Annotated in this window: 102 protein-coding genes, 3 tRNA genes and 2 pseudogenes (1 of these 107 only partly in view); 56 read left to right on the plus strand and 51 right to left on the minus strand. The window is 57.0% G+C overall.

From position 1 onward, the window contains the following. Window positions 1–413, plus strand: the 3' end of a protein-coding gene (locus K3169_RS10835) for an NADP-dependent oxidoreductase (RefSeq protein ID WP_263271403.1). Its footprint begins 622 nt before the window's first position; 413 of the gene's 1,035 nt are visible here — the last part of the coding sequence; the start codon falls outside the window, past its left edge; its stop codon occupies window positions 411–413. A 74-nt stretch (window positions 414–487) separates the two neighbouring features. Then, complete coding sequence (gene recR, locus K3169_RS10840) at window positions 488–1,090, plus strand: recombination mediator RecR (RefSeq protein WP_027900956.1); 603 nt, start codon at window positions 488–490, stop codon at window positions 1,088–1,090. 285 nt (window positions 1,091–1,375) lie between these two features. On the opposite strand, the gene K3169_RS10845 is transcribed toward recR, so the two are convergent. Both K3169_RS10845 and fnr read right to left on the minus strand, forming a co-directional pair. Beyond that, the gene (locus K3169_RS10845; protein ID WP_027900957.1) at window positions 1,376–1,921 is read right to left on the minus strand and encodes an adenine phosphoribosyltransferase; all 546 of its coding nucleotides are present in this window, start codon (window positions 1,919–1,921) and stop codon (window positions 1,376–1,378) included. Window positions 1,922–1,990: 69 nt separating this feature from the next. After that, complete coding sequence (gene fnr / locus K3169_RS10850) at window positions 1,991–2,725, minus strand: fumarate/nitrate reduction transcriptional regulator Fnr (RefSeq protein WP_027900958.1); 735 nt, start codon at window positions 2,723–2,725, stop codon at window positions 1,991–1,993. Between the two features lie 152 nt (window positions 2,726–2,877). Between fnr and K3169_RS10855 the strand changes: the two genes are divergently transcribed. Next, window positions 2,878–3,354: a hypothetical protein gene (locus tag K3169_RS10855; RefSeq protein WP_049827012.1), complete on the plus strand. Its 477-nt coding sequence runs from the start codon at window positions 2,878–2,880 to the stop codon at window positions 3,352–3,354. A gap of 100 nt (window positions 3,355–3,454) precedes the next feature. Here K3169_RS10855 and hemN read toward each other — a convergent pair whose 3' ends face one another. The 14 genes from hemN to ccoN (K3169_RS10925) all read right to left on the minus strand — a co-directional run bounded on the left by hemN (window position 3,455) and on the right by ccoN (K3169_RS10925) (window position 18,241). Continuing rightward, entirely contained in the window at window positions 3,455–4,837 is a 1,383-nt protein-coding gene (gene hemN, locus K3169_RS10860) for an oxygen-independent coproporphyrinogen III oxidase (protein ID WP_263271405.1), read from the minus strand. 72 nt (window positions 4,838–4,909) lie between these two features. Then, window positions 4,910–5,593: a sulfite exporter TauE/SafE family protein gene (locus tag K3169_RS10865; RefSeq protein WP_263271407.1), complete on the minus strand. Its 684-nt coding sequence runs from the start codon at window positions 5,591–5,593 to the stop codon at window positions 4,910–4,912. Between the two features lie 341 nt (window positions 5,594–5,934). Further along, on the minus strand, window positions 5,935–6,138 hold the full coding sequence (gene ccoS, locus K3169_RS10870) for a cbb3-type cytochrome oxidase assembly protein CcoS (protein WP_027902726.1): 204 nt from the start codon (window positions 6,136–6,138) through the stop codon (window positions 5,935–5,937). Beyond that, on the minus strand, window positions 6,117–8,579 hold the full coding sequence (locus K3169_RS10875; protein ID WP_263271408.1) for a heavy metal translocating P-type ATPase: 2,463 nt from the start codon (window positions 8,577–8,579) through the stop codon (window positions 6,117–6,119). Before K3169_RS10875 ends, ccoS begins: the two co-directional genes overlap by 22 nt. 286 nt (window positions 8,580–8,865) lie before the next feature. Next, window positions 8,866–9,405, minus strand: coding sequence for a FixH family protein (locus K3169_RS10880; protein ID WP_231677500.1), 540 nt, complete (start codon window positions 9,403–9,405; stop codon window positions 8,866–8,868). 12 nt (window positions 9,406–9,417) lie between these two features. Then, window positions 9,418–10,830 (minus strand): cytochrome c oxidase accessory protein CcoG, encoded by a 1,413-nt coding sequence (ccoG, locus tag K3169_RS10885; protein ID WP_231677499.1) that lies wholly within the window; start codon window positions 10,828–10,830, stop codon window positions 9,418–9,420. A gap of 297 nt (window positions 10,831–11,127) precedes the next feature. Next, window positions 11,128–12,102 (minus strand): cytochrome-c oxidase, cbb3-type subunit III, encoded by a 975-nt coding sequence (gene ccoP, locus K3169_RS10890; RefSeq protein WP_263271411.1) that lies wholly within the window; start codon window positions 12,100–12,102, stop codon window positions 11,128–11,130. Further along, window positions 12,099–12,287 (minus strand): cbb3-type cytochrome oxidase subunit 3, encoded by a 189-nt coding sequence (locus K3169_RS10895; RefSeq protein ID WP_099269804.1) that lies wholly within the window; start codon window positions 12,285–12,287, stop codon window positions 12,099–12,101. The genes ccoP (K3169_RS10890) and K3169_RS10895 overlap by 4 nt, the downstream gene beginning before the upstream one ends. Window positions 12,288–12,292: 5 nt before the next feature. Further along, the gene (ccoO, locus tag K3169_RS10900) at window positions 12,293–12,901 is read right to left on the minus strand and encodes a cytochrome-c oxidase, cbb3-type subunit II (protein WP_231677497.1); all 609 of its coding nucleotides are present in this window, start codon (window positions 12,899–12,901) and stop codon (window positions 12,293–12,295) included. Next, on the minus strand, window positions 12,898–14,343 hold the full coding sequence (gene ccoN / locus K3169_RS10905; protein WP_263271412.1) for a cytochrome-c oxidase, cbb3-type subunit I: 1,446 nt from the start codon (window positions 14,341–14,343) through the stop codon (window positions 12,898–12,900). Before ccoN (K3169_RS10905) ends, ccoO (K3169_RS10900) begins: the two co-directional genes overlap by 4 nt. Before the next feature lie 700 nt (window positions 14,344–15,043). Further along, window positions 15,044–15,994 (minus strand): cytochrome-c oxidase, cbb3-type subunit III, encoded by a 951-nt coding sequence (gene ccoP / locus K3169_RS10910; protein WP_263271414.1) that lies wholly within the window; start codon window positions 15,992–15,994, stop codon window positions 15,044–15,046. Further along, window positions 15,991–16,194 carry a cbb3-type cytochrome oxidase subunit 3 gene (locus K3169_RS10915; protein ID WP_122397983.1) on the minus strand — a complete coding sequence of 68 codons (204 nt, stop codon included), beginning with the start codon at window positions 16,192–16,194 and terminating at the stop codon, window positions 15,991–15,993. Before K3169_RS10915 ends, ccoP (K3169_RS10910) begins: the two co-directional genes overlap by 4 nt. A gap of 3 nt (window positions 16,195–16,197) precedes the next feature. Beyond that, on the minus strand, window positions 16,198–16,806 hold the full coding sequence (gene ccoO / locus K3169_RS10920; protein WP_263271416.1) for a cytochrome-c oxidase, cbb3-type subunit II: 609 nt from the start codon (window positions 16,804–16,806) through the stop codon (window positions 16,198–16,200). 10 nt (window positions 16,807–16,816) lie between these two features. After that, complete coding sequence (ccoN, locus tag K3169_RS10925) at window positions 16,817–18,241, minus strand: cytochrome-c oxidase, cbb3-type subunit I (protein WP_263271417.1); 1,425 nt, start codon at window positions 18,239–18,241, stop codon at window positions 16,817–16,819. Between the two features lie 91 nt (window positions 18,242–18,332). Between ccoN (K3169_RS10925) and K3169_RS10930 the strand changes: the two genes are divergently transcribed. Next, window positions 18,333–19,022 (plus strand): alpha/beta family hydrolase, encoded by a 690-nt coding sequence (locus K3169_RS10930; RefSeq protein ID WP_231677492.1) that lies wholly within the window; start codon window positions 18,333–18,335, stop codon window positions 19,020–19,022. Here K3169_RS10930 and K3169_RS10935 read toward each other — a convergent pair. From K3169_RS10935 to K3169_RS10945, 3 genes are all read right to left on the minus strand, one after another. Next, window positions 19,019–19,483, minus strand: coding sequence for a hypothetical protein (locus tag K3169_RS10935; RefSeq protein ID WP_027902122.1), 465 nt, complete (start codon window positions 19,481–19,483; stop codon window positions 19,019–19,021). The two genes, K3169_RS10930 and K3169_RS10935, sit on opposite strands and share 4 nt — an antisense overlap. A gap of 118 nt (window positions 19,484–19,601) precedes the next feature. Then, window positions 19,602–21,503, minus strand: a complete 1,902-nt coding sequence (locus K3169_RS10940; RefSeq protein ID WP_263271418.1) for a hypothetical protein — start codon at window positions 21,501–21,503, stop codon at window positions 19,602–19,604. Window positions 21,504–21,562: 59 nt separating this feature from the next. Then, window positions 21,563–23,434: a hypothetical protein gene (locus K3169_RS10945; protein WP_231677490.1), complete on the minus strand. Its 1,872-nt coding sequence runs from the start codon at window positions 23,432–23,434 to the stop codon at window positions 21,563–21,565. 354 nt (window positions 23,435–23,788) lie between these two features. On the opposite strand from K3169_RS10945, the gene K3169_RS10950 reads away from it, so the two are divergent. Beyond that, window positions 23,789–26,056, plus strand: coding sequence for an autotransporter outer membrane beta-barrel domain-containing protein (locus tag K3169_RS10950; RefSeq protein WP_263272259.1), 2,268 nt, complete (start codon window positions 23,789–23,791; stop codon window positions 26,054–26,056). A 104-nt stretch (window positions 26,057–26,160) separates the two neighbouring features. Here K3169_RS10950 and K3169_RS10955 read toward each other — a convergent pair whose 3' ends face one another. The 5 genes from K3169_RS10955 to K3169_RS10975 all read right to left on the minus strand — a co-directional run bounded on the left by K3169_RS10955 (window position 26,161) and on the right by K3169_RS10975 (window position 32,012). Then, complete coding sequence (locus tag K3169_RS10955) at window positions 26,161–26,736, minus strand: hypothetical protein (protein ID WP_231677489.1); 576 nt, start codon at window positions 26,734–26,736, stop codon at window positions 26,161–26,163. Window positions 26,737–27,013: 277 nt separating this feature from the next. Next, entirely contained in the window at window positions 27,014–27,679 is a 666-nt protein-coding gene (locus K3169_RS10960; RefSeq protein WP_263271419.1) for a hypothetical protein, read from the minus strand. A 327-nt stretch (window positions 27,680–28,006) separates the two neighbouring features. Continuing rightward, window positions 28,007–29,572 carry a methyl-accepting chemotaxis protein gene (locus K3169_RS10965; RefSeq protein ID WP_099269880.1) on the minus strand — a complete coding sequence of 522 codons (1,566 nt, stop codon included), beginning with the start codon at window positions 29,570–29,572 and terminating at the stop codon, window positions 28,007–28,009. A 104-nt stretch (window positions 29,573–29,676) separates the two neighbouring features. Continuing rightward, window positions 29,677–30,468, minus strand: a complete 792-nt coding sequence (locus K3169_RS10970) for a CPBP family intramembrane glutamic endopeptidase (RefSeq protein ID WP_263271420.1) — start codon at window positions 30,466–30,468, stop codon at window positions 29,677–29,679. 206 nt (window positions 30,469–30,674) lie between these two features. Next, window positions 30,675–32,012 carry an MFS transporter gene (locus K3169_RS10975; RefSeq protein ID WP_099269815.1) on the minus strand — a complete coding sequence of 446 codons (1,338 nt, stop codon included), beginning with the start codon at window positions 32,010–32,012 and terminating at the stop codon, window positions 30,675–30,677. Window positions 32,013–32,605: 593 nt separating this feature from the next. Between K3169_RS10975 and quiC the strand changes: the two genes are divergently transcribed. After that, window positions 32,606–34,513, plus strand: a complete 1,908-nt coding sequence (gene quiC / locus K3169_RS10980) for a 3-dehydroshikimate dehydratase QuiC (RefSeq protein WP_027902112.1) — start codon at window positions 32,606–32,608, stop codon at window positions 34,511–34,513. A 93-nt stretch (window positions 34,514–34,606) separates the two neighbouring features. Next, window positions 34,607–35,278 (plus strand): TetR/AcrR family transcriptional regulator, encoded by a 672-nt coding sequence (locus K3169_RS10985; protein ID WP_263271421.1) that lies wholly within the window; start codon window positions 34,607–34,609, stop codon window positions 35,276–35,278. A 137-nt stretch (window positions 35,279–35,415) separates the two neighbouring features. On the opposite strand, the gene K3169_RS10990 is transcribed toward K3169_RS10985, so the two are convergent. Beyond that, window positions 35,416–36,276 (minus strand): shikimate dehydrogenase, encoded by an 861-nt coding sequence (locus K3169_RS10990; RefSeq protein ID WP_411567032.1) that lies wholly within the window; start codon window positions 36,274–36,276, stop codon window positions 35,416–35,418. Window positions 36,277–36,578: 302 nt separating this feature from the next. Continuing rightward, a complete protein-coding gene (gene acnA / locus K3169_RS10995; RefSeq protein ID WP_231677485.1) occupies window positions 36,579–39,323 on the minus strand; it encodes an aconitate hydratase AcnA in 2,745 nt (914 codons plus the stop codon). Window positions 39,324–39,532: 209 nt separating this feature from the next. On the opposite strand from acnA, the gene rlmM reads away from it, so the two are divergent. The 6 genes from rlmM to K3169_RS11025 all read left to right on the plus strand — a co-directional run bounded on the left by rlmM (window position 39,533) and on the right by K3169_RS11025 (window position 46,553). Further along, entirely contained in the window at window positions 39,533–40,600 is a 1,068-nt protein-coding gene (gene rlmM, locus K3169_RS11000; protein ID WP_231677484.1) for a 23S rRNA (cytidine(2498)-2'-O)-methyltransferase RlmM, read from the plus strand. Between the two features lie 296 nt (window positions 40,601–40,896). Beyond that, window positions 40,897–41,508 (plus strand): tRNA-(ms[2]io[6]A)-hydroxylase, encoded by a 612-nt coding sequence (locus tag K3169_RS11005; RefSeq protein ID WP_027902107.1) that lies wholly within the window; start codon window positions 40,897–40,899, stop codon window positions 41,506–41,508. 260 nt (window positions 41,509–41,768) lie between these two features. Beyond that, window positions 41,769–42,257: a MarR family winged helix-turn-helix transcriptional regulator gene (locus K3169_RS11010; RefSeq protein ID WP_027902106.1), complete on the plus strand. Its 489-nt coding sequence runs from the start codon at window positions 41,769–41,771 to the stop codon at window positions 42,255–42,257. Then, window positions 42,254–43,729: an efflux transporter outer membrane subunit gene (locus K3169_RS11015; RefSeq protein WP_263271422.1), complete on the plus strand. Its 1,476-nt coding sequence runs from the start codon at window positions 42,254–42,256 to the stop codon at window positions 43,727–43,729. The genes K3169_RS11010 and K3169_RS11015 overlap by 4 nt, the downstream gene beginning before the upstream one ends. A gap of 5 nt (window positions 43,730–43,734) precedes the next feature. Beyond that, entirely contained in the window at window positions 43,735–44,949 is a 1,215-nt protein-coding gene (locus K3169_RS11020; RefSeq protein ID WP_122397505.1) for an HlyD family efflux transporter periplasmic adaptor subunit, read from the plus strand. A gap of 65 nt (window positions 44,950–45,014) precedes the next feature. Next, window positions 45,015–46,553, plus strand: coding sequence for a DHA2 family efflux MFS transporter permease subunit (locus tag K3169_RS11025; RefSeq protein ID WP_099269822.1), 1,539 nt, complete (start codon window positions 45,015–45,017; stop codon window positions 46,551–46,553). A 148-nt stretch (window positions 46,554–46,701) separates the two neighbouring features. Here K3169_RS11025 and lpxH read toward each other — a convergent pair whose 3' ends face one another. Both lpxH and K3169_RS11035 read right to left on the minus strand, forming a co-directional pair. After that, the gene (gene lpxH, locus K3169_RS11030; protein WP_231673863.1) at window positions 46,702–47,463 is read right to left on the minus strand and encodes a UDP-2,3-diacylglucosamine diphosphatase; all 762 of its coding nucleotides are present in this window, start codon (window positions 47,461–47,463) and stop codon (window positions 46,702–46,704) included. Beyond that, entirely contained in the window at window positions 47,460–47,963 is a 504-nt protein-coding gene (locus K3169_RS11035) for a peptidylprolyl isomerase (protein WP_027902101.1), read from the minus strand. Before K3169_RS11035 ends, lpxH begins: the two co-directional genes overlap by 4 nt. 207 nt (window positions 47,964–48,170) lie before the next feature. Here K3169_RS11035 and K3169_RS11040 point away from each other — a divergent pair, with 207 nt between their 5' ends. After that, window positions 48,171–49,865, plus strand: coding sequence for a glutamine--tRNA ligase/YqeY domain fusion protein (locus K3169_RS11040; RefSeq protein WP_027902100.1), 1,695 nt, complete (start codon window positions 48,171–48,173; stop codon window positions 49,863–49,865). Between the two features lie 9 nt (window positions 49,866–49,874). After that, entirely contained in the window at window positions 49,875–51,257 is a 1,383-nt protein-coding gene (gene cysS, locus K3169_RS11045) for a cysteine--tRNA ligase (protein ID WP_263271427.1), read from the plus strand. A 350-nt stretch (window positions 51,258–51,607) separates the two neighbouring features. On the opposite strand, the pseudogene K3169_RS29740 reads toward cysS, so the two are convergent. Continuing rightward, window positions 51,608–52,516: pseudogene (locus K3169_RS29740) on the minus strand (sigma-54-dependent Fis family transcriptional regulator); the annotation flags it as partial. Window positions 52,517–53,745: 1,229 nt separating this feature from the next. Between K3169_RS29740 and K3169_RS11055 the strand changes: the two are divergent. From K3169_RS11055 to K3169_RS11080, 6 genes are all read left to right on the plus strand, one after another. Next, window positions 53,746–54,840, plus strand: a complete 1,095-nt coding sequence (locus K3169_RS11055) for an ABC transporter ATP-binding protein (RefSeq protein WP_027898459.1) — start codon at window positions 53,746–53,748, stop codon at window positions 54,838–54,840. Next, the gene (locus tag K3169_RS11060; protein ID WP_263271428.1) at window positions 54,840–55,940 is read left to right on the plus strand and encodes an ABC transporter ATP-binding protein; all 1,101 of its coding nucleotides are present in this window, start codon (window positions 54,840–54,842) and stop codon (window positions 55,938–55,940) included. The genes K3169_RS11055 and K3169_RS11060 overlap by 1 nt, the downstream gene beginning before the upstream one ends. Further along, the gene (locus K3169_RS11065; RefSeq protein ID WP_027898461.1) at window positions 55,933–56,802 is read left to right on the plus strand and encodes a carbohydrate ABC transporter permease; all 870 of its coding nucleotides are present in this window, start codon (window positions 55,933–55,935) and stop codon (window positions 56,800–56,802) included. Before K3169_RS11060 ends, K3169_RS11065 begins: the two co-directional genes overlap by 8 nt. Before the next feature lie 10 nt (window positions 56,803–56,812). Continuing rightward, window positions 56,813–57,613, plus strand: coding sequence for a carbohydrate ABC transporter permease (locus K3169_RS11070; protein ID WP_027898462.1), 801 nt, complete (start codon window positions 56,813–56,815; stop codon window positions 57,611–57,613). A 12-nt stretch (window positions 57,614–57,625) separates the two neighbouring features. Continuing rightward, window positions 57,626–57,898 (plus strand): DUF2160 domain-containing protein, encoded by a 273-nt coding sequence (locus K3169_RS11075; protein WP_027898463.1) that lies wholly within the window; start codon window positions 57,626–57,628, stop codon window positions 57,896–57,898. Between the two features lie 84 nt (window positions 57,899–57,982). After that, complete coding sequence (locus tag K3169_RS11080; protein ID WP_027898464.1) at window positions 57,983–59,755, plus strand: ABC transporter substrate-binding protein; 1,773 nt, start codon at window positions 57,983–57,985, stop codon at window positions 59,753–59,755. A gap of 62 nt (window positions 59,756–59,817) precedes the next feature. Here K3169_RS11080 and folD read toward each other — a convergent pair whose 3' ends face one another. Beyond that, window positions 59,818–60,672 carry a bifunctional methylenetetrahydrofolate dehydrogenase/methenyltetrahydrofolate cyclohydrolase FolD gene (folD, locus tag K3169_RS11085; protein WP_027898465.1) on the minus strand — a complete coding sequence of 285 codons (855 nt, stop codon included), beginning with the start codon at window positions 60,670–60,672 and terminating at the stop codon, window positions 59,818–59,820. Between the two features lie 326 nt (window positions 60,673–60,998). On the opposite strand from folD, the gene K3169_RS11090 reads away from it, so the two are divergent. The 4 genes from K3169_RS11090 to K3169_RS11105 all read left to right on the plus strand — a co-directional run bounded on the left by K3169_RS11090 (window position 60,999) and on the right by K3169_RS11105 (window position 62,804). Next, a tRNA-Arg gene (locus tag K3169_RS11090) sits at window positions 60,999–61,075 on the plus strand. Window positions 61,076–61,127: 52 nt separating this feature from the next. Beyond that, window positions 61,128–61,203: transfer RNA gene (locus K3169_RS11095), tRNA-His, on the plus strand. A 55-nt stretch (window positions 61,204–61,258) separates the two neighbouring features. Further along, window positions 61,259–61,343, plus strand: a tRNA-Leu gene (locus K3169_RS11100). Between the two features lie 165 nt (window positions 61,344–61,508). Continuing rightward, window positions 61,509–62,804: a tyrosine-type recombinase/integrase gene (locus K3169_RS11105; RefSeq protein WP_263271430.1), complete on the plus strand. Its 1,296-nt coding sequence runs from the start codon at window positions 61,509–61,511 to the stop codon at window positions 62,802–62,804. Here K3169_RS11105 and K3169_RS11110 read toward each other — a convergent pair. Continuing rightward, complete coding sequence (locus K3169_RS11110) at window positions 62,738–62,989, minus strand: helix-turn-helix transcriptional regulator (RefSeq protein WP_263271431.1); 252 nt, start codon at window positions 62,987–62,989, stop codon at window positions 62,738–62,740. The two genes, K3169_RS11105 and K3169_RS11110, sit on opposite strands and share 67 nt — an antisense overlap. Before the next feature lie 589 nt (window positions 62,990–63,578). Between K3169_RS11110 and K3169_RS11115 the strand changes: the two genes are divergently transcribed. The 3 genes from K3169_RS11115 (at window position 63,579) to K3169_RS11125 (ending at window position 65,718) form a co-directional block, all read left to right on the plus strand. Then, window positions 63,579–64,454, plus strand: coding sequence for a hypothetical protein (locus K3169_RS11115; protein WP_263271433.1), 876 nt, complete (start codon window positions 63,579–63,581; stop codon window positions 64,452–64,454). Between the two features lie 135 nt (window positions 64,455–64,589). Beyond that, a complete protein-coding gene (locus K3169_RS11120) occupies window positions 64,590–65,279 on the plus strand; it encodes a hypothetical protein (RefSeq protein ID WP_263271435.1) in 690 nt (229 codons plus the stop codon). A 130-nt stretch (window positions 65,280–65,409) separates the two neighbouring features. Further along, window positions 65,410–65,718, plus strand: coding sequence for a hypothetical protein (locus K3169_RS11125; protein WP_263271436.1), 309 nt, complete (start codon window positions 65,410–65,412; stop codon window positions 65,716–65,718). Here K3169_RS11125 and K3169_RS11130 read toward each other — a convergent pair. The 3 genes from K3169_RS11130 to K3169_RS11140 are packed head-to-tail and all read right to left on the minus strand — an operon-like array spanning window position 65,715 to window position 66,556. Then, on the minus strand, window positions 65,715–65,918 hold the full coding sequence (locus K3169_RS11130; RefSeq protein WP_263271438.1) for a hypothetical protein: 204 nt from the start codon (window positions 65,916–65,918) through the stop codon (window positions 65,715–65,717). The two genes, K3169_RS11125 and K3169_RS11130, sit on opposite strands and share 4 nt — an antisense overlap. Window positions 65,919–65,942: 24 nt before the next feature. Beyond that, window positions 65,943–66,269: an exonuclease domain-containing protein gene (locus tag K3169_RS11135; protein ID WP_263271439.1), complete on the minus strand. Its 327-nt coding sequence runs from the start codon at window positions 66,267–66,269 to the stop codon at window positions 65,943–65,945. Continuing rightward, window positions 66,266–66,556, minus strand: coding sequence for a hypothetical protein (locus tag K3169_RS11140; RefSeq protein ID WP_263271440.1), 291 nt, complete (start codon window positions 66,554–66,556; stop codon window positions 66,266–66,268). Before K3169_RS11140 ends, K3169_RS11135 begins: the two co-directional genes overlap by 4 nt. A 78-nt stretch (window positions 66,557–66,634) precedes the next feature. Here K3169_RS11140 and K3169_RS11145 point away from each other — a divergent pair, with 78 nt between their 5' ends. From K3169_RS11145 to K3169_RS11210, 14 genes and pseudogenes are all read left to right on the plus strand, one after another. Next, window positions 66,635–67,117: a hypothetical protein gene (locus tag K3169_RS11145; RefSeq protein ID WP_263271441.1), complete on the plus strand. Its 483-nt coding sequence runs from the start codon at window positions 66,635–66,637 to the stop codon at window positions 67,115–67,117. 108 nt (window positions 67,118–67,225) lie between these two features. After that, window positions 67,226–67,426 (plus strand): holin, encoded by a 201-nt coding sequence (locus K3169_RS11150; RefSeq protein ID WP_263271443.1) that lies wholly within the window; start codon window positions 67,226–67,228, stop codon window positions 67,424–67,426. A gap of 270 nt (window positions 67,427–67,696) precedes the next feature. Continuing rightward, complete coding sequence (locus K3169_RS11155; protein WP_263271444.1) at window positions 67,697–67,912, plus strand: hypothetical protein; 216 nt, start codon at window positions 67,697–67,699, stop codon at window positions 67,910–67,912. 8 nt (window positions 67,913–67,920) lie between these two features. Then, window positions 67,921–68,121, plus strand: coding sequence for a hypothetical protein (locus K3169_RS11160; protein ID WP_263271445.1), 201 nt, complete (start codon window positions 67,921–67,923; stop codon window positions 68,119–68,121). A gap of 1,109 nt (window positions 68,122–69,230) precedes the next feature. Continuing rightward, window positions 69,231–70,541, plus strand: a complete 1,311-nt coding sequence (gene tig, locus K3169_RS11165; RefSeq protein WP_263271447.1) for a trigger factor — start codon at window positions 69,231–69,233, stop codon at window positions 70,539–70,541. A gap of 91 nt (window positions 70,542–70,632) precedes the next feature. Beyond that, complete coding sequence (gene clpP, locus K3169_RS11170; RefSeq protein WP_027897813.1) at window positions 70,633–71,268, plus strand: ATP-dependent Clp endopeptidase proteolytic subunit ClpP; 636 nt, start codon at window positions 70,633–70,635, stop codon at window positions 71,266–71,268. Window positions 71,269–71,378: 110 nt separating this feature from the next. Next, window positions 71,379–72,662, plus strand: a complete 1,284-nt coding sequence (gene clpX, locus K3169_RS11175) for an ATP-dependent Clp protease ATP-binding subunit ClpX (protein WP_027897814.1) — start codon at window positions 71,379–71,381, stop codon at window positions 72,660–72,662. Window positions 72,663–72,824: 162 nt separating this feature from the next. Continuing rightward, window positions 72,825–75,221, plus strand: a complete 2,397-nt coding sequence (gene lon, locus K3169_RS11180; protein ID WP_027897815.1) for an endopeptidase La — start codon at window positions 72,825–72,827, stop codon at window positions 75,219–75,221. 142 nt (window positions 75,222–75,363) lie between these two features. Continuing rightward, window positions 75,364–75,636, plus strand: coding sequence for an HU family DNA-binding protein (locus K3169_RS11185; protein WP_002552737.1), 273 nt, complete (start codon window positions 75,364–75,366; stop codon window positions 75,634–75,636). Between the two features lie 222 nt (window positions 75,637–75,858). Then, complete coding sequence (locus K3169_RS11190) at window positions 75,859–77,730, plus strand: SurA N-terminal domain-containing protein (protein ID WP_099269831.1); 1,872 nt, start codon at window positions 75,859–75,861, stop codon at window positions 77,728–77,730. A gap of 351 nt (window positions 77,731–78,081) precedes the next feature. After that, window positions 78,082–79,101, plus strand: coding sequence for a Gfo/Idh/MocA family oxidoreductase (locus K3169_RS11195; RefSeq protein ID WP_263271515.1), 1,020 nt, complete (start codon window positions 78,082–78,084; stop codon window positions 79,099–79,101). Between the two features lie 389 nt (window positions 79,102–79,490). Further along, window positions 79,491–79,895, plus strand: a complete 405-nt coding sequence (locus tag K3169_RS11200) for a TraR/DksA family transcriptional regulator (RefSeq protein WP_027897818.1) — start codon at window positions 79,491–79,493, stop codon at window positions 79,893–79,895. Window positions 79,896–80,757: 862 nt separating this feature from the next. After that, window positions 80,758–81,777 (plus strand): annotated as a pseudogene (locus tag K3169_RS29745) (methyl-accepting chemotaxis protein); the annotation flags it as partial. Window positions 81,778–82,024: 247 nt separating this feature from the next. Then, complete coding sequence (locus tag K3169_RS11210) at window positions 82,025–83,497, plus strand: T6SS phospholipase effector Tle1-like catalytic domain-containing protein (protein ID WP_263271519.1); 1,473 nt, start codon at window positions 82,025–82,027, stop codon at window positions 83,495–83,497. Window positions 83,498–83,566: 69 nt separating this feature from the next. Here the strand turns inward: K3169_RS11210 and K3169_RS11215 are convergent, their stop codons facing one another. Then, window positions 83,567–83,806, minus strand: coding sequence for a DUF2789 family protein (locus K3169_RS11215; RefSeq protein ID WP_122397966.1), 240 nt, complete (start codon window positions 83,804–83,806; stop codon window positions 83,567–83,569). 102 nt (window positions 83,807–83,908) lie between these two features. Next, on the minus strand, window positions 83,909–84,139 hold the full coding sequence (locus K3169_RS11220) for a hypothetical protein (protein WP_027899362.1): 231 nt from the start codon (window positions 84,137–84,139) through the stop codon (window positions 83,909–83,911). A gap of 279 nt (window positions 84,140–84,418) precedes the next feature. Here K3169_RS11220 and K3169_RS11225 point away from each other — a divergent pair, with 279 nt between their 5' ends. Together K3169_RS11225 and K3169_RS11230 are read left to right on the plus strand one after the other, a co-directional pair. Further along, window positions 84,419–84,541 carry a hypothetical protein gene (locus K3169_RS11225; RefSeq protein ID WP_255879230.1) on the plus strand — a complete coding sequence of 41 codons (123 nt, stop codon included), beginning with the start codon at window positions 84,419–84,421 and terminating at the stop codon, window positions 84,539–84,541. An 84-nt stretch (window positions 84,542–84,625) separates the two neighbouring features. Beyond that, window positions 84,626–85,093, plus strand: a complete 468-nt coding sequence (locus tag K3169_RS11230) for a hypothetical protein (protein ID WP_027899363.1) — start codon at window positions 84,626–84,628, stop codon at window positions 85,091–85,093. Window positions 85,094–85,110: 17 nt separating this feature from the next. On the opposite strand, the gene K3169_RS11235 is transcribed toward K3169_RS11230, so the two are convergent. The 7 genes from K3169_RS11235 to K3169_RS11265 form a co-directional block, all read right to left on the minus strand. Then, window positions 85,111–85,488: a Na+/H+ antiporter subunit G gene (locus K3169_RS11235; RefSeq protein ID WP_027899364.1), complete on the minus strand. Its 378-nt coding sequence runs from the start codon at window positions 85,486–85,488 to the stop codon at window positions 85,111–85,113. Beyond that, complete coding sequence (locus K3169_RS11240) at window positions 85,485–85,763, minus strand: K+/H+ antiporter subunit F (RefSeq protein ID WP_027899365.1); 279 nt, start codon at window positions 85,761–85,763, stop codon at window positions 85,485–85,487. Before K3169_RS11240 ends, K3169_RS11235 begins: the two co-directional genes overlap by 4 nt. Continuing rightward, window positions 85,760–86,248 (minus strand): Na+/H+ antiporter subunit E, encoded by a 489-nt coding sequence (locus K3169_RS11245; protein WP_027899366.1) that lies wholly within the window; start codon window positions 86,246–86,248, stop codon window positions 85,760–85,762. The genes K3169_RS11240 and K3169_RS11245 overlap by 4 nt, the downstream gene beginning before the upstream one ends. Continuing rightward, the gene (locus K3169_RS11250; RefSeq protein WP_027899367.1) at window positions 86,245–87,930 is read right to left on the minus strand and encodes a monovalent cation/H+ antiporter subunit D; all 1,686 of its coding nucleotides are present in this window, start codon (window positions 87,928–87,930) and stop codon (window positions 86,245–86,247) included. The genes K3169_RS11245 and K3169_RS11250 overlap by 4 nt, the downstream gene beginning before the upstream one ends. After that, window positions 87,927–88,271, minus strand: coding sequence for a Na+/H+ antiporter subunit C (locus K3169_RS11255; protein ID WP_027899368.1), 345 nt, complete (start codon window positions 88,269–88,271; stop codon window positions 87,927–87,929). Before K3169_RS11255 ends, K3169_RS11250 begins: the two co-directional genes overlap by 4 nt. Continuing rightward, the gene (locus tag K3169_RS11260; RefSeq protein ID WP_027899369.1) at window positions 88,271–91,216 is read right to left on the minus strand and encodes a monovalent cation/H+ antiporter subunit A; all 2,946 of its coding nucleotides are present in this window, start codon (window positions 91,214–91,216) and stop codon (window positions 88,271–88,273) included. Before K3169_RS11260 ends, K3169_RS11255 begins: the two co-directional genes overlap by 1 nt. 139 nt (window positions 91,217–91,355) lie before the next feature. Then, window positions 91,356–92,291 (minus strand): DMT family transporter, encoded by a 936-nt coding sequence (locus K3169_RS11265; RefSeq protein ID WP_027899370.1) that lies wholly within the window; start codon window positions 92,289–92,291, stop codon window positions 91,356–91,358. Window positions 92,292–92,385: 94 nt separating this feature from the next. Here K3169_RS11265 and K3169_RS11270 point away from each other — a divergent pair, with 94 nt between their 5' ends. Together K3169_RS11270 and K3169_RS11275 are read left to right on the plus strand one after the other, a co-directional pair. Beyond that, a complete protein-coding gene (locus K3169_RS11270; protein ID WP_122397959.1) occupies window positions 92,386–92,949 on the plus strand; it encodes a helix-turn-helix domain-containing protein in 564 nt (187 codons plus the stop codon). 175 nt (window positions 92,950–93,124) lie between these two features. Beyond that, window positions 93,125–94,543: an FAD/NAD(P)-binding protein gene (locus tag K3169_RS11275; RefSeq protein WP_263271528.1), complete on the plus strand. Its 1,419-nt coding sequence runs from the start codon at window positions 93,125–93,127 to the stop codon at window positions 94,541–94,543. A gap of 109 nt (window positions 94,544–94,652) precedes the next feature. On the opposite strand, the gene soxR is transcribed toward K3169_RS11275, so the two are convergent. Further along, complete coding sequence (gene soxR, locus K3169_RS11280; protein ID WP_263271530.1) at window positions 94,653–95,117, minus strand: redox-sensitive transcriptional activator SoxR; 465 nt, start codon at window positions 95,115–95,117, stop codon at window positions 94,653–94,655. A 246-nt stretch (window positions 95,118–95,363) separates the two neighbouring features. Here soxR and K3169_RS11285 point away from each other — a divergent pair, with 246 nt between their 5' ends. Beyond that, window positions 95,364–95,699, plus strand: coding sequence for an antibiotic biosynthesis monooxygenase (locus K3169_RS11285; RefSeq protein ID WP_263271531.1), 336 nt, complete (start codon window positions 95,364–95,366; stop codon window positions 95,697–95,699). 15 nt (window positions 95,700–95,714) lie between these two features. Here the strand turns inward: K3169_RS11285 and K3169_RS11290 are convergent, their stop codons facing one another. Together K3169_RS11290 and ssuD are read right to left on the minus strand one after the other, a co-directional pair. Further along, window positions 95,715–96,815, minus strand: coding sequence for a sigma-54 interaction domain-containing protein (locus K3169_RS11290; RefSeq protein WP_263271533.1), 1,101 nt, complete (start codon window positions 96,813–96,815; stop codon window positions 95,715–95,717). A 167-nt stretch (window positions 96,816–96,982) separates the two neighbouring features. Beyond that, complete coding sequence (ssuD, locus tag K3169_RS11295) at window positions 96,983–98,119, minus strand: FMNH2-dependent alkanesulfonate monooxygenase (RefSeq protein WP_231667530.1); 1,137 nt, start codon at window positions 98,117–98,119, stop codon at window positions 96,983–96,985. A gap of 248 nt (window positions 98,120–98,367) precedes the next feature. On the opposite strand from ssuD, the gene K3169_RS11300 reads away from it, so the two are divergent. The 4 genes from K3169_RS11300 to ligD all read left to right on the plus strand — a co-directional run bounded on the left by K3169_RS11300 (window position 98,368) and on the right by ligD (window position 102,842). After that, on the plus strand, window positions 98,368–98,691 hold the full coding sequence (locus K3169_RS11300; protein WP_122705022.1) for a type II toxin-antitoxin system HigB family toxin: 324 nt from the start codon (window positions 98,368–98,370) through the stop codon (window positions 98,689–98,691). After that, complete coding sequence (locus tag K3169_RS11305; RefSeq protein WP_122705020.1) at window positions 98,688–99,170, plus strand: type II toxin-antitoxin system HigA family antitoxin; 483 nt, start codon at window positions 98,688–98,690, stop codon at window positions 99,168–99,170. Before K3169_RS11300 ends, K3169_RS11305 begins: the two co-directional genes overlap by 4 nt. Window positions 99,171–99,303: 133 nt before the next feature. After that, complete coding sequence (locus K3169_RS11310) at window positions 99,304–100,206, plus strand: Ku protein (protein WP_027899379.1); 903 nt, start codon at window positions 99,304–99,306, stop codon at window positions 100,204–100,206. A 32-nt stretch (window positions 100,207–100,238) separates the two neighbouring features. Further along, on the plus strand, window positions 100,239–102,842 hold the full coding sequence (ligD, locus tag K3169_RS11315) for a DNA ligase D (protein ID WP_263271551.1): 2,604 nt from the start codon (window positions 100,239–100,241) through the stop codon (window positions 102,840–102,842). Between the two features lie 172 nt (window positions 102,843–103,014). Here ligD and K3169_RS11320 read toward each other — a convergent pair whose 3' ends face one another. Next, the gene (locus K3169_RS11320; protein WP_263271552.1) at window positions 103,015–103,311 is read right to left on the minus strand and encodes a hypothetical protein; all 297 of its coding nucleotides are present in this window, start codon (window positions 103,309–103,311) and stop codon (window positions 103,015–103,017) included. A gap of 154 nt (window positions 103,312–103,465) precedes the next feature. Between K3169_RS11320 and K3169_RS11325 the strand changes: the two genes are divergently transcribed. After that, on the plus strand, window positions 103,466–104,458 hold the full coding sequence (locus K3169_RS11325) for an aldo/keto reductase (protein ID WP_263271554.1): 993 nt from the start codon (window positions 103,466–103,468) through the stop codon (window positions 104,456–104,458). A 127-nt stretch (window positions 104,459–104,585) separates the two neighbouring features. Here the strand turns inward: K3169_RS11325 and K3169_RS11330 are convergent, their stop codons facing one another. From K3169_RS11330 to K3169_RS11345, 4 genes are all read right to left on the minus strand, one after another. Continuing rightward, window positions 104,586–105,899: an MFS transporter gene (locus K3169_RS11330; protein WP_027900727.1), complete on the minus strand. Its 1,314-nt coding sequence runs from the start codon at window positions 105,897–105,899 to the stop codon at window positions 104,586–104,588. Between the two features lie 224 nt (window positions 105,900–106,123). Continuing rightward, the gene (locus K3169_RS11335; RefSeq protein WP_231677192.1) at window positions 106,124–106,783 is read right to left on the minus strand and encodes an N-carbamoylsarcosine amidohydrolase; all 660 of its coding nucleotides are present in this window, start codon (window positions 106,781–106,783) and stop codon (window positions 106,124–106,126) included. 40 nt (window positions 106,784–106,823) lie between these two features. Next, window positions 106,824–107,642, minus strand: coding sequence for an alpha/beta fold hydrolase (locus K3169_RS11340; protein ID WP_027900729.1), 819 nt, complete (start codon window positions 107,640–107,642; stop codon window positions 106,824–106,826). Then, window positions 107,639–108,787, minus strand: a complete 1,149-nt coding sequence (locus K3169_RS11345; protein ID WP_231667536.1) for an FAD-dependent monooxygenase — start codon at window positions 108,785–108,787, stop codon at window positions 107,639–107,641. Before K3169_RS11345 ends, K3169_RS11340 begins: the two co-directional genes overlap by 4 nt. A gap of 357 nt (window positions 108,788–109,144) precedes the next feature. Here K3169_RS11345 and K3169_RS11350 point away from each other — a divergent pair, with 357 nt between their 5' ends. The 4 genes from K3169_RS11350 (at window position 109,145) to K3169_RS11365 (ending at window position 115,222) form a co-directional block, all read left to right on the plus strand. Next, window positions 109,145–110,197 (plus strand): 2,5-dihydroxypyridine 5,6-dioxygenase, encoded by a 1,053-nt coding sequence (locus K3169_RS11350; RefSeq protein WP_122397946.1) that lies wholly within the window; start codon window positions 109,145–109,147, stop codon window positions 110,195–110,197. 191 nt (window positions 110,198–110,388) lie between these two features. Further along, window positions 110,389–110,844: a MarR family winged helix-turn-helix transcriptional regulator gene (locus K3169_RS11355; protein ID WP_263271558.1), complete on the plus strand. Its 456-nt coding sequence runs from the start codon at window positions 110,389–110,391 to the stop codon at window positions 110,842–110,844. 313 nt (window positions 110,845–111,157) lie between these two features. After that, on the plus strand, window positions 111,158–111,646 hold the full coding sequence (locus tag K3169_RS11360) for a (2Fe-2S)-binding protein (protein WP_122805567.1): 489 nt from the start codon (window positions 111,158–111,160) through the stop codon (window positions 111,644–111,646). Between the two features lie 12 nt (window positions 111,647–111,658). Then, window positions 111,659–115,222 carry a molybdopterin cofactor-binding domain-containing protein gene (locus K3169_RS11365; protein WP_263271559.1) on the plus strand — a complete coding sequence of 1,188 codons (3,564 nt, stop codon included), beginning with the start codon at window positions 111,659–111,661 and terminating at the stop codon, window positions 115,220–115,222. Window positions 115,223–115,343 lie beyond the last annotated feature (121 nt).

The raw sequence follows: 115,343 nt of genomic DNA on the forward strand, positions 1-115,343 counted from the left end.
CAGAAGAGTTGAAGCAGGCCTGCGGTAAAGGCATCGACATCTATTTCGAGCTGGTGGGCGGCAAGGTTTTCGATGCAGTCCTGCCGCTGCTCAACCCTCGCGCACGGATTCCCGTGTGTGGCGTGATCGCGCAGTACAACGCCCAGGGCGTACCTGAAGGCCCGAACGATCTGCCGCTGCTGTTGCGTACGATGCTGACCAAGCGTGCCCGCATGCAGGGGTTTATCGTGTTTGAAGAATACGGTGATCGCCACGAAGAGTTCTTCCGCGAAATGACGCCACTGGTCACACAGGGCAAGATCAAATTCCGTGAAGACATAGTGCAGGGCCTCGAGCAGGCGCCAGAAGCCTTTATTGGTCTGCTGGAAGGACGCAACTTCGGCAAGTTGGTGGTTCACGTCTCAGACGCATGACGTAACCCTTGATTGACGCTACAGGCAGGGCGCGGGTATAAACCGCGTCTTGTGTTTTTGTCGGACCTTTCTCCATGAGCTTCAGCCCACTGATTCGCCAACTGATCGATGCCCTGCGTACCCTGCCGGGTGTCGGTCAAAAAACTGCGCAACGCATGGCGCTGCAATTGCTTGAGCGTGATCGCAGTGGCGGTTCACGACTGGCGCTGGCGTTGAGCCAGGCGATGGAAGGGGTTGGGCACTGTCGGCAGTGCCGCACCCTGACTGAAGACGATCTGTGCCCGCAATGTTCGGACAACCGCCGCGACGACACACTGCTGTGCGTGGTGGAAGGGCCGATGGATGTTTACGCCGTGGAGCAGACCGGTTATCGCGGGCGCTACTTCGTGCTCAAAGGCCACTTGTCACCACTGGACGGGTTGGGCCCGGAAGCCATTGGTATTCCTCAACTGCTGGCACGCATCAACGAGCAGGGGACCTTCAGTGAAGTGATCCTGGCGACCAATCCTACGGTCGAGGGCGAAGCCACCGCACACTACATCGCGCAGTTGCTGACCAACAAAGGTCTGATCACCTCACGCATCGCTCATGGCGTGCCACTGGGTGGCGAGCTGGAACTGGTGGATGGCGGGACGCTGGCGCACTCGTTTGCAGGGCGTAAGCCGATTGCGTTGTAAGCACTGATACTTAATCAGGCCGCGCATTCATCTCTGGATTGAAATGCGATTTACTGTGGGAGCGAATTCATTCGCGAATGGGTCGTCCTCAATAATTTTTTGTGGATGACCCTCCGCCTTCGCGAATGAATTCGCTCCCACAGGCTTTAGTAAACCCGTAGGACCGGCTTTAGCCGGGAGGGCGTCGGGACATTCACTACATATTCCTCGTGAGAAATACCGCTCTCCCGGCTAAAGCCGGTCCTACGAGATTGCAGCCAACAGAATCCTCCGCAGATTCAAGTCTTACTCCGTCAACCCAAAGCTCGTCAGGCAGAACGTTGGAATCTGCAGGTCCTGAAGGCGCTTTGAACCGCCTAATTCCGGCAGATCGATGATCGCAGCAGCTTCGTGGATCTTCGCGCCCATGCGGCGGATCAGGTTGGCAGCGGCGATAAGCGTTCCGCCAGTGGCGATCAGGTCATCGAACATCACCACAGAGTCACCGTCGCACAGGCTGTCGGCGTGCACTTCGAGAAATGCCTCACCGTATTCAGTCTGATAACCCTCTGACAGGACGTCAGCAGGCAATTTGCCCTGCTTGCGAAACAGGATCAGCGGCTTGTTCAGCTCATAAGCCACAATCGAACCGATCAGAAAACCCCGTGCGTCCATCACGCCGATATGGCTGAAGTCAGCCTCTATGTAGCGCTGCACGAAGCTGTCCATCACAAGGCGCGTAGCCTTGGGAGACTGGAACAGCGGGGTGATATCGCGAAAGATGACGCCCGGCTTGGGAAAGTCCACTACCGGGCGAATCAGGGATTTGAAGCTGGCTTCGTCGAAAATCATCAAATGGGTCCAGGGCTGGAGGTTTGTATCGATGGCCTAGTCTAAAGGCGTCAGCCCTGAATCGCACCCTCAGCTTTCGATAGCCCCGCCTGCCAGTGCGCAGAGCTGGATCGGATCAAGGATTCTGATCTCTTTGCCCTCAGCTGCAATCAATTCGTTTTGCTGAAAACGGGTGAACACACGGGAAACGGTTTCCACCGCCAGCCCCAGATGATTACCGATTTCGTTGCGCGACATGCTCAGGCGGAACTGGTTGGCCGAGAAGCCCCGGGCACGGAAGCGTGCGGACAGGTTGACCAGAAATGTCGCGATGCGCTCGTCCGCGTTCTTTTTCGACAACAGCAACATCATTTGCTGATCGTCACGGATTTCCCGGCTCATGACCCGCATCAACTGACGACGCAGTTGTGGCAATTGCACGGACAATTCGTCCAGACGCTCGAAGGGAATTTCGCAGACCGAGGTGGTTTCAAGCGCCTGGGCCGAAACCGGATAGGCTTCGGCGTCCATACCCGACATGCCCACCAGTTCGCTGGGCAAATGGAAGCCGGTCAGTTGTTCTTCGCCACCGTCGCTGATGTTGAAGGTTTTCAGTGCGCCGGAGCGTACCGCGTAAACCGAACCGAACGTGTCACCCTGACGGAACAGGAACTCGCCTTTTTTCAGCGGTCGGCCGCGTTTGACGATCTGGTCCAGGGCATCCATGTCGTCGAGATTCAAGGAAAGTGGCAAGCACAGCGGAGCCAGACTGCAATCCTTGCAATGGGCCTGGGTATGAGCGCGTACTTTGACTGGCTCGGGCATCACTTTATTCCTTGTGGTTAATCACACATAAGTCATAAGGGTAACCCACCCAGGACTGTTCAGACCAGTGACGAGCCGCCGGATGGCTATCAAGCTTTGCGTGCATTGGTCGATAGTTCTGGTTAATCCGCATCTTGAACAGGTCGCCGCTCATGTGGTCATCCGCGCTTACCGCCATCAGTCGGGCTTTTCTGGCATCCAATGCCGCCGCGCAGAAAACCGCTGCCGAAAAGGCCGCTCCACAGAGCACGCCGACTGCGCCAGCCTCGCAGAGCGTAGAAGTCAATCTTTCGCCGGCCGGCCTGGCGCGTGCGGCGTTAACGGGTTCGGCCAATGCTGATATCAAGCAAAGTGGTTTGCCTGACCCGGTGCAGAAGGCCCTCATCTCGTTGCGTGATACCCAGAAAAGGCTGGCGCAATCGAATACCGAGTTGCAAAAGACCCTGAACGACAAGTCCTTAAGCCCCGATATGCGCCAGGCCAAAGCGGCTGCACTGCAAACCGTTTCGGCGGTTTATCAGCGTCAGATCAGTACCTCCGCTGGTGATCTGTCCAACGTCATGAACGCGTTGCAGTTGAAGTCGGACGATAAAGCCAAGGCCAGCATGCTGATGCTGGCCAAGATGTAAGCGAGCGGCCCGTCCTGTAGGAGCTGCCGAAGGCTGCGAAAGCGATCCTTCTGACACACCGACATCGCAGCCTTCGGCAGCTCCTACAGGTCAGCGCCGTTCATATCACCCGTGAAAAACGCTGGCGATTCTGCTGGGTCAGGTAGGCATCGAACACCATGCATACCGAGCGCACCAGCAATCGGCCCGCGGGCAGCACCTGAACGCCTGTGGATTCCAGGCTGATCAGCCCGTCGCTGGCCATGCTGCTGAGCTGCGGCCACAAATCGTTGAAACAAGCCCGAAAGTCGATATCGAACCGGGTTTCGATATCGGCGAAATCCAGACTGAAATGGCAGATCAATTGCTGAATCACCGCTCTGCGCAGGCGATCGTCCTGATTGCAGATCAGGCCACGCTTGGTTGCTAACTGGTCACTGGCCAACTGGCTTTGATAGTCAGCCAGGTCGTTGCTGTTCTGGCTGTAAAGATCACCAACCTGGCTGATCGCCGAGACCCCTAATCCAATCAGGTCGCAGTGGCCATGTGTGGTGTAGCCCTGGAAGTTGCGTTGCAGGGTCGATTCTTCCTGCGCAATGGCCAGTTCATCGTCGGGCAGGGCGAAGTGATCCATGCCGATGTAGCGGTATCCGGCTTTGGTCAATTGCTCGATGGTGTGTTCGAGCATCTGCAGCTTGGCTTCCGGCGGCGGCAGATCGTTGCTGTCGATGCGCCGTTGCGGCATGAAGCGCTCGGGCAGGTGCGCGTAATTGAACACTGACAACCGGTCGGGTTGCAGGGCAATGATTTCGTCCACTGTGCGGGCAAAGCCCTGCGGCGTCTGTTTAGGCAGGCCGTAGATCAGGTCGATGTTGACCGAGCGAAACTGTAAGGTCCGTGCGGCTTCGATAATTGCCCGGGTTTCTTCCAGACTCTGCAAGCGGTTCACCGCACGCTGAACCTGCGGATCCAGATCCTGCACCCCAAGGCTGACCCGGTTGAAACCCAGCTCCCTCAGCAGGCCCATGGTTGACCAGTCAGCTTCGCGCGGGTCGATTTCGATGCCGTAGTCGCCGGAGTCATCGTCCAGGAGGTTGAAGTGCTGGCGCAGATGGCTCATCAACTGACGCAGTTCGTCGTGGCTGAGAAAGGTCGGCGTGCCCCCGCCAAAGTGCAGTTGTTCGACGACCTGACCAGGATCAAGGTGGCTGGCGATCATCTGGATTTCATGCTCTAGCCTTTGCAGATAAACCTGGGCGCGACCACGATCCTTGGTGATGACTTTGTTGCATGCGCAGTAGTAGCAAATGTTGGCGCAGAACGGGATATGCACGTAGAGCGACAGGGGACGAATGGCCTTGCGGCTGTCGCGAAGCGCATGCAAGAAGTCGAAAGCGCCGACCTGAGTGTGAAATTGCACCGCTGTGGGGTAGGAGGTGTAACGCGGGCCCGCCAGATCGTAGCGGCGAATCAGATCAGAATCCCAACGGATGGCGTCGAGCATGTTGGCGTTCCCTGGGTAGGCTGGCAGTGTTGGTCAGTCTAGGGAAGTGCGCGCTCGATCCTTTGATATGGATCAATGGCCCATCAACCAGTGCTGATGCGGGCCGGGCAGTGTCCAGAGTCCGAAGGCAATCACCAGCAGGCCACCCGCCATGCGTACGCCACGCTGACGCAAAAACGCGGTCGTGCGCTCCGCCGCAAGGCCGGTGGCCAGCAGCACCGGGCAAGTGCCGACACCGAAAGCCAGCATCAGCAGGGCGCTGTCGATGGCGTCACCCTGACTCGCCGACCAGAGCAGCGTGCTGTAAACCAGACCACACGGCAGCCAGCCCCACAGTGCGCCGAGCAACAGCGCCCGAGGCAGGCTCGACACTGGCAGCAAGCGACTTGCCAGTGGCTGGATATAGCGCCACAGCCCGCGGCCCAGGCGTTCGATACGGGTCAGGCCGCTCCACCATCCGGCCAGATACAGGCCCATGGTGATCAACAGCAGTGCGGCGATGACTCGCAAGGTCGTTGCGCCAGGGCTGTTGGTCACGGCCCAGCCTGCCAGGCCGGTCAGCAGACCTGCGCAGGTGTAGCTCAAAATCCTTCCAAGGTTGTAGGCCAGCAGCAGTCGGAAACGTCGGCTGCGTTGCTCCTTCGGAATCGCGAGCGTCAGCGCACCCATCAACCCGCCGCACATGCCCAGGCAGTGACCGCCACCAAGCAGACCGAGGATCAGGGCTGAGATTAATAACGGTGCAAGGTCAGCCATGAGTGTTGGCCTGTCGCAAATCCCTGTGGGAGTCGCCCCGGTGTCCCTGACACCACGCTGTCGCGCAGCAAACACGGACCCTGTAGGAGCGCGCTTGCCCGCGATTCGGTCTGTCAGTCGATGAATATATTGCCTGTGCTGACGCGATCGCGGGCAAGCGCGCTCCTACAGATGAAAAAGTACTCCAAATCAAATAGTTGTAGTTTGTTTGATAGGAGCGAGGCTTGCCCGCGATGTAGACGCCTCGGATATCAGGTCTAACGCGTCCAGCCTTATTGCGGGCTAGTTGGAGCGCCACTCCGGTCGCTCCAACAGGATCCGGCGTTTGCTCGGGATTGGGCTCAAACATCAGATTCATCTTTTTTCCTTCCCGCAACCTCATCCACCGCCGCCTGATGCTTCGGGTCCTGCTCATCAAAAAGAATGCTGTGGGCGGGGCCTTCCATGTCGTCGTACTGGCCGCTGTCCACTGCCCAGAAAAAGATGTAAATCGCCACGCCGACCAGCAGCAAGGCCGCCGGGATCATGATGTAGAGCGCTGGCATAAAGCCTCCGGGGAACACTGCCGATTATCGTCTGTGACGGACGGCGCGCGAGTCAGGCGCAGGGCGTTGAGTACCACCGTCAACGAACTGATGGACATGCCTACCGCAGCCCATATCGGTGTAATCCAGCCCAGCGCCGCGAACGGCAGCATGAGGCCATTGTAAAGCCCGGCCCAGAGCAGGTTTTCGATGATTACCCGGCGAGTCCGGCGCGCCAGAGCAAAGGCCTGAACCAGCGCCTGCAAGCGATTGGATAGCAACACCGCATCGGCGCTGGTTTTCGCCAGGTCCGTGGCCGAGCCCATGGCGACACTGATATCGGCAGCCGCCAGTACCGGCACGTCATTCACGCCGTCGCCGAGCATCAAAACCTTGCGACCCTGACGATGCAACGCTTGCAGCACCGCCAGCTTGTCGTCAGGGCGCAGGCCGCCACGGGCCTCGTCGATGCCCAGTTCGGCGGCGACCTGGGCAACCATTGGCGAACTGTCACCGGACAGCAGCAGGGTTTTCCAGCCGCGCGCCTTGCAGGCTTGCAGCAGTTCGTGGGCGTCTTCACGCAGGCGATCATCAAGAATGAACCAGGCCAGCGGCCCATTGCGGTCGCCCAGTAACAGATGTTGCCCGGAGTGCGTCGGTGCGGGGGGAAGATCGCTGGCGCTCAAGGCGCAGACAAAAGCCGTTTGCCCGATCCGTAACGTCTGACCGTTGACGATGCCCTCAAGGCCCAGCCCGGTTCGGTTGAAGACTTCCCCGGCTGCAATGGGGGCGCGGCCGAACGCTTTTGCGATGGGATGCTCCGAACGGTTTTCCAGCGCGGCGGCGAGGCTCAGGCACGCGTCGGCGTCCAGCTCGCCCAGCGGCTGGATGCTGCGCAGCGCCAGTTTTCCTTCGGTCAGGGTGCCGGTCTTGTCGAAAATCACCGTGTCTATCTGGTTGAGTCCCTCAAGGACATGGCCGCGGGTCAGCAACAGACCGAATTTGTGCAGCGTGCCGGTGGCGGCGGTGAGCGCTGTCGGGGTCGCGAGAGATAGGGCGCACGGGCAGGTGGCGACCAGCATAGCGAGGACGATCCAGAATGCTCGCGACGAATCGATCTGCCACCAGATGACGCCTATAACCGCTGCTGCAACCAGTGAAAGCAACAGGAACCACTGCGCCGCCCGATCAGCGATTTCCGCCAGTCGGGGTTTTTCTGTCTGTGCCCGGTCGAGCAGGCGAACAATGGCTGACAAGCGCGTCTCGTGGCCCAGCGCCAGGACTTCCACTGTGAGCACGCTTTCAACGTTCAAGGTGCCCGCCGTGACTGCATCGCCGGAACTTCGCGGCTGGGGCAGGTATTCGCCTGTCAGCAGCGATTCATCAATACTTGAGCGGCCTTCGATGATTTTGCCGTCGGCAGGCAGCACGGTGCCGGGCTGCACCAGCACCTGATCACCCAGGCGCAGTTCGCTGAGCAGAATCCGCTCTGTCTGACCCTGGTCATCGAGACGCAGGCAGGACGCGGGTAGCAGATTGACCAGTTGGGCGGTGGCCGCCGCAGTGCGTTCCCGGGCGCGGCGTTCCAGATAGCGCCCGGCCAGCAGGAGCAGGGCGAACATGCCTACGGCGTCGAAATACAGCTCGCCGTTGCCGGTGATGGCGGTCCAGATGCCCGCGACGTAAGCCCCGCCAATCGCCAGGGATACGGAAACGTCCATGGTCAGGTGGCGGGTGCGCAGGTCGCGCACAGCACCACGAAAGAATGGCGAGCAACTGTAGAAGACGATGGGCGTCGTCAGAAACATCGCGACCCAGCGCAGGATGGTGTGCATGTCCGGGCTGAGGTCGATGTTAAATTCCGGCCATGTGGCCATGGTTGCCATCATCGCCTGGAACCACAGCAAACCGGCCACGCCGAGCTGTCGCAGCGCCAGGCGGTTTTCTTCAGCGAGTTTTGCTGTGGCCCGGTCGGCCTCATAAGGGTGGGCAACGTAGCCGATGCTGCGTAATTGGCCGAGCAGCTCACTCAACGGCATCTGGCTGTCTGACCAACTGACATGCAATCGGTGGCTGGACAGGTTCAGGCGTGCTTCAGCCACCGCAGGCAGAGCACGCAAGTGACGCTCGATGAGCCAGCCACAGGCCGCGCAACTGATGCCTTCCATCAGCAGCGTCGTTTCTGCGAGTTCGCCCTGATGCCGAACAAACGGAGCCTGCACATCGGCGCGGTCGTACAGTGCCAGTTCATCCGGCAATTGCAGGGGCAAGGTGTCAGGGTTGGCCGATGCCTTGTCGCGATGGCTGTAATAACTTTCCAGCCCGCCAGCGACGATAGACTCAGCCACGGCCTGACACCCCGGGCAGCACATCGCCCGGGTTTCTCCGAGCACGACGGCGGTAAAGCGACTGCCCGTCGGGACGGGCAGGGCGCAGTGGTAGCAGGGGGTGGGTGTGGTCATGGTCTTTGGGTCGCAGCAGAACAACGGTAGGAGCCAACTTGTTGGCGAGAGGGCATGACGCGGTTATTCAGGCACACCGCCTCGCGAACAAGTTCGCCCTCATCAAACAACAGCAAAATACTGGATTGGAATGCATTTTCTGTAGGAGCTGCCGAAGGCTGCGATGCATTTCTCCTGATACACCGCGATCGCAGCCTTCGGCAGTTCCTACGGGGTCTGTGTTTGCTGCGCGACAGCGCGGTGCCATGGACGCCGGGGCAGTTCCCGCCGCAATTGTGCGGTGCGCTCACTTACTCAAATCTTCCGCACCCTGAATCGCTTCATCGCCCAGTGCAAGGTCTTTGTCGTGGCTGATCTGTTCTTCCTCGAACAGGCGCCAGGTCTGACCGTTTTCAACTCCCAGTAATTCGACAAACCGACGGCCCTCGACTTTATCGGTCAATTGCCCGATGTAGCGGTCAGGTTCGGAGCTGCTCTGCATCAAAACCATTTTCCGGTCTTTTTGCGGCTGGGTCGGGGAAATCAGGTTCAGTTCCAGGGTCTTCGGCCTGCTTTTGCCTGTCAGGCGCACGTCTGCTTCGCCTGTCAGTTCATCCAGATGAACACTGGCACGCAGCATGAGCGTCTGGGCCAGCAGTTCGCGGTCCAGTGAACGGTTGATGCCTTTGCCCGCTTCGTAATAATTGTCGTTGACCAGATTGTCAGGATTATTCACCGCGATAGTCACCATGGTCAGAGACAGCGTCACCGAGCAGGTCAGAATGCTAATCAGGATCCAGGGCCAGATGTGCTTGTACCAAGGGCTTTGCGCAGTTGCGACGGACATGGGCAGCTCTCTTTAACGAACTTGCGGGCCGATAAAACGGCTCCTGGTTTCTGCGTGAGCATCGCCGTCGGCATCCTTGAGGATGAAAATCACCTCGTTGGTGCTGGATGGCAGTTTTTCGGGCGCGATGGACAGCTCAACCGGCATGCTGAAAATATCCCCGGCAACCACTTTGAATTCACGCCGCCCCTGCAATTTCAGGTCTGGCAGGCCAGTGACGTCAAGCACATACGTGTGATCCACCTGGTCCTTGTTCATGACCTTCAGGCTGTAGACATTCTCGATCCGGCCTTCGGCGTTTTCTCGATACAGCACGCGGTCCTTGCTGACGTCGAAGCCGACCAGCGAGCGCATCAAGAACGCCGAGACCAGCAGGCCGATCATTAACAGCAACACTGCCGCATAGCCGATCAGACGCGGCCGTAGCGTGTGAGTGACCTGACCGGAAAGATTATGCTCGGTGGTGTAGCTGATCAGCCCGCGCGGGTAGTTCATCTTGTCCATGATGCTGTCGCAGGCATCGATGCAGGCAGCGCAGCCTATGCACTCCACTTGCAGGCCGTCACGGATGTCGATGCCGGTAGGGCAGACCTGCACGCACATTGTGCAATCGATGCAGTCGCCCAGACCTTGCGTCTTGTAGTCCTGATCCTTTTTACGCGGGCCACGTAGCTCGCCACGGCGTGGGTCATAGGACACGATCAGGGTGTCCTTGTCGAACATCACACTCTGAAACCGCGCATAGGGGCACATGTAAATACACACTTGCTCACGCAGCCAGCCCGCATTGCCGTAAGTCGCGAGGGTGAAGAAGCCAACCCAGAAATACGCCCAGCTGTCCGCCTGACCGGTGAAAAACTCGGTGATCAGGTCGCGAATGGGCGAGAAGTAGCCGACAAAGGTGAGCCCGGTGAGGAAACCAATCAACAGCCAGAGGCTGTGTTTAGCAAATTTACGCACGAACTTGTTGGCGCTCATGGGCGCTTTATCGAGCTTGATGCGTTGGTTGCGGTCGCCTTCGGTGACCTTTTCGCACCACATGAAAATCCAGGTCCAGACACTTTGCGGGCAGGTGTAGCCGCACCAGACCCGACCGGCGTACACAGTGATGAAAAACAGGCCAAACGCGCTGACGATGAGAATGCCGGAGAGCAGGATGAAATCCTGTGGCCAGAAAGTCGCGCCAAAGATGTAGAACTTGCGCTCCGGCAGGTTCCACCACACGGCCTGATGCCCATCCCGGTTCAACCAGACCGTACCGAAGTAAATCAGGAACAGCAGAGCGCCGCCGAGCATGCGCAGATTACGGAACAGGCCGGTGAACGCGCGGGTGTAGATTTTTTCCCGCGAGGCGTAGAGGTCGACCGTCTGGTTACCGCTTTCAGGCGGTGGCGTGACGTTGACGACCGGAATGTTATTGCTCATCGGTGTGTCCCACGGCGGTGGAAAAATGCCTCTGTGGTCAGGAGCGTGCTTTGATGAAGGCCATGATACGCCTGCAGTGTTCGTGAGTGGCTCGCGGCGAATCCTGGTGCAAACAGGTGTAGAGCGTGCTGATTCGGGTCAATTGATTTGCAGTTTTTTTGCGGTATGTGATTTCCCTGTGGGAGCCGAGCTTGGTCTGGGCGGCATTCCGACGATAAGGCTGGACGCGATTCACTTTAGATCGCGTCCAGCCTTATCGCGGGCAAGCACCGCTCCCACAATCAGAGTTTCTTCAGCTTACTCAGCATCTGCCGCCTTATCCCGCGACAAGCTATACACATACGCCGCCAGAATATGCACCCGGTCATTGCCCTGAATCGCTGCCTGTGCAGGCATCTGGCCCTGACGGCCGTAGCGGATGGTTTGTTGCAACTGCGCGTAACTGGATCCGTAGATGTACGACCCTGGATGGGTCAGGTCTGGAGCACCCAGCACTTGCATGCCTTTGCCTTGCGGACCGTGGCAGGCGACGCAGGTAGTGGTAAATATCTTCTGCCCGGCCACCGGATCAGCTTTGGCGTCTTCCGGCAGTTTGCGGCCGCTGAGCGCGGTCAGCACGTACGCCGACACATCGCGCACGCCTTGTTCCTGGAGGGCATCCCCCCATGCGGGCATCACCGCATGGCGGCCGCCCATGATCGTGGCTTTGATGGTTTCCGGGTCGCCGCCCCAGCGCCAGTCGGCATCGGTCAGGTTCGGAAAGCCATAGGCCCCTTTGGCGTCGGACCCATGACACACCGAGCAGTTGGACGCGAACAGGCGGCCGCCCATCTTCAGGGCCTGCGGATCCTTGGCAACTTCCTCGATGGGCATCGACGCAAATTTAGCGTAGATCGGACCGAAACGCGCCTCGGCCCGCGCCATTTCCTTTTCCCATTCATGCACGGCCGTCCAGCCGGTCTGGCCGTCGGAGAACTCGATTTTCTTGTCGGTATTCATGTAACCGTAGCCCGGCCAGAGGCCTTTCCAGTTACCCAGGCCGGGATACAGCACCAGATAGCCCAGCGCAAAAATAATCGTGCCGATAAACAGCATGAACCACCACTTGGGCAGCGGGTTGTCGTACTCCTCGATGCCGTCAAAGGCGTGGCCGACGGTTTCTTCGGTGGTGTCATCACGCTGGCCCTTGCGGGTGGAAAGCAGTAGCCACGTCAGAGCGAAAACAGTGCCCAACGTCAGAACGGTGACGTACAGACTCCAGAAAGTGCTCATTGCTTGCTCCTGAATGCTTTTTCCTGCTCGACCTTTTTGATCGCTTCGGGATCGTCCGCGAAGGGCAACAGGGTTGCATCATCAAACTCTGTCTTGCGCCGGGGGCTGAACACCCAGAGCGCCAGACCGATGAAGGCCACCATCACCACCAGGGTGCCAAGACCCCGAATCATCCCGATATCCATCCAGATCACCGCTTGCTTTTAATGACGGTGCCGAGGCCTTGCAGATAGGCCACCAGTGCATCCATTTCGGTTTTGCCTTTCACTGCGGCCTGAGCTCCAGCGATGTCTGCGTCGGTATAAGGCGTACCCAACGTGCGCAGGACTTCCATTTTCTTCGCGGTGTCCTCGCCATCCAGGTGCTTCTCGACCAGCCACGGATAGGCCGGCATTTTCGATTCCGGGACCACGTTGCGCGGGTTGTACAAATGCGCCCGATGCCAGTCGTCCGAGTAGCGGCCGCCGACTCGCGCCAGGTCCGGCCCGGTGCGTTTGGAGCCCCACAGAAACGGATGATCCCAGACGCTTTCGCCCGCCACCGAGTAGTGACCATAGCGTTCGGTTTCGGCGCGGAACGGGCGAATCATCTGCGAGTGACAACCGACACAGCCGTTGGCGATGTACACGTCGCGGCCTTCGACTTCCAGCGCAGTACGCGGCTTCATGCCTTCCACCGGCTTGTTGGTCACGTCCTGAAAAAACAGCGGGACGATTTGCGTCAGGCCGCCGATGCTGACGGCGATGACCATGCAGAGGGCCAGAAGGCCAATGTTCTTTTCGAGGAGTTCGTGCTTCATCGGTGAGCCCCCACCACGGCGATTTGTGCTGCGGCTTCTGCTTCTTCGGGGTTGGAAGCACGCACGGTGCGCCAGACGTTATAAGCCATGAGCAGCATGCCGCTGGCGAAGGTTGCGCCGCCAACCATTCGCACGATGTAACCCGGGTGGCTGGCTTGCAGTGCCTCGACGAAGGAGTAAGTCAGCGTGCCGTCGTCGTTGATCGCTCGCCACATCAGGCCCTGGGTGATGCCGTTGACCCACATCGACGCGATGTACAGCACGGTGCCAATGGTCGCCAGCCAGAAGTGCACGTTGATCAGGCCGATGCTGTGCATCTGCGGTCGACCAAACACTTTGGGGATCATGTGATACGTCGCGCCTATAGTGATCATCGCTACCCAGCCCAATGCGCCTGCATGCACATGGCCGATGGTCCAGTCGGTGTAGTGGGAAAGGGCGTTGACCGTCTTGATCGCCATCATCGGACCTTCGAAAGTCGACATGCCGTAGAACGCCAGGGACACCACCAGAAACCGCAGGATCGGGTCCGTGCGCAATTTATGCCACGCGCCCGAGAGGGTCATCATGCCGTTGATCATCCCGCCCCAGCTTGGCGCGAGGAGAATGATCGACATCACCATGCCCAACGACTGCGCCCAGTCGGGCAGGGCTGTGTAATGCAGGTGGTGCGGACCGGCCCAGATGTACAGGGTGATCAGCGCCCAGAAGTGCACGATGGACAGGCGATACGAATAGATTGGCCGCTCAGCCTGCTTGGGCACGAAGTAATACATCATGCCGAGGAAGCCGGTGGTCAGGAAGAAACCCACTGCGTTGTGGCCGTACCACCATTGAATCATCGCGTCGGTGGCGCCCGCGTAGGCTGAGTAGGATTTGAACAGGCTGACTGGCAACGAGATGTGGTTAACGATGTGCAGCATGGCGGTGACAACAATAAATGCACCGTAGAACCAGTTGGCGACATAGATGTGTCGGGTCTTGCGCTTGACGATGGTGCCGAAAAACACCGCGCCATGCACCACCCAGACAATGGTCAGCAGAATCGCTATCGGCCATTCCAGTTCAGCGTATTCCTTGGTGGTGGTGTAGCCCATCGGCAGGGTGATGATGGCGCTGACGATCACCGCTTGCCAGCCCCAGAACGAGAACGCCGCCATGCCATCGGAAATCAACCGGGTCTGACACGTGCGTTGCACCACGTAATAAGAGGTGCCGAAGAGCGCGCAGCCGCCGAACGCGAAGATCACCAGATTGGTATGCAAAGGTCGCAGGCGTCCGAAACTGGTCCACTCCAGCCCCAGGTTCAGTTCCGGCCAGACCAGCTGTGCGGCGATGAAAACGCCAAGCCCCATGCCCAGGATGCCCCAGACCACCGTCATGACGGCGAACTGGCGGACCACCTTATAGTTATAAGCAGTCGGACTGTTTGCTGTGCTCATTATCAGGTTCCACGGTTCGACTATTTATCAGAGTGTGAACGTTATTAACCCATGAAACCCGGCGCAGGCATGCTCAGCGGCCGTTTCAGGCATATTCCGACGCGGAGCGTAAAGGAAAAACCTGTCCCGGTGGACAGAAATTTTCTGGAGGGTGTAGCACGGGTAAAATCCGGGGTGGGAGTAACGGACATTAGCAGCATGCCAAGAGTAAGCGAACAGCCCTGGTTCGTCAGGCCGTTGAGCGTTTGCATGGCACGAATGTCGTGCACGTTTCTTTCACTTGACCTTTGGGTCCCGAAACGCTCGGCTCCCGGTTCTGTAGGAGTGAGCTTGCTCGCGACAGCGCCCGTTCTGTCGATAAATTCCTGGACCAGGAAATCGAATCGCGAGCAAGCTCACTCCTACAGAAAATGCATTTCAATCCAGTAGTTTGCATTTTGATTGATGAGAGCCGCCCCGGTGTCCCTGATACCACGCTGTCTCGCGGCAAACAAACATAGGACCTGTAGGAGCTGCCGAAGGCTGCGATCGCGGTGTATCGGGAGAAATGCATCGCAGCCTTCGGCAGCTCCTACAGAAAATGTATTTCAATCCAGTAGTTTGCATGTTGTTTGATGGGAGAACATCTGCGAATAAAAGGGACCACCGCACCCTGTTGCAGGGTGCGGTGTTGAAGGGGTCCACAGTGTTGCTCTTTTTGCTACCGCGCCGCTTTACCTTTGTCGTCGGGTTGATCAGGACCCTTCGACAGGCTGTAAACATAAGCGGCCAGCAGCTGTACTTTGTCATTGCCCAATAAATCGGCCTGAGCAGGCATATGACCTTGGCGACCAAGACGAATGGTCTGCTGCAACTGCGCCAGGCTGGTGCCGTAGATGAAACCGCCCGGCTGTGTGAGGTTTGGGGCGCCCATGACTTCGGTGCCTTTGCCTGTTGCGCCATGACAGGCTACACACGTGGAGCTGAACACTTGCTGTCCGGCGGCCAGATCCGCCTTGTCATCAGCGGGCAGTGGCAGCCCTGCCAGTGAGTGGCGCACATACGCCGCAACGTTTTTCACACCGTCTTCGCCGATGATCGTGCCCCAGGCCGGCATGGCCGCGACCCGGCCCGCCATGATGGTGGTCTTGATCGTGTCAGCGGAGCCGCCCCAGCGCCAGTCGTTGTCGGTCAGGTTCGGGAAGCCGTAAGCGCCTCTGGCGTCAGAGCCATGGCAAACCGAGCAATTGGAAGCAAACAGGCGGCCACCCATTTTCAGCGCTTGAGGATCCTGGGCGACTTCCTCTACTGGCATGGCCGCAAATCTGGCGAAGATCGGCCCGAAACGGGCATCGGCCTTGTCCATTTCCTTCTGCCATTCGTTGACGCCGGTCCAGCCGTCTTCATAGCCGGGTGCGATGCCTTTCCAGTTGCCCAGCCCCGGATACACGATCAGATAACCGATCGCGAACACCAGCGTCCCGGCGAACAACATGAACCACCACTTGGGCAGCGGATTGTCATATTCCTCGATGCCATCGAAGCTGTGGCCCATGGTCTGATCGGTACTGCCCTTGGTTTCGCCCTTGCGGGTGCCGATCAACAACCAGGTCAGGCCGATCAGGCTGCCAATGGTCAGCACGCAGATATAGGTGCTCCAGAACGCGGTCATGGCTGGTTACTCCGTACAACAGGCTGCTCTTTTGAAAGTTGCTCGATTACCGGTGGCGGCAAAGGCTCGTCCGCAAACGGTGCCAGACGGGCTTCGGCGAAGTCAGCGTTGCGTCGGCTGCTGAACACCCACAGCGACATACCGATGAATGCAATGGCCACGATCAGCGTGCCAAGCCCGCGTAGATCCTGAATATCCATGGCTTACCTCTTGCTCTTGATGGCAGTGCCAAGCACTTGCAGGTAGGCAACCAGCGCGTCCATCTCGGTCTTGCCTTTGAGGGAGGCAACGGCGCCACTGATGTCCTCATCGGTATAAGGCACGCCCAGGGTGCGCATCGCCTTGATCTTGGCTTCGGTGTAGCGGCTTTCTACCTGCTGAGTCACCAGCCAGGGATACGCAGGCATTTTCGACTCAGGCACGACGTTGCGCGGGTTGTACAAATGCGCGCGGTGCCAGTCGTCCGAATAGCGTGCGCCGACGCGAGCGAGGTCTGGTCCGGTGCGCTTGGAACCCCACAGGAACGGGTGATCCCAGACACTTTCACCGGCTACCGAATAGTGCCCATAGCGTTCGGTCTCGGCGCGGAACGGCCGGATCATCTGCGAGTGGCAGCCCACACAACCTTCGCGAATATAGATATCGCGGCCTTCCAGTTGCAGCGCGGTGTAAGGCTTCATGCCCTCAACCGGCTTGTTGGTCACGTCCTGAAAGAACAGCGGGACGATTTGCGTCAGGCCGCCGATGCTGACGGCCAGCACCATCAGAATCATCAGCAGGCCGACGTTTTTCTCGATCGTTTCATGTCTCATGGCGATCTCCTCAGGCCATCTGCGCAGCAGCGGCAGCTTCGACAGGGTTGGAGGCCCTTACGGTGCGCCAGGTGTTGTAGGCCATCAGCAACATACCCAGCAGGAAGATCGCGCCGCCTGCCAGGCGCACGATGAATCCGGGATGGCTGGCCACCAGTGTTTCGACGAAGGAGTAGGTCAAAGTGCCGTCTTCGTTGACCGCGCGCCACATCAGGCCTTGAGTGATGCCGTTGACCCACATCGATGCGATGTAGAGCACGGTGCCAATAGTGGCCAGCCAGAAGTGCGCGTTGATCAGGCCAAAGCTGTGCATCTGCGGGCGGCCGAAGACTTTCGGGATCATGTGGTACAGCGCGCCGATGGAGATCATGGCGACCCAGCCCAGGGCTCCGGCGTGAACGTGGCCGATGGTCCAGTCGGTGTAATGGGAGAGGGCGTTGACGGTCTTGATCGCCATCATCGGACCCTCGAAGGTCGACATACCGTAGAACGCCAGGGAAACCACCAGAAAGCGCAGAATCGGGTCGCTGCGCAATTTATGCCAGGCACCCGAAAGGGTCATCATGCCGTTGATCATTCCGCCCCAGCTCGGGGCCAACAGAATCAGCGACATCACCATACCCAGCGACTGCGCCCAGTCGGGCAGGGCGGTGTAGTGCAAATGGTGCGGACCGGCCCAGATGTACAGTGTGATCAGCGCCCAGAAATGCACGATGGACAGGCGATAGGAGTACACCGGACGTTCGGCCTGTTTTGGCACGAAGTAGTACATCATCCCCAGGAAGCCCGCGGTCAGGAAAAAGCCCACCGCGTTGTGCCCGTACCACCATTGCACCATGGCATCGGTGGCGCCGGAGTACAGCGAGTAGGACTTGGTCAGGCTGACCGGCAGTTCCAGATTATTGACGATGTGCAACACAGCAACCGTGAGGATGAACGCGCCGAAGAACCAGTTGCCGACATAAATATGTTTGGTTGTGCGCGTGGCCAGGGTGCCGAAGAACACGATGGCGTAAGCCACCCAGACAATCGTAATAAGAATGTCGATAGGCCATTCCAGCTCTGCGTATTCCTTGGAACTGGTGTAACCCAGCGGCAGGCTGATGGCCGCTAGCAGGATCACCAATTGCCAGCCCCAGAACGTGAACGCCGCCAGTTTCGGCAGGAACAATGTTGTCTGGCAGGTGCGCTGCACCGAGTAATAAGAGCTGGCAAACAGGGCGCAGCCGCCGAACGCAAAAATCACCGCATTGGTGTGCAGCGGGCGCAAGCGACCAAAGCTTGTCCAGGGAAGATCGAAGTTGAGTTCAGGCCAGACCAGTTGGGCGGCGAGAAAGACCCCAAGTCCCATCCCGACAATCCCCCAGATCACCGTCATAATGACGAACTGGCGGACCACCTGATAGTTGTAGGCGGTACTGTTAGTGGTGTTCATTTATTTATATTTCCCATCGAGGCCAGGTCGGGTGCGCTACGCACAGGTTTAGCTCCGGGTTATTGGCAGACTCATCAAAAGCGAGGCAAGCATGAGCATTGGGCAAAGTGCCGGTATTGACGAAGATCAATGTGCACAACTGGCAAAAGACCACGGCTGGTTATGGAATCAGGCGGTCACAGACCCACGAAGCAAGCCCTTGGCGACGCTTGTTCTGGCTCACGGCGCGGGTGCGCCGATGGACAGCGACTTCATGAACGACATGGCTGCGCGCCTTGCCGGACAAGGCGTCAACGTGTTGCGTTTCGAATTTCCCTACATGGCGCAGCGCCGGGTCGATGGACGCCGTCGGCCGCCGAATCCGCAAGCACAATTACTCGACTGCTGGCGTGAGGTGTATGCCAGTGTGCGACCCCATGTCACTGGGAGTCTGGCCATTGGCGGCAAGTCCATGGGCGGGCGTATGGCCAGCCTGATCGCAGATGAACTGCACGTGGATGCGTTGGTGTGTCTGGGTTATCCTTTCTATGCGGCAGGCAAACCGGAAAAACCTCGGGTCGCGCACCTCGCAGATCTGCAAGCGCGGACGTTGATCGTGCAGGGTGAGCGGGATGCCTTGGGCAACAAGGAAAGCGTCGAAGCCTACACGCTGTCCCCTGCGATTGAGGTGCTGTGGATTCCCGCCGCCAATCACGACCTCAAGCCCTTGAAGTCGGCAGGCATCAGCTATGAAGACTGCCTGGCGAACACCGCGAAGCGTATCGCGGACATGCTGGGTTAAGTCGGCAGGCAGTGCAGATCGAACTCACCTTCGGTCACTGCGAAGTCCAGGGCGGAAATACTGAAGCCGAACTCACCCCTCAGACGCTGCGCGGACAGGTCGGCCTCAAACAGCGTCAGTTGCCCGGCCTGAATATGCCCTGAGTGATAGATGATGTTCTGGCTGTTCGGCGTCTGGTGATAGACGACTTTGATGTACTCACTGGCCACCAGGTCGTGAGTGCCCAAAGGTAAATCCCGATCGAAGAACAGGCCGATACTGGCGCGTTTACGGCCGACCTTGCCTTGAGCGATAACCTTCCAGATCCACTGCCGAGGCGTTGGTGACAACTCCGGTCGTAGGGTCAGACTCGCCGACAGCAACGACACTACCAAAGGGGATTGATTGACCACCGCCTGAAAACTGCCTTGGCAGGTCGGCGGGCTGACCCGCGATTTACGAGGCATTGCGGACGCGCTCATGTACGTGCTCCTTGCTGAGCAGTGTGTGATTTGGGGGATGCAGAGAAGGGCGTCGCACTTGACAGGTAGTGCGACGCCCGGAAGTCCGGTTTTCGGTCTGAGCCCGCTGCATCAACCGTCAGCGAATACCTACGCCAAGGCTGATGCTGTGCTCCAGCACCTTGAAGTTAGCGCCGGTTACCAGATTTTTGATGAGGTACCACTTCATGCCCACCAGGTTCTGCGCTGCTACCGTGGACGACCAGTACAGCCCGTTACCCATTGGCCAGCGATTGCCGTAAGCATTGAAGATCTGATTCAGTTCATCAATCGCCGGGATACGCGCGCCTTGACCTGCGGCGGCGGCAGTCATCTGCGCATACTTGCCAGAGCCCAGTCCTAAGCAGTGAATAACGCCAGTGACCGTGACCGTATAGCTCTTGGTTTCACCCAGTGCATCCGTCACCGAAATCCTTGCTGTACCGTTGCCCCGAACCGAGGTCAGGCCATGCTCATCCACATGAGCAATACGGGTGTCGCTGGACACATAGGCATAAGGCGCTTGCCCGCCACTGGCAATGCGCCGCACCGTCGTACCTTCTGGAAAGGACGGGAGGATATCCGGCCTGCCGGGAATCAGGTAAACCTTGCCGCCCAGGCTCACAGGCGACGTGTCGAAGTTCATACCCTGCTGAACCCGCAACCACCGCGGCGCAGACACCACCGCCGTACCCGCCCGCGTCACGGTATACGTCACACTCGCAGAGCTGCCGATGTTCTGGCTAATGAAGGCTTTCGGGATATTGAACAGCAACTGGGCATCGCCGCCGATCACCTGCGCAGGCGTGTCGTAACGGGCTGTGCCTTCCCAGGTCGCGACCACACTGTCGCCACTGCTCATGTCCGCATAACCCACCCGCACCGTGGCACCGGATTCGGGGATTTTTGAAGGGGTCAGCAGGCCGTCGGGGCCGACGGTGTCCATGGTTGGGGCGGGGAGGCGGGTAACCCCTGCCTGAATTTTCAGCTGCAACGTTCCGGAAGCCTGCGCGCTGCCATTGGCGCGAAGGACGTCATAAGTGATCGACACCGTCTGGCCCTTGTTCGCCTCTACCAGGGTCGCCGAGAACAGCATCTCCAGGTCCTTGCCCGCGTCGGCATCGGTAATCGTCTTTTCCTTGGTGTCGCTTGCGTTAGCTCCGCGCCACTGCACCTCTACACGATCACCACGCGCAAGTTGCCCCAAGGCACCTACGACCACTGTAGCGCCCAGCGTTGCGTTCACCGGGTCAAGCGTATCGCCATTGGCTTCCTTGACCACCGGCAACGGCAGTTCAGGCAATACCCGAAGTTGTAGATTGATCTGTACCGCCTGAGCATTCACCGAAAGATTGCCCGCCAGATCGGTAACGGTGTAGAAGACCGGTGCTTCGATATCACCAATGTTCTCCAGAAATTCCCGGGAGAAATCCACCATGACTCGCTGCAGGCCCATGTCATCCCGGCCGACGATTGCCACAGGCCCTTCGACAGAGCCCCAGTAAGTGCGGATCACATCGCCTTCTTTCATATCGCTATAACCTGCGATCTTGCCAGGCAATTTGTTCCCCAAGGCCTCCAGCTCCGCTGAAGTCAGGCCGTTCTGGATGGCGACCGGGAAGATGATGGGGGCGAGCAGGGGATTGCCGGGGGCGGTGCGGTCGATTTCGATTCGAGTGGTGAATGAATCGTCAGTGAGTTCGCTAAACGGATTTTTGGTTCTATAGCCGACGTAATGCAGGCCTTCATTCATGAGTGCAATAGGGATTTCAAGCGTCACGCGCTCTCCTGGCTGCTCATCATCGATTGTTTTTTCCGGGCCTATGAGCATGTCATCAAACAGAAGTTGATAAGTAAATTGAGGGCGCGCCGCGCTCCACACATCTAACTCTACCATTAGCGGTTTATTTAAATACTCGATAGGGATGATTCCATTATCAAGTGCGCTTGGCACGGAGGGTGCGTCAAGTTCTGGCGAGGGAATATTTTTTTGATTAAGCATGATTTTTCCTAGTTATACCTGCAGGATGCAGCGGGCCCTTTGGCCCGCTGTGTCTATGTTTATCGAAATGTACAAGTCAGCTCGGCTGAGTCCAGCATATGAACAGGTGCGCGCGTCACAGTAGAGTTCACGGCACTTTGGTTACTGCCTGGTGGTGGCTCAACTTTGATACTCACCTCTGCGAATCCGGTGCAGATCATTCTTAAATTTCGATATGGCACGGTGAATGTGTAGCCATCAACGATGTCAAACTCATCCAGCTCCCGTGCAGCCGTATAATTCGACGCTTCAATGGGGGTGTTGTCATCGTCAAAGCCTTTGAAAGTCAATGTTACTTTCTGATCTTTGGCAATGTTGATATAAGGTACTATCAGCAAGTCGGCGCCATTTGGATTCAGTACAGGAGCGATGTAGCCTCCGGAGTTAAGCTTGAATTGAGGCCCCTCCAGTCCGTCTGGACCTCCAGGTAACTCTTCTCTGGATCGAACAACTACTGACTGTATCGGAGCTTTCGCAGGGTTGGGGTTACCGTTTCGCACCAGAGTGAAATACACCGGAATTTCAGCGCCCGTGCCTTGAAGTTTCAGAATTCCGTTGTCAATCGGGATCATCAGATCCTTCTCCGCACTTACATCGGTAGCTTTAATCTGATACCACTGAAGTTTTTGTTGATCACCCCAATAAAGATTCAGATCATCGCTAACCTGGAAGTCCCGGTTCCAGGCCACGATGCCACGCCCATTCAGTTCGTAATCATCCTCGTCAATAAAGTTATCCGTGGTATTTGGATTCTCAATACTGGTTCCTTGTACCGTCAGGGCTGTCAGAGGACTCGTCACAGGAAGCGTCAGGAACACATCGACAGTGCTGATGAGCGAGGTGCCGACGACTTCATTTTGTCGGGATACCTCATAAGAGACCTTCACCTCTCCGGGAGGTAGCGCATTGATGGTTTCAAACGGCACGCGCAGAGAAAGAACAATATCTTCGTCTTCATTGCCCGGCGGTAAGGACACGGGGAGCATAGGGTTGCTCTCTCCCCAGAAAAGTCGAATCTGATCCAGTGCATTCGCATTGTCGTAGTGAGGAATGTCTACCGTTACACCAACCAGAGCCTCTGCATGGTCAATCAGGTTACCCAGATCCGGGTCAATGATTGGGGCGGGATAGTCCGATGGAATTTCCTGCAGCCTCAAGAAAACCGGTACCGGATTCGACTCAATTGAAAGGTTTCCAGCCCGGTCATTTACCTTGTAAGTGACCAGTTGCTCCTGCTCACCCAGACTCTCCAGAAAGCTCTTGGTGAATGTCACCGAAACCTGATTGAGCCCCATGTCATCTTCATCGACGTTTGCGCTCGGTCCTGGGGTGTTACCCCACATTGTCTGAATATGGTCGTGTTTAGCCATGCCGGTATAGCCGGCAATATGAGCTTCCAGTCTGCCCCCCAGTTGTGCGAGTTCGGCAGCCGTGAGGCCGTTCTGCACTTCAGGAGGAAATTGAATCTGGCTCAACTCCGGGGAGCCTGGTGGTGTTTTATCAATAACCACCATATAGGGGAACGAGCGATTTGCTACCTCACTCAACGGGTTGTAAGTTCGGTATTGCAGCATGTGGACACCTTCATCCAACAGGCTGACCGGGATCTGTAGCATGAGAGGGTCGCCCGGTTGCTCATCTTCGCTAATGAACTCTGCGTCGCCGTAAGGCACGTTGTTCCAGACTAGTTGATAGGTATACCCGGGGCGTGCACCCGGCCAGACTTTTAGTGTGACGGTTACGGGACGTTCCAGTGCAGAGATCGGCAGCAGGCCTGGTGTGTCGTCGTCATGGAAGGCGACCGGTACATCTGGCTTCTCGTGAACAACTGTTTCCTGTTTTTCTTTTCGATACTGCGGGACAATGAGAGGTTTTCTCGGTGTAGCTTTCATTGTTTAATTCCTTTTTTGATATTATTTACGATTCGTATAGAGGTCCGCTTATAGCGTGCACCTCTGAAGTAATAACCTGGAAAATTCACAGCGACCTTTGTGTCGTTGCTTGATTTCAAGTTAGGGCGGAAGTAATCGTTTTTTTCTCAGGACGTCAACCGAAGGTGGTAGATAAATCTTACCTTTCTGGGATTTTCAGAAGTTTCCTACAAGATCCCTGTGTATGTAGGAAATAAGCTCATTGTTCTAGGAGTTTTCCTACTATTCTCTGCTAGCGTCAGGTAGTAGTCCCGTGATTAAGTCGAGAAGAATGCGTCTTCTGTCAAATAGGGAGACGAATTTGTGTCGCACGAAATGCGTTATTTGCAAACTGGTGTGGGGCGTATCGCAGTCGCTTGTTTTATTGGAGCGGCGCCTGGTATGGATGCTTGGGCGAGCCACTCGAATTTGCCTCAAGAGCAACATATAACTGCTAATGAGCAGGGCTTTTTTATCGGGGGTGAATTGACACAAGTGGTTCCGGTAGAGGGTGTTGTAAAGACGGTTGACGCTTCTGCCCCGGTCGATTCGTATCATGTTACTAAGGGGGGGGTTCTCAATATAATTAATGGCGGCGTAGTCAATTCGGTATTGGTTATGGAGTCGGCTATCAATGTAAGTGATGGCGTAGTGAATGGAGGGATCAGGGTTGATCACGGTGAGGCGACTATTGAACGATCGGTCATTCGTAATGAGACAGGATATGCATTGCGCTTGGGTGGTAGTGGCTCCGAGGCAATCGTGCGCTCCAGTGATTTATCAGGGTTAGGCAAGGCGATAAATTTAGGTGTAAACCGCTCTTTAAAAATTGCTGACAGCCGCGTCTACGGTGCTGAGTCGGCGGAGAACAGAGGCCTTGGTATCAATGTTGTGGGGGCAACCTTGTCGGTGTCCGAAAACAGTCATGTACGCGGTCAGTACAACGGAATAAATGTGGCGCTTGCCTTGGATTCCTCAGCCATTCCACTTCAACATCTGAGTACGATAGTCATTGACAGCTCCGTTGTGGAGGGCGTCGAAGGCCCGGCCATCAGTGTTGGTCCGGGGGAGGCAGGCAGCGATGGCGCGATTGCCGATATCACCATTCAAAATAGATCCACGTTGCTGTCAGGTAATGGCAACTTGCTGGAAGCCGATAATCTGAGCACTGTAAATTTAATCATCGACAACAGCACCCTCAACGGCAACCTCGTTGCCGACACCACCAGCACCCTGAACGTTACCCTGCAACGCAACGCCCAACTGACCGGCAACATAATCAACAGCGATAAGTTGGCGATCAACTCCGGGGCGAGCTGGACGCTGGCGGATAGCAATGAGGTGAATTCGCTGGCGATGAGGGGCGGGCGGGTGAGTTTCGGCGAGGGCGCGTACAAGACGCTGACCCTGGGCGACCTCTCCGGTCGCGGGACCTTTGACATGCGGGTAAATCTGGATGAACGCCAAGGCGACTTGTTGCGGGTCGAGGGCCGGGCGAGCGGTAATCACGGTTTACGCGTGAAAAATACAGGCGTTGAGGTGGTCGACCCCGACATGCAGCGGTTACTACTGGTGGACACCGACGGGGGCGATGCGCAGTTCAGTCTTTTGGGCGGGCGTGCGGATCTGGGCGTTTATTCCTATGAGCTGGAGCAGCAAGGCGATGACTGGTTCATCGTTGGCTCGGGCCGGGACATCAGCCCGTCGACCCAAAGTGTGCTAGCGCTGTTCAATGCGGCTCCGAACATCTGGAACAGTGAGTTGAACACGTTGCGTAGCCGCATAGGCGAGGTGCGTGGCCATGAACAGGGTGGCGGCTGGATGCGGGCCTATGGCAGCCGATTCAATGCCAGCACCGGTGATGGGGTTGATTATCGAAATAATCAGAGCGGCCTTACATTAGGAGCTGATGCACCGCTGTCGGTGAGTGTCGGGCAGTTGTCATTGGGCTTGATGGCCGGTTACAGCAAAAACGATCTGGCAATCGGGCAAGGTACCAGCGGCAAGATCGGCAGTTACTACGTGGGCGGTTACGGTACCTGGCTGCTGGACGACGGTTATTACCTGGACGCGATTCTCAAACTCAACCGGTTTCGCAATGAATCCAAAGTCGCCATGAGCAATGGTGCGAAAGCCAAGGGGAATTATGAGAGCACCGGTCTTGGTGGATCGCTGGAGTTCGGCAGAAACATCCGCTTTGCCGATGGGTATTTCCTCGAACCCTATGCGCAATTTTCCAGCGTTTGGGTGAAAGGTGACAGCTATGCGCTGGATAACGGTATGCAGGCACGCAATAACCAGACTCAATCGGTATTGGCCAAGGTCGGAGCATCGGCAGGGCGCAGCATTGCCCTCAAGGATGGCGGCGTGGTGCGTCCCTATCTGCGACTGGCAGCGGCTCAGGAGTTCTCACGTGATAACGAGGTCAAGGTCAACTCCACCCGTTTCGACAATGATCTGTTCGGCTCTCGAGCTGAAGTGGGGGCCGGGGTTTCGGTGTCCTTGTCGGAGCGTCTGCAACTGCATGCCAATTTCGATTACATGAAAGGCAAGCAGGTCGAGCAGCCATGGGGCGCGAATGTGGGGTTGAAGTTCGCTTTTTGATCCACCTGAGGGCTGCCTAAACAGGGCTTGAGCCTGCAAAAAAAATCACAGAGGTGAATGACCCCCGGCGAGCAATCGTCGGGGGTTTTTACTTTTATGGACTGTCAGGCATTGACTGCCGGGCTACTCGTGCCATTACCCCGTTGAGGTCTTTGCCTGGCAGGCGCTGGATCACGATTGACCGTGACACGTATCGCAGGAGAAGTACCGATCAGATACTCGCCGCGATGCACCTCATAGTAAACATCCACCAGACCATACTGCGCCTGTGCGATCAGGTCGTAGCTGACACACAGAACTCGTACCGTACTGTCCTTGCTGATGTCGCGTAGGCGAATCAGGGTCGAGGACTTGTTCTGACCCCAATAAAATACCAGTGTATCGCCGAGGCGCATTTTCTCAGAGCCGGGAATATTGATGTGGACCCCGGCGTTGGCCTGTTCATAGCTGACGGTGTTGGGCTTGACGTTCGCCAGCCTGGGTGCCTTCAAATAGCGGGATATATTCAAGTCGGGGTGCTGTACTGACACAGTGGAGTCCGCGCCTTCTGGCAGTGGGTTAATAGTGACAAGCGTTAATTCCGGGGCATGCTCTTGGTTAAGCGGTGAGGGCTGTTCGCTGGCTTGGTCGACGATGGATTTTATATTGGTGGGTGCGTCGGGTGTGAACTCTTCGTTCATCTTTTCGTCCTGAATGACAGATAGATTTTAAATGTGTTGTTTAACTTGTCGCGTTGCGTCCATGGCTTGTGTTGGGTGTATTAGAAGATGTCGTGTTTGCGAGGTCAAGTCAGACGCTTCCGATAAATGGCTCATACCATTCGGTGTGGTGAAGAATAGTTTTATTTTGTGAAGTGCAAACATGTGCGCGGATTTTTCCCGCATGCATATAATAAAAATCCCGCACGCAAACGCGTACAGGATTTTTGTTTTGCTATTCAAATGAGTGGCTGCGATGTTAGCGCTGCATTGTGATCTCAACTGACTGCGCAAGAATCGAGCGGTTACCCGCACGGTCGGTTACGTGGTAAGTAATATTTACCCGGTCACTGAACAGGCCTTCAAGAAACTCCTGAGTGAAGGAAATTTCGATGGGGCTGGTTGTGAGGTTTTCCGGTTGAACGCGGTAGGTTGGACCTTGAATCCCGTTGCAGACCGTCTGGATCAAGTCGCCGGGTTCCATGCCTGCGTGGCTTGGGATTTTTGCATTCAGGAAGTCCCCAAAGCTGACGCTTGCGAACATGGCAGGCGCCAGCAGAGCAGCGCCTGGGGAGGTTCGATCAACGATCAGCGAGGTGGTTGCAGAATCACTACTCACGCCATTTTCATTGTTGGTGGCCCTAAGTCCCAACCTGTAAATACCGTCATTCAGCAAATGTTCGGGATCGAGAACCATCGAAATAATATCCCCTGAGGTGTCGCTATCGGACATGGTCCAGATTGCGCCGACCAACTCACCATTTAGCATCAGCTGTACGTAATAACCTGGGTACATAAATTCCCAGAGGCGGAACTCAACATCAATAGGGTTGTTTAAAGTACTTACCCGTAGCAGTCCGTCAACGGGATCGGCGGCGGGTACGAACGGGACTGGAAGTCCGCTTTTGGTAATGTGTTTGCTCATTTCTTTTACTCTCCAGATAACGCCTCTAATTCAGCGTAACCATCAATTAATTAAAATACTCAGAACCCACCCCTAAAAAATATCCACTTAGGCAGTAGTTATCTATGTGAGGTGAACTCTGAAAATCAACTAATCGGAACCCGCTCTGCCTGTCAACGCCACGCACACCAAAAATCAACCAAACACACCCTATCTATTTACTTTCAGAAGTTGCCTACAATCTACTTCATTAATTGTGTAGTCCTGGGGGATCGCTTTACGCTTCAATAGCCAATAAAAAACCCCGACAGAACATGTCTGTCGGGGTTTTTTGATAACGCTCAATAATCAGCGGTTGAAGCGTTCCACCAGTGAGTACTGAGAGTTGGCGGTGTCAGTCAGTTCGCCGCTGAGGATGGCCGAGCGTTGCGCTTCGCCGGAGGTCTGGTCGGCAAGGTGCGCGATGGTGGCGATGTTGCGGCTGATCTCTTCGGCGACCGAGCTTTGCTCTTCGGTAGCCGCGGCGATCTGGGTGGTCATGTCGGTGATGTTGGCGACGGCTTCGCTGATGCCGACCAGCGCTTCATCGGCTTCCAGCACTTTGGCGACCCCTTCTTCCGCCTGACGATGGCCGGTGTTCATGGTCTGCACGGCGGCGTTTGCCGTGCTTTGCAGCTTGGCGATCAGACCGTGGATCTGCCCGGTGGACTCGGCAGTGCGCTGCGCCAGTTGGCGAACCTCGTCCGCGACGACGGCGAAGCCGCGACCCATTTCCCCGGCGCGTGCTGCTTCTATGGCCGCGTTGAGGGCCAGCAGGTTGGTCTGGTCGGCGATGCCTTTGATCACATCGACCACGCCGCCGATTTCATTGCTGTCCTGAGCCAGTTGGGTGACCGTCAGGCCGGTTTCGCCAACGGCCCGCGACAGCCGTTGAATGGCTTCGCGGGTTTCCCCGGCGATGTCGCGGCCGCGACTTGTGAGCTGGTTGGCTTGCTGAGTGGCATCGGCCGTGCGCTGCACGTGGCTGGCGACTTCCTGGGTGGTAGCGGCCATCTGATTGATAGCGGTGGCAACTTGCTCGGTCTCGACGCGCTGGCGTTCCAGACCACTGGAGCTGGAGTTGGCCAGGCTGTTGGACTGGCGCGCCTGACCGGTCAGTTGTTCGGCGGTGTCCTGCAGACGCGTCAGGCAGGTTTTCAAACGTGCTTCCTGACTGAGAATCGACATTTCCAGACGGGCCTGCGGGCCGCGGCTGTCGGTGTACATCTGCGCGATCAGCGGATCAGAAGTGGTCTGCTCGGCCAGGCGCAGCAGTCGCTTGATGCCACGTTGCTGCCAGGACAGGCCCAGTAGGCCCAGCGGCACCGACAAACCGGCAGCCAAGGCGAAGCCCCAGCTGGTGTTGAGCCATACGCCGATCAGGAAGCTGAGCTGACTGACGAGGATGAATGGCAGCCAGTCCTGTAATACCGGCAGCCATTTGTCACGACCTGGAATGGCTGATTTTCCATTGTTCAGGCGGCCGTAAAGGGCTTCGGCCCGCCTGATCTGCTCAGCAGTCGGTTTAACCCGTACTGATTCGAAACCCACGACTTTCTGGTTCTCGAACATTGGCGTGACATAGGCGTTAACCCAGTAATGATCGCCATTCTTGCTGCGGTTTTTGACGATGCCCATCCACGGCAGGCCTTGCTTGAGCGTGCTCCACATATGTTCGAAAACCGCTGACGGTACGTCTGGGTGGCGAACGGTGTTGTGGGGCGCGTTGAGCAGTTCTTCCCGAGAGAAACCACTGATTTCAACGAAGGCGTCGTTGCAGTAGGTGATCACGCCGCGGGCGTCTGTGGTTGAAATCAAACGCTGTTGTGCTGGGAATGTCCGTTCGCGTTGAGTGATGGGCTGGTTATTACGCATGAGCTGTCCGATCCGCTGGGGCTTTGTGACGTTATCGACAAAAATACTCATTTATTGAGCGTTTTTGCCAAATGACCCACAAGTCACGGACGCCAATGACTGATTTAGCGGTTAAAAACCGGATATGTGAAGAGGCTGAAATGCAGCAAATTGAGCCCGAAATGTGTCGCCACTGCTGCCTGTAGTCCGCCAAAGCGATAGGCAAGGCCATAGCCTGTTCCGGCGATCCCTGCGAGAAGCGCCCATTGCCATCCGCTTCCCAGATGGGCCAGGCCGAACAGCGCGGATGCTGCAAAAAGCGCCAGCGTTGGCCCGTAAGGGAAGCGTTGCAGCAGGCGCTGAAAACCGCCCTGTAGATAGGCGCGAAAGAACAGCTCTTCAGTGAGGGTGACCAGTAACAGATTGTTCAACAGCCATAGCACGCCTTGCGCTGGCCATTTTGGCGACCAGCCGGTGACGCCCAGCATGACTGCCAGTGTCATGCAGACCGAGCTTGTACCTAGCAAGGTCAGCACTGCGGTTTTCAATGCTCGCCTTGCAGCTATCGCCGGTAGCAGCCACGGACAGGCCAGCACGATCCAGAAGCCGATCAGTGGTTTGTCCAGATAGAAGTACATCGAGAAGGGTGCTGCTTCGGGGGAAAGGCGTTGAGCCGCGATGACCCGCTCACTGAAGAAGCCGGGCAGCCAGTGAATCGCCAACCCGAAGGCGAGGGCGATGAACAACCCGTGACCGAAGCACACGATCGTCCGCTGGCTGAATTGCGTCACGCAGATGCCTGCCATTACCAGCAGCCCGAAGGTCACCGCTGCTGGCAGGCTGAGGTCGCCAAAGCTCAGGGCAATGCAATAGCCGAGGGTGAGTAAAGTCAGACTGGTCCAGCGTATCGCCGGCATGGTTGCTCCTGGAATCCGTTCGCGCGTGTCGCTTCGGGCCGCTTGCAGAGTGCTGGTGTTTAAGCGGGCGCCAAGCTTCACTGATCCTGCGTGATCATTTCCAGTTCTTTTGTCAGTTTTGTCTGAGGGAAAGTTTTGTCGGATGTTTCCGCAAGTCAAAAAAAGGCCGCTTGCGAGGAAGCGGCCTGATGGATGCGCAGCGTGAATCAGTCCTTGAGCGTTTCCACCTTGCGTGGGGCCATGAAGTACATCCAGGTCAGGGCAATGAAGTACATCGCCGGGATCATGGTGAACAGCACGCTGTAATTGTTGTTGGTCGCGGTCAGAACGGCGCCCACGATCTGGGTCATGAACATCCCGCCGATTGCAGCGCACATGCCGCCGAAGCCGAACACGGTACTCATCAGATGTTTAGGCGTGTAGTCCATCACCAGACTCCAGATATTGGCAGTCCAGGCCTGATGCGCACCCACGGCGAGGGAGATCGCTAATACTGCGACCCAGAGTCCACTGGCGTTGGCGGCAAAAATCACGCTGCAGATGGTGATCGCAAATATCAGCATCGACAGCAAACGGGCGGTTGTGGCGCGCATGCCTCGGCCGATCAGCCATGACGAGAGAATGCCGCCGCCTATGCTGCCGAAGTCAGCGGTCAGCCAGATCAGGATCAACGGGATGCCCATCTGGGTCACGCTGATACCCAGGTTGTATTGCTGATTGAGAAACGGCGGCAGCCAGTACAAGTAGAACCAGAACACAGGCGCTGTCAGCGAGTAGGCAATGGCGAAGGCCCAGGTGCCGCGCATTTTCAGGATGTGCGAGAAGGGCACTTTGACCGGCTCGGGTTCAGGGTTCTGATTGATGTAATCCAGTTCGGTCTGGCTGACGCTCGGATGCTCTTCGGGGTTGTAGTACTTGAGGCGCCAGGTCACGACCCAGAACAGGCCGAGCAAGCCCATGCTGACGAACGCGGCTTGCCAGCCCCAGATGGTCAGAATGAACGGCAGCAGCGCAGGGGTGAGCATTGCACCGACGTTGGTCCCGGCATTGAAAATGCCGGTGGCAATGGCCCGTTCACCTGCGGGGAACCACAGCCGGGTGGTCTTGACGCACGCCGGGTAGTTGGCCGCTTCTGTCAGGCCAAGAATGAACCGGCAGATCATGAAGCCTGTGGCCGAAGTGGCCAGACCATGGGCGCCGGTGGCGAAACTCCACAACAGTACGGCGAGGAAGAAGGCGCGTTTCACGCCGACCCTGTCGATGAAGCGACCTTGCAGGAGGAAGCCTGCGGCGTAACCCACCTGGAACCAGAAGTTGATGTTGGCGTAATCCATCGCCGTCCAGCCCATTTCCTTAGCCAGGATGGGCTGCATGACACCTAGGGCGGCGCGGTCGATGTAGTTCAGGGTGGTCGCAAAAAATACCAGCGCGAGCATACCCCAGCGAACTTTACCGACGGCCATGGCACCGCGGATTTTCTCGCCCATACTGGCATGCGGATGAGCGACGTTAGCCGTCTTGGCGGCAGAGTGTGTGTGAATCATGGTTAAGCCGTCCGTTCCAGGATTCAGGCAAGTGGCCCTGAATCAGGCTATAAAAGCCAATCTGTGAAAGCGTCTCGAATCGTGGCCGAAGAGGGCCGCAGTGCTCTACAACGACGGTTACGCCGCAGGAGCTAATTTCGTGGGCGCTGGATTTTAATCAGGCTGAAGCCGATCCGATACGCGTTTCTATCAATGCGGGCGATAGAGAGGTATTTATCGGCTTGCGAGCCAGGGCTGAGTAGCCAACAGGACCGGGACGGAAGCGGGGGGAATCAATATATGAAGGCATGTGCGTGACCCTGTTTTTGAAATTGTTATGGTGTGCTTGCAAGGGTGTTATCAACTTCAGGCGGTTGGCCTTGTTCGACAATGTGCTGCTGATGTTGAGCACGGCCGACAAAAGCGTCAATCAGACAAATCTGCTTTTGGGCGATTATCGAACATTAAACTAACTGTCTGGTACATTATGAATTGCGATGGCCGTTGGCCGGGAGAATAATTCAGTTACCCCCCGTCCGTACTTTTGCCGTCCCTGCGTTCGGGGGGCATTTGAAATGCGATCCGCAGAGGTCGCGATCTCACAGGAGTCAAACATGCAACGTTCGATTGCCACCGTTTCCTTGAGCGGAACCCTGCCGGAAAAACTCGAAGCCATCGCCGCTGCCGGCTTTGACGGTGTCGAGATTTTCGAAAATGACCTCCTTTACTACGATGGCAGTCCCCGCCATGTGCGGCAGATCTGCGCCGATCTGGGCATTGCCATTACCTTGTTCCAGCCTTTCCGGGACTTCGAGGGCTGCCGCCGCGACCGCTTGCCCCGCAACCTGGACCGCGCCGAACGCAAGTTCGATTTGATGCAGGAACTGGGCACCGATCTGGTGCTGGTCTGCAGCAACAGCGCCGCCGACTCTCTGGGTGACGAACATATCCTGCGTGATGACCTGGCGATGCTGGCCGAGCGTGCGGGTGCCCGTCAGTTGCGAGTGGGCTACGAAGCGCTGGCCTGGGGCCGGCACGTCAATACCTGGCAACAAGTCTGGAATCTGGTGAAACAGGTCGATCATCCCGCCTTGGGCGTGTTGCTCGACAGTTTCCACACCTTGTCCCTAAAGGGCGATCCGAGCGCGATTGCGCAGATCCCCGGCGACAAGATCTTCTTTGTGCAAATGGCCGACGCGCCGATTCTGGCCATGGACGTCATGGAGTGGAGCCGTCACTTCCGCTGCTTCCCCGGCCAGGGAGAGTTCGATCTGCCGGGCTTCCTCGCACCGATTCTGAAAACGGGTTACACCGGGCCGCTGTCGCTGGAAATCTTCAATGACGGCTTCCGTGCCGCGCCGCCGCGTTCCAATGCTGCCGATGGCTTGCGTTCGTTGCTTTATCTGGAAGAGAAAACCCGGCTGTTGCTTGAGCAGCAGAATGAACCCGTTGCCAAGGACCTGTTGTTCAGCCCGCCACCTGCCAGCACTTACAACGGCGTCGAGTTTCTCGAGTTTGCGGTGGACGACGCTCAGGGCGCGCGCCTTGCCGGTTGGCTGAGTAATCTCGGTTTCGCCAGGCTTGGCCAGCACCGGTCCAAAGCGGTCAGCCTGATGGGGCAGGGCGATATCAAGATCGTGCTCAACGCCGAACCTTATTCATTTGCTCACAGTTTTTTTGAGGCCCACGGTCCTTCGCTTTGCGCCACTGCCTTGCGTGTCGAGAACGGTTCGGCAGCGCTGGAGCGTGCCCAGGCGTTCAAAGGTCAGCCGTATCGCGGGCTGGTCGGGCCTAACGAGCGGGAAGTGCCATCGGTACGCGCGCCGGATGGCAGCCTGATTTACCTGGTCGAGCCTGCTGTGCCGGGTGAATCGATCTACGACATCGACTTCATGGTTAACCCGAACGCCCAGGCCGGTGGCGGCCTGCAGCGCATCGATCACATGGCCATGGCGCTGCCCGCCGACAGCCTGGACAGTTGGGTGCTGTTCTATAAAAGTCTGCTGGATTTCGAAGCCGACGACGAAGTCGTTCTGCCCGACCCTTATGGTCTGGTGAAAAGCCGGGCGTTGCGCAGCCGTTGCAGCACAGTGCGTTTGCCGCTGAATATTTCGGAAAATCGCAACACGGCAATCTCTCACGCACTGTCCAGTTATCGAGGCTCAGGCGTGCACCACATCGCTTTTGCCTGCGAGGATATCTTTGCCGAAGTCAGCCGCGCCAAAGAGGCTGGCTTGAAGCTGCTGGACATCCCGCTCAATTACTACGACGATCTGGCCGCGCGCTTTGATTTCGATGACGAATTCCTCAGCGAACTGGCTTATTACAACGTGCTTTATGACCGCGATGCCCAGGGCGGCGAGCTGTTTCACGTGTACACCGAGCCGTTCGACGATCGCTTTTTCTTCGAGATCCTGCAGCGCAAGAATGGCTATGTGGGTTACGGCGCCGCCAACGTTGCAGTACGTCTGGCAGCCATGGCCAAGACACGCAGCGGAGCCGCTCGTCAGGCCCGGCTCTGATCCATGTAGCGCAGTCATTTTGAGCCTCGAGGGCGGCATCAGGACTATGAGAAACATAGCACCGCCCCGATCCGACCGTGGTATGCCGCTGAAATGACAACTATTGATGAAAGTGCCGTGATCGCCCCGGTTAGAACAACGGCGACAGGGCGCAAGAATAATCCGGAAAAAACCCGGGATGACATCCTCCAGGCAGCCATTGCCGAGTTCGTCGCCCAGGGTTTGTCCGGCGCGCGTGTCGACGCTATCGCCGAGCGTACAAAAACCTCCAAGCGGATGATTTATTACTACTTCAACAGCAAGGAGCAGTTGTACGCCGAGGTGCTGGAAAGGCTTTATGGCGACATTCGCCGCACGGAAAGCGGACTCAATCTGGATGCGCTGGAGCCCATGCATGCCATTGAGCGGCTGGTGGAGTTCACCTTCGATCACCACGACCGTAACGTCGACTTCGTGCGGATCGTGTGTATCGAGAACATCCACAACGGCGAGAACGTCAAACAGTCACCGACCATCCGCCAGTTGAGCCAGAACATTGTCAGCATTCTCGACAATATTTTGCGTCGCGGCGAAGCGCTAGGAGTGTTTCGCCAAGGCGTGAACGCTATTGATCTGCATCTGATGATCAGCTCGTTCTGTTTCTACCGGATCTCGAACCGCCACACCTTTTCCGAGATCTTCCAGATCGAATTGGTCAACGATGAGATCAAACAGCGGCACAAGGCGATGCTGTGTGATTCGGTGAGTCGATACTTGCGGCCGTAAGCTTTTACTGTCCACCGACCCATTTACTGTAGGCGCTCACGAGCACCGCGAGGCAGCGATGGCGGTTTGCCTGACACTCCGCCATCGCTGCCTCGCGGTGCTCGTGAGCTCCTACAGGTGCTAGTTGATCTGGGTGATCAATCACCCATGCTCGCAAAGTGATCCTGCATCCGCTCGGCATTTGCAGTCTGGCCGCTGAACAATTCAAAAGCCTTCACCGCCTGAAACACCGCCATGGTGCCTCCGTCCAGCGTGCGGCAACCCAGGGCGCGGGCGTGTTTGAGCAGTTCGGTTTCAAGCGGGAAATAGATAATTTCTGCGACCCACAGGGCCTTATGCAACAGCTCGGGAGGTAGCGGTGTACCAGGCAGTTTGGTCATGCCGACCGGGGTGGTGTTGACCAGGCCATCGGCAGCGGCCATGGCTTCACGCAAATCCCGACCGACCAACGCCCGGTTCGCGCCGAAGTGGCTGTTCAGGTTATCCACCAGGCCCTGGGCTCTTGCCGGGTCCACTTCGAAAATACTCAGTTGTTCGACGCCTTCGGCCAGCAAGGCATGGGCCACTGCGGCGCCCGCGCCACCGGCACCCATCTGCACCACGCGCTGGCGGGGCACGTCATTGAGGCCGCGACGGAAACCTTCGGCGAAACCCAGGCAGTCGGTGTTGTGGCCGATCCGCTGACCATCCTTGAACAGCACCGTGTTCACCGCGCCGATACCCCGGGCCTCAGGCGAGAGGTCATCCAGTAGCGGGATAACCGCCTGTTTGCAGGGAAAGGTAATGTTCAGCCCGGTATAACCCATGCGCTGAGCGCTGGTGATCAAGTCGGGCAGGGCGGTGATGTCGAGTTTGAGCGCATCGAGGTCGAGCAGTCGATACAGATAGCGGATGCCTTGGGCATCGCCTTCGTGCTCATGCAGCGCCGGGGTGCGCGAGGCCTGGATACCCGAACCGATGAGGCCGGCGAGAATGGACGGTTTACGAATGAAAGTCATGGCGATCGGCTCTTATTAGATGCCGCATTCAGGGATCGAAGGATGCGGTTTCAGCAAAATGTACCAGATGGTTAATTTTGCGGAAGAGCCGGGATGAAGGCAAGGCGATAAATCTGTTCGGTTATCGCCCTGGTTGATGATCTGAACCTGAATTGGAATGAGATTCTGTGGGAGCCGAGCTTGCTCGCGATGCAGGAGACACAGCTGGAAAACATACCGCGCTATTGTTTATCGTCGGAATGCCGCCCAGACCAAGCTCAGTTCCCACAGAATTGGGTCCTCTCAGTAGGTTTCTGAGCTACTCAGGATGCAATCAACTGCCGCAACACATAATGCAGAATCCCGCCCGCCTTGAAGTACTCCACCTCATTCAGCGTATCGATGCGGCACAGCACATCGACGATTTCCTGAGTGCCGTCTTCGCGGGTGATCGTCAGCTTGAGGCTCATGCCGGGTCGAAGCTCTGCATGGGTCAGGCCGCTGATATCCAGCGTCTCCTTACCGGTAAGGTTCAACGTCTTGCGACTCTGGCCATTCTTGAACTGCAGCGGCAATACACCCATGCCTACCAGATTGGAGCGATGGATACGTTCGAAGCTCTCGGCAATCACCGCTTTGACGCCCAGCAGGTTAGTGCCTTTTGCGGCCCAGTCGCGGCTTGAACCGGTGCCGTATTCCTGACCGGCAATGATCACCAGTGGCGTTTTTTCAGCCTGATAGCGCATGGCTGCATCGTAAATCGGCATCTTCTCGTCAGTGGGGGCGTGCAGTGTAAAACCGCCTTCTTCGCCGCCGAGCATCTCGTTGCGGATACGGATGTTGGCGAAGGTCCCGCGCATCATGACTTCATGATTCCCACGACGTGAACCGTAAGAGTTGAAGTCTCGTGGCTCAACGCCCTGTTGACGCAGATAGCGGCCTGCCGGGCTGTCCGCCTTGATGTTACCGGCCGGGGAAATGTGGTCGGTGGTCACCGAGTCACCCAGCAAGGCCAGCACACGTGCACTGTGGATGTCTTCGATGACCGGCAGCGGCCCGGCGATGTCTTCGAAGAAGGGTGGATGCTGGATGTAGGTCGAATCGTCCTGCCACACGTAAGTTGCAGCTTGCGGCACTTCGATGGCTTGCCACTGTTCGTCGCCGGCGAACACCTCGGCGTATTCCTTGTGGAACATGCCGGTATTGACCTGTTCAACCGCTTCGGCGATTTCCTTCTGGCTCGGCCAGATATCGCGCAGATAAACCGGTTGACCGTCTTTGCCTTCACCTAGGGATTCACTGCTGATATCGACTCGCACGCTACCTGCCAGCGCATAGGCGACCACCAGCGGCGGGGAGGCCAGCCAGTTGGTTTTGACCAGCGGATGCACGCGGCCTTCGAAGTTACGGTTCCCGGACAGCACTGACGCTACAGTCAGATCCGATTGTTGAATGGCTTTCTCGATAGGATCAGGCAACGGCCCGGAGTTGCCGATGCACGTGGTACAGCCATAGCCCACCAGATCGAAACCCAGTGCGTCGAGGTACTGGGTCAGCCCGGCGGCTTTGTAGTAGTCGGTCACCACTTTGGAGCCAGGGGCCAGCGACGTCTTCACCCAAGGCTTGGTTTTCAGGCCTTTCTCCACGGCTTTTTTCGCCACCAGTCCGGCGGCCATCATTACGCTAGGGTTAGAGGTGTTGGTACAGGAGGTAATTGCCGCGATGACCACAGCGCCGTTTTTCAGGCGATAGGTACGGCCTTCATGCTCGTATTCGGCCTCACCGGTCACTTGATCGGCATTGCCCACCGCGACACCGCCGCCGCCTTCACTTTCCAGACGACCTTCGTCTTTCTGGGCAGGTTTGAATTGCAGGCCAAGGAAATCAGTAAAGGCTTGGGCAACATCCGGCAGCGCGACGCGATCCTGAGGTCGCTTCGGACCGGCCAGGCTGGCTACGACCGTGTTCATATCCAGTTCAAGACTGTCGGTAAACACCGGATCCTGGCCGGGCAGGCGCCAGAGGCCTTGGGCCTTGCAGTAGGCCTCAACCAGTTTCACAGTTTCATCAGGACGACCGGACAGGCGTAGGTAGTCCAGGGTCACATCGTCGACCGGGAAGAAACCGCAGGTCGCACCATATTCAGGGGCCATATTGGCGATGGTGGCACGGTCAGCCAATGGCAGTTCCGCCAGACCGTCACCGTAGAATTCGACAAATTTGCCGACCACGCCTTTCTTGCGCAGCATTTGCGTGACGGTCAGCACGAGGTCGGTAGCGGTGATGCCTTCTCTGAGCTTGCCATTGAGTTTGAAACCGATCACTTCCGGGATCAGCATCGACACCGGCTGACCCAGCATCGCTGCTTCCGCTTCGATACCGCCCACACCCCAGCCCAGGACGCCGAGGCCGTTAATCATAGTGGTGTGAGAATCGGTGCCCACCAGCGTGTCGGGGAAGGCATAGGTGCGGCCATCCTCGTCTTTGGTCCAGACCGTGCGCCCCAGGTATTCCAGATTGACCTGATGGCAGATCCCGGTACCCGGCGGTACTACGCTGAAATTATCGAAAGCGCTCTGGCCCCAGCGGAGAAAGGCGTAACGCTCCCCGTTGCGCTCCATTTCGATATCGACGTTTTGCGCAAATGAATCTGCATCGCCGAATTTGTCGACCATCACCGAGTGGTCGATGACCAGATCCACGGGTGACAACGGGTTGATACGCTGCGGATCGCCGCCAGCCTTGGCCACGGCGGCGCGCATGGCAGCCAGATCGACCACGGCCGGTACGCCGGTGAAGTCTTGCATCAGGACGCGGGCAGGGCGGTACTGAATTTCCCGGTCGGAGCGACGCTCGCCCAGCCAGGCAGCCAGCGATTTCAGGTCTGTTCCGGTGACGGTCTTGTTGTCCTCCCAGCGCAGCAGGTTTTCCAGCAGCACCTTGAGGGACATTGGCAATTTGCTCAGATCGCCCAGGCTCTTTGCGGCTTCTGGCAGACTGAAGTAGTGGTAGGTCTTGTTGTCGATTTCGAGTGTTTTAAGGGTGTTCAGGCTATCTAGGGAGGGCATGAAATAACTCCTTTGATGCGTCCGCACGGTACGGACTGGACGATTTAAATCCTTTTGCAAGCTTAGATCTTGGTATCGCTCGCGATTGAATGCTTATGTGCTAATGACCAGCCGGTTCCACCAGTGGTTCCTGATTCAGCTATCATGCTCGCCTTTTGCGTCGCTGAGGTTAATTCTCTCGTATAGGTCGACGTGTTCAGGAGCACCCCATGAACACCCTGTTTATGCACTGTCGTCCGGGCTTTGAAGGTGAGGTCTGTTCGGAAATCGCCGAGCATGCGGCACGCCTCAATGTGTCCGGCTACGCCAAAGCCAAGCCAAATACCGCCTGCGCCGAATTTGTCTGCACCGAGGGCGACGGTGCCGAGCGGCTTATGAATGGCCAGCGCTTCTCGAAACTGATCTTCCCTCGCCAATGGGCTCGGGGTGTGTTTCTGGAGTTGCCGGAAACAGACCGCATCAGTGTCATTCTTGCGCACATGGCGAGCTTTGCCACCTGCGGCAGCCTGTGGCTGGAAGTGGTCGACACCAACGATGGCAAGGAGCTTTCGACGTTCTGTCGCAAGTTCGAAGCCCCGTTGCGCAAGGCGCTGACTCAGGCTGGCAAGCTGGTCGACGATCCGCGTAAGCCACGCTTGTTGCTGACCTTCAAGAGTGGTCGTGAGGTGTTTCTCGGACTGGCTGATGCCGACAATTCGGCGATGTGGCCCATGGGCATCCCTCGTCTGAAATTTCCCCGTGAAGCGCCAAGTCGTTCAACGCTGAAACTGGAAGAGGCCTGGCATCACTTCATCCCGCGTGATCAGTGGGATGAGCGTCTTTCCGGTGACATGACCGGTGTTGACCTCGGCGCTGCGCCGGGTGGCTGGACTTACCAACTGGTGCGTCGCGGCATGCTAGTGACGGCCATCGACAACGGGCCAATGGCCGAAAGCCTGATGGACACCGGGCTGGTTCAGCATTTGATGGCCGATGGGTTTACTTACAAACCGCGCCAACCGGTGGACTGGATGGTGTGTGACATCGTCGAGAAACCCGCGCGCAATGCCGCTTTGCTGGAAACCTGGCTGGGCGAGGGCTTGTGTCGCGAAGCCGTGGTCAACCTCAAATTGCCGATGAAACAGCGCTATGCCGAAGTCAGTCGCCTGTTACTGCGCATTGAGGAAGGCTTCGAAGCGCGAGGTATTCGGGTCGAGATCGGCTGCAAGCAGCTGTACCACGACCGCGAAGAAGTGACCTGCCATTTGCGTCGGCTGGACGGGAAGCGCAAGGGCTGAGAGTCGCACTGTCGCCTGAACCTGATTTGGAAATGCGACCTTGTGGGAGCCGGGCGTGCCCGCGATGCATGAGACGCGGTCAGAGGGCATTCCGAGTTATCGTTTATCGTCGGAATGCCGCCCAGACCAAGCTCGGCTCCCACACAGTCTGCACAGGACCGCATTCCTGATGGCTAATCACCTTATCGCTGGGTAATACGCTGGTTCGGGCGTGACAACTTCAGCTCATTTCTATCGCCGTACACCCATCGCGCTCGTATAATGCCCGGCCTTGTCGTCCGGCCTTTTGTGAGCCTATGTACCCGATTCCTGAAATTGAAGCCTTCCTCCTTTGCCGCACCCCCGATAGCTGGGTTCAGGCTGCATTACGCAATCTGGATATCCTGCTGATCGACCACGCGAACAACGAAAAGAAGGCTGCCGGGGCGGCGTTTCAGTTCATGTTCCAGTACAACGACAAGTTCGACCTGCTAAGCAAGATGTCGCGCCTCGCCCGTGAAGAACTGCGCCACTTCGAGCAAGTGCTGAGCATCATCCGCAAGCGTGAAATCCCCATGGCCAACGTCAGCTCTGCACGGTATGCCGGTGCGCTGCGCAAGCTGGTGCGCAATCACAATCCGTATCGTCTGACGGATGCGTTGATCGTCGGGGCGATTGTCGAAGCCCGTTCCTGCGAGCGCTTCGCCTGTCTGGTGCCGCATCTGGATGAGGAACTGGGCAAGTTCTACGCCGGGCTGTTGAAATCCGAAGCACGGCATTTTCAGGACTACCTGAAGCTGGCCTATACCTATGGCGACAAGGCTGATGTTGACGCCAAAATCGAAGAAGTCCGCCTCGCCGAACGCGAACTGATCGAAAGCCCGGACGAAGAGTTCCGGTTTCACAGCGGTGTGCCAGCGTTCGGTTGAGCCCGATCTCGCAACCTGCTTCTGACCTATGGCGACACGCCTACCGCGCTAAACCGGTAGGAGCGAACTTGTTCGCGAGGCGGTGTGTCAGCTACTGATGTTTTTCAGTCATGCCCCTTCGCGAACAAGTTCGCTCCTACCGGTTTAGCACACGTCTCGCTTCCTAAAAATAGTAAGCAAGCTAATAAAAGCTTTGCCATTTGCTGCCTAGGCAGTAATATCACCACATTCTCTGCCTAGGCAGCTAATTTGGTGGATTCATGAAACATTTCAGTCCTGACAATCAGCAGTCGACGATCATGGGCATGCTGATCGGCCGCACCAATTCGCTGAAGGATCGCATTCTCGACAAGCAATTAGTGCCCTACGGCATCACTTTCTCGCAGTTCAAGGTGTTGATCATCGTTGCCCAGTTCCGCGCGGACACTCCCGCAGAATTGTGTCGGCACCTGTCCCTGGACAGCGGTTCCATGACCCGCATGCTTGATCGCCTTGAGCAGAAACAACTGCTGGAGCGCACCCGATCGGCCACTGATCGGCGTCAGGTCCAGTTGGTTCTGACGGAGCAGGGGCGAATCATCACCGACCAATTGCCGCAAATTGGCGCTGAAGCCATGAATGAATTGCTTGGCGTGCTGGATGCGGAAGAGGTGGCAAGTCTGGAGAGAATTCTCAGCAAGGTGCTGATCGATGCCAACGATCACATCGCCATTACCCGTCTGAGTTTCAAAGACAGAGGTGCAGAATGAGCCTTTCTGTATCGCGGGCGCGCTATAGCCTGATGCTGATCGCCCTGAGTGTCGCCGGTTGCGCCGACTACAGCGGCCTGACCACCCAAGGCAAAAGCCTCGATGCTAATAACCTGCAAGCCGAACACAGCCTGCAAGGTGTCGGCCTGTCGCCTGCGGCCTGGCCTAAACGTGACTGGTGGACAAACCTCGGCGATCCTCAACTGAACGCCCTGATCGACGAAGCCCTGCGCGATAGCCCCGACATGCAGGTCGCCAATGCGCGCACTCATCAAGCCATGGCTTCGGCTTACGCTGCCGATGCGGCACGTATGCCTACGGTCGACGCCGACGCCAGTGTCAGCCGCTCGCGCCTGGCCCGGGATCAGGACCCAAGTGGCATGGGCGGGCGCTACAGCACGTTGCGCAGTCTCGCGGTGAACTTCAATTACAACTTCGATTTGTGGGGCGGCCAGCGGGCAGCCTGGGAAGCGGCTTTGGGTCAGGCTCGCGCTGCTGAAGTCGATGAACAAGCTGCGCGCCTGACGTTGGCTGCCGATGTGGCGCGTGCCTACAGCGATGTAGGTCAGGCTTACATCGTCCATGATCTGGCGACCGAGGATCTCAAGCGCACGCAGCAATTGCTCAATCTGGGCAATCAGCGTCTGCAGTCCGGGATCGACAGCCAGTATCAATATCAGCAGACCGAAAGTCTGGAGGCCAACTCTCAAGAGGCGCTGATCGCCGCGGAGAAAAACCTGCGCAGCGCAAAAATCGCTTTGGCGGTGTTGCTTGGTAAAGGCCCGGATCGCGGTCAGGAAATTGCCAGACCCAACTTGCTCAAGCCGGCCGTTGTTACCTTGCCGACTTCATTGCCCGCCGAGTTGCTGGGACGTCGGCCGGACATCGTCGCGGCCCGCTGGCGCGTTGAAGCCGCGAGCAAGAGCATCGTGGCGGGCAAGACCAATTTCTATCCGAACCTGAACCTCAGTGCCGCTGCCGGGGCTGAGTCGTTGCTGGGTGACGCTATGTTTGGTTCGGCCAGTCGCTTCTTCAACGTTGCCCCAACCATTTCCCTGCCGTTGTTCGACGGCGGCCGTTTGCGTGCTGATCTGGACGCTCGCGATGCTGATTACGACCTCGCCGTTGCGCAGTACAACAAGAGCCTGGTGCGGGCCTTGGGCGATGTCAGCGACAGCATCGGTCAGTTGCGTGCCATCGATGGCCAGATTCAGGCCCGTCAGCACGCCACGGATGTGGTCCAGCAATCATTCAATACCGTGACCCAGCGCTATGGCTCGGGGATCGGCAACTACCTCGACGTGCTGACTACAGAGCAGCAATTGCTCCAGTCACAACGCCAACTGGCTGATCTCAACGCCGAACGAATCGATTTATCGATCCAGTTGATGCAAGCCCTGGGCGGTGGTTTCGAGGGCGAAAGTCCCTCCAACGCCACTTCATCAACTGCTTCGCTGACTAACTCAAGGTAATCGTCATGGCCACTGCCGCTAGCGAAAACACTTCTGGCAACGCTCCGGAAAACAGTAAAAAAGACACTAACCCACGTAAGCGCAAACTGCTCCTGATCGGCTTGGCGCTCGTGGTCATTCTCGGCGGGTTGGGCGTCTGGGCCTGGCATGAACTGTATGGCCGCTGGAATGAAAACACCGATGATGCTTATGTGAACGGTAATGTGGTGGAAATCACTCCGCTGGTCACCGGCACTGTGACCAGCATTGGCGCGGATGATGGTGATCTGGTCCGCGCCGGGCAGGTGTTGCTGCAATTTGACCCTTCGGATGCCGAAGTCGGTCTGCAAAGTGCCGAAGCCAATCTGGGCAAAACCGTGCGGCAGGTTCGCGGTCTGTACAGCAATGTCGACGGCATGAAAGCGCAACTGGCAGCCCAGCGCGCTGAAGTGAAAAAGGCTCAGGACAACTACACCCGGCGCAAAAGTCTTGCCGCAGGCGGGGCAATTTCTCAGGAAGAGCTGTCCCACGCCCATGACGATTTGATCAGTGCGCAAAGCGCCTTGAGCAATGTTCAGCAGCAACTGGCGAGTAGTGTCGCGTTGGTGGATGACACCGAAGTGTCGTCGCACCCGGACGTGAAGGCCGCTGCGGCTCAGTTGCGTCAGGCTTACCTGGCCAATGCTCGCAGCACCTTGATCGCGCCGGTCACCGGTTACGTCGCCAAACGAACGGTACAACTGGGCCAGCGCGTTCAGCCGGGCACCGCATTGATGGCGGTGATTCCGCTGGATCAGTTGTGGATCGATGCCAACTTCAAGGAAACCCAACTGGGCAAAATGCGCATTGGTCAGCCAGTGGAAATCGAGTCGGACCTTTACGGCAGTGACGTGAAGTACAGCGGCACCATCGACAGTCTGGGTGCCGGTACCGGCAGTGCATTCGCTCTGCTGCCTGCACAGAACGCCACCGGCAACTGGATCAAGATCGTTCAGCGCGTTCCCGTTCGTGTCCACATCAACGCAGAAGAACTGGCGAAGCATCCGCTGCGCATCGGCCTGTCCACGACAGTTAACGTCGATCTGCATGATCAGAGCGGACCGGTATTGGCGCAACAGCCGCCGAAGCAGGCTTCGTTCAGCACCAACGTCTATGAGCAGCAACTGGCCGAGGCAGATGCCTTGATCAATCGTCTGATTCATGAAAACAGCGCACTGACCGGCAAGACTGCTCAGCGCTGATCCGCCAATCCGCGTGCCCTGGCCTTTGAACGGCCGGGGCAGCGTCAAGTTTTCAGGGATTCGCGATGAGCGCCAACGCCCCCGCATCATTTACGCCGCCCAGCCTGCTGCTGTGTACCATCGGCCTGTCGCTGGCGACCTTCATGCAGGTTCTCGATACGACGATTGCCAACGTCGCCTTGCCGACCATTTCCGGCAATCTGGGCGTCAGCTCGGAGCAGGGCACTTGGGTTATTACCTCGTTCGCCGTGAGTAACGCCATCGCCTTGCCGCTGACAGGCTGGCTGAGCCGCCGTTTTGGCGAGGTGAAGCTTTTTCTGTGGGCGACGATTCTGTTTGTGCTGGCGTCGTTCCTGTGCGGGATTTCCCAGTCAATGCCTGAGCTGGTGGGCTTTCGCGTGCTGCAAGGCGTAGTGGCGGGGCCGTTGTACCCCATGACGCAAACCCTGTTGATTGCGGTGTACCCCCCGGCGAAAAGGGGGATGGCACTGGCATTGCTGGCCATGGTCACGGTGGTCGCACCGATTGCCGGGCCGATTCTCGGCGGCTGGATCACTGACAGTTACAGCTGGCCGTGGATCTTCTTCATCAACATCCCGATTGGCCTGTTCGCAGTGCTGGTCGTACGCATGCAAATGGCCAAACGGCCAGTGGTGACCAGTTACCAGCCCATGGACTATATCGGGCTGATCACTTTGATCATTGGCGTCGGTGCCTTGCAGATCGTGCTCGACAAGGGCAACGACCTGGACTGGTTCGAGTCAAATTTCATCGTCATCGGCGCGCTGATTTCAGCCGTAGCATTGTCGGTTTTCGTGATCTGGGAAATGACCGACAAGCACCCGATAGTCAATCTTCGTCTGTTTGCCTTTCGTAACTTCCGCATCGGCACCATGGTGCTGGTCGGCGGCTATTCCGGGTTCTTTGGTATCAACCTGTTGCTGCCCCAGTGGCTGCAGACCCAGATGGGCTACACGGCAACCTGGGCGGGGCTGGCTGTAGCACCCATCGGTATCTTGCCGGTGTTGATGTCGCCTTTTGTCGGCAAGTACGCACACAAGTTCGACCTGCGCGTGCTGGCCGGATTGGCGTTTCTGGCGATTGGCACCAGTTGCTTCATGCGGGCGGGCTTCACCAACGAGGTGGACTTTGAACACATCGCGCTGGTCCAGTTGTTCATGGGGGCGGGCGTGGCGTTGTTCTTCATGCCGACGTTGAGCATTCTGCTTTCAGACTTGCCGCCTAATCAGATTGCCGATGGCTCAGGGCTGGCGACGTTTTTGCGGACGCTGGGCGGTAGCTTCGCGGCATCGCTGACCACGTGGATCTGGATCCGTCGTGCCGATCAGCATCATGCGTATCTGAGTGAAAACATCAGCACTTATGATCCTGCGACCCGGGATGCGCTGAACTCACTGGGTGGTGCGAGCCCTTCGGCTTATGCGCAACTTGAGCAGACCCTCAATAGCCAGGCGTACATGATGTCCACGGTGGATTATTTCTATCTAATGGGCTGGATATTCATGGGCCTGATTCTGCTGGTCTGGCTGGCCAAACCGCCGTTCACCGCCAAGGCCGGGCCTGCGGCTGGGGGCGGGCATTGAAGTAGTTTTTGAGGCTTCACATATGACCTGTGGGAGCTGGGCTTGGTCTGGGCGGCATTCCGACGATAAGGGCGCCACAGATATCAGGTATATCGCGTCCAGCCTTATCGTCGGAATGCCGCCCAGACCAAGCCTCGCTCCCACAGGGTCAGTGTGTCTCGGGGGAAGGAAGGGCAGCTTGCTGCTCCGGCACAAAATCAAACGCCCCCAGCTGAAACCCTTGTTCATCCACCTGCACGGCCCAGCCTTGCTTGTCCCAGTCACCCAGCACAATGCGCCGCGCCGCCTGATCGCCGATCTGTAGCTTATGGATGGCGGGGCGGTGGGTGTGGCCGTGGATCAGGGTTCGTACGTCAAATTGCTGCATCACGTTGGGCACTTCTTCTGGCGTGACGTCGACGATGTCGTTGGCTTTCATTCGGGTTTGCGAGCGGCTTTCATTGCGCAGTTTGCGCGCCAGCTTGTATCGGGTGCTCTTGGGCAGATTACGCAGCACGAACAGGGTCAGCGGGTTGCGCAGGTAACGGCGCATGCGAATGTAGCCTTCATCCCGCGTACACAGGCTGTCGCCGTGCATCAGCAGAACAGGCTCGCCGTTCAACTGAACGACGCTCGGGTCTGGCAGCAGTGTGCATCCAGCCGCTTTACAGAAGGCACGGCCAATCATGAAGTCACGATTGCCATGCATCAGAAATATTTGGGTGCCGCTATCGCTCAGCTCTCGCAAGGCCTGGCAAATCGAGCGCTGAAAGGGCGACATTGCATCATCGCCAATCCAGACCTCGAAAAAATCACCGAGGATATACAGGGCCTGAGCATCGCGGGCACGGCCCGCGATCAGATCCAGAAACGCCCGGGTAATGTCCGGGCGCTCTTCCTGCAAATGCAGATCGGAGATCAGCAATATCACTCAACGATCTCGGCTTTCTCGATGATCACGTCTTCAGTCGGTACGTCCTGGTGACCGGATTTGCTGCCGGTGGACACGCCTTTGATCTTGTCGACAACGTCAGTGCCTTCGATCACTTCAGCGAATACAGCGTAACCCCAGCCTTGAGTGGTCTTGGCGCTGTGGTTGAGGAAGCTGTTGTCGGCAACGTTGATGAAGAACTGCGCGGAGGCCGAATGCGGCTCCATGGTACGGGCCATGGCAACGCTGTACTTCTTGTTCGGCAGACCGTTGTCAGCTTCGTTCTGGATGCTTGGGCGCTTGTCTTTCTTTTCTTTCATGCCAGGCTCGAAACCGCCGCCCTGGATCATGAAGTTACCGATGACACGGTGGAAAACGGTGTTTTCGTAGTGGCCGGCGTTGACGTATTCGATGAAGTTGGCGACGGTCAGCGGCGCTTTTTCAGCGTTCAGTTCCAGGACGATGTCGCCGTGGTTGGTGGTCAATTTTACTTTGGACATATCAAAAGTCGCTCTTTTAGCATTCGTGAATGGACGCGTTATAACCCAGACGCGCAGTTTACAGAGGTCGTTACATAATTCTTTCGAGATTTTAACTCGATGGTTTTCTTACAGGGCGCTGTTAGCCTATTGACAGCTTCGGCTATCATAAGCGCTTTGATTTAGTCGGCCTACCCTGGCCGCGCACTTGTATTGTCCAAGGATCCTATGAGCAAGCCCACTCAAGACCCCGCTGCGAATTCAAAGGCAGGCCCTGCAATTCCTACCAATTTCCTGCGCCCGATTGTCCAGGCAGACCTCGATTCGGGTAAGCACACGAAGATCGTGACCCGCTTTCCGCCTGAGCCAAACGGCTATCTGCACATCGGTCACGCCAAGTCGATCTGCGTGAATTTCGGTCTGGCTCAGGAATTCGGTGGCGTCACGCACCTGCGTTTTGACGACACCAACCCGGCCAAGGAAGACCAGGAATACATCGACGCCATTGAAAGCGACGTCAAGTGGCTGGGCTTCGAGTGGGATGGCGAAGTGCGCTATGCCTCGCAGTATTTCGATCAATTGCACGACTGGGCTGTCGAGCTGATCAAGGCTGGCAAGGCTTACGTGGACGATCTGACCCCGGAGCAGGCGCGCGAATATCGCGGCACCCTGACCGAGCCGGGCAAGAACAGCCCGTTCCGTGAGCGCAGCGTTGAGGAAAACCTTGACCTGTTCGCCCGCATGAAAGCCGGTGAGTTCGAAGACGGTGCCCGCGTACTGCGCGCCAAAATCGACATGGCTTCGCCGAACATGAACCTGCGCGACCCGATCCTGTATCGTATTCGTCATGCTCACCACCACCAGACCGGCGACAAGTGGTGCATCTACCCGATCTACGACTTCACCCACGGTCAGTCTGATGCCATCGAAGGCATCACCCACTCGATCTGCACCCTGGAGTTCGAAAGCCATCGTCCGCTGTATGACTGGTTCCTCGATAACCTGCCGGTGCCAAGCAAACCGCGCCAGTACGAGTTTTCGCGCCTGAACCTGAACTACACCATCACCAGCAAGCGCAAGCTCAAGCAACTGGTCGATGAAAAGCACGTTCACGGCTGGGACGACCCGCGCATGTCGACGCTGTCGGGTTTCCGCCGTCGTGGCTACACGCCGAAGTCGATCCGTAATTTCTGCGAAATGATCGGCACCAACCGTTCCGACGGGGTAGTCGATTTCGGCATGCTGGAATTCAGTATCCGCGACGATCTGGACCACAGCGCTCCGCGTGCCATGTGCGTGCTGCGTCCGTTGAAAGTCGTGATCACTAATTATCCGGAAGGTCAGGTCGAGAAGCTCGAGCTGCCGCGCCACCCGAAAGAAGACCTCGGCGTACGCGAGCTGCCGTTCTCCCGCGAGATCTACATCGACCGCGACGACTACATGGAAGAGCCGCCAAAGGGCTACAAGCGTCTGGAGCCGAATGGCGAAGTGCGCCTGCGTGGCAGCTACGTGATCCGTGCCGACGAAGCGATCAAGGATGCCGACGGCAACATCGTCGAGCTGCGTTGCTCTTACGACCCCGACACCCTGGGCAAGAACCCTGAAGGCCGTAAGGTCAAAGGCGTTGTGCACTGGGTCCCTGCGGCTGAAAGCGTTGAATGCGAAGTCCGTCTTTACGACCGTCTGTTCCGTTCGCCAAATCCTGAAAAGACCGAAGACGGCGCGACCTTCCTGGACAACATCAATCCGGATTCCCTGCAAGTGCTGACCGGTTGTCGTGCTGAACCTTCATTGGGACAAGCGCAACCGGAAGACCGTTTCCAGTTCGAACGCGAAGGTTATTTCTGCGCGGACATCAAGGACTCGAAACCTGGTCAACCAGTCTTCAACCGCACGGTGACGTTGCGGGACTCCTGGACCTGAGGCAAGCAAGTGCTTTCTATCTACAACACGCTCACCAAGAGCAAAGAAGTCTTCAAACCGCTGGATGGCAACAAGGTGCGTATGTATGTCTGCGGGATGACCGTGTACGACTACTGCCACCTGGGCCACGGCCGCAGCATGGTGGCGTTCGACCTCGTGACCCGCTGGCTGCGCTTCAGCGGTTACGACCTGACGTATGTGCGCAACATCACCGACATTGACGACAAGATCATCAATCGTGCCCGTGAAAACGGCGAGTCGTTTGATGCGCTGACGGCGCGAATGATTGATGCGATGCATGAGGACGAAGCACGGCTGAATATCCTCAAGCCGGATATGGAGCCGCGTGCCACCGATTACATCGACGGCATGCACGCCATGATTCAGACCTTGATCGACAAGGGCTACGCCTATGCACCGGGTAATGGCGACGTGTATTACCGCGTCGGCAAATTCCTCGGTTACGGCAAGCTGTCGCGCAAGAAGATCGAAGACCTGCGCATTGGCGCACGTATCGAAGTGGACGAGTCCAAGGACGATCCGCTGGACTTCGTGCTCTGGAAAGGCGTCAAACCGGGCGAACCCAGTTGGGAATCGCCATGGGGCGCCGGGCGTCCGGGCTGGCACATCGAGTGCTCGGTGATGTCCACCTGCTGCCTGGGTGAGACGTTCGATATTCATGGCGGCGGCAGCGACCTTGAGTTTCCGCACCATGAAAACGAAATCGCCCAGAGCGAAGCGGCCACTGGCAAGACCTACGCCAATGCGTGGTTGCACTGCGGCATGATCCGCATCAATGGCGAGAAGATGTCCAAGTCATTGAACAACTTCTTCACCATCCGCGACGTGCTGGAAAAATACCCGCCGGAAGTGGTGCGCTATCTGCTGGTTTCCAGTCACTACCGCAGCGCGATCAACTATTCCGAAGACAGTCTCAGGGAATCCAAGAGCGCGCTGGAGCGTTTCTACCACGCCCTTCGTGGCTTGCCGGTTTCCGAGCCGCTAGGTGGTGAGGCATTCGTGGAGCGTTTCTCTGCGGCCATGAACGACGACTTCGGTACGCCTGAAGCGTGCGCGGTGTTGTTCGAGATGGTTCGTGAAATCAACCGTTTGCGAGAAACAGACTTGGCGGCCGCCGCCGGTTTGGCGGCGCGCTTGAAACAATTGGCCAGTGTGTTGGGTGTCTTGCAGCTTGAAGCCGATGACTTTTTGCGCGCAGGCGCGGAAGGGCGGGTTGATGCGGCAGAAGTCGAAGCGCTGATCCAGGCGCGTCTCGCTGCCCGCGCGGCCAAGGATTGGGCCGAGTCCGACCGCATCCGCGACCAGATCACCGCCATGGGCGTGGTGCTGGAAGATGGGAAGGGCGGGACGACCTGGCGGTTGGCGGATTGATTAGCTGACGGCTGGCTGTAATTCCCTGTGGGAGTCGCCCAAGTGTCCCAGGCACCACGCTGTCGCGCAGCAAACACGGACCCTGTAGGAGTGAGCTTGCTCGCGATTCGGCCTGTCAGTCGATGAATATATTGCCTGTACTGGAGCTATCGCGAGCAAGCTCACTCCTACAGTAAAAAGCATTCCAAATCAGATAGTTATATTTTGTTTGATAGGAGCGGTGCTTGCCCGCGATACAGGCACCTCGGTGTTTGATCTGAAACCGAGGTGCCTGTATCGCGAGCAAGCTCAGCTCCCACAAGGATGGCGTTCCAAATTAGATGATTGCGGTAATTTCAATCGGTGCAGGCTCAACCCTGCTGTTCCCGTAACCGCTTATAAAGCGTATTCCTGCTTACCCCCAGGCGCTTGGCCAGTTGGGAAATATTACCGCCCGCCGCCCGCAACAGCTCTTCCAGATTCTCCGCCTCGCGCAGCTGTGCTTTATCGCTGAGGACCGGCTGCATGCCCTGTAAGTCCATCTCAAGATCCGCGAAGAAATCATCCGGAAGATGCTCCGTACCTATGACCTCATCGTCCGCCAGCGCCAACGCCACCTGAATCACATTGCTGAGCTGGCGCAAGTTGCCCGGCCACGGGTGGCGATCAAACAACTCCAGCACTTTCGGCTCGAAGCCTCGAGTCTGCTGCACTTCGCGATGCTGCTCCCAGAGTCGCTGAACCAGAGCGGCCTTGTCGGTACGCTCACGCAGCGGCGGCAGCTCCAGATTCAGCCCGCTGATCCGGTAATACAAATCCTGACGAAAGCGCCCGGCCAATACTTCGTCGCGCAAGTTGCGGTTCGTCGCGGAGATCAGTCGCACATCCACCGGATGCAATTCGCTGCTGCCTAACGGCTGCACGCAACGTTCCTGCAAAACCCGTAACAGACGAGCCTGAACCGGCAGCGGCATGTCGCCGATTTCGTCGAGGAACAGCGTGCCCTTGTCCGCTTTGCGAATCAGACCGATGTTGCCTTTATGGTGCGCGCCGGTGAATGCGCCTTTTTCATAGCCAAACAGCTCCGACTCCACCAGTTCGGCCGGAATGGCTGCACAGTTCACCGCGATCAATGGCTTGGTGGATCGGGAGCTGGCGTTGTGCAGCGCTTTGACGAACACCTCTTTACCCACACCGGTTTCGCCATGAATCAGCAGGGCGATGTTCTTCTCAAGCAGCCGCTCGGCCTGGCGCACGGCTTTGTCGACCCTCGCATCTCCAAGGCTGACCGACGACAGAGGGACCCCGTCGTGCGGCGCCGGTTTCGGTGCGGGCTGAAAAGCGTGAATGTTTAGCGGATTACGTTTGGGCCGTCTCAATACACCATGAAAGCGATTGTTGCCGGAGGCCAGTAGCGAGAAGGGCAGGCCTTCAGGTTGATTGAGCAGAAAAGCCGTCGGGTTATTGAACAGCGCCTCGATACTGGTCCGCATCAGGCTGACCCCCAACAAATTGTCGGCGCGACGGTTCGCGCTGATGATCCGCCCGCTTTCATCAAATATCAGCAAGCCTGCCCACTGGCTGTCGAGGTTGTTCAGTCCGGTGTTGAAGGTCAGCTGAAAGTGGCTGTCCTGAAACTGGTCGAGGATCAGTCGGTTCTCCACCGACTGACTCATCATTTTCACCATGCCCAGCGTGTGGGAAGGCGGCAGGAAGCTATCGCTGGAAACATCCAGTACCGCAACCAATCGTCGCGCCGCATCGTAAATCGGTGCCGCCGAGCCGGTCATGAAACGGTTGGCTTTGAGAAAGTGTTCGTTGTGCTCGATATGTACGGCCTGTTCGCAGACGAGCGCAGTGCCAATGGCATTGGTCCCCGTGGCGCTTTCGATCCAGCTGGCGCCTGCCATGAAACCATGCGCGTGGGAGGGTTCGACAAAACGCTGGGTGCCCCACGACTTGAGCAACTGACCACGATTATCGGCCAGCATGATCAGGCAGTTGGAATTACTGAGGATGTTTTCGTAAAACGGCAGGACTTCCTGGTGGGTGGTGTGCACCAGCGCCTGATGGCGCTCCAGTAACTGCGATACCTGATCCGTCGGCAACTGGCCGAAAGAGGGTCTGGACTGATGACTCAGACCAAAGTCCCTACAGCGGGACCATGAGTCTCGGATGATGGCGTCATGAGCAACGGATGCACGGTGTATGGCCATGGTGGATCCTGCATGTATTTTTATTTTTCTTATTGATCTGGCACGGGCGTCCAATCCCGTGCGTGCGTCCAGTGTCGCTCAGGATTGTTCAAAGTCAATGTTCAGTTTGTTCAGGTGTTCAGTTTTTATTGTTCACTTTTGTTCAGCACTGAACGCTCGTCAGGCCCGTTATATCGGGCCGAGGCTCTATCTCGGGCCTGTGCGCAGCAATGCCCGGTTTGGCACGATTGTCGCTATCTCCTGACAAGAATTCGCGCACACCCTGAATAAGAACTGACAAAAAAGGGCAAGCCATGTCTCTAACGCTGGAGCACGTCAGCCGTGTGGTCGACGGCCAAACCTGGATCGACGACGCATCGTTGAGTTTCGAACCCGGTTCTTTCAATGTCTTGCTGGGCCGTACACTGTCCGGCAAGACCAGTCTGATGCGGCTGATGGCCGGGCTGGACAAGCCTGATCGTGGTCGCATCCTGATGAACGGCAAGGACGTCACCCAGACGGCCGTTCGCCATCGCAATGTGTCGATGGTGTATCAGCAGTTCATCAATTACCCGAGCATGACCGTTTTCGAGAACATTGCCTCGCCATTGCGTCAGGCCGGTGTCGCCGCTGACGTGATCCAGAGCAAAGTGCTGGAAACCGCGAAGATGCTGCGCATCGAGAAGTTTCTGACCCGCTATCCACTGGAGCTGTCCGGTGGTCAGCAGCAGCGCACTGCCATGGCCCGGGCGCTGGTCAAGGATGCCGACCTGATTCTGTTCGATGAGCCGCTGGTCAACCTCGACTACAAGCTGCGCGAAGAGCTCCGTCAGGAAATGCGCGAGCTGTTCGAAGCACGCCACACCATCGCTATCTACGCCACCACTGAACCCAATGAAGCCTTGGCCCTGGGCGGCACGACCACGGTGCTGCATGAAGGTCGGGTGATTCAGAGTGGCCGGACGCCGGAGGTTTACCACCAGCCGCAAACCGTTCTGGCAGCAGAACTGTTCTCCGAGCCGCCGATCAATTTGATGCCTGGTCGTATTCAGGGCAGTGAAGTCAGCTTTGCCAATTTCGTCCATTTCCCCCTCAACGTTGATCTGCGCAAGATCGGCGATGGCGAGTACCGCTTTGGCGTTCGCCCCAGCCACCTGAGTCTGGTGCCATCCAATGATGATGATCTTGAGCTGGCAGTGACGGTAGAGCTGGCGGAAATCAGCGGCTCTGAGACGTTTCTGCATGTGCGTAACGAGCATTTCCCGCTGGTGCTGCACTTGCCTGGGGTACATGCCTACGACGTTGATGCGTCGATTCGGGTGTACATCCCGACCCATAAATTGTTTGTGTTCGATGAGCAGGGTCGCCTGATTCAGGCACCCGGCTTGCGTATGGCGAGGGTTGCCTGATGGCCGAGATTCGACTGCAAAACCTCGCTCACAGCTATAGCAAACATCCGAACGGGCCAGAGGATTATGCGATTCGTGAGATGAGCCATATCTGGGAGCAGGGCGGGGCGTACGCGCTACTGGGGCCTTCCGGGTGTGGTAAATCGACTTTGCTGAACGTCATTTCCGGGCTGCTCAGCCCTTCCGAAGGCCAGGTGATGTTTGACTCCAAAGTGGTCAACGACTTGTCGCCGGAGCAGCGCAACATCGCTCAGGTTTTCCAGTTTCCGGTGGTCTACGACACCATGACGGTGTACGACAACCTCGCCTTTCCCTTGCGCAATCAGGGCATGGACGAGAAGAGGATTCAAACCAAGGTTCATGAAATTGCCGATGTGCTGGACCTGCAGCCTTTACTGAAGAAAAAGGCCCGCAACCTCACCGCTGACGAAAAGCAGAAAGTCTCCATGGGTCGTGGTCTGGTGCGTGATGACGTGTCGGCGATTCTGTTCGACGAACCACTCACGGTGATCGACCCGCATTTGAAGTGGAAGCTGCGGCGCAAGCTCAAGCAGATCCACGAGCAATTCAACATCACCATGGTTTACGTCACCCATGATCAGCTCGAAGCTTCGACCTTCGCTGACAAGATCGCAGTCATGTATGGCGGTGCGATTGTCCAGTTCGGTACGCCACGAGAACTGTTCGAAAAACCACGCCACACATTCGTTGGTTATTTCATCGGTAGCCCGGGGATGAATCTCATTGAAGTCATCCCGCAAGCCGGCGGTGTGGGCTTTGGTGATGCTCATCTGCCGCTGTCCGAATCCATGCAGCAGCTCATCGCCGAGAAAAAATGGACCAGCCTGAAAGTCGGCATCCGGCCCGAGTTTGTGCATGTCTGGGACGGACCGGTGGACGATGCGTTATGCGCTGAGGTCAGTCATGTTGAAGACCTTGGCACTTACAAGATTTTGACCCTGCGCCTCGCCGGGCAAGCCTTGAAAGTGCGGCTGCAGGAAGACAAACCGGTACCCGTGGGCCAGGCCTGGATCAGCTTCCCGAGCCAGTGGCTGATGGTCTATGCGGACGATTACTTGCTGGAGTCAGGCCATGAATAATAAGGTTCAGAACAACAAGGCATGGTGGTTGGTATTGCCGGTTTTCCTGTTGGTGGCGTTCAGCGCCATTATCCCGATGATGACCGTAGTCAATTATTCGGTGCAGGACATCTTCGATCAGTCCAGCCGTTACTTTGTCGGCACCGACTGGTTCAGGCAGGTCCTGCAGGACCCGCGTCTGCATGACTCGTTACTGCGTCAGTTCATCTATTCCGCGTGTGTGCTGCTGATCGAGATTCCGTTGGGGATAGCTATCGCGCTGTGCATGCCGAGTAAGGGGCGCTGGTCCACGGTCTGCCTGATCGTCATGACCATTCCGCTGCTGATTCCATTTAACGTCGTCGGCACCATCTGGCAGATTTTTGGGCGTGGCGATATTGGTTTGCTGGGCTATACGCTCAACAACGTTCTGGGCATCAATTACAACTATGCGGCCAACGCATCGGACGCCTGGGTGACGGTGTTGATCATTGATGTCTGGCACTGGACATCGCTGGTTGCGCTGCTTTGCTATTCCGGCTTGCGGGCGATCCCGGATGTTTACTACCAGGCAGCACGCATTGATCGGGCCTCCAGTTGGGCGGTGTTCCGACATATCCAGTTACCGAAGATGAAAAGTGTGTTGCTGATCGCCGTGATGCTGCGCTTCATGGACAGCTTCATGATCTATACCGAGCCCTTCGTGCTGACCGGCGGCGGGCCGGGCAACTCCACCACCTTCCTCAGTCAGACCCTGACGACCATGGCGCTGGGCCAGTTCGACCTGGGCCCTGCAGCGGCATTCTCGCTGGTGTATTTCCTGATCATCCTGCTGGTGTCGTGGGTGTTCTACACCGCCATGACCCATAGCGAAAAGAACTGAGGAGGCGGACATGAACCTGCGCAAAATCATACCGCTGTGGATTTACCTGCTGTTTCTGCTGGTGCCGATCTACTGGCTGGTGAACATGTCGTTCAAGACCAACACTGAAATCCTCGGCGGCCTGACCCTGTGGCCGCAGGATTTCACCCTGGCCAACTACAAAGTGATTTTCACCGACGAAAGCTGGTACAGCGGCTACATTAATTCTCTGTACTACGTTTGCCTCAATACCGTGATCTCGCTAAGTGTCGCCTTGCCCGCCGCTTATGCGTTTTCCCGCTATCGTTTTCTGGGCGACAAGCACCTGTTCTTCTGGCTGCTGACCAATCGCATGGCACCGCCTGCGGTTTTCCTGCTGCCATTCTTCCAGTTGTATTCGTCCATCGGCCTGTTCGATACCCACATTGCCGTCGCGCTGGCTCATTGCCTGTTCAACGTGCCATTGGCGGTGTGGATTCTGGAGGGCTTCATGTCCGGTGTGCCCAAGGAGATCGACGAAACCGCCTACATCGACGGGTATAGCTTTCCCAAGTTTTTCGCCAAGATATTTGTGCCGCTGATTGGCTCGGGTATCGGTGTGACGGCGTTCTTCTGCTTCATGTTCTCCTGGGTTGAGCTGCTGCTGGCTCGCACCCTGACGTCGGTCAACGCCAAGCCGATTGCGGCGGTGATGACGCGTACGGTATCGGCTTCGGGGATTGATTGGGGTGTCCTGGCGGCGGCGGGGGTGTTGACCATCCTGCCGGGCATGCTGGTGATCTGGTTCGTTCGTAACCACGTGGTCAAGGGCTTTGCTCTTGGTCGGGTCTGAGGAGTCGAAAAAATGGAGTGGATGTCCTGGACACTGCCCACCGCGATCTTCTTTGGCAGCATTGCGTTGCTGCTGGCAGGGATGACGGTGTGGGAATTGCGCTCGGCCAGTCTTGAGCGTCGTGGTTTTCTGCCGATTGCCACCACCCGTGGCGACCGACTGTTCATCGGGCTGTTGGGTAGCGCTTATCTGCATCTGCTGGTGATCGGCGCGACTGACTGGAGTATCTGGGTTGCTTCAGGGATTTCTCTGGTGTGGCTCCTGGTAGTAATGCGGTGGGGTTAGAGAGCGGATGGGCGCAAATGCCTGGCTGATCCGCCAAGTGGGATTCGAAGCGGGACTACATAAGAAACAACACTGGAGGTGTCTATGTTCAATAAGAAAAACAAGCTGCGACATAGCGTGACGCTGGCGACAATGGTGATGCTCAGCGGATTGAGCGTTTCGGCATGGGCCGATCAGTATGAAGATGCGGCCAAGAAGTGGGCGGCCAGCGAGTTCAAGCCGAGCACGCTGTCCGATGCCGAACAATTGAAAGAACTGGAGTGGTTCATCAAGGCTGCCGAGCCGTTTCGCGGCATGGACATCAAGGTGGTTTCCGAAACCTTGACCACCCACGAGTACGAATCTAAAACCCTGGCCAAGGCGTTCACCGAAATCACCGGCATCAAGGTCACCCATGACTTGCTGCAGGAAGGTGATGTGATTGAAAAGCTGCAGACCGCCATGCAGTCGGACAAGAGCATTTACGACGGCTGGGTGAATGACTCCGACCTGATCGGTACCCATTTCCGTTACGGCAAGGCGATGTCCCTGACCGATCTGATGGCCAGTCCGGAAGGCAGCAAGGTCACGTCTCCAACGCTGGATCTGAAGGATTTCATCGGTACTTCGTTCACTACAGCACCGGACGGCAAGCTCTATCAATTGCCCGATCAGCAATTCGCCAACCTTTACTGGTTCCGCGCTGACTGGTTTGACCGCGCAGACCTGAAAGCGAAATTCAAGGCCAAGTACGGCTACGAGCTGGGCGTGCCGGTCAACTGGTCGGCGTATGAAGACATTGCCAAGTTCTTTAGCGAAGACGTCAAGGAAATCGACGGCAAGAAAGTCTACGGCCACATGGACTACGGCAAGAAAGACCCATCGCTGGGCTGGCGCTTCACCGATGCCTGGTTCTCCATGGCGGGCAGTGGCGACAAGGGGCTGCCTAATGGTTTGCCGGTGGACGAGTGGGGTATTCGAGTAGAGGACTGCCATCCGGTGGGTTCCAGCATTACCCGTGGCGGCGACACCAACGGGCCAGCAGCTGTGTTTGCAACCCAGAAATACATCGATTGGCTGAAAGCCTACGCACCACCTGAAGCCGCAGGCATGACGTTCTCCGAATCCGGGCCGGTACCTTCCCAGGGCAACGTTGCTCAGCAAATATTCTGGTACACCGCTTTCACGGCTGACATGACCAAGGCGGGTCTGCCAGTCATGAACGCCGATGGCACGCCGAAATGGCGTATGGCGCCTTCGCCGAAAGGCCCGTACTGGAAAGAAGGCATGAAGCTGGGTTATCAGGACGTGGGTTCCTGGACCTTCCTCAAATCGTCCGACGAGAAAAAGCGTCTGGCTGCCTGGCTCTACGCGCAGTTCGTGACGTCGAAAAGCGTTTCCCTGAAGAAAACCATCGTGGGCCTGACGCCGATTCGTGAGTCGGACATCAACTCCAAGGAAATGACCGCGCTGGCACCCAAACTCGGTGGGCTTGTAGAGTTCTACCGCAGCCCGGCCCGCGTGCAATGGTCGCCTACCGGGACCAACGTGCCGGATTATCCGAAACTTGCTCAGTTGTGGTGGAGCCACGTTGCCGAGGCTGTGACCGGCGAGAAAACCGCACAGCAGGCACTGGACGGTCTGGCCAAGGATCAGGATGCGATCATGACGCGTATCGAGCGCTCCAAGGTTCAGGAGGCCAGCAAGTGCGCGCCTAAAATGAACCCGGAAACCTCTGCAGAAGAGTGGTACACCAAAGCCGAGCAGAGTGGTGGCAAGTTCCTGGCCCCACAACGCAAGCTGGCCAATGAGAAACCGAAGGGCGAAACCATTGCCTATTCAGACTTGTTGAAAAGCTGGGAAGCGGCCAAGAAGTAAGGCTGTCGAGGAATGAAAAACGGCACCCTTGGGTGCCGTTTTTTATTGCATGACGCGGCGCATCAACCGTGCAGGGTTTCCGCTGCGTACAGGGTGTTTTCAAGCAGGCAGGCGCGAGTCATCGGGCCTACGCCCCCCGGTACCGGCGTGATCCAGCCAGCGCGGGGCAGGGCGGTTTCATAAACCACATCGCCAACCAGCTTGCCGTCGTCCTGACGATTGATGCCAACGTCGATCACGATAGCGCCTTCCTTGATCCACTCGCCTTTGACCAGCCCTGGCTTGCCAGCCGCCACCACCACCAGATCGGCCCGGCCAACGTGGCCCGCCAGGTCCTTGGTGAAGCGGTGGGTCACGGTCACGGTGCAACCGGCCAGCAACAGCTCCATGGCCATCGGGCGACCGACGATGTTGGATGCGCCCACAACCACGGCGTCCAGACCATACAAATCAACACCGGTGCTTTCCAGCAGGGTCATGATGCCTTTAGGTGTGCAGGGGCGCAGTAGCGGAATGCGCTGTGCCAGACGACCGACGTTATAAGGATGGAAGCCATCCACGTCTTTGTCCGGGCGAATGCGCTCCAGCAACAGGGAGGCATCCAGATGTTCGGGCAGTGGCAATTGCAGCAGTACGCCGTCGATGTTCGCGTCGTCATTGAGGCGATCGATCAGGCCGGTCAGTTCTGCTTGTGACGTCTGGGCGGGCAGGTCGTAGGCCTGAGAGACAAAGCCGACTTCTTCACAGTCTTTACGCTTGTGCGAGACATAGACCTGGGAAGCGGGGTCGCTGCCCACAAGAATCACTGCGAGGCCGGGTGTGCGCAGGCCTTGCTCGCGACGTTCGGCGACCCGTTTGGCGATCTGCTGACGCAGGCTGGCTGCGATCGCTTTGCCGTCGATTAGTTTTGCAGTCATTACGCGTGATTAACCATCGAGAGGGATCGGAAAAGAGCGCGCATTCTCGCATGTCATCGCGCGTGGGCAAAGGCGCTTGGTCTGCATATTCTCCTAACTCCTTTATCTAACTGAATTTTTTTCTAAAAAAGAGTTGACGACCTTTAGGGTCGTCTATAAGATTCGTCGCACTTGCCGGGTACAACCCAGCACTGGTTAAGCTGGCACTCATAACCAAGTCGATGTTTAGATGAGGTTCGGTGTTGAATCAGGCGGAGCGGTTACTTAGCTCAGTGTGATTAAAAAGCCTTTTAATTTGTAATCGTTAAAGAGTACAGATTATATAAGTGCCCGTAGCTCAGCTGGATAGAGCATCCGCCTTCTAAGCGGATGGTCGCAGGTTCGAGTCCTGCCGGGTGCGCCATTAAGGCAGCTTTGGCAAGTGCAAGTAAGATGTCACGGTTACATGCAATATGGTGGGCGTAGCTCAGTTGGTAGAGCACGGGATTGTGACTCCCGTTGTCGAGGGTTCGATCCCCTTCGTCCACCCCATATTTAGAAAGGCGCCAGACTTATAATCTGGCGCCTTTGCTTTAAAAGCTTGTACGCGGATGTGGTGGAATTGGTAGACACACTGGATTTAGGTTCCAGCGCCGCAAGGTGTGAGAGTTCGAGTCTCTCCGTCCGCACCAAGAACAATTACGTGGGGTTCCAGCGACTCCCACGTAAGCTAGAAGAAAGGCCGCCTAGAGCGGCCTTTCTTTTGTCTGGCGTTCCATCATCTTCCAGCACCTTCCATAAATTTTTAGTACATTGCCCAGTACCTCGTTAATTTGAGACTTGTGTTGATGTACTAAATGCCTCTGACTGACACCGCCGTCCGGCAACCCAAACCCAAACCCAAACCCAAACCCAAACCCAAACCCAAAGACAAAGACTGCTCGCTCAGTGATAGCGACGGTCTGGCTCTGTTCGTTTCTACGCGGGGCGTGAAGTCGTGGCACTTCCGTTACTCCTGGCATGGCAAGCAGCCCCGCATATCGTTGAGCACGTACCCCGAAATCACCCTACGCGAGGCCAGGGAACTCCGGGATCAATCGCGGGCGCTGGTTGCGAAGGGCATAGACCCGCGTACAAGCCGCCGTCAGGTGCAACAGGCTGCCGCTGCGTCTCAGGAAAACACCTTCGAGGCTGTCGCGAACCGCTGGTACGAATTCAAGAAACCCCGCCGCACCGTTTCCAAGAAGGGCGGCGCTGCACAGTCGCGGCTGTACCTGGACAAGGACCTCATCCCGGTGCTGGGCCGTATCCCGATTCCAGAGGTAACCCGCGCTGATGTACTAACGGCAGTACGTCGGGTTGAAAAGCGTGGCGCGTTGAACGTCGCCGAGAAGTGCCGCACCTGGTTAAACCAGATATTCCGGTATTCCATTGCTGAAGGCTTGATCGATCTGAATCCAGCGGCAGACATCGATATCGTCGCCGCCGTACAGCCGCCGGTTAAGCACAACCCTTACATCAGGTGCGACGAGATAAAGGAATTCCTGGATGTCATCGCCGCTTCCCGAACATCACCGTTCACCAAGCTGGCAATACGGTTGCTGTTGCTGACTGGGGTTCGAGCGGGGGAACTGAGGATTGCAACACCAGACCAGTTCGATCTGGATGCCGCGCTGTGGACGACACCGACTGACCGGGTAAAGCAATTGAGGGTGAGGGTTAGAACGGAAGGGGATGAGATACCGCCATATCTGGTGCCACTGTCGCGGCAGGCGGTTGCTGTGGTGCGCGAAATCACATCGCTGACAGGTGGGCGCACAAAAGTTGCTTATTCCGGGCAGGAACCACCCGAACACGCCAATGAGCGAAAACACTGTCAACGATGCAATAACGACGATGGGATACAAAGACCGCCGACTGGCCAAGGGATACGCGGCACTATCTCAACAGCCCTGAACGAGGCGGGGTATGAGGATAAGTGGATTGATGCAAAGCTGTCGTATGCCAGTGGTGACAAGGTCCAAAGGACCTACAACCATGCGATGTATGTCGAACTGCGTAGAGGGATGGTGCAGACGTGGGCGGATTACTTGGATAGGCTGGCGGCTGGTGATTTATCGCTATCCTTGCGCGCCCTTGCCGCGCTTACCTGAGCCTTGCTCCATTCCAGCACCTCGGACTTGACCCAGGCAACTGCGCGGCCACCCAGCTTAGCCTGGCTGGGAAAGGTTCCCTTGTTCGCCATGTCGTAAATCTTCGAGGTGCTGATGCCGGTCACCAGGTTAACGGCCGGCAGTCTGATGAATTCGATCTGTTCGTGGTTGCGTGCGGTATTCATTGATAATTCTCCTGTGCGCGCCGCTCGGCCAGTTGTGCCTGGCGCGCTTTGCAGCATTTATGGTGATTGCCATGGGAGCGAGCCGTGTTGCGCTGGTCGCACATTACGTTGAGGTCGAGCGGCCCCATTCGCGCGCTCCGGATCTTGGTCTTGCGGCGTAGGATGTTCACTTCTTTGCTACCTCCAATGCATCGATGATTGACCAGATGCACAGCGCTTGCCTGAATGGGTATCCCGTAGCCCCGCTTGAGGTTCTGGGCGATTTCAGTCAGCCCGCCAACCTTCTAGAGCGGGGCGGGTGTGGAGTTGATTGTCTCGAGGGCGTAATTTCAGCTTTCGCGGAAACCGAATTGGTCCAACTGCTTGGGCTGCGGTGGCCTCCCGGCGACGGCGATCTGTAGCTTGGTGGGCTCCGGTACTGCTTACGGTGGCTATGCAATTGGCTGGCAACCGGCTACGGGGGTGGCAGCGCGTTGGCAGGGGGCTGTCGTACTGTTGGGTTCATGCGGCATCTCAGAATCCGTTATTGTCTATTTGCTTGGGCGTAGCGACGTGACATCATTCAGCCAGTTTTAGACAAGGATTTGCTATGCCAGGTTTAGATAAGTGGTTGAATAGGGTTGCGTTATTTAGCCAGATTCTATTGGTAATAATTGCCATAGTTACTGTCAAGCTAACTGTTATACCTCTTTACCAAAAGGAGCTAAGTTCAGAGGAGCTGGCAAAAGCTCAAATCCAGCTAGGTGTTGTTCAGTCGAGAATTAATGAGCTAACTTCAGATGTTGGTGCTAAGGAAAAAGAGCTAAATTTGACTGTTTTGAAATTGCAAGAGGCCGAAAGAGCTGAGACCGTAAGTCGGGCTAACTTGGCGTCTGTTAATTATGAGCTAAAGATTCAAGCAAAGAATCTTGCAGACCTTAAAGTACAGAATAGAAAAATTTCAGAAGAGTCCTCTCAGCTAAAGAAAGCTCTAGAATCTGAAAGTCAACTCAAATTTCGACAGGCTTTAGAGTGGTTTATGATGGTTTCCGACATGGATAGAAATTGCTACCGACCAGACCTAGCAGAACTTCGTAAAAAAAATGATGAAAAGGGACGAAGTGCAGATAAGGAATGTAATCCTTATTCGTATATTAAGGCCGGTGTCGCAACCCTTAGAAAACGCCGGCATGATGCCGCGGGGGATCCATTAAACCTCCCTGGCAGCACGCTCGATAAGTGGCTTAGCTTGGCCGATGCGGAAGCAGAGAAACAAAGGAGCCAGTTGCACGGTGCATTCAATGCTGTGGTTTTTGAGAGTCTTGTAAAAGGCAGTAGTGAGAGAGAAGATGGAGAGCCTTTTAGCGAGTATAGGAAGCGTTTGGAAGGTATTTTTAAATTAAGAGATGACTACGCAAGCAAGGCGAGAGACCAGGATATGGACGTTGCTAGCAAATTTATCCGCAGCCTTGGATTACCTATGTAGATCAGCTTGATAAGCAAGAGCGTTACTGTTTCGGCTGTATAGTCGGCATTGCTAATGCTGGTAGTAAAGTTAGAGGTGGTGATGCCGGCATAGATTTATCACTTGCGCAGCTCATGTTAACTGATGGAACTCAATATGAAATTCAGTTCTGATGTTATTGGTAGGGTGGTGACAGGGCTTTACTTGGTTGCAGTTTGTGTTCTGGTTTTTTTGAAACGTGATACGTTACCTAGCATGGGATTGAACGAAATCGGCGACTTCCTTGCAGGTGCATTTGGGCCGGTGGCTTTTTTGTGGCTGATCCTCGGCTACTTGCAGCAAGGTCGCGAGCTCAAGCTAAGTTCTGAAGCCCTGAGGATGCAGGCTGCTGAGCTTAAAAACTCGGTTGAGCAGCAAACCCAATTAGTAGCCGTTGGGCGTGAACAGATTACTGCCCAGACGAAAGCGTTAAAGCAAGATCGGCTGCGCTACGAACAGAGCATGAACGCAAATATCGTTTTTATCGCCGGTAAACTTAATCTCGGCACGCCAACCATACATAACTACCAAATAACTAACGTTGGAGCTGACGCTCTTGATATAGAAATGTTGGTCAGATTGCCGAACGGCAGAAGTATGTCAGCAACTATTGCGTTTCTAAAAAAAGATCAATTTGAGGATGTCCCGTTCGAGTATGTCGATATCGAGGAGGATTTCCTCACCACATTGCATTTTTTTTACCGAACGTACGATGGGCGAGCTATGGAAATTAAGAAGGACTTTGCTATATCTGCCGATACCAAGAAATTAACCATTTCTCGCCCTATCAAGAAAAGCGACCTGTAATCAGGCCTCCTGAGCTGGCAGGTTCAGTGGGTTCTCCCACGGTAGTTAAAGCCTCTAGCATCTGTGCGAAGGGCTTTTCGGTGCTAGGGTTGGCTTGGGCAATACGCCTACAGCCAAAAGGAAGCGAAAAATGAACATCAAGTCAGATTTGTCGGGGCTGAAAAAGCTGCAGGAGAATATGGAAGCCCTTAGCGGTAGCCATGAAATTTCATTGTCTGAAATCCTGACTGATGACTTTGTATCCAGTCACAGCAAATTCGCTGACTTCGACACCCTATTGGCTGAGGTTGGTGTCACTACGCCCGAGCAGTTCAAAGAACTGCCGGACGATGAATTCGACGCGTTCATTGCTGGCCACACCGATTTTGACAGCTGGTTAGATATGCAACAGCAGGGTGCGGCTGCATATGCACGAGCGAAGATACTGAAGGGCCTTTAACTTCGCGCCACCTGAGCTGGCGGGTTCATCGCGAAGTAAATCCGGGCGCATGCCTCTGCATCCGGACGCGCACGGTGGCCACCGACCAGCTCTTCGCCAGTGAAGTGCAGAAGGGCTTCGGCAACGGTCGGTACCTTGTACATTCCCCAGCGGCCGAAACCGGCTTCGATCATCTTGGCAGTAGGCGGGCACTTGACCAAGTTCTTGCTGGACTGGCATGTGCATTAGTTCGGCACGGCCTTGAAATTGTCGGCAGCCTGTTCGCCGATAAAGCGCTTGATGGCAATGTGCATGATGAGGTCATCGAAACTGACGTTGTGCGCAACCCGAAGCGATGCCTGTTCGTAGACACGCAGGAAGCCGCCGAGTGCTTCTATTTCAGGGATGCCGTGCTCCAGCGCCATTTCGGTGGTGATGCCGTGGATAGCGGCAACTTCATCTGGAATCACCCAGCCGTCTGGGCGGATCATCGCCCCGAACGAGTCGAGCAACTCGCCTTGCGGGTGTACAGCAGAATGCACAGTCAACCAAGTGAGACTGGCGCGGATCATCGCTTGGGTCCTTGAAGCGCCGCAGGCCCGTTGTTTCGGTGTCGTAGATTGCGATCAGTTGGGACATTTGAGTTTCTCCAGGCGAAAAGAAGCGCCAGTAGGCGCTTTAGCGTGTTGCGGGAGGGGTTAGCTGGCTTGTTTTCGTTGATAGGCTTCAATGCACTGACGAGGATTTCGCCCGGAATGCCATCAGGCGCTAAAGCCTTCTCAATTAAGGTCTTTTCTTTCACGCCCTGATGATGCTTGGGCTTATCACGCAAAGGCATGACGTTAAGCAGATCTTTCACGCAGTATCTCACTTGAAATGGTGGCGATTCATCACCATCATCGAATTGCCCCAAAGAACGGAGGCAGGAGGACGGTCGATGTCTGAGATGGAAAAGCTGGCTGCAACAATGTTGCAGAAAAAAAACGAAGAAACTGCCAAGGCAGAGGCGCTCAAATCGTCCAGAGAAGCCAAGATTAAGCAATGGGTTGAATCGCTGGATAAGCTTTTCGCTAACATCGAAAAATGGTTTGAACCTCTGATCGAAAATGAACTGGTAGGAATCGAGCGTTTTGATAAAAAAATCACTGAGTCTGCAAACAGTGAATATCGGGTTAGTTATGAAGCGCCTGCCTTCGCCTTAGTGGTAAACGGGAAAGCTGCACGGATTGAACCTAAGGCGCTTTACTTGAACGGTAGCGATGGTGTCGTCGAGATCAAAGCTAACGACAAGCAATATCTGCTTATCAGGAACGTGGCTGACGAGACTGAATGGCGGCTGGTCGATGCAGCCAATAAAACGAGTAAGGGGGTTCCCTTCACTCAAGACTCGCTGGCTCGTGCATTCATGCACTACCTGTAAGAAAATTTAAATAGTCGGGAACCCGACACCTGCTAGCGCTGATCCTTGCGCCATCGATGCCCCGCCACCGTGCGGGGTTTTTATTGGCAGCAACCTGGAGGCCACCCCATGAAAGCCCCAGTCAGGAGCAAGAGCATGGCGAACCACCCGGAAGGAATTGTCGAGGCCATTGGCGCCTCCGTGTCGAGTAAGGGCGTGTTCGTCGGGGCCACGACTGGCTTGGTCGGCTGGCTGTCCCAAGTGAACTGGATCGGTATGGCCGGTGTGTTTGTGGCCGTGCTGGGGCTGATCATCAACGCCTATTTCTAGGCATGTCGTGATCGGCGCGAGGATGCAGAGAGCAAGGGGCGCATCCAGGCACTGCGTGGGCAATTCCAACGATGAACCAATCTGGCACCCGAACCGCCTTCGTATTGTGGCTATGAGTGCTGCTGGTGTTTTCGCTTGAAAGACCAACGAGCGCTACCCCGATCAGGCCATCATCCCCGCCCGGGGGGGCGTCGTTCCTACCATTGGCCACGGTTCGACTCGTTACGAAGACGGCCAGCCGGTCAAGCTCGGCGATCGCATCGCGCTGAAGTGCTGGCCCGCAACCTGATCACCCAAGACGAAAAGATATTCGTCGCCTCGCTGCCCGGCGTGAGCCTATGCAAGCTGGAGTTTGATCTGTACATGGACTTCTTTGCCAGTACGGCATTGGCACCCGGTTCAAAGGCTCGCCGCGCCGCGATCTGCTGTCGGGTAATGCAACATCAGCCCCAAAAGATGCGTCACAACCTAGAACTGCTGCCGTAGATCCAGAGGTGCGGGTTGCAAACGAAATCCTCGACCAGTTGGATGACATGCGCTTGTCGACAGGAGCCATGGATGCTGATGGTAATTCGGTGACAGTTTCTGCGCGCGAGCTGCTGGCCGATGCTGACGTCGATATCGCCAATGCTCAGGAAGAGTCGCAGGGCTTTGCCGCAGCAGTTGCTTGCTTCCTGCCGCGTGGTGTTGATTAATGCCGAAAAACAGAAAGAGAGAGCGGTATGAAAATGTTGGATTTTGATAGACCGATACGACGAGTCGGTTTTTTGTTGTTTTGCGTGGGTGCTGCGATCGCCCTAGTTTGCGTTATTGCAAATATCAAATATGGCTACAGCGGATTCAGGTTTTATGACGATTTTCGTTTGTTTGAAAGGTATCAGCCGTATTGGTTTCAGCGTTGGCTGACTAGGTCAGTCATCGCAATGCTCGTCGGCGCGTGGATAGCGTGGCTTTACGCGCCGACGATTGGCCGTCTGGTGCGATGGGTACGATCTGGAACTTGGGTCGAGACTAAATAGTCGGGCCCCCCAGGTGCTAGGGGGCGTACGCGAAACCATCTAGGATGGGACAGGGGTATCGGCTGTAGCCAATCAGTTCGGAGCGCTTTAGGAGTTATGAGCAGGACATTCGCCAGCGGACCTAAAGGCGCGTACCAAGAATCAATGGCCTGTCTATCGCGGCGCGATCCGTAATTGGATGGAAAGTGCACCCGGATACCCCGACATCGAGAATCGCCCGGTCCGACCGACCTAACAGGTGGCGCGGCGCGCCTTCGTTGTGTACGATGCGCGCCGGATCAGCTCAGGCTAGAGGGGTCCAACGACAATCATCTAGTACGTGAGTTAGTACATTTGTTTGGGGCCTTGATTCTGGGGCCTTGTCTTGTAAGGCTTTGGGGGCTTAAACGTGGTTCCCTCCGTCCGCACCAAGATTAAAACGCGTCACAGCTGCTATGCGGTCATGACGTTTGAGAAAAGCCGCCTATTGCGGCTTTTTTTGTTTCAGGATTATTGTTTTTCGTCTCGCTGACCGGCCAGCCTGGCTGCCGTCGGTCGTGCGGGGTGTGCTTCGCGGAATGGAATCGACGCTGAGGCCGGGTGCGTGACGCCTTGTGCAAGGCCGTGCCAGACGCGTTTCGGTCGGTCGAGAGTGGCTGCGGTTACCTGTCGCTGATCGTCTGATTCCTTCCTTTATATGCGCCCTTTTTCAGTAGGGTGACTTCTTGAGTTTGACCCACTAGAATGCATGCCCTTGATTCTGGGGTCGGAAACGCCGGCTAACGTCTGTGCAACGAGGAATATCCATGCAAGTTTCTGTTGAAAATACTTCCGCTCTTGAGCGCCGCATGACCATTGGCGTGCCTGCCGAACGCATCGAGACTGAAGTCAACAAGCGTCTGCAGCAGACCGCACGTAAAGCCAAGATCCCTGGCTTCCGTCCAGGCAAAGTGCCTATGAGCGTGATCCGTCAGCGTTATGAAGACGGCGCGCGTCAGGAAGCATTGGGTGATTTGATCCAGGCTACTTTCTATGAAGCTGTGGTTGAGCAAAAGCTGAACCCGGCTGGCGCACCTGCTGTAGAGCCAAAGACCTTTGAGAAAGGCAAAGACCTGGAATACATCGCTACTTTCGAAGTGTTCCCGGAATTCACCGTTGCCGGTTTCGATTCCATCGCCGTTGAGCGTCTGTCTGCAGACGTGGCTGATGCCGATCTGGACAACATGCTGGAAATCCTGCGCAAGCAGAACGTTCGTTTTGAAGTGGCTGATCGTGCTGCCCAGAACGAAGACCAGCTGAACATCGATTTTGTTGGCAAGGTTGACGGCGAAGTATTCGCTGGCGGCTCCGCCACTGGCACCCAGTTGGTACTGGGTTCCGGCCGCATGATCCCTGGCTTCGAAGACGGCCTGGTTGGCGCCAAGGCTGGCGAAGAGCGTGTTCTGAACCTTACCTTCCCGGAAAACTATCAGAACCTTGAGCTGGCAGGTAAAGCTGCCGAGTTCACCGTTACTGTCAACACTGTTTCCGAGCCTAAGCTGCCTGAGCTGAACGAAGAGTTCTTCAAGCAGTTCGGTATCAAGGAAACCGGCATCGACGGCTTCCGCACCGAAGTTCGCAAGAACATGGAGCGCGAGCTGCGTCAGGCCATCAAGTCCAAGGTCAAAAATCAGGTAATGGACGGCTTGCTGGCCGCCAACCCGATCGAAGTGCCAAAAGCCTTGCTGGAAAACGAAGTGAACCGTCTGCGCGTTCAGGCTGTTCAGCAGTTCGGTGGCAACATCAAGCCTGATCAACTGCCGGCCGAGCTGTTCGAAGAGCAAGCCAAGCGTCGCGTTGAGCTGGGTCTGATCGTTGCTGAAGTGGTCAAGCAGTTCGACCTCAAGCCTGATGACACCCGCGTTCGCGAGATGATTCAGGAAATGGCTTCTGCTTACCAGGAGCCTGAGCAGGTCGTGGCCTGGTACTACAAGAACGAGCAGCAAATGAACGAAGTACGTTCGGTTGTGCTTGAAGAGCAAGTTGTGGATACTGTTTTGCAGAAAGCTAGCGTGACCGAGAAGTCGGTCTCCTACGAAGAAGCAGTCAAGCCGGTGGAAGCTCCACAAGCTGACTGATTTGTTTTTTCGTTAGAAAACACCTACAAGCCAGCCTTCGCGCTGGCTTGTGCGTATTCAAGAAATGACTATTTGGGAGTGAATGCGAGACATGTCCCGCAATTCTTATATTCAGCAGCACTCTGACATCCAGGCCGCCGGCGGCCTGGTCCCGATGGTTATCGAGCAGTCCGCCCGTGGCGAACGCGCCTATGACATCTATTCGCGCCTTCTCAAGGAGCGAGTGATCTTTCTGGTAGGCCCGGTAGAAGACTACATGGCCAACCTGATCTGCGCGCAACTGCTGTTCCTTGAAGCGGAAAACCCGGACAAGGATATCCATCTTTACATCAACTCACCGGGCGGTTCGGTGACGGCTGGCATGTCGATCTACGACACCATGCAGTTCATCAAGCCGAACGTATCGACTACCTGTATCGGTCAGGCGTGCAGCATGGGCGCATTCCTGTTGACCGCAGGTGCTCCGGGCAAGCGTTTCTGCCTGCCGAACTCCCGCGTGATGATTCACCAGCCATTGGGCGGTTTCCAGGGCCAGGCTTCGGATATCGAAATCCACGCCAAGGAAATCCTTTTCATTCGTGAGCGTCTCAACACGCTGATGGCCAAGCACAGCGGGCACACTCTGGAAGAGATCGAGCGTGACACCAACCGCGATAACTTCATGAGTGCAGAGGCTGCTCGTGAGTACGGCTTGATCGACGAAGTCATCAGTCAGCGTCCCGCTTAATTAAGCACCTCAAATAAGGCTGGTCGGCTGTTCTGATCACTTGCGGGCTTGAAAAAGCCCGCAATAGCCTTCATCTTGTGTTGCAAGCCTATCGGATTTGGATCGAACGAATGACTGACACCCGCAACGGCGAGGACAACGGCAAGCTGCTCTATTGCTCCTTCTGTGGCAAAAGCCAGCATGAAGTACGTAAGTTGATTGCCGGCCCCTCGGTCTTTATCTGCGACGAGTGCGTCGACCTGTGCAATGACATCATCCGCGAGGAGGTGCAGGAAGCCCAGGCCGAGAGCAGCGCGCATAAATTGCCTTCGCCTAAAGAAATCAGCGGCATCCTTGATCAGTATGTGATCGGTCAAGAGCGTGCGAAAAAGGTTCTGGCCGTAGCGGTGTACAACCACTACAAGCGCCTGAATCAGCGTGACAAAAAGAATGACGACGTCGAGCTCGGCAAAAGCAACATTCTGCTGATCGGCCCGACAGGCTCGGGTAAGACCCTGCTTGCCGAAACACTGGCCCGCTTGCTGAACGTTCCATTCACCATCGCCGACGCAACCACCCTCACCGAGGCGGGTTATGTAGGTGAGGATGTGGAGAACATCATTCAGAAGCTGTTGCAGAAGTGCGACTACGATGTAGAAAAGGCCCAGATGGGTATTGTCTACATCGACGAGATCGACAAGATCTCGCGCAAGTCTGATAACCCGTCGATCACCCGGGACGTTTCCGGTGAAGGCGTGCAGCAGGCCCTTCTCAAGCTGATCGAAGGCACGGTCGCTTCCGTTCCGCCTCAAGGTGGTCGCAAGCATCCGCAGCAGGAATTCCTTCAGGTTGATACCCGTAACATCTTGTTCATCTGTGGTGGTGCGTTCTCTGGTCTGGAAAAGGTTATTCAAAACCGCTCCACCAAAGGCGGTATCGGTTTCAACGCAGAAGTACGCAGCAAGGAAGAAGGCAAGAAGGTTGGCGAATCCCTGCGTGAAGTCGAGCCTGACGATCTGGTCAAGTTCGGTTTGATTCCGGAATTCGTGGGTCGTCTGCCGGTTCTGGCAACGCTGGACGAGTTGGACGAAGCTGCGCTGATGCAGATTCTAACCGAGCCGAAGAACGCGCTGACCAAGCAGTACGCCAAGCTGTTCGAGATGGAAGGTGTGGACCTCGAGTTCCGTACCGACGCTCTGAAGTCCGTCGCTCGTCGTGCGCTTGAGCGCAAGACAGGCGCACGTGGCCTGCGCTCCATCCTCGAAGGCGTTCTGCTCGACACCATGTACGAGATTCCATCGCAGACTGATGTGAGCAAAGTGGTGATCGACGAAAGCGTAATTGAAGGCACGTCCAAGCCGCTGTTGATCTACGAAAACAGCGAGCCACCTGCCAAGGTTGCGCCCGACGCGTGAGTGATACTGCTGCATGAATAAAATGCTGCACAAATAGAGAGGGGCCTTCGGGCCCCTTTTTGCATTTCCTGCTTAAAGGCTTGTTTTTTCAGGTGTCTACCCCCATCTTGGACTCAAGCTCATTCCAGTCCACGGCCACATGGCCGCCGTAGAGGCGAAATCATGAAAACGACCATCGAATTGCCTCTCTTGCCATTGCGCGATGTTGTGGTGTATCCGCACATGGTTATCCCGCTGTTCGTGGGGCGCGAGAAGTCTATCGAAGCCCTGGAGGCGGCGATGACAGGCGACAAGCAGATACTGCTGCTCGCACAAAGAAATCCTGCTGACGATGATCCTGGTGAAGACGCTCTTTATAACGTCGGCACCATTGCAACCGTATTGCAACTGCTCAAGCTGCCTGACGGCACGGTCAAAGTGCTGGTCGAGGGCGAGCAGCGCGGATCCGTTGATCGCTTTATCGAAGTTGATGGCCACTGCCGGGCCGAAGTTACCCTGATCGATGAGGTCGATGCGCCTGATCGTGAATCTGAAGTGTTCGTGCGTAGCCTTCTGGCGCAGTTCGAACAGTATGTCCAGCTGGGCAAGAAAGTCCCTGCTGAAGTCCTGTCTTCACTCAACAGCATTGATGAGCCTGGTCGTCTTGTCGACACCATGGCGGCGCACATGGCGCTGAAAATCGAGCAGAAGCAGGAAATCCTCGAAATCATTGATCTGCCAGCCCGCGTCGAGCACGTGCTCGCGTTGCTGGATGCGGAAATCGACCTGTTGCAGGTTGAGAAACGTATTCGTGGCCGCGTCAAAAAGCAGATGGAGCGCAGTCAGCGCGAGTACTACCTGAATGAGCAGATGAAGGCCATTCAGAAAGAGCTCGGCGACAGCGAGGAAGGCCACAACGAAATCGAAGAGCTGAAAAAGCGCATCGATGCTGCCGGTCTGCCCAAAGACGCTCTGACCAAGGCCACTGCCGAGCTGAACAAGCTGAAGCAGATGTCGCCGATGTCTGCAGAAGCAACGGTGGTTCGTTCCTACATCGACTGGCTGGTTCAGGTGCCGTGGAAGGCGCAGAGCAAGGTTCGTCTGGACCTGGCTCGCGCTGAAGACATCCTTGATGCCGACCATTACGGTCTGGAAGAGGTCAAGGAACGCATCCTCGAATACCTCGCCGTGCAAAAGCGCGTGAAGAAAATTCGCGGTCCTGTTCTTTGCCTGGTAGGGCCGCCAGGTGTGGGTAAAACCTCCCTTGCCGAGTCCATTGCCAGCGCAACTAACCGCAAATTTGTCCGCATGGCCTTGGGTGGCGTGCGTGATGAAGCTGAAATTCGTGGTCATCGCCGGACATATATCGGTTCGATGCCAGGAAGATTGATTCAAAAGATGACAAAGGTTGGGGTGCGCAACCCGCTGTTCCTGCTCGATGAAATCGACAAGATGGGCAGCGACATGCGTGGCGATCCGGCTTCTGCACTGTTGGAAGTGCTGGACCCGGAGCAGAACCACAACTTCAACGACCATTATCTGGAAGTCGATTACGACCTTTCCGACGTGATGTTCCTGTGCACCGCGAACTCGATGAACATCCCGGCGGCGTTGCTCGACCGGATGGAAGTCATCCGTTTGCCAGGCTACACCGAAGACGAAAAGATCAATATCGCCGTCAAATACCTCTCGCCAAAACAGCTGCAGGCCAACGGCTTGAAGAAAGGCGAAGTGGAGTTCGACGAAGAAGCGATCCGCGACATCGTGCGTTATTACACCCGTGAAGCGGGCGTGCGTAGCCTCGAGCGTCAGATTGCGAAGGTGTGCCGCAAGGCGGTCAAAGAGCATGCTCAGGAAAAACGCTTCGCAGTTCGTGTGACGGCCGACATGCTTGAGCACTTCCTCGGTGTTCGTAAATTCCGTTACGGTCTGGCTGAACAGCAGGATCAGATCGGGCAGGTGACTGGTCTTGCGTGGACGCAGGTGGGTGGCGAATTGCTGACCATCGAAGCCGCTGTAGTCCCAGGTAAAGGGCAACTCATCAAAACCGGTTCGCTGGGTGATGTGATGGTTGAGTCGATCACCGCTGCGCTGACAGTCGTGCGCAGCCGCGCCAAGAGCCTGGGAATCCCTCTGGACTTCCATGAGAAGCGTGACACTCACATCCACATGCCGGAAGGGGCCACCCCTAAAGATGGTCCTAGCGCAGGCGTAGGCATGTGCACGGCCCTTGTTTCAGCGCTGACACAGATTCCGGTCCGTGCTGACGTGGCAATGACCGGTGAAATCACCCTTCGCGGACAGGTTCTGGCGATCGGTGGCCTCAAGGAAAAACTGCTGGCTGCACACCGTGGTGGTATCAAAACGGTGATCATTCCAGAGGAAAACGTGCGCGATCTGAAAGAGATTCCGGACAACATCAAGCAGGACTTGCAGATCAAGCCGGTTAAATGGATTGACGAAGTCCTGCAAATTGCGCTGCAATACGCCCCGGAGCCCTTGCCGGATGTCGCTCCCGAGATGGTTGCGAAGGATGAAAAGCGCGAGTCTGACTCTAAGGAAAGAATTAGCACGCATTAGTCTGGACGGCCTTTCTTGACAGCTTTTTGGAGCCCTTGTTATAAAGCGGCTCTTCTAAGCGCCTGTAGGCCATTCAGCGCTCGTTTTTGCTACACCAAAAAAACTTAGAAACATACTCAAAATAGAGATAAGGGGACTTAGAGTGAACAAGTCGGAACTGATTGATGCTATCGCCGCATCCGCTGATATCCCGAAAGCTGCTGCTGGCCGTGCGCTGGACGCAGTAATCGAATCCGTCACTGGCGCTCTCAAGGCTGGCGACTCCGTTGTACTGGTTGGTTTCGGTACCTTCTCCGTTACTGATCGTCCAGCACGTATCGGTCGCAACCCTCAAACGGGTAAGACGCTGGAAATCGCTGCTGCCAAAAAGCCAGGTTTCAAAGCCGGTAAAGCACTGAAAGAAGCTGTCAACTAAGTTCTCAAAGCCTTTGCCCAACCGATCAGGATTCACTCTGTATCGGCAGCGAAGCGGTAGTGCGGCTGGTCTGAATCCGGCCTGACACACCCGGGTCGTGGGTTTCAGCCCCGTCCGCTTCGCCAGTTACGAGAAGGCGCATCCTCGGATGCGCCTTTCTTCTATCCGCTTTCTACCCACGCTCCGCGGTTGGTTAGTCAGTACAACCGTTTTGGGGGACGCATGCTGCAGAACATCAGGGACAATTCACAAGGCTGGATTGCCAAGACCATTATCGGAATCATCATCGCATTGATGGCGTTGACCGGATTCGATGCGATTTTTACCGCAACCAGTACCGCTCAGGATGCTGCCAAGGTCAACGGTGACGAGATCACCAAGACCGAGCTGAGCCAGGCGATCGATATGCAACGGCGTCAGCTGGTGCAACAGTTGGGCAAGGATTTCGATCCTGCTCTGCTCGATGAAAAAATGCTTCACGACTCGGCCCTGAAAGGTCTGGTTGATCGCAAGCTGTTGCTTCAAGGCGCCGACAACGCGAAGTTCTCCTTCTCGGAAGCTGCGCTGGATCAGCAGATTTTGCAGACGCCTGAGTTTCAGGTAGACGGCAAATTCAACGCTGACCGTTTCGATCAGGTAATCCGTCAACTCGGCTTCACCCGGATGCAGTTCCGCCAGATGCTGGCTCAGGAAATGCTGATCGGTCAGGTCCGTGCCGGTGTTGCCGGTAGCGCATTTGTCACGGATGCTCAGGTAGATGCATTTGCCCGTCTGGAAAAACAGACGCGCGATTTTGCTTCGCTGACGCTGACTGCCGATGCCTCCGCTGTCAAAGTGACCGACGACGAAGTCAAGGCTCACTACGACGAGCACGCCAAAGAGTTCATGAGCCCCGAGCAAGTGGTGCTTGATTACGTCGAGCTGAAGAAGTCTGACTTCTTCGACAAGGTGAAGGTCAAGGACGAAGACTTGCAGGCGGCTTATCAGAAAGAAATTGCCAATCTCGCTGAGCAGCGTCGTGGCGCGCACATCCTCATCGATGTGAACGACAAGATGACTGACGAGCAGGCCAAGGCGAAGATTGAAGAAATTCAACAGCGCCTGGCCAAGGGTGAAGATTTTGCCGCGCTGGCCAAAGAGTTCTCTCAGGATCCGGGTTCGGCATCCAAGGGTGGCGATCTGGGCTACGCAGGCAAGGGTGTCTACGATCCGGCCTTTGAAGAGGCGCTGTATGCGCTGAACAAGGACCAAGTGTCGGCACCGGTGCGCAGTGATTTCGGTTGGCACTTGATCAAGCTGTTGGGCGTTGAAGCACCTTCAGTGCCGAGCTTTGCCAGTTTGAAAGAGAAACTGACCAATGATCTGAAGTCGCAGCAAGTCGAACAGCGTTTCGTCGAGGCTGCCAAGCAACTCGAAGACTCCGCGTTCGAAGCATCCGATCTGGCTCAGCCGGCTCAGGATCTGGGTCTGAAAGTGCAGACGACTGCGCCGTTCGGTCGTGAAGGTGGTGAGGGCCTGACGGCTAACCGTGCGGTCATTCAGGCAGCTTTCAGTCCGGAAGTGCTGGAGGAGGGCTCCAACAGCAGCGCGCTGGAGCTGGATCCTGAAACCATTCTGGTGGTCCGCTCCAAGGAACACCGCATGCCGGAACAGCTGCCTCTGGAAGCTGTAGCCGCTGCGATTCGTACCAAGTTGGTCAAAGACCACGCTGCTGAAGCCGTCAAGGCCAAAGGCGAAGCGCTGTTGGCTGGTCTGCGTGACGGCAAGACGCCGCTCGCTGCCAAGCAGGATGGTCACAGCTGGAAAGTGATGGAAGCGGTTACTCGCGGTCAGGAAGGTGTAGATCCTGCCGTACTGCAAGCGTTGTTCCGTATGCCCAAGCCTGAAGGCAAGGACAAACCGGAATTCACCAGCCTTTCGCTGGCCGATGGCAGTTTCGTGATCGTACGCCTCAATGGCGTCAACGAGGCTGCACCGGCAACGGATGCAGAGAAATCCCAGTACCGTCGCTTCCTGGCGTCGCGTGCCGGTCAGCAGGATTTCGCTGCTTACCGTGCACAGCTGGAAAGCAAGGCCAAGATCGAACGCTTCTGATGGTTTGATTTTTGCGCTAGTAAAGAAGGCCGCTCATTGAGCGGCCTTTTTTGTTCGCTTTCGAAGGTGTATTGCCGCAGGAAAACGCCCCTCGTGCGCCTACAGATCAAATGTTTGCTGCGCGACAGCGCGGTGTCAGTGACACCTCGGCGGCGCCTGCAGGGCTGGGTTCTATCCAGGATTTGCATTTTTTGACAGGCGCTCCTATTCAATCCAGGAGGTGCGATTTCAACATTTCGAATCTTCTGCAAAAACTCTCGCCGCGCCCACAGCTGTACTGCTGCCTTCAATCAGGTTGACCCACTGACGCATTCGTTTAAGGTGCTTTTACTGGATTAAAAGGAGAATCTCATGCGTATTGGCTTGGTCGGCTACGGCAAAGGCGGGCGCTATTTTCACGCGCCATTGATCGCCAGTCTGCGAGAGGCGACTTTTGTCGGCGTTGTCACTCGATCGGCAGAGCGGCGGGCTGAGCTCGCCCAGGATCATCCTGGCGCCCAGGCTTTTGACAGCCTGGCCGATCTGGTCGCTGCAGGTGTTGATGCTGTAGCGATCTCTACGCCCATGGCTTCCAGGCCAGACTTGATCCGGGAGGCTATTGAGTCAGGCGTTGCTGTGGTCAGCGACAAGCCCTTTGCTGCCGATGCGGCGCAGGCTCAGGCGCTGGTGGAACTGGCCGAGCGCAAAGGAGTGATGCTCAGCGTTTACCAGAACCGTCGCTGGGACTCAGACTTTCTGACCGTGCGTAAACTGATCGACGAGGGGAGGCTGGGTGAGATCACACGCTTTGAATCCCGGGTCGAACGCTATTCGCCTAAATCGGTAGGTAAGGCGGCGGGTGGAGGCATGTTGCGCGATCTGGGCAGCCATCTGGTGGATCAAGCGCTGTTGCTGTTCGGACCGGTGGCGAGGGTTTACGCAGAGCTGGAGTTCTCAGCCCCCGATCAACCTTTCGATCATCAGTTTTTCGTCTCCCTGACCCATGCAAATGGCGTGGTCTCGCATTTGTGGGGCAGTTGTCTGCAAAACGCTCCAGGGCCGCGATTCCGGCTCAGCGGGTCCGGCGGCTGTTACACCGTCGAGGGCCTGGACTGTCAGGAAGAGGCCGCGTTGGCGGGGCTGACGCCAGAGTCGGAAGGCAAGCGCTGGGGCGTTGAAGATCAGCAGCGTTGGGGCTGGTTTTTACAAGGTGAACACCGTGAGCGTGTCCCTACGGAGCGAGGCTGTTGGCCGGAGTTTTACCAGCAACTTCAGGCTGCTCTTGCAGGTGAGGGGGTTAATCCGGTCAATCCACACGACGCGGTCGCGTCGGCAAAGGTGCTCGATGCCGCGCGGTTGAGTGCGCTGGAAGGGCGAGTCGTAGGCTTATAGGCCTCAGGCATCCCCCTACCTAATGGCGAATGGCTTTACCTTGATGGCCATTGGCGCTTATATTCGGGAAATCATCAAGGAAGTGGGCATCATTCAGGGCAACTTCGTTCGCACGAGCTGACCAGGACGCTGTCGAATCGCTGCTAAAGGGCCAATCCGGGCCCTTTTTGCTTTGCCGGATTTAATGGAGTGCGGTGATGGCTGGCGTTTATTTGTCGGCTAATTGGCGCTTGTTTAGCAAATGAGTTGCCGACTGCCCAAGGCGGCCTTAGACTGCCGCCCCTCGTAAATTGAGTGCCAGGTGGCGCTTGGAGACTATGGCGCTTTTACGGCATCGCAGAGCCGCTCCTTAATTCGCCTTAATGCACGTTTTTTTTATAGAGAAATCAATGACAAAGGAAAAGTTGCTGGCCATGCCGGCCGATGACTACATGAATGCCGAACAGCATGCTTTCTTCGTCGAGCTGTTGCAGGGTATGAAGGTTGAGATCCACGAGCGCATCGAGCAGAGCCGCATTGCTATCGAGAGCCTGGATACGCCTGCCGATCCTGCCGATGCTGCTTCAGTTGAAGAAGAGCGTCACTGGCTGGTCAATGTGATCGATCGCGATCAGCGCATGCTTCCCCAGTTGGAAATGGCGTTGTCACGCATTGCCGATGACAGCTTTGGCTGGTGTGACGACAGCGGTGAGCCGATTGGTCTCAAGCGCCTGTTGATCAGCCCGACCACCAAGTACTGCATCGAGGCGCAAGAGCGTCACGAGCAGATCGACAAGCATCAGCGTCAAGCCTGATCATGCAGGGCGGTGGGGCCTTATGGTCCCGCCGCCTGTTTGTTCTGCGACGTAAAGCAACTCATACCGCTATGTCCCGGTTTCATCCTCTTCTGTGTTATCCCTCGCCTTCCCGATTGCCAACGCGTAATCAACCTGTTTTCAGCAACCACACTTCTGTTGATCGCCCATCCGTTCAGACCCGAAAGCAATATTGAGTCATGGCGAAAAGCCTTTATCTGGCGTCTAATGCAGACACAATAAAGATAAGCATGACGGAGTCGCGCAAATGGTCGCAAACGGAACTGTGGTCAATTCAACGCCTGAGCATCAGCCCGGGAAGGTATCCGGCAATACGCTGCGCGCTTGGTTGATACCTGCATTACAAAGTCTCGCGCTGGGGTGTCTCTTCATCGCCATGGGGCTTGTCGAGGTGTCGACTTATCTTGCGGTGCCATTGGCGCTTTTGTTTATCTGGCTACCGCGCTTTGTTTCAAACGGACCCCAGCCTGTGAATGTGCAGGACGGACGCGCCGATATCAATCGTCTGACCCGTGACTTGTCGCGTTCTACCAGCCATAACGCGTTATCGGCTGCAGGCGTGGCGTTTTCCGTGAAGCAACTGGCCAGCCGGCTGAAATCGCAGCTCAGTGCTGCGGAAAAGATTGTCTCCAGCGCCGATGTAATGATCGCGACCGAGCAACAGGCTGCTCAACTCAGTCAGTTGGCGCTCGACGCTTCCGTGGAGATGCGGCAGAGCAGCGAGGCAGGCAGAGGCGTGCTGGGCGAGTCAATCACCCGTATGCACTCACTCAGCAAGCGTGCGGTCAGCAGTCGCCAGTTCATTGAAGAGCTAAGCCAGCGAAGTGAAGAAATCCAGCGCGTGACGCTGGTGATTCAATCCATCGCCAGTCAAACCAATCTGCTGGCCCTTAACGCGGCCATCGAGGCGGCGAGGGCGGGTGAGCATGGCCGCGGCTTCGCCGTAGTCGCCGACGAGGTCCGCGGGCTGGCAGGACGTACCGCCAGCGCAACCGAGGAAGTCGGGCAGATGGTCGCCGATATTCAGAACCGTACTGTGCAGGTGGTTGAACAGATCCGTCAGTTGTCGTCCGATCTGGACAGTGGGGTCGGTCAGGTCGAGCTTACCGGCCAGCACCTTGAGAACATCGCCCGGCTGGCGGCCGGGGTTGAATCGCAAATAGGCGAAATTGCGCAGGGTGCCGAGACCAATCAGGAGCAACTGTCCAGCTTGTTTGTTGCGGTACAGCAGATGCGCAGCGATCTGGCGATCAGCGACGAGCAGACGCGCAAACTGGCTGATGCTGCGGTACAGATGGAAGGTCAGGCTGAAACGATCAGTGAACGCCTGGCGGAGGTTGGGCTGGACGACTATCACCAGCGTGTCTACGACCTGGCCCGGGAGGGGGCCAGTCAGATTGCGGCAAAATTCGAAGCGGATGTCGACGCAAACCGGATCACGATGAATGACTTGTTCGACCGTAGCTATCAGCCGGTCGCCAATACCCGGCCCGCCAAATTCCAGACCCGCTTTGATCGTTACACCGATGAGGTCTTGCCTGCGATTCAGGAGCCTGTTCTGTCACGTCATGACGGTCTGGTTTTTGTAATTGCCTGCACCCCTGAGGGTTATGTGCCCACCCATAACAAAGCCTTCAGTCAACCGCTGACAGGCGATGTCGCTGTCGATACGGTGAAAAGTCGCAGCAAGCGCAAATTCGATGATCGCACCGGTATTCGCTGCGGCAGTCACCAGCAGGCGGTACTGCTGCAAACCTATACCCGTGACACGGGTGAGCTCATGCATGATTTGTCCGTACCTATTATGGTCAAAGGGCGTCATTGGGGTGGTCTGCGGATGGGCTATAGGCCACAAACGTAACTATCTCTGATTCGCGAACTGTCCAGGCAGGCGATTGAGAAATCAGGCTTTTGTAAAGCACGTCTCATGTTTGGGTTGCCTATTATTGTAAGACTTTGTTGTTTTAATCTTTCAGGGCTGTAGGAGGTTTCTGAAAGTGTTGTGCCCACGTTGACGAAAGTTTATTGCTGCGCAAGATGCTTATATCAAGGTTTTTTAATTGATTTAACGCAGCTTGATGACCTGCTGCGCAATAGGCGGATATGTGATGAAAAATACAAGGAATGTATTGATTGCACAGGGCGCTTCGGGAACTGCAACACTGGGGGTGACCGTACGCGTTGGCGTGTTCTTCGATGGTACAGGGAATAATCGCAGCAACAGCCAGATCGGAGCTGATTGCCGGGCCATGGCCGAGATCAGCGCAAATAAACATATTGCTGAATGTGGTGGGAGGCACAGTGACCCAAACAGCAGTTACAGTAATGATCTAAGTAACATTGCCAGATTGGCGGATCTCTACTGCAATCGACCCGTCGCCAGTAACCTGGGTGACGGTCTTAAAGTGTATTGGCCCATTTATGTGAGCGGGATTGGCACTTTATCGGGGGGGCGTGATTCAGTCTGGCCTGGACAAAGCTTTGGCCGCGGTAGAACCGGCGTTATTTCCAAAGTCTCACGGGCGGTCGAGAAGCTTGGGGCTCTCCTGACGACATTTTCCCAGCACAACCCTGGCTGTTTTATCAGCACTCTGGAACTGGACGTATTTGGTTTCAGTCGGGGGGCTGCTGCTGCCAGGCATTTTGCCAATGAGGTGCTCAAGGAAGATAAAGGCGAGCTGGAGCCCATGCTCAATCGGCGTCGAGTGCCACTGAGTCCTGGTTTTTCCTGGCAGAACGGCAGCGTCAGAATGAAAGTGATCGGCCTGTTTGATACCGTTGCAGCAGTTGGCGGTATCCGGGATATGGGGAATCTTGGAGACGCCCACAATGACAAAGTTAATCTCTACTTGCCCCCCGGGTGCGCCGAGCAGGTTTTGCATCTGGTCGCCCGCGACGAGGAGCGCCGCAACTTTGCGCTCAACAGTGTCCTGCCACATTGGCCAATGGAAATTGTGCTGCCGGGAGTGCATTCGGATATCGGCGGTGGCTACCATCCGCAGATGATCGAGAAGGTACTGTTGACCCGACCGATCTGGAGTTTTGTAGAGGGTGCGACTCCCAACGAATCAACCCAGGCCTGGCAGCAGGCGTTTGCAGAAATGAAGGGCATGGATCAGGCTGCGTTGATTGATCCAAAAGACGCTGAAGCTTCACTGTCTATAGCCTGCAAGGAACGCCCGACCAAAGGACCTTACAACAGGGGCGTCGGCAAAGCGGTGATGGCTGCTGTTTGCTTGCAGCGTCAGGTGTTCGGACACCTGTCCAGAGTCCATCTGCGTGTCATGCATGCGCTTGCGTGTGATGAGGGCGTTCCCTTTAATCCCATTCCTGGCTCACAGGATTTCCTGATCCTGCCTGAACTGCAAGGTGTCGCCCGCAAGCTGATTGCCTATGCGCGAGGGGCGGCTTACTCACTTGATGCAGAAGAGGAAAAAATGCTGCTTCATCGTTACATCCATCGATCTGCGCACTGGGATGCATTGATCGACAGCCGTCACAAATTCAACGACGCTCTGTTTGTGCATGCGCCGCAAAGTGGGGGGCGTGTTCGTTGGCCGAATCAGGAGGGGCGAGGTTAGCCTCACTGGAGATCTTGTAGCTTCAAAAGCAATGGCCCCGGTTAACCGGGGCCATTTTTTTACGAGAGCTTACTTGGCTTCGTGGAGCAGCGCGTTCAGCTCGTCAACTACCGGGGCCCAATCGTCATCCAGCAATAAGGTCTCTTTAAGGTACTTGCCTTGTTGCGGCGTCCAGAACTCTGCCTCGGATACCTTGACGTCGTCAGGCAGCGGACCATGCTCATCAACGAACGCATCGATGCTCTCCTGGTCTGAATCCAGGCCCAGTTGTTCAAACAAGGTGGCCAGGGTCGGTGTTTCCAAATCCATATCATCTCCTCGGCGGGCTTGACCCGATCTGTCGGTTGCACGCTTGAAGCTGCGTAAAGCATCTGAGCGTATCCATGACCCAAGAGTTCGACGCAAATAGCGTCAGGTGTTCAATGCGCCGGCATCAACGGCATCTTTCAGTTCCCTGGCTGACTCCTGGGCCGCTTTGGCCGCCAGGTCTGCGGTTTTGAACCAGCGGTCTTTTTCTACCTGATGACAGGAAATGGTATTTACAGATTGCTTGGCGCGCATGACGATGACGGCCTGAAACTCACCCTCTACTTCTCTGGATTCACCCCAGATAAAAAACTCGCCGATATCAAATTCAGTCACTGATTATCTTCCCCTGGATGACGAGTTGCTTTCGACCTGAGCTTGCGTGCGCAGGACAGCATTCTTGATGCAGGCGAGTATGGCAGTTGTTGACCGTCGCTGGCCGCCTTTAGTCGCAGCAATTAGAAATGCTCTGTCGTCTCGCATGAAGATTGGAGTAGGAATGTGCCCTGAAGGGCGATGCATAATGCTCTTCTTGTTGTCTGAATGGACTACATCTGTCGATATGCACAAAACGGATATAGGCGGCAGGCATCTCCAACCGGTAGAATCCCCCGAATGCCAGCGCTCATCGCGCTTTCGGTATCGTCGACGTTCTCTGCACAAGCACCCCTGGCCTGGGTTGGCGGTGCCATGTGGCTGCAATTGCTGCAAGAGCACGCAAGGGAACTGCCCGTCTGATGCGCTACAACAAGGTAGCGATAGCTTTTTCTGACCGTCCGGTTGTCTCCGGACGGGATCATTTTCAAGTTGGGGGTTTTAACTTTGGCAGTAAGTAATCTGGAGACACACGCGCTGTTCGTGCTTGGTGATCTGCGGGCGAAGTTGGTAAAACAGTTCCAGTCCCGTTTTGTTTATGTCTGCGAGCAGTCTGCTGAAGGCATTTACATCGCTGAAATCGATACTGAAACAGCACTGGTTGTCGACGACAAGCCGCGGCTTGAGCTGAAGGTCGGCGATCATTTTCGCGCAGCCGTATTGCCCAGCCGAGAAGGCGGAAAATTCGAAATCAAGTTTCGTGAAATCAAACTGACCGTCTATGGCCTTGGCGAATATGCCTATGTCGATATTCCTGAAGGGCACGGTATCGTGTTCAAGGAAGGTCAGAGCATCATGATGGTCTTTGCAGCCCACGAGCAATTGCAGGGCGGATTGACCAAGACCCTGAAGACTGCGACCACCAAAGCCGCAAAGTGGCGCAAGGGCGAGCTGACCTTCAAGGCCAGCGAGTAAACTCGGCAGGCAGCGACTCAGCTGCCGCTGGAGTCACCTTGCTGACCACCACTGCTGACTTCCGGTGGCACATCGTCGCCCGCCATGCGCTTACGAAACAGCCCGGTGCGGGCGAGCAGCAGAGTGGTCACCGGGACGGTGATAGCAAGCAGCACCGGAATCAGCCACGCGTGGATCACCGGTTCTGACTTGAGCGCCGAGAAGTACACAATCGAGGCGAGCGCAACACACCAGGCACCCAGTGTCGAGGCCAGCGCAGGCGGATGCATGCGTTGAAAAAAGTCCTTCAGGCTCAGCAAGCCCAGTGCGCCGGTCAGGGCGAACAGACTGCTGGCGATCAGCAGTATGGCGGTGAGGATTTCGACCCAGAAGGGCAGCACCACTGTCGAGTTCATTCGATCACTTCTCCACGCAGCAGGAATTTGGCCAGGGCAAAAGAGCCGACAAAGCCAAACAGTGCAATCAACAAAGCCGCCTCGAAATAGGTATCACTGGCATAACGAATGCCCAGTACCAGCATCATCAGCATGGCGATGATGTAGAGGTAATCCAGAGCCAGTACCCGATCCTGAGCCGAGGGGCCCTTGAACAGGCGAATCAGGGTGAAGACCATGGCCAGAGCGAAGATGAACAAGCTGGCCAGAATGGCATTGCCGAGCAAGGCACTCATTGGAAAATCTCCATCAGCGGGCGCTCATAGGTAGTTTTGAAATGCTCGATAAACTGCGCCTCATCTTCCAGATCGAAAACATGCATGAGCAGTACGCTGCGGTCCAGCGCAAGTTCTGACCAGACGGTCCCTGGAACCACCGTGGTGATAATGGCCAGAGCTGCCAGACCATTGGCGTTGTGCAGGTCCAGCGGGACTTTTACAAAGGCCGAGCGCGGTGGGCGTCGTTTTACATTCCAGACTCTCCAGCCCACCTCCAGATTCGAGCCAATGACATCGCGACCCACAAGAAAGAACAGTTTGAAGATCACGCCCGGTCGTTTGATGCTCACAGGCAACGGGCGAAGTGGAGACATCAGCAGAGGGGCGAGGAAACCCAGCACGGCTGCCAGAATCAGATTGCCGGGACTGATCGAGAGATTCAGTACCAGCCACAGCACCGCCAGTGCAAGGGAGAACCACGGAGCAGGGAAATAACGCTTCATGGTTGCACCGCCGAGACTGCAGTGTCACTGACCGGCCCGGGCAACGGCCGGGTGGCCATTACCGATTGAATGTACTGTTTGGGTTCGTGCAGCGCGGCGGCCGTGTCGCGGGTATAACGCAGCAGCGGTTCGGCCTGGAATGTCAGGGTGATACACAAGCCCAGCAGGATCACGATGGGCACGCACTCATAGTGCCGCAGCAGCGGCGAAGGGCGTTCCTGTGGGGTCCAGAAGCGCTGGATGCCGATCCTGGAGAAGGCCATCAGCGAAGCAAGGCCGGAGAAAATCAGCAAACCCACCAGCAACCAGCCCTGGCTCGAAATCGTTTCGTCCTGGGCCACATCCAGTCCAAGCGGGTTAAGCAGCGCGCTGAGCAACGTCAATTTGCCGATAAATCCGGAAAGCGGCGGCATGCCGATGATCAGCAAGGCGCAGGCAATGAAGCTCAAGCCAATAAATGCCACGGTCATCGGGATTACCTGACCGACCACGGCTTTCTGCTGGTCATCAAGGTTGGTGCCTGGCGGTGGATTCAATGATTCCACGGTCCGCGGTAACTGGTCGGCATCGTCTTCCAGTGGCAACTCATTGGCTGAGCGCGAGCGTTCGATGAGTTCAGCGATAAGAAACATGGCGCTGAGTGCCAGGGTCGAGCTGACCATGTAAAACAGCGCGCCTGCTGTGAGGCTTGGCTGGGCGAAACCGATGGCGGACAAGAGAATGCCGGCCGACACGAGAATGCTCAGCGCTGCCATACGCTCCAGGCGTTGTGCCGCGATGATTGCCACTGCTGCGGTAAGAATTGTTGCCATACCGCCATAGATCAGCCAGTCGCCGCCAAAGAACGCAGAAGGACCAGCCTGCACTGAAAACAGCAAGGTCCAGAGCCGCAGCAAGGTGTAAATGCCGACCTTGGTCATGATCGCGAAAATAGCTGCCACGGGCGCACTGGCGGCGGAGTAGGCGGGCACCAGCCAGAAGTTCAGCGGCCACATGCCAGCCTTGGTCAGGAATGCCACCGCAAGAATCGCGGCGCCGGCGTGCAGCAGGCCCAGATCGGCCTCCGGTACCTGCGGAATCTTGATGGCCAGGTCAGCCATGTTCAGTGTGCCGGTCACGCCATAGATTAGGGCGGCGCCAATCAGGAACAGCGAGGACGCCAGCAGGTTGATCGCAATGTAATGCAAGCCTGCGGAGACGCGGGCACGGCCCGAGCCGTGCAGCATCAGGCCGTAGGAGGCCGCGAGCATGACTTCAAAAAACACGAACAGGTTGAACAGATCGGCGGTGAGGAATGCCCCATACAGGCCCATCAGTTGAATCTGGAACAAGGCGTGGAAGCTGGAACCGGCGCGGTCCCAGCGAGCCAGGGCGAAGAGCAGGGCACACACACCGACGATGCCCGTCAGCACCAGCATCATTGCCGACAGGTGATCCACCACCAGCACAATGCCAAACGGCACTTCCCAGTTACCGGGCAAGTAAACGCCGATTGAGCCCGTGGTACCGGTTTTCTGTACCCACATGAACAAGGTGACAGAAATAGCCAGGCCGAGGATGCTCGAAAGCAGATTGATCCGCGCTTTGAGCGGGCGGTGTTTCTCACCGAGCCAGAGCATGATCGCCGCCGTCAGCAACGGCAGCAGAATCGGTGCCACGATCAGTTGATTCATCAACGTCATTCTTTGGGCTCCCGGCCGTCAACATGGTCGGTACCGGTCAACCCTCTGGATGCCAGCAGCAGCACCAGAAACAGCGCGGTCATGGCAAAGCTGATTACGATGGCGGTCAGCACCAGTGCCTGGGGCAGCGGGTCGGTGTAATTCAGCAGGTCCTGAGGAACGCCGTCCTTGATGATCGGCTCCCGGCCGATGAACAGGCTGCCCATGCTGAAGATGAACAGGTTGACGCCGTAGGACAGCAGGCAAAGGCCCATGACCACCTGGAAGGTCCGCGGACGCAGGATCAACCAGACGCCCGAGGCCGCCAGTACGCCGATGGCAATCGCGATAACTTCTTCCATCAGGAGGCTCCTTGTTGTGCGGCGACAATGTCGGCGATTGGGTTCGGCACCGGTTTGGGCAGCGAAGTAGGTCGGTGGCTACGCACCGACTGGTGCGCCAGTGCCGTGAGAATCAGCAGTGTCGATCCCACGACAACCGCGTAGACCCCTACATCAAAAAACAACGCGCTCGCGACATGGATATCGCCCAGCAACGGCAGGTCCAGATGCGCGGTGTGGGTGGTCATGAACGGATAACCCAGGAACATCGAGCCCAGACCGGTGCCAATCGCAAACAACAAGCCGGTGCCCATCCAGCGCAGTGGCCGCAGGCTCATCTGAGCCTCCACCCACTGCGTACCCGCGACCATGTATTGCAGAATAAAGGCCACGGACATCACCAGACCGGCGACAAAACCGCCCCCCGGCTGGTTGTGCCCACGCATGAACAGGTACATCGAAATCACCACAGCAATCGGCAGCAGCAGGCGCACCAGTACTGCCGGAACCATCATGAAGCCCAGCGCGGTATCACTGGCGCTGCGCGGATTGACCAGGTCAGTTACCACATCCGGAGCCAGCAAACGCTGCTGGGCGGGTAACGGAATACTTTCCTTGGGCGGACGGAAGCGGCGCAGCAGGGCAAACACAGTCAAGGCCACAGCCGCCAGCACGGTGATTTCGCCGAAGGTGTCGAAACCCCGGAAATCCACCAGCATCACGTTCACCACATTGCTGCCACCGCCTTCGGGAATGGCGCGGCTGAGATAGAACGAGGAAATGGTGTTGGGCGTCGCACGCGTCAGCATCGCGTAGGACAGCAGCGCCATGCCACCGCCGACCAGTGCCGACAGAATGAAGTCGCGAACCCGACGATTTCGTGCGCGGACCCGGCTGCTGAGCGAAGGCGCCACGTTCTCGTTACGTCGTGGCAGCCAACGCAGCCCCAGCAGGATCAAGACTGAGGTGACTACTTCCACCACCAGTTGTGTAAGGGCCAGATCGGGTGCGGAGAACCAGACGAATGTCACGCAGGTCATCAGCCCGCAAACACTGACCATCACGACGGCCGCCAGGCGGTGGTACTTGCCTTGCCAGGCCGCGCCCAGTGCACAGGCGATTGCGATCAGCCACAACGTGACGAAGACGCCCGAACCCGGAATCTTCGGCCGGTCGCCCCACGTCAGGCCACTGAAATACATCGGGATAAAACCGCCAATCAGTGCTGCCAACACCACCAGAAATAACTGAGGTTGCAGGCGACGGGTACTGATGAGACTTTCGAAACGCCGTGCCCAGCGGGTCATGATCACCAGCGAACGCTCGAAGAAGCGCTTGCCGTTCATGCGCTGCACCAGCGGCGGGCCGGTGAAGCGGTTCTGTTTGAACGAGTTGCGCAGCAACAGATAGAGCAGCACGCCGCCAGCCATGGCAATCAGGCTCATGATCATGGGGGCGTTCCAGCCGTGCCAGATGGCCAGGCTGTACTCAGGCAGCGTGCCGCCTACGACAGGTTGCGCCGCGGCAGCCAGCAACGGTGCCACGGATTGCGAAGGGAAGATCCCGACGATCACACAGGCGATCACCAGAAACTCCACTGGCGCACGCATCCAGCGCGGAGGCTCATGAGGTGTGTGGGGCAGATTGGTCGCTTTCGGACCGAAGAAGACATCGACGGTGAAGCGCAATGAATAAGCAACACTGAACGCCCCGGCGATGGTGGCGATCACCGGCAAAGCCATCTCTACCCAGGCCGAGGAGCTGACGAATACTGTTTCAGCGAAAAACATTTCCTTGGACAGGAAACCGTTCAACAGGGGTACGCCCGCCATCGACGCGCTGGCGACCATGGCCAGCGTCGCGGTATAGGGAATCAGGGTGACAAGTCCACTCAGTTTGCGGATGTCCCGCGTGCCGCTTTCGTGGTCGATAATCCCTGCGGCCATGAACAGCGAGGCTTTGAAGGTCGCGTGGTTGAGAATGTGGAAGACTGCCGCGACCGCTGCCAGTGGGCTGTTCAAGCCCAGCAGCAGGGTAATCAACCCCAGGTGGCTAATAGTCGAATAGGCCAGCAGGCCCTTGAGGTCATTCTGGAAAATCGCTGCGTAGGCACCGATGATCAGGGTGCAGGCACCTGCACCGCTGACGATCCAGAACCATTGCTCGCTGCCGGAAAGGGCAGGCCAGAAACGCGCCAGTAGAAACACGCCTGCCTTGACCATGGTCGCCGAGTGCAGATACGCCGACACCGGCGTCGGGGCCGCCATCGCGTGGGGTAGCCAGAAGTGGAACGGGAACTGCGCACTTTTGCTTAATGCGCCTATCAGGATCAGGGTCAGCAAGACCGGGTACAAGGCGTGGGCGCGGATCGCTTCGCCTGAGGCCAGCACGCGGTCCAGATCATAGCTGCCCACGACATGACCGAGCAGCATGACGCCTACCAACAGCGCGAGACCGCCTGCACCGGTGACCATCAATGCCATATAAGCACCGCGTCGAGCGTCTGCCCGATGGTGCCAGTAGCCAATCAGCAGGAATGAGAAAAGACTGGTCAGCTCCCAGAAGAACACGATCTGAATCAGATTGCCGGAAATCACCAGACCCAGCATGGCGCCCATAAACGCCAGGAAGAACGCAAAAAACCGCGGCACCGGATCATCCGGAGACATGTAGTAGCGGGCGTATAACGAAACCAGCGTGCCGATGCCCAGCACCAGCATCGAGAACATCCAGGCGAAGCCGTCCATGCGCAGGACGAAATTCAACCCCAGACTGGGTAGCCAGAAATATTCTTCGCGGATCACACCGCCGTCGACGATTTGCGGGTACCACAAGGCAACCTGAATCGCGCCGGTAACGGCCACAAGGCCGGCGAGAATGGATTCAGCGTTACGCGCGTTGTGCGGCAAAAATGCCGCCAGACAGCTGCCGATGAAAGGCAGAAGCAGTAGAACTATCAGAGACATAGGCTTCTAATCTGCAGGGAAATGTCAAGGATCATACGTGCTGGACTGTGTAACACCAAACGCCAAGGTGTCGCAGAATCCTACAGACCTTGTAGGCAGAAGCTGAGTTCTGTTTATTTATAGCCGGATTTTTCGCGTGTTAATCCGTTTCTTTAAACACCGGGTCGGTTCCGGTCTGTTCTTCAGTGGATGCCGTGGTCGATGCAGTGCGGCGTTTCATTTCACTGACGATCACCGCCGCGACGATGAGCGCTGCGCCAATTAACGCGACGCCGGGTAGGCGCTCACCGGCAAGGCGACCAAAGATTCCGGCCCACACCGGCTCACCGGCATAGATTACAGTGGCGCGGGTTGGGGAAACGGTCTTCTGTGCCCAGTTCATGGCCACTTGAATCACTGCGCTCATGGCCCCGAGCCCCACCGCGCTGATAACCAGCATCCAGGAAAAATCCGGCAAGGCCTCGCCCGTCGGTACGATCATCAGGAATGACAGCAATGAAGCGGTAGCCAGTTGCACCACGGTGACCCGGCGCACATCGACCTTGCCACCGTAAGCACTGATCATGATGATCTCGGCGGCCACTGCAATCGCGCAGATGATCGTCGCTATTTCCCCCGCGCTGAATTGCAGACTTGCTCCGGATGGCCCCGACAGCAAGATCAGCCCGGTAAAGGCCAGACAGATCCCCACGCTGGGCATCAACCCCGGCCGACGTCCCAGTACCAGCCATTGCAGCAGCGGTACGAAAGGGACATAAAGCGCCGTAATAAAAGCTGACTGGCTGCTGGGAATAGTTTGCAAACCGATGGTCTGTAATCCGTAGCCAAGCATGATGGCCGCACCGATCGCGACCCCGGCTTTTATTTCAAGCAGGGTCATGCCGCGCAACACGCTTAACGAACACAGCGCGACGATGATTGCCGCCGCTGCAAAGCGCAGGCCTACGAAAAACATCGGGCCGCTGACGGTCATGGCGTGTTGTACGATCAGGAATGTGCCGCCCCACAGCAGGGTGATCAGGATCAGTACAACTTCAGCTTTGCTGATACGGGGCTTGATAGAGGTAGACTTCATGCTTCTCACTGGCGTTTACAGGCTTGCGTGATACATCGACCTGAGTTTTAAAGCTGGGCAGTATACTGCGCAATGATTTCGAGAGAATAAAATATTGAGCAACGATAATTCGCAACGCGCCCCGGTTTTGCAGCACGTCAGTCAAAACGTGCGACGGTTGCGCAACGGGCAGGACATGAGCCAGACCGCGCTGGCGGAAAAATCCGGGGTCAGTCGGCGCATGCTGGTGGCCATTGAGGCGGGGGAGAAAAACGTCAGCCTTGCGACCCTTGATCGCGTCGCCGAAGCGCTGGATGTAGCGTTCAGCGATCTGATTCAGGCTCCTGAGCATCGTGACCCCAGTCGCATCAACGAGGTAGCCTGGGCCGGATCGATACCGGGCAGCCGTGCAGTCCTTTTGGCCAAAGCCACAGCCAGACGTGAAGTCGAACTCTGGGAGTTCTGTCTGGAGCCGGGAGAGGCGTATCAGTCCGAGGCCGATCCTGACGGCTGGAGTGATCAGGTTTATGTGGTCGAAGGGCACCTGACCGTCATTCTGGTGGAGCGCACACAGGCAGTCGGTCCGGGGGAGTTTTTCATGTTTGCCAGCAACCAGGCCCACAGTTATCGCAACGACGGGCAGGTCCGGGTGCGATTCGTCCGTAACGTCGTGCTGTGAGCTGTTGCCTGATAAACAGGTAATCAACAGTTGTGTTGGCTCAGCATCTTATTCAATAACGGCGCGCGGCTGATCTGTCGTGAACAGCGGGATTGAGCCGCGGGCACGGGCTGTGCATTGAACGCACTGTTGATATCGACCCCGGCTTGAGATTTTAGAAGAGCGAACCTGATCTATGAGTTCCAGCGACAAACACCCGGCTGACGTTTTGATTATTGGCGGCGGCCTGAGCGGCAGCATGCTGGCGGTTCAGTTGCTGCGCCTGCCGGGCAACCGGCGCATCTCTATCATTGAAACGCGTAGCGAACTGGGCCGGGGCGAGGCCTACAGCGCCACGGAGTTGGGGCATACGCTCAATGGCAACGCGGCGCGCATGAGTGTCGATCCGGACAACGCCGACGACTTGACCCAATGGCTGACGCAATTCATCGCGGAAGGTGGCTGGCCCGAATCCTTTGAGCAGGATGTGCCCGTGGCTGAGCTGTTTCCGCCACGGGGTATTTTTGGCCTGTATGTGCAGCAGCGTCTGGCCGAGGCTCGATCAATTGGCTCGCGTTACGGTTCAAGTGTCGAGCATGTGCGCGGTGAGGTGGTCGACCTGGAAACCCAGGCGCAGGGGGTGACGCTGAGTCTGGCGGACGGTCAGTCCCTGCACGGGCGTTTTGCGGTTTTGGCTACCGGAATGTACGCCGCGTCCCGCACCCCGCAACGGCAGTCCGACGGACTGAATGCTGCTGCGGTAGATCCGTGGGATGTCAGCGCGATGCGGCAACTCGATCCGCAGGCGCGGGTGCTGATCATTGGTTCCGGGCTGACCATGGTCGATGCGGTGGTGTCGTTGCAGCAGTCAGGGCATCGCGGCCCTGTCGATATATTTTCCCGGCATGGGTTGCTGCCTCATGTTCGTCGGCAGCCGCCAGTCTGGGTGGATTTTCTCGGCGAAGATCACACCCTTCGCAGCCCTCGGCAGTTGCTGCGCAAAGTGCGCGAGCAATGTGCGCAGGCGATTGAAAGGGGAGTCGACTGGCAAGCGCCACTGGATACCGTGCGGGCTAACATCGGCCGGTTATGGCATCAGGCCCCGGATGTGCAGCGCCGCCAGTTCGTGCGCCACGTGCGGCCATGGTGGGAAAGCCATCACCATCGCTCACCGCCGCTGAGCGCTGCACTGCTTGCGCAACTGATTGATCAAGGACGAGTGACGATTCAGGCCGCTTCGTTGCAAGGGTTTGAGGTCCTGCCTTCGGGCCAATTACAAATTCGTATTCGACACCGTGGTCAGGGTGAAACTTCAACGATCGTGGGGGATGCGCTGATCAATTCCACGGGCATCGAATACGACTGGCGACGCGTGGATCGGCCTTTGCCTCGACAACTGCTGGCGCGAGGTCTGATTCAACCTGGCCCGCTGGCGCTGGGCATCGCCGCCGACCAGGGCGGAGCGGTGCTGGATGCGCAAGGGCGGGTGTCTGACCGGTTGTTCGCCATGGGCCCGCCATTGCGGGGGCTGTGGTGGGAAAGTACGGCCGTGACTGATGTAGCGCTGCAAGCCAAGGCGTTGGCGGGGCGGTTGGTCGGAACTCATTTGGCTTAAGGCCTTACGCCTATATCGTCCGGATGCGGCCCAGACCAAGCCCTGCTCCAACGAAGTAACGCCTGTTGGAACGGCCTCAGGTCCGGCACGATACAGGCGCTGAAACTCTTCAATCCTGATCCAGCAAAACCGGGCCATTTCCCTGTTCGCCCAGTTTGTCCCCCCGATTGCGCAACGGGCAGGCTTGCATTGACAGGCAGCCGCAGCCGATGCAGCCGGTGAGCTGATCGCGCAGGTCTGTCAGGCGCGCGATGCGGTCGTCGAGTTCGTCCTTCCACTGTGCCGACAACTTGTTCCAGTCAGCCGCAGTCGGCGTGCGTTTTTCCGGCAGCGTTTGCAGGGCGGCATGGATGCTGGCCAACGGGATACCCAAGCGCTGTGCGACTTTGATCAGGGCCACTCGCCGCAGCATTTCTCTGGGATAGCGGCGTTGATTGCCCGCATTGCGCTGGCTGCTGATCAAACCCTTTGTTTCATAAAAGTGCAGGGCGGTGACCGCAACCCCACTGCGGGCCGCCAATTGGCCGACGGTCAACTGCTTACTGGCAGGGCCAGATTTTTTGCTGGTTGTCATAAGTGACTGCTTGACCTCTAGTTAAGTAGAGGTTTTACCCTTCGAGGCCTCGGTTGGCAATACTCCGTTATCACGGCAAACACGACCTGTGAAACACGCATTGGACCTGTAGGAGCTCACCGAGGTTACGAGGCCAGCGATGACGGAGTGTCAGGTAAACCGTTATCGCTGGCCTCGTAACCTCGGTGAGCTCCTACAGGTCGGGGGGCAGCCTGGGAATTTGCATTTGTTTGACAGGAGGCAGTCATGGCGTCAGCAGAAGAGAATCTTCGCTTCAACCAGCTCATTGAATTCACCGTAAGTCCCGCTCAACAATCCGGACTGGTAACGGCCCTGACCGAGCAAGTCGAGCGTTATACCTGCACGTATCCCGGTTTTATCAGTGCCACCGTTCAGGCCAGCGATGATGGCTGCAGAGTGCTTGGGCAGACGCTCTGGCAATCACGGCGAGCCAGTGAAGAGGCGCTGCTCAATGCCGAGGCGAATGAGCAGGATTTCATGACGTTGCTGCGTCGGCATCAGGTCAGTGCAGTGACCTTCAATAGCTGGCAGGTCTCTCGGACTGTCCAGGCCAGAAGCTGACAGGCAGAGCACTGTTCAGACTGAAACCTGCATCACCCGGTCACCCTGCAAGTTTTCGCCGGGCCGTCGTTTGTTCACCGCCAGTTCCCCGATCTTGATCAGGCGGGTGCGAGTGACATTGCGGGTCAAGCCCAGCAATGCGGCGGTGTGAACCTGGTTGTAGTGACTGAAGCGGTAGGCTGCCCGCAGCAACGCGTCTTCGACTTTTTCGTGCAGCGCCCCAGCCTGTTCCTCGAACAGTTTATGGAAGGCTCGCTCCAGTAGTGCGTCGACAGATTCGTCGTTTGAAGGTTGATCGTCCTGGCGCTCGATACGCAAATTCGACAGACGCAGGTCATCACGTTGAATCAATCCATCACGGCAGATCAGCAGCGTGTGATGAATGACGTTTTCCAGCTCGCGAATGTTCCCGGGCCAGCTATAGCTTTGCAGTTTGCGCTCGGCTTCGGCGGTAATCCGGATCGGCCCATATCCCAGCCGAAGGCTGTAGGCGTCGATAAAGTGCCTGACCAGCGGAAGGATATCGCCGGGACGTTCGCGCAACGGTTGCAGTTCGAGGTTGACCACATCCAGTCGGTAATACAGATCCTCGCGGAAATGCCCGGCATTGATCGCTTTTTCCAACTGCACGTTGGTTGCCGCCAGTACCCTGACATTGATGGGAATACTTTTGCGCGAGCCCAGTCTTACGACCTCCCGCTCTTGCAGCACCCGCAGCAGCTTGACCTGAATCGGCATGGGCAGATCGCCGATTTCATCGAGAAACAGCGTGCCGCCATTGGCCTCTTCGAACCATCCCGCCTTGGCGTTCAAGGCGCCAGTGAACGCGCCTTTCTCGTGGCCGAACAGCTCGGCCTCCACCAGTGACTCGGCAAATGCGCCGCAATTAACGGCAACGAACGGCTGATTACGACGTTCGCTCAGGCTATGGATATGCCGCGCAACCAACTCCTTGCCGGTGCCGGTTTCGCCAATGATCAATACGCTGGCGTCGCTGGGAGCGACCTGCTTGAGGTGAGCCAGCAACGCTTTTGATTTCGGGTCTTCGAACACCTGGGCCGTGGCGCGGATTGAAGTCGCCAGTGCGGGGTTCGGCGGTAGGGTCAGTAGCTGCATGGTGATCACTTCTTGTATGAGGCAAGCCAGAGCGTTGCCAGCCAGGTAAACGCGATCCCGTGGGAGCGAATTCATTCGCGAAGAGGCCGGTACATCCGCTGGAGATTCGTCGACATCCCACAGGCCTTCCGCTATCCGAAAGCGCGATGTCAGTTCTCGTTAACTGCCTATTTCTGCGGCGGCAAATCGTTGGCAATCATTTCCCCGAACGGTCCGGTCAGGTTGGTGATTCCACGTCCGGCCAGGCTGCGATACGGCTCGGGCAGCAACGGGAAAACCAGTTCGGCAAAACGGTAGGCTTCTTCCAGATGCGGGTAGCCGGAGAAGATGAAGCTCTCGATTCCCAGATCGGCGTATTCCTTGATGCGTTCGGCGACTTCCTGCGGATTACCGACCAATGCAGTACCCGCGCCACCCCGAACCAGGCCCACGCCTGCCCACAGGTTTGGAGCGATTTCCAGGTTGTCCCGACGGCCATCGTGCAAGGCTGCCATGCGGCGCTGGCCTTCGGAGTCAAAGCGCGAGAAGGATTTCTGTGCAGCCGCGATCGTTTCGTCGCTGATGTGCTCAATCAGCGTGCTGGCCGCTTTCCATGCTTCTTCACTGGTTTCGCGGACGATAACGTGCAGGCGAATACCAAACTTCACCGTGCGACCTTTACGTGCTGCGCGCTCGCGGACATCGGCGAGTTTTTCAGCGACAGCGGCTGGCGGTTCGCCCCAGGTCAGGTAAACATCCACTTGATCTGCAGCCAGTTCATGGGCGGCTTCGGACGAGCCCCCGAAGTACAGTGGCGGATAAGGTTTCTGAATCGGCGGATACAGCGCCTTGGCGTTTTGTACGCGCAGATGCTTGCCTTCGAAATCCACGGCTTCGCCTTGCAACACACGACGCCAGATCTGCAGGAATTCATCGCTGACTTCGTAGCGTTCGCTATGATCGAGGAAACTGCCATCACCGCGGTTTTCATCCGGATCACCGCCGGTTACCACGTTGATCAGCAGGCGGCCGCCAGACAAACGATCCAGGGTTGCCGCCATACGCGCCGAGACAGTCGGTGAAATGATCCCCGGACGAATCGCCACCAGATACTTCAGCTTTTCAGTCAGCGGCACCAGCGCAGAAGCGATCACCCAAGAGTCTTCACAGGAGCGCCCGGTCGGGATCAGCACGCCGTAGTAGCCCAGATCGTCCGCTGCCTGAGCCACCTGTTTGAGGTAGTTCAAGGTCACCGGGCGAGCACCTTTGGTGGTACCCAGAAAATGGCCGTCGCCGTGAGTCGGAAGAAACCAGAAAACATCCATGACAAAACCCTTGAGCCGCACGCGGCGCTGATGTGTTGGATGGCTGTTGCTCAGCCAGCAGTAGGTGGCTAGTTATAAAGGCAAGGATTTATTCCTCAAAAGAACGGATATCCATATTTTTATATCTTTATCGAATATGAGGTTTCTTGGCGCGCAGCGTCCACTTTTTAAGGGGGCGAACCAAACGAGCAGGTTGACAGTTTGGCAACGAGTATCTAAGGTTGCCAAAAATTCAACCGGGATGATGGATGAGGGTTTTCAAGAAGATTGCGTTTGATGACGCTTCAAGGCGGTATCCCAATGATGCTGCGAACCTTGATGCCACCTATCGCTTGCTGTGCAGGTCAATAGCCGAGACTTCCAGCGAACTCAAAAGTACATTCAATACCCTGGATCGCTTCACCCACAGAAACGGCTGGTACGTGATCGATATCGGCGGCAACAATTTGCGTTTGATTGCCGCTATTGAATTCAGCAAGCAACTTGTTTTCGTGAAGCACATCTATACCCATGCCGAATACACCAAGGCCAACAAGTGGTACCAAAAGCAGAAGACGGGGATCCGACCATGAGTCCTGCATCAGCTGAACGAACCGTAGATAAAACAGCCATTCGCGAATTGGCACAGCGTATGGAAACACTTCGCCTGGACATGGATCGTCTGGGCGCGCACTTCATGCATCACATTGATTCGCCCGAGGACTATCAACAGGCGTTGAAGGTTATCGATGAACTCACCGATGGTCAGGAACTGACATCTGTCGAAAGCAATTTACTCGAGATTCTTTGTGACACCGTTGAGCGTTATGAAAGCAAAGCGCCGCAGTTTTCAGCGTTTAATGCGCGTATAGCCGGGTTGACGGAAGTGGACCTGCTCAAGGCATTGATGCTGCAAAACCAGTTAACCGGTGCAGACCTTCCGGAAATTGGTGATAAAAGCGTGGTGTCGCGCATTCTCAGCGGCCAGCGTCGTTTGACCATCGAGATGGTCGCCCGGCTTGCAGCGCGGTTCCACGTCGATCCCGGAGCATTCGTGCCCCGCGTCGGGTAAGGTCATAGCTGAATGCGTTGAAGAAACCCGCCGAGGCGGGTTTTTTCATGCTCCACAACACCCCGTCACTCCCCTCGAAACTTTTGTCCCATCGCCCCGGTCACTCTAAACACCTCATAAAGGGAATCAGGCGATGGCAAGGGCAATCTGGAAGGGCGCGATCAGTTTCGGGCTGGTGCATATCCCCGTCGCGCTGGTTTCGGCGACGTCTTCACAGGGGGTTGATTTTGACTGGCTGGACAAACGCAGCATGGATCCGGTGGGCTACAAGCGCATCAACAAGGTCACTGGCAAAGAGATGACCAAGGAAAACATCGTCAAGGGCGTGCAATACGAGAAGGGCCGCTACGTGGTCCTCAGCGAAGAGGAGATTCGCGCCGCCCACCCCAAGTCGACCCAGACCATTGAAATTTTCGGTTTCGTCGCGGGTGATCAGATTCCGCTGCAAAACATCGAGACGCCTTACTACCTGGCCCCCGACAAACGGGGTGAAAAGGTTTACGCATTGCTGCGCGAAACCCTCGTGCAAACCAAAAAAGTCGCCTTGGCCAATGTGGTCCTGCATACCCGCCAGCATCTGGCCGCGGTGATGCCGCTGGAATCGGCCATGGTCCTGGTTTTACTGCGCTGGCCGTCGGAAGTGCGTGGTCTGGACACTCTGGAACTGACCGATGCGGTGACCGACGTGAAGCTCAATAAAAGCGAGCTGGCCATGGCCAAGCGGCTGGTGGAAGACATGAGCGCCGACTGGACGCCGGAGGACTACCGCGACACGTTCCAGGATCAAATCATGGGGCTGGTGGAAACCAAGGCCCGGGAAGGCAAGCTCGAAAGTGTCGAAACCGAGCCTGAAGACACTGATCGCAAAAGCGCTGATGTCATCGACCTTACCGAATTGCTTAAACGCAGCCTTGCGGGTAAAGGGTCGGTCAGCAAAAAACCGGCAAAACCTGCCGCCAAAAAAGCCGAGCCTGCAGAAAAGGCCCCGGCCAAACGTCGTACACCACCTCGCAAGAAAACCACCAAGGCATCTTGAGGAGTATTGCCTGACGTCGCAGAGGATCATCCATGGCCAAGCAGCCCAGCGAATACGCACGCAAACGTAATTTTGATATCACCAGTGAACCTGCCGAGGCACCGGTCAATGCTGAAAAAGGTAAATCGGCTCACGCCCTGAGTTTCGTGATTCACAAGCACGATGCGCGCAACCTGCACTACGATTTTCGACTGGAGCTGGATGGCGCCCTGAAAAGCTGGGCGGTGCCTAAAGGGCCGAGCCTTGACCCGACCCATAAACGTCTGGCGGTCCACGTCGAGGACCACCCGCTGGGTTACGGCAGCTTCGAAGGCAGTATTCCTGAAGGTCAGTACGGTGCCGGTGACGTGATCGTCTGGGATCGCGGAATCTGGCAGCCCCATGGTGATCCGCAGCAAACCTACAAAGACGGCAAGCTCAAGTTCACCCTGGTCGGGGAGAAACTCACCGGTGAGTGGGCGCTGGTCCGCACTCGCCTCAAAGGCAGTAGCGACAAGCAACAGTGGTTGCTGATCAAAGAGAAAGACGAGATTGCCAGGCCCGGCGCTGAATACGACATAGTGGCCGATCAGCCGCAAAGCGTGATCAGCGGCAAGCTGGTGGGCAAACCGGCGGCGCGTAAAAAAGCGGCCCCGGCTGAAGCGACGACGTCTAAAACCAAAGCTGCCAATGCCAAAACTGCAAAGACTAAACCTGCAAAGGCCAGCAAGGCCGCGAGCGTCGTGCCTGAAACGCTCGCCCCGCAACTCGCCACGCTGGTGGATGCGCCACCCGCCGGCGACTGGCTTTACGAAATCAAGTTCGACGGTTACCGGATCATGACCCGGATTCTTGACGGGGAGGTGCGGCTGTTCAGTCGTAATGGCAATGACTGGACCGACCGTCTGCCGTTGCAGGCCAAAGCGCTGCAGTCGTTGGGGCCCAAAGACAGTTGGCTCGACGGCGAAATGGTCATGCTCAACGACGAAGGCTTGCCGGATTTTCAGGCTCTGCAAAATGCTTTTGAGGTCGGGCGCAGTAAAGACGTGGTGTATTTCCTTTTCGATGCCCCCTTCATTGAAGGGCAGGATCTGCGGGAAACCCCGGTGGAGGAGCGCCGCGCTGCGTTGAAAAAGCTGCTCGGCAAAAGCCGTAGCAAGCTGTTGCGCTTTTCGGATGCATTCATGTCCCGTCCTAAAGACATTGTCGAGAGCGCAAGCGCCATGGGGCTGGAGGGCGTTATTGGCAAGCGGGCGGGCAGTCTATATCTGAGCAAACGCAACCCGGACTGGATCAAGCTCAAATGCCGCTTGCGCCAGGAGTTCGTCATTGTCGGCTTTACCCAGCCACATGGTTCCCGCAGCGGCTTTGGTGCATTGTTGCTGGCGGTAAACGGAGACGATGAGGACTCGGGGCTGGTGTATGCCGGTCGAGTCGGCACGGGCTTTTCCGAGCGGACACTCAAACAGATAAGCGAACGCCTGAAAAAGCTGGAGCGCGAATCCTCCCCGCTGGCAAAAAAACTCACCAGTGCTCAAGGGCGTGGCGTTCACTGGATTGAGCCTGAACTGGTCTGTGAGGCGGAGTTTGCTGAATGGACGCGGGAAGGGATTATCCGGCAGGCCGCGTTCATCGCGCTGCGCAGTGACAAGCCTGCCAGTGAGGTCTTTCATGAGTATCCGCAGGCGGCAAAAAAACTCAAAAAGCCATCTCGATCCAAACCCGCAGAGGCTGACAAACCCTCGGTTGTGAGCAAAGGCCGGGTAGTGATTGCCGATGTGAATATCAGCCACCCAGAGCGGGTGATCGATACAGAAAGTGGCGCGCAGAAAGCCGAGCTCGCGCATTACTACGAAGAGATTGCCGACTGGATCCTGCCGTATCTGAAAAGTCGTCCGGTATCCTTGTTGCGCTGCCCGGAAGGTGTCGCGGGCGAGCAGTTTTTCCAGAAGCATTCTGAAAAGCTCGCCATTCCCAACATCAAGCAACTTGAACCCGAACTGGACCCGGGACATGCACGCCTGATGGAAATCGACACCGTGCAAGCCCTGGTGGGCGCTGCGCAAATGGGCACTATCGAATTGCACACCTGGGGCGCGACCAGTGATCGCATCGAGACACCTGACCACTTCGTGCTCGACCTTGACCCGGACGACGCGCTGCCGTGGCGTAGCATGATCGAAGCCACGCAAATGACCCTGGCAGTGCTGGATGAGTTAGGCCTGCAGGCGTTTATCAAGACCAGTGGCGGCAAGGGCATGCACATTATCGTGCCATTACAGCGTCAGGCAGACTGGGAAACAGTGAAAGCATTCGCCAAGGCCATCGCTGAATTCATTGCCAGGCAATTGCCGGAGCGCTTTACCGCGACCATGGGGCCGAAAAACAGGGTCGGGAAAATCTTCATTGATTACCTGCGCAATAGCCGGGGCGCGAGCACCGTGACCGCCTATTCGGCGCGCGCCAGGCCTGGATTGCCGGTTTCGGTCCCCGTGGCCCGCGAGGAGCTGGAAGGCTTGAAGTCAGCGCAGCAATGGAACATCGGCAACCTGCAACAGCGCTTGCGCAAGCTCAAGGCCGATCCGTGGAAGGGCTATGCCAATCGTCAGCGGATTACCAAAAAGATGTGGAAGCAGTTGGGCGTTGAAGGGCGGTGAGTTTTTTATTTTTAATTATTGTTCCCTTTTAATATCAATAATTTGGATAAAAATAGATTTGAAACGCGTTTCTATGTGGGAGCTGGGCTTGCCCGCGATTGGGTTTACAGATTATCGCGGGCAAGCCCAGCTCCCACATAGAATCGCATTTCAATTGATCTACGCGATTCTGTTACCCGCGCGTATTCGCCTGCTCCGCCGGATAAAATTCACCCTCCATGCCCATGTTTTTCAGCAAATCCCGGACTGTGGCCTCAATGTCGAACACGGTCGGCTGATCGTCGGTGTCGCCCACTTTCACCCATAGGCGACTGCTGTTCTGGTCGTGAGTGCCTTCGCTGAGCATATCGTGGGTGAACACCTGTTCGGCGCGCCATAAACACAGTTCGGTGGATCCACTCAGCCAGATTTCGTTGATTGTTCTAAGGTCAGTGGTAGCCAGCTGATCCGCAGTGATCATTTTGTCCATTGTCTTGTACCTGTCAGTGAGTCGATAAAGATCTGACGTGCCGCTGTCGCCCGTCGTTCAACCTTTCGAAACAGTTACTGCTGAACCGGTACTCGTCATTAGAGTCGATCACTCAAAGGTGCCAGGACAGGCATCAGCAAAAAAGGGGAACTCCATGACGCACCCTGTTGTTTTTACACGAAGAAAAATACTGACTCTGGCCGCTGGTGCTTCGGCGGTGTTCACTTTCGATTCGGCTGCTGCGCAGTCCAGTCCACCGTCGTTATCGTCACCAACGTCGCCAACGTCGCCAACGTCGCCCTCGACCCTGGATACAGGAGCAAACACCATGCTGACCCGAGCCATCCCGTCGAGCAACGAACCGCTGCCCATGGTCGGGCTGGGTACTTACCGCGGTTTTGATGTCGCTACTTCAAGTCCGGCCTACAAGAGTTTGGCCGCTGTGCTCGATGCGCTGTTTGAAAAAGGCGGGACGCTGATCGACAGCTCACCCATGTATGGTCGTGCCGAGCAGACCACCGGTGAACTGCTGTCGATACACAAACCCCGTTCTCCTGCATTTCTGGCCACCAAGGTCTGGACCCGCGGTCGTCAGGAGGGGATTCAGCAGATGGAGGAGTCTTTCAAACTGCTGCAGACCGACCGTATTGACCTGATGCAGATTCACAACCTGCTGGACTGGAAAACCCACTTGCCGACGTTGCGTAAATGGAAGGAAGAAGGGCGCATCCGGTATGTCGGCATTACCCATTACACGTCGTCGGCGTATGACGATGTGGAAGCGGTGCTCAAGGCTGAGCAGATGGATTTTCTGCAGATCAATTACGCGCTGGATGATCGTGCGGTCGAGAAGCGAATCCTGCCGCTGTGCAGGGAGAAGGGCGTTGCGGTGATCTGCAACCGGCCGTTTGGCGGTGGTGGCTTGCTAGGCCGGTTAAAGGGCAAGCCTTTGCCCGGCTGGGCTGCGCAAGTGGGTGTGACCAGTTGGGCGCAGCTGGCTCTGAAGTTCCTGCTGGCAAACCCGGCGGTTACCTGCGTCATCCCCGGCACGGGTAACCCGAAATACATGCTGGAAAATGCGGGCGCCGGTTTCGGCCCGATGCTGACCGGCGCGCAGCGTGAGCAATTGATTGATTTGGTGGGGTAGCGCAGTCGTTCAGCAAACGAAGGACCGGTAGGAGCCAACTTGTTGGCGAGGCTTTATCTCTGTGTTCGCAGGTCTGGCGTCTCGCGAACAAGTTCGCTCCTACCGATATTTGGTGTGGCTCATGACCTCAGCGATTCACTAGCTTGGCTGGCAGCGCAATCACCAGAAAACTGCTCAAAATCAGGCACCCGGCGAAGAACCACATGGCGCCAGCGCTGCTGCCGGTGATGTCGATGGCCATGCCCATCAGCGAGTTGCTGACCAGCCCGGCGATGTTCGCCAGTGAGCACGCCAGCGCAAAGCCTGTAGCGGCGGCGCGGCCTTTGAGGAAGGTAGCAGGCAAGCTGAAGAACACTGGCACCGCACCGATAATCGCTGCCGAAGCGATAGCAAACAGCGCCACCGTTGCCACCAGGTTGTGAGTGAAAAATGTGCTGCTTGCCATAGCCACCGAGCCGATCAGGAACGGCACGATGATGTGCCAGCGACGCTCGCGATGGCGGTCCGAACTGGCCCCGATCAGCAGCATGCCCAGCAATGCCGCGATACTTGGCAAAGCGGTCAGCACGCCAATGTGAAAAGTATCGACGACGCCCGCGTTGCGAATGAACGTCGGCATCCAGAAACCCATAGCGTAGGCGCTGAGCAGGATCGAGAAGTCGATACCACCGAGCATCCACACTTTCAGATTGAAGAAGCCATCGCGGAAACTGTGCTTGCTGTCTTTGGCTTCGGCCTCATCCAGACGCAGCTCGCTTTCCAGCAAGGTCTTTTCTTCGGCGTTCATCCACTTGGCTTCATTGTGGTTATTTGGCAATGCCCAGAACGTCAGGATGCCCAGCGCCACACTCGGGATTGCTTCAAGGATGAACAGCCACTGCCAGCCGCGCAATCCGGCCGTCTGATCAAAGTGACCCATGATCCAGCCGGACAGCGGACCGCCGATCACACTCGACAAGGGCAGGCCGATCATGAACAGGGCAATGATGCGTCCGCGTCGATACGTGGGGAACCACGTGGTCAGGTAAAACAGCACCCCAGGCAGAAAACCGGCTTCAGCGGCACCCAGCAGAAAACGCAGAATGTAGAACTGCATGGGCGTAGTGACCAGCATGGTGCAGGCCGACAGCAGGCCCCAAGTGATCATGATCCGGGCGATCCAGATCTTTGCGCCGACCTTTTCCAGCACCAGGTTGCTGGGCACTTCGAAGAGGATATAGCCGACGAAGAACAGCCCGGCACCCAGACCAAACGCGGTTTCGCTGAAGTGCAGTTGATCGAGCATCTGCAGCTTGGCGAAGCCGATGTTGATCCGGTCCAGATAGGCAGCCAGATAGCAGAAGCACAGGAACGGAATCAGCTTCCAGGTGATCTTGCGGTACATCGCTTTGATGGGGTCAGCGATGTCAGTCGCCGTGGTATTCACATTCGCAGAGGGCATGGTGGTCTCCTGGCGGAACCTATCGTTTTTGTTTAGCCGCATGTATCAGGCACTTCGGCAGCGCTGGCATGCGGCTTCCAAAGGCAGTGTCAGAAGACTGGAAAGCGCTCTTGCGAAACGTCTGCCCAGTGGGTTTGGCCAGTGTCGGCCTGACCAGCGCTCTATGGCCTGGTTCTTAACGGCAGTTGCGAGCTTCAAGCTATAAGCTGCAAGAGGCGGTGAGTTCAGCTTTTTTCTTGTAGCTTGGCGCTTGAAGCTTGCAGCTGCTTCATCGCCTCCACCTTGTTAACCACATCCCCATACTTGCTGTCGATATCGAACAGGTTCGCTTCATGCGGCGCAGGGTGGCGGTCGCCAACACATTCGCGGACCACGATGGTTCGGAAACCGTGTTGAACCGCATCCACTGCCGTCGCCCGAATGCAGCCGCTGGTCGAGCAACCGGCCAGCACCACGGTGTCGATCCCTTGTGCGTGCAGCATCGATGCCAGACTGGTGCCGAAAAACGAACTGGCGTACTGCTTGCTGATCACCACCTCGTCGGCATTGGGCAAAACCTCTTCACAGAACGCTGCCAGCGGGTTGCCTTCCACCATGTCTTTCATCACCGGGGCCTTCTTGACCCAGATACCGCCGTCAGCAAAATGCCCGGCATGGTAGCGGATATTGGTGTGCACCACCGGTATCCCGTTCTGTCTGGCACAGGCCAGCAATTCGACGCTCTCGGCCACGGCACTGACCACTCCCGGTGCATACAACGGCGCGCCTGGTTGGGTGTAGCCCTGCATGAAGTCGATCATCAACAAGGCTGGCTTGTTGCCAAAGCCAATACGCTGACCCCAGACGCCCTGATAGTTGGCATCGGCAGATTGTTGCTCGCTCATATCGTGCACTCCGTTTTCGGTTCCGCTCAAGGCTGCAGGTTCAGGCGATGGTTTCACCGAGGAAGTCACCGAAGGCTGCAAAGAACCCTTCCAGATCATCCCAGGGGATCATGTGCCCGGCGTTCGCCACGTGAGCGATGCGCATGTCCGGTTGCAGTTCAAGGATTTCCGCTTCGTCTTCGGCCAGTATCACACCGCCACGGCCTGCGACGATCAGCAGTGCAGGCACCGGCAGCTTTGGCAGGTCCTGATGAAAATCGACCTCATGAAAGTCATTGAAGGCGCGGACGATCGCCGGTTCGTAACAGGTGTGCAGCCATTCGGCGCGCAGTTGCAGTTGTTCATCGGTCCAGGTCGCGCAGAACGCGCGCATGGCCTCGGCGTCCATTCCCAGTTGCGCCTGACGAATCGAGTCCACGTACCACGGCAGTTTTGACGGATATTCGCGACGGCCCGGGCCTGAGACGGGTGGGTCAATCAACACCAGCTTTTGCAGGCCTTTAGGTTGGCGCACAGCGCTGCGGGCGATAAAACGTGCGCCCATGGAATGACCGACCAAATGATAGGCATCAAGATTCATGGCAGCAGCAAACGCCGAGATGTCATCGGCGCAGGTGTCGACGCTGTAATCAAGTTCCGGGCCCGTGGAGGAGAGCCCACGCCCTCGGGCGTCCAGCACGTAAGTGTCGAAATGCTGACCCAGCCGTTCAGCAACGAAGCCCCAGGTGATCGCCGGGCTGGTGATGCCTGGTATCAGAATCAGCGCGGGCTTGTTGCTGTGCGCCTGGCCGCCGTAGCGCAAGTAATGTTGACGGATACCGTTGGCCTGGACGTTGCCGCCGTGGATAAAAGTACTCACGCTGGCACCGCCGATTTCAGTTCGTGGCCATACAGGTCGTAACCAAACACCCAGGCCGGATCTTCCTGAGTGCGCAGCCAGGTATTGGCGTTGGAGACGGCTTGAACACGTGAAGCACGGTCCTTGCGGGCGGTTTCGTAGAGGTCGAACGCGGTGCTGTAATCGCTCAGGCCGGTGGCTTGCAGGCAGCGTGTCAGCATCGCGGCGTCTTCAATGGCCATGCCTGCGCCCTGGGCCATGTGCGGCTTCATGGGGTGGCAGGCGTCGCCCAGCAGCACCATGCGCCCGCGACTCCAGATAGGCAGCGGATTGCGATTGAGCAGCGGCCATTTGGTGACTGTTTCGCTGGACTCGATCAACGCCTGCACGGTGGGGTGGTAACCGGCAAACGCTTCGTACATTTCCTCGCGGCTGCTGTCGATCCAGTTACCCTCGAACTCCCAGGCAGGATGCGGCACGCCGGTGACGTAGTAGTACTCATCGCGTTTGCCTGTGGTGTGGTAGACCATCATGTGCCGGTCGGCACTCCACCATTTCACGCAGTTCTCGAAATCCAGGTTGTACTTGCTCAGCACGTGGTTGGGAATCAGCGCCCGGTGGGCTACCCAGCCGCTGTACAGCGGTGCTTCCTGACCGAGCAACTCTTCGCGAATTTTCGAGTTGATGCCGTCGGCACCGATCACGATATCCGCCTCGGCGGTGGTGCCGTCGGTGAAGCTCAGGCGCACTCCATTGGCGGTTTCCTCCAGGGTGCTCAGACATTTGCTGAAGTGCACGCTGCCGGGCGCAATGCTCGACATCTGCAAGGCATGCAGGTCGCCGCGATGCACGGTGATGTAGGCCGCGCCGTATTCCTTGCGCGCGAATTCACCCAACGGGATGCGTGACATGTAATCGCCGCTGGCACCGTCACGGCTGAACCAGAAGTCAGGGTGCGAGCCCATGTCGCTGAGCTGTTGTTCGATGCCCATGCGGCGAAAGATTTTCATGATGTTCGGGCCCATATGGATCCCGGCACCGATCCGCGAGAACTCGGGCGCCTGCTCGTAGATGTCGACTTTGAAGCCCGCTTGCTGCAACAGCGTGGCGGCTGCCGCCCCACCCAGGCCTGCACCGACGATGGCTATCTTTTGCGTATCTGGCATGGGCTGTTTCCTTCGTAGCAGAGTCTTTGACGGTCGGGGGTGTTGTTCGTCCCGATGTGTTTTTAAAGTGTATACACTCTTTTTTTCTCATTGGAATAGCTTTGTCGAAAAAAATAATTCGCGGGTTATTTATCGGTGTCACCCAATGTAACCCTTGTTCTATTGGCTTGTGTGAGTGGGTAACAATATGGCGTGGCTATTGCAGACCGCTCCTGATTGATGTCTTATCGTAAATATAGGGTGTACACACTATAAAAACGCACTGACTTGTAGCGCTGCGCCTTTCTTTGGTGCGTGAAGGCGGCGAAAGCAGATACGAAACATAACAGCGTCGAGGCACGACGAAGGAGAAATGAAATGGCGGTAAGCGATTGCGAATTGACCCAGATGTTCGAGCACGTGCTGGCCTTGTCGAAGGTCGATGCGACCCAGAGCGTGGCGGTGCTCAAGAGCCATTATTCAAACCCCAGAACCGTGCGCGCTGCGATGGAGGCTGCTCAGCGTCTGGGCGCGAAGGTGTACGCCGTTGAACTGCCGTCGTTCAACCACCCCAAGGCCATGGGCAACGACATGACCGCTTACTGCGGAGACACCGCGCTGACCGGCAACCTCGCAGCGCAACGGGCGCTTGAGGCGGCGGATCTGGTGATCGACACCATGATGTTGCTGCACTCACCGGAACAGGAGCAGATCCTCAAGACCGGCACCCGGATTTTGCTCGCAGTAGAACCCCCGGAAGTATTGGCGCGCATGCTGCCGACCCTGGCCGACAAGGAGCGGGTCATGGCCGCTGAGCAGGTGCTCAAGGAGGCCCGCTCCATTCATGTTAAGTCCAAGGCAGGCAGCGACTTCCGGGCGCAGCTTGGGCAATATCCGTCCGTCACCGAGTATGGGTTTGCCGATGAGCCGGGGCGTTGGGATCACTGGCCCAGCGGCTTTCTGTTCTCATGGCCGAATGAAGAAACCGCCGAAGGCGTACTGGTTATTGACGTCGGCGACATTCTGCTGCCGTTCAAGAATTACTCCCGGGAACAGATCATTCTGGAAATCGACAAGGGGTTTATTACCGAGATCAAGGGTGGTTTCGAGGCCGAATACTTGCGCGATTACATGAAGTATTTCAATGATCCCGAGGTGTACGGCATCTCCCACATTGGCTGGGGCCTGCAGCCCCGTGCGCAGTGGACCGCCATGGGCCTGCACGATAAGAACGACGGGATGTGCATGGATGCCCGGGCGTTCTACGGCAACTTCCTGTTTTCCACCGGCCCCAATACCGAAGTTGGCGGCACCCGCAAGACGCCGTGCCACATGGACATCCCGCTACGCCGTTGCGATATTTATCTGGATGACAAGGCCGTGGTGTTGGGCGGGGAAGTGGTTGCGCCAGAGGCTTCTTTGGCGCGGTAAGTTCATGAGAAGCAGTTCCTCCTGTGGGAGCTGGGCTTGCCCGCGATAAGGACACTGAGGTTTGTCATGAGACCGTGTGGCCCTCATCGCGGGCAAGCCTCGCTCCCACATGAGCCTGCACTCTCTAAGATTTTCTAATTCCGCGCCCACAGGTTAACGTAAGCCTCTTTCCTCCTGCCCCGAGCCACGCCGTGCCCGATCCAACACCAGACACCCAGAACAATTACACCTTCTCCGAACAGGTCGGCCATTTGCTGCGCAAGGCCTATCAGCGGCATATGGCTATTTTTCAGCAGAACGTCGGCGACTCGCAGCTGACCGCTGTGCAGTTTGTCACCCTGTGCGCCGTGCGTGATCGCGGTCCCAGTTCCCTGACTGAACTGGTAAAGGCGACGGCGGTGGATCAGGCCACGATTCGCGGGATCGTCGAGCGCCTGAAAGCGCGTGATCTGATTACCCTGCAGCCCGATCCCGAGGACCGTCGCAAGGTCATCGTTGGCCTGTCCGACAGTGGTCGGAAACTGGTCCAGGAAACCGTGCCTCATGCCGCGCAAATAACCGAGCTGACCATGAGCAACCTCAACCCCGCCGAGCGCGTGGCGGTGTTGTTTCTGCTGCGCAAGATGATTGGGGACGGGGAAGACTGATTGCTGATGTCCGTATTCCCGGACATCTTTCGGCCAACCGTAAACGTCCTGGCTAACGCATAACCGTAGGACCGGCTTTAGCCGGGAGGGGGCCGGGACATTCGCTGAGTATTCTTCGCCAGAAATAATGTCCTCCCGGCTAAAGCCGGTCCTACGGATTTATCTGCTTGCTCGCGTCAGCGCTGCGTCAGGTACACAGGGCGATCTCCTGCAGGAATCATTCTGTCTCGTCACTGGCACGCTTCCTGCTCTCATTTCATGAAGTAAACACTTCATCAAATACCCTGGGTGGTCTCGGGGTAACGGAGCAGGCATGAGTGAGCAAGCGCTGGCGCTGGAAAAGACCATGACGCTCAAGGTCAATGGGCAGACCGCTGAGGTCACGGCCATGGCCGATACGCCGTTGTTACTGGTGTTACGCAATGACCTGCACCTCAACGGCCCCAAATATGGCTGCGGCCTGGGCGAGTGCGGTGCTTGTACGGTGATCATCGATGGCCTGGCAGCGCGCTCATGCGTGTTTCCTGTGAGCGGTGCTCAAGGTCGGGAGATCACCACGCTGGAAGGCATCGGCAGTCGCGAGTGTCCGCATCCGGTGCAACAGGCGTTCATCGATGAGCAGGCCGCGCAATGCGGCTATTGCATGAACGGCATGATCATGACCGCCAAGGCCCTGCTTGATCGCATCCCCAACCCCAGCGAAGCACAGATTCGTAACGAGCTGTCGGCCAACCTCTGCCGTTGCGGCACCCACATTGAAATCCTCCGTGCGGTGCTGCGTGCCGCCCGCCAGAAGTCTTGAACGGACGTTGCCATGACCCAGACCTTGCTGACTCGCGATCAACTCATGAGCAAGACCGGCGTTCTGCTGATCGTCGATAATATCCAGCCGCCGTCCGGTCCTGTCGCCAAAGGTGGCGTGCCAGTCGTGAAGCCCATGGAGCTGGCGCTGTTCATCGCCGTCACTGATGAAAGTCAGGTCTACGCGTTCAACGGGCATGTGGATTTGGGCACCGGGATTCGCACCTCGCTGGCACAGATCGTTGCCGAGGAACTGGATGTAGAACCGGGGCAGGTCAGCATGATCCTCGGCGACACCGCCAGCGCGCCCAATCAGGGAGCGACCATTGCCAGCGCTACGTTGCAGATATCCGCGATTCCACTGCGCAACGCCGCTGCCGAAGCCCGGCGTTATCTGCTACAGCGCGCCGCTGAGCGCATGGAGGTGGCGCTTGAGACGCTGGTCATCAATGCGGGAGTCATCATCGCCGCTGATGGCCGCCAGCTGAGCTTTGCCGAGCTGGTGGCGGGTGAGCATGTCGAACTGAGCATCACCGGTACTGCGCCGCTCAAGCCGGTCGAGGACTACCGAATCGTCGGCAAAGACGCCGCCCGGGTGGACATTCCTGCTAAAGCCACTGGCGAACTGACCTACGTGCATGACATGCGACTGCCTGACATGCTCCACGGCCGGGTCGTGCGTCCGCCTTACGCCGGGCTCGACAGCGGCGACTTCGTCGGCACCAGCCTGCTGGAAGTCGATGAGTCTTCCATTGCGCACATTCCGGGCATTGTTCGCGTGGTGGTGATCCGCGATTTCGTCGGCGTAGTGGCCATGCGCGAAGAGCAGGCAGCCAAGGCGGCGCAGGCACTGAAAGTCACTTGGAAAGCCTGGAACCACAAGCTGCCGGACATGAGCGACGTTGCCCAGGCGATTCGTGATAACCCCAGCGTGCAGCGCGTGGTGCTGGATAAGGGCGACATTGAAACTGCTCTCGATCAGGCCAGTCAGCGCATGCCGCGTACTTACCTGTGGCCTTATCAGATTCATGGCTCCATTGGCCCGTCCTGTGGTCTGGCGGATTATCACGAAGAGGGTATTCGGGTCTGGTCCGGTACCCAGAACCCGCATTTGCTGCGCGCTGATCTGGCCTGGCTGCTGGAGTATCCGGAAGAACGCATCGAGATCATCCGCATGGAAGCAGCCGGTTGCTACGGGCGTAACTGCGCCGATGATGTGTGCGCCGATGCCGTATTGCTCTCTCGGGCGGTGGGCTTGCCAGTGCGGGTGCAACTGACCCGCGAGCAGGAGCATGTCTGGGAGCCCAAAGGCACTGCGCAGCTGATGGAAGTCGATGGCGGCGTCAACGCTGACGGCAGCGTCGCCGGTTACGACTTTGCCAGCAGTTACCCGTCCAACGGTGCGCCCACACTCGCGCTACTGCTCACGGGGCGGGTTGAACCGGTGGCAGCGATGTTCGAAATGGGCGACCGCACGTCGATCCCTCCGTATGATTTCGAGCACATGCGCGTCACCATTAATGACATGTCGCCCATCGTCCGGGCGTCATGGATGCGCGGCGTGTCGGCGCTGCCAAATACCTTCGCTCATGAGTCCTATATCGACGAGTTGGCGTTCGCTGCCGGGGTCGATCCGGTGGAATATCGCCTGCGTTACCTGCATGACGAACGCGCCGCCGAACTGGTCCGGGCCACGGCTGCGCGCGCCGAATGGACGCCGCGTACCGAGCCGATGCAGACCCCGGAGCAGGACAACGTGCTGCGCGGCCGTGGCTTCGCTTATGCGCGTTACATTCACAGCAAGTTCCCCGGCTTTGGCGCGGCATGGGCCGCCTGGGTCGCCGATGTGGCGGTGGACAAGCTGACCGGCGATGTTTCGGTAACCCGCGTGGTCATCGGCCATGACGCAGGCATGATGATCAATCCGGCAGGCGTCCAGCACCAGATTCACGGCAACGTGATTCAGTCCACCAGCCGGGTGCTCAAGGAGCAGGTGACCTTCGAAGAGTCCACCGTGAGCAGCAAGGAGTGGGGCGGCTATCCGATCCTGACGTTCCCGCAGGTGCCGAAAGTCGATGTGCTGATGATGCCGCGCCAGAGCGAGCCTCCGCTGGGTGCCGGGGAGTCGGCTGCTGTACCCAGTGCGGCGGCGATTGCCAATGCGATCTACGACGCTACCGGGATTCGCTTTCGTGAATTGCCGATCACCGCCGAGCGGGTCCTGGCAGCGCTCAAGGGCGCGGGGGAGGAGGCCAACAGCAATCCGCCGCAATCGCCAAAAGCCAAACGCTCGAAATGGTTATTCGGTTCATTGTTCGCGGCGTTCGGCGCGATTCTCGGTGTCGCGGCAACTGCTTTGCCCTGGCGCGCGGAAATCGCCCCGATCACGCCGCCTGCAGCAGGCACCTGGTCAGCGGCAACCCTGGAGCGTGGGCGTTTGCTGGCAGCCGTGGGCGACTGCGCCGTTTGTCACACCGCACCGGGTGGCGCGACCAATGCCGGTGGTCTGGCGATGGATACGCCGTTCGGCACGCTGTACAGCAGCAACATCACTCCAGACCCGAAAACCGGTATAGGCAACTGGTCGTATCCGGCGTTCGAACGCGCCATGCGCGAGGGCATCAGTCGTGATGGCAAGCATCTGTATCCAGCATTTCCCTACACCGCCTTTCGCAATATCAACGACGCCGACATGCAGGCGCTGTATGCCTACCTGATGGCCCAGGAGCCGGTCAGCCAACCGGCCAGGGCCAATGACATGCAGTTCCCGTTCAACCTGCGCCCGTTGATGGCGGGCTGGAACGCATTGTTCTTGCGCAAGGGCGAAATCCAGGTGCAACCGCAGCAAAGCGCGCAATGGAATCGCGGCGCGTATCTGGTCAACGGCCTGGGACATTGCGCGGCCTGTCATTCGCCGCGCAATGCGTTAGGCGCAGAGAAGGGCGGGGCTTCGTTCCTGGCGGGCGGCATGGTCGATGGCTGGGAAGCGCCAGCATTGAATGGCCTGTCGAAAGCGCCGACGCCATGGACTGAAGAACAGTTGTTCAATTATTTGAGCAGTGGCTATTCCGATGCTCACGGGGTGGCGACAGGACCTATGGGGCCGGTGGTCAGCGAGCTGTCGAAACTGCCCAAGGCTGATATCCGCGCAATGGCGGTGTACCTGACGTCGCTGGACGGTGTGGCGCAAGCGGCTCCTACTCCGGAAGCGGTTGCGCAGCCGAGCGTTTCGCAGTTGGCGTTAGGTAATGGCAGGCGGGTTTTCGAAGGCTCATGTCAGGGCTGTCATGCTGATGGAAGCGGGCCGACACTGTTCGGCGTCAGCCCTTCACTGGGCAGCAACACCAACGTGCACAGTGCGCTGCCGGACAACCTGATCAAGGTCATCCTGCAAGGCATCCCCACGCCAGCAACGCCGGATCTGGGTTATATGCCTGGGTTCAAGGACAGCTTGTCTGACACGCAGATCAGCGACCTGGCCGCTTATCTACGCAACCGTTTTGCGCCGAACGAAGCGCAATGGCAGGGCCTGCCGGAGAAAGTCGCGCACCTGAGGGCGAATCCGGGGACGCATTGATTTTGCGCAAGCACTCATTCCTGTGGGAGTCGCCCCGGTGTCCCTGACACCACGCTGTCGCGCAGCAAACACGGACCCTGTGGGAGCGCGCTTGCCCGCGATTCGGCCTGTCAGTCGATGA

The sequence above is a fragment of the Pseudomonas phytophila genome, from assembly GCF_025643095.1.
In the GTDB taxonomy this organism is placed as follows: domain Bacteria; phylum Pseudomonadota; class Gammaproteobacteria; order Pseudomonadales; family Pseudomonadaceae; genus Aquipseudomonas; species Aquipseudomonas quasicaspiana.

Bases quoted from the DNA above. Each gene is read 5' to 3' on its own strand.
- recR (WP_027900956.1), top strand. From the start codon at position 488: ATGAGCTTCAGCCCACTGATTCGCCAACTGATCGATGCCCTGCGTACC.
- K3169_RS10845 (WP_027900957.1), bottom strand. From the start codon at position 1,921: ATGATTTTCGACGAAGCCAGCTTCAAATCCCTGATTCGCCCGGTAGTG.
- fnr (WP_027900958.1), bottom strand. From the start codon at position 2,725: ATGCCCGAGCCAGTCAAAGTACGCGCTCATACCCAGGCCCATTGCAAG.
- K3169_RS10855 (WP_049827012.1), top strand. From the start codon at position 2,878: ATGTGGTCATCCGCGCTTACCGCCATCAGTCGGGCTTTTCTGGCATCC.
- hemN (WP_263271405.1), bottom strand. From the start codon at position 4,837: ATGCTCGACGCCATCCGTTGGGATTCTGATCTGATTCGCCGCTACGAT.
- K3169_RS10865 (WP_263271407.1), bottom strand. From the start codon at position 5,593: ATGGCTGACCTTGCACCGTTATTAATCTCAGCCCTGATCCTCGGTCTG.
- ccoS (WP_027902726.1), bottom strand. From the start codon at position 6,138: ATGCCAGCGCTCTACATCATGATCCCGGCGGCCTTGCTGCTGGTCGGC.
- K3169_RS10875 (WP_263271408.1), bottom strand. From the start codon at position 8,579: ATGACCACACCCACCCCCTGCTACCACTGCGCCCTGCCCGTCCCGACG.
- K3169_RS10880 (WP_231677500.1), bottom strand. From the start codon at position 9,405: ATGTCCGTCGCAACTGCGCAAAGCCCTTGGTACAAGCACATCTGGCCC.
- ccoG (WP_231677499.1), bottom strand. From the start codon at position 10,830: ATGAGCAATAACATTCCGGTCGTCAACGTCACGCCACCGCCTGAAAGC.
- ccoP (WP_263271411.1), bottom strand. From the start codon at position 12,102: ATGAGCACTTTCTGGAGTCTGTACGTCACCGTTCTGACGTTGGGCACT.
- K3169_RS10895 (WP_099269804.1), bottom strand. From the start codon at position 12,287: ATGGATATCGGGATGATTCGGGGTCTTGGCACCCTGGTGGTGATGGTG.
- ccoO (WP_231677497.1), bottom strand. From the start codon at position 12,901: ATGAAGCACGAACTCCTCGAAAAGAACATTGGCCTTCTGGCCCTCTGC.
- ccoN (WP_263271412.1), bottom strand. From the start codon at position 14,343: ATGAGCACAGCAAACAGTCCGACTGCTTATAACTATAAGGTGGTCCGC.
- ccoP (WP_263271414.1), bottom strand. From the start codon at position 15,994: ATGACCGCGTTCTGGAGCACCTATATCTGCGTGCTGACCATTGGCAGC.
- K3169_RS10915 (WP_122397983.1), bottom strand. From the start codon at position 16,194: ATGGATATTCAGGATCTACGCGGGCTTGGCACGCTGATCGTGGCCATT.
- ccoO (WP_263271416.1), bottom strand. From the start codon at position 16,806: ATGAGACATGAAACGATCGAGAAAAACGTCGGCCTGCTGATGATTCTG.
- ccoN (WP_263271417.1), bottom strand. From the start codon at position 18,241: ATGAACACCACTAACAGTACCGCCTACAACTATCAGGTGGTCCGCCAG.
- K3169_RS10930 (WP_231677492.1), top strand. From the start codon at position 18,333: ATGAGCATTGGGCAAAGTGCCGGTATTGACGAAGATCAATGTGCACAA.
- K3169_RS10935 (WP_027902122.1), bottom strand. From the start codon at position 19,483: ATGAGCGCGTCCGCAATGCCTCGTAAATCGCGGGTCAGCCCGCCGACC.
- K3169_RS10940 (WP_263271418.1), bottom strand. From the start codon at position 21,503: ATGCTTAATCAAAAAAATATTCCCTCGCCAGAACTTGACGCACCCTCC.
- K3169_RS10945 (WP_231677490.1), bottom strand. From the start codon at position 23,434: ATGAAAGCTACACCGAGAAAACCTCTCATTGTCCCGCAGTATCGAAAA.
- K3169_RS10950 (WP_263272259.1), top strand. From the start codon at position 23,789: ATGCGTTATTTGCAAACTGGTGTGGGGCGTATCGCAGTCGCTTGTTTT.
- K3169_RS10955 (WP_231677489.1), bottom strand. From the start codon at position 26,736: ATGAACGAAGAGTTCACACCCGACGCACCCACCAATATAAAATCCATC.
- K3169_RS10960 (WP_263271419.1), bottom strand. From the start codon at position 27,679: ATGAGCAAACACATTACCAAAAGCGGACTTCCAGTCCCGTTCGTACCC.
- K3169_RS10965 (WP_099269880.1), bottom strand. From the start codon at position 29,572: ATGCGTAATAACCAGCCCATCACTCAACGCGAACGGACATTCCCAGCA.
- K3169_RS10970 (WP_263271420.1), bottom strand. From the start codon at position 30,468: ATGCCGGCGATACGCTGGACCAGTCTGACTTTACTCACCCTCGGCTAT.
- K3169_RS10975 (WP_099269815.1), bottom strand. From the start codon at position 32,012: ATGATTCACACACACTCTGCCGCCAAGACGGCTAACGTCGCTCATCCG.
- quiC (WP_027902112.1), top strand. From the start codon at position 32,606: ATGCAACGTTCGATTGCCACCGTTTCCTTGAGCGGAACCCTGCCGGAA.
- K3169_RS10985 (WP_263271421.1), top strand. From the start codon at position 34,607: ATGACAACTATTGATGAAAGTGCCGTGATCGCCCCGGTTAGAACAACG.
- K3169_RS10990 (WP_411567032.1), bottom strand. From the start codon at position 36,276: ATGACTTTCATTCGTAAACCGTCCATTCTCGCCGGCCTCATCGGTTCG.
- acnA (WP_231677485.1), bottom strand. From the start codon at position 39,323: ATGCCCTCCCTAGATAGCCTGAACACCCTTAAAACACTCGAAATCGAC.
- rlmM (WP_231677484.1), top strand. From the start codon at position 39,533: ATGAACACCCTGTTTATGCACTGTCGTCCGGGCTTTGAAGGTGAGGTC.
- K3169_RS11005 (WP_027902107.1), top strand. From the start codon at position 40,897: ATGTACCCGATTCCTGAAATTGAAGCCTTCCTCCTTTGCCGCACCCCC.
- K3169_RS11010 (WP_027902106.1), top strand. From the start codon at position 41,769: ATGAAACATTTCAGTCCTGACAATCAGCAGTCGACGATCATGGGCATG.
- K3169_RS11015 (WP_263271422.1), top strand. From the start codon at position 42,254: ATGAGCCTTTCTGTATCGCGGGCGCGCTATAGCCTGATGCTGATCGCC.
- K3169_RS11020 (WP_122397505.1), top strand. From the start codon at position 43,735: ATGGCCACTGCCGCTAGCGAAAACACTTCTGGCAACGCTCCGGAAAAC.
- K3169_RS11025 (WP_099269822.1), top strand. From the start codon at position 45,015: ATGAGCGCCAACGCCCCCGCATCATTTACGCCGCCCAGCCTGCTGCTG.
- K3169_RS11035 (WP_027902101.1), bottom strand. From the start codon at position 47,963: ATGTCCAAAGTAAAATTGACCACCAACCACGGCGACATCGTCCTGGAA.
- K3169_RS11040 (WP_027902100.1), top strand. From the start codon at position 48,171: ATGAGCAAGCCCACTCAAGACCCCGCTGCGAATTCAAAGGCAGGCCCT.
- K3169_RS11055 (WP_027898459.1), top strand. From the start codon at position 53,746: ATGTCTCTAACGCTGGAGCACGTCAGCCGTGTGGTCGACGGCCAAACC.
- K3169_RS11060 (WP_263271428.1), top strand. From the start codon at position 54,840: ATGGCCGAGATTCGACTGCAAAACCTCGCTCACAGCTATAGCAAACAT.
- K3169_RS11065 (WP_027898461.1), top strand. From the start codon at position 55,933: ATGAATAATAAGGTTCAGAACAACAAGGCATGGTGGTTGGTATTGCCG.
- K3169_RS11070 (WP_027898462.1), top strand. From the start codon at position 56,813: ATGAACCTGCGCAAAATCATACCGCTGTGGATTTACCTGCTGTTTCTG.
- K3169_RS11075 (WP_027898463.1), top strand. From the start codon at position 57,626: ATGGAGTGGATGTCCTGGACACTGCCCACCGCGATCTTCTTTGGCAGC.
- K3169_RS11080 (WP_027898464.1), top strand. From the start codon at position 57,983: ATGTTCAATAAGAAAAACAAGCTGCGACATAGCGTGACGCTGGCGACA.
- folD (WP_027898465.1), bottom strand. From the start codon at position 60,672: ATGACTGCAAAACTAATCGACGGCAAAGCGATCGCAGCCAGCCTGCGT.
- K3169_RS11105 (WP_263271430.1), top strand. From the start codon at position 61,509: ATGCCTCTGACTGACACCGCCGTCCGGCAACCCAAACCCAAACCCAAA.
- K3169_RS11110 (WP_263271431.1), bottom strand. From the start codon at position 62,989: ATGAATACCGCACGCAACCACGAACAGATCGAATTCATCAGACTGCCG.
- K3169_RS11115 (WP_263271433.1), top strand. From the start codon at position 63,579: ATGCCAGGTTTAGATAAGTGGTTGAATAGGGTTGCGTTATTTAGCCAG.
- K3169_RS11120 (WP_263271435.1), top strand. From the start codon at position 64,590: ATGAAATTCAGTTCTGATGTTATTGGTAGGGTGGTGACAGGGCTTTAC.
- K3169_RS11125 (WP_263271436.1), top strand. From the start codon at position 65,410: ATGAACATCAAGTCAGATTTGTCGGGGCTGAAAAAGCTGCAGGAGAAT.
- K3169_RS11135 (WP_263271439.1), bottom strand. From the start codon at position 66,269: ATGATCCGCGCCAGTCTCACTTGGTTGACTGTGCATTCTGCTGTACAC.
- K3169_RS11145 (WP_263271441.1), top strand. From the start codon at position 66,635: ATGTCTGAGATGGAAAAGCTGGCTGCAACAATGTTGCAGAAAAAAAAC.
- K3169_RS11150 (WP_263271443.1), top strand. From the start codon at position 67,226: ATGAAAGCCCCAGTCAGGAGCAAGAGCATGGCGAACCACCCGGAAGGA.
- tig (WP_263271447.1), top strand. From the start codon at position 69,231: ATGCAAGTTTCTGTTGAAAATACTTCCGCTCTTGAGCGCCGCATGACC.
- clpP (WP_027897813.1), top strand. From the start codon at position 70,633: ATGTCCCGCAATTCTTATATTCAGCAGCACTCTGACATCCAGGCCGCC.
- clpX (WP_027897814.1), top strand. From the start codon at position 71,379: ATGACTGACACCCGCAACGGCGAGGACAACGGCAAGCTGCTCTATTGC.
- lon (WP_027897815.1), top strand. From the start codon at position 72,825: ATGAAAACGACCATCGAATTGCCTCTCTTGCCATTGCGCGATGTTGTG.
- K3169_RS11190 (WP_099269831.1), top strand. From the start codon at position 75,859: ATGCTGCAGAACATCAGGGACAATTCACAAGGCTGGATTGCCAAGACC.
- K3169_RS11195 (WP_263271515.1), top strand. From the start codon at position 78,082: ATGCGTATTGGCTTGGTCGGCTACGGCAAAGGCGGGCGCTATTTTCAC.
- K3169_RS11200 (WP_027897818.1), top strand. From the start codon at position 79,491: ATGACAAAGGAAAAGTTGCTGGCCATGCCGGCCGATGACTACATGAAT.
- K3169_RS11210 (WP_263271519.1), top strand. From the start codon at position 82,025: ATGAAAAATACAAGGAATGTATTGATTGCACAGGGCGCTTCGGGAACT.
- K3169_RS11215 (WP_122397966.1), bottom strand. From the start codon at position 83,806: ATGGATTTGGAAACACCGACCCTGGCCACCTTGTTTGAACAACTGGGC.
- K3169_RS11225 (WP_255879230.1), top strand. From the start codon at position 84,419: ATGCCAGCGCTCATCGCGCTTTCGGTATCGTCGACGTTCTCTGCACAA.
- K3169_RS11235 (WP_027899364.1), bottom strand. From the start codon at position 85,488: ATGAACTCGACAGTGGTGCTGCCCTTCTGGGTCGAAATCCTCACCGCC.
- K3169_RS11240 (WP_027899365.1), bottom strand. From the start codon at position 85,763: ATGAGTGCCTTGCTCGGCAATGCCATTCTGGCCAGCTTGTTCATCTTC.
- K3169_RS11245 (WP_027899366.1), bottom strand. From the start codon at position 86,248: ATGAAGCGTTATTTCCCTGCTCCGTGGTTCTCCCTTGCACTGGCGGTG.
- K3169_RS11250 (WP_027899367.1), bottom strand. From the start codon at position 87,930: ATGACGTTGATGAATCAACTGATCGTGGCACCGATTCTGCTGCCGTTG.
- K3169_RS11255 (WP_027899368.1), bottom strand. From the start codon at position 88,271: ATGGAAGAAGTTATCGCGATTGCCATCGGCGTACTGGCGGCCTCGGGC.
- K3169_RS11260 (WP_027899369.1), bottom strand. From the start codon at position 91,216: ATGTCTCTGATAGTTCTACTGCTTCTGCCTTTCATCGGCAGCTGTCTG.
- K3169_RS11265 (WP_027899370.1), bottom strand. From the start codon at position 92,291: ATGAAGTCTACCTCTATCAAGCCCCGTATCAGCAAAGCTGAAGTTGTA.
- K3169_RS11275 (WP_263271528.1), top strand. From the start codon at position 93,125: ATGAGTTCCAGCGACAAACACCCGGCTGACGTTTTGATTATTGGCGGC.
- soxR (WP_263271530.1), bottom strand. From the start codon at position 95,117: ATGACAACCAGCAAAAAATCTGGCCCTGCCAGTAAGCAGTTGACCGTC.
- K3169_RS11285 (WP_263271531.1), top strand. From the start codon at position 95,364: ATGGCGTCAGCAGAAGAGAATCTTCGCTTCAACCAGCTCATTGAATTC.
- K3169_RS11290 (WP_263271533.1), bottom strand. From the start codon at position 96,815: ATGCAGCTACTGACCCTACCGCCGAACCCCGCACTGGCGACTTCAATC.
- ssuD (WP_231667530.1), bottom strand. From the start codon at position 98,119: ATGGATGTTTTCTGGTTTCTTCCGACTCACGGCGACGGCCATTTTCTG.
- K3169_RS11300 (WP_122705022.1), top strand. From the start codon at position 98,368: ATGAGGGTTTTCAAGAAGATTGCGTTTGATGACGCTTCAAGGCGGTAT.
- K3169_RS11305 (WP_122705020.1), top strand. From the start codon at position 98,688: ATGAGTCCTGCATCAGCTGAACGAACCGTAGATAAAACAGCCATTCGC.
- K3169_RS11310 (WP_027899379.1), top strand. From the start codon at position 99,304: ATGGCAAGGGCAATCTGGAAGGGCGCGATCAGTTTCGGGCTGGTGCAT.
- ligD (WP_263271551.1), top strand. From the start codon at position 100,239: ATGGCCAAGCAGCCCAGCGAATACGCACGCAAACGTAATTTTGATATC.
- K3169_RS11320 (WP_263271552.1), bottom strand. From the start codon at position 103,311: ATGGACAAAATGATCACTGCGGATCAGCTGGCTACCACTGACCTTAGA.
- K3169_RS11325 (WP_263271554.1), top strand. From the start codon at position 103,466: ATGACGCACCCTGTTGTTTTTACACGAAGAAAAATACTGACTCTGGCC.
- K3169_RS11330 (WP_027900727.1), bottom strand. From the start codon at position 105,899: ATGCCCTCTGCGAATGTGAATACCACGGCGACTGACATCGCTGACCCC.
- K3169_RS11335 (WP_231677192.1), bottom strand. From the start codon at position 106,783: ATGAGCGAGCAACAATCTGCCGATGCCAACTATCAGGGCGTCTGGGGT.
- K3169_RS11345 (WP_231667536.1), bottom strand. From the start codon at position 108,787: ATGCCAGATACGCAAAAGATAGCCATCGTCGGTGCAGGCCTGGGTGGG.
- K3169_RS11350 (WP_122397946.1), top strand. From the start codon at position 109,145: ATGGCGGTAAGCGATTGCGAATTGACCCAGATGTTCGAGCACGTGCTG.
- K3169_RS11360 (WP_122805567.1), top strand. From the start codon at position 111,158: ATGAGTGAGCAAGCGCTGGCGCTGGAAAAGACCATGACGCTCAAGGTC.
- K3169_RS11365 (WP_263271559.1), top strand. From the start codon at position 111,659: ATGACCCAGACCTTGCTGACTCGCGATCAACTCATGAGCAAGACCGGC.